We start from the raw sequence: 115,343 nt of genomic DNA, 5'->3' as shown, positions 1-115,343 counted from the left end.
TTGCGTTCAGCCCAGAATCGCGCCCTGGTAGCGCGCTGCACCCCAAGTTAGAAGGTAAGGCTTTACAGGGGATAGATTTGCAAGAAAGCCCTGAGCGAGGCCTTAATTTAACCTGGCTGGTGGGGGCGCAGCAGCAATTTTCTAGCCGTGGTATGCACTTATTTGAGCGAGCTGATTTTATGGATAAGTTAGCCGGTACAGATTCACTGCGTAACGCCATAGAAGCAGGCCAAAGCGCTGCTGAAATTAAACGAAGTTGGCAAGCAGGATTGGCCAACTTCAAAGAACAACGTCAGCCCTACTTGCTCTACCCTTAATATATTTATTCATTAGCGCTCAAGTAAGCAACTGTGCTTCGTGTCTGCTCGACTCAAGAGCAAACTTAGGTAAAGACATCAGACATATCTAAATCTCTGTGGTTAAATACAGCTTTTTTCACTTAAAGCACGATATAACGTTCACACATAACAGAGGGCAGTATGGCATCAGCAAAGTTTCACAATACCTTTAGACAGTATCATAGATGGTTGGGGTTTTTCCTTGCGGGTATTATGGCGGTGTATGCAGTCAGTGGAATATTGCTCATATTTCGTAGCACAGATTTACTGAAATACGAATACACCACGGTGCATGAACTAGACACTCAACTGAGCTCTAAGGCGCTAGAAAAGGCTCTTCATCTGAAAGGGTTTAAAATTCAGGCTGAGGATGAACAAGAAATTCGTTTTAACTACGGCGCCTATCAAAAAGCCACGGGTGAGGCGGTTGTCACTAAAAAAGATTATCCCAAGGTACTAGCCAAACTTGTGAGTCTGCACAAGGCTACTACAAACAGCCCTTTGTTTATTTTAAACATTACCTTTGGTGTGGTGTTGCTGTTTTTTGTCGTCTCCGCTTTTTTGATGTTTATGCCAAAAGCGAAGTTGTTCAAAAACGGAATGAAAATAGCGGCAGGTGGTTTTTTGTTTGCTTTGCTTGTGGTGATATTTGGTTCGTAAATATTTAAGTTTGAATTTATAAAAAAGGCCTCAATTGAGGCCTTTTTGTTAGGTGACTTTCGCGTTACTCAATACCGTTTGTACCGAGTAGTGCTTCTACCGAATAATGCTTTTAGGCTACTAAAACCGCCCTTGATAAAAGCAACTGCAACGAAAGTAATCAATATAGATGTTACATCGCGTATGACAGTGTTATGTAACCGAAGCGACCGATGTTTTCATATGCACCAGTCTTTTCGCCTGTGCCAGTCGTTCCAAATGGAAGGTCACGGTTGAATACGTTGTCTACGCCAACAGTCAGTGATATACCGTTTTCAAATGCGTAGCCTACAGTGACATCTGAAATCGCGTACGAGCCATATTCCATCAAGGAGCTACGGTTAGGGTTAACCGCGAGCTCTTGGTTGTCATAGATGCTCACACGCTCTAGATAACGGGTTTTGATACCAGCTTGCCATGCATCAACCATGTAGCTCATGCTTAACATACCTTGCCACTCTGATTCACCTGCAGTACCAGCATATTCAACAAAATCAGACGTATCTTCTTGGAACGGATACTCTTTACGCTCAATCAGGTACGTACCAATTAGGTTAGTTTTGAATGAACCGCCAAGCGCATCAAAGTCATAGCCAAGTTCGAAATCCACACCCGATGCATCTTGACCTGAAAGGTTAAGGGAGAAGCTTCTAATTTGTGATATTTCACCACTTGCATCACGGGTAATAAGCGAGCAGTAATCATTGCTGACGCCGCTCGTGTTATCAACGCAGCGATCAAGAATGGTTTGCGAATCAACTGAAGAAATAGCGTCAGTCAATTCAATTTTCCAGTAATCAACGGTGGCCACAAAACCTTCAAGGTAAGCCGGCTGATAAACCACGCCGACTGTAGTACTTTTTGATTCTTCAGCGCGAAGGTTAATGTTACCGCCTTGCTCGCCTTCAATTCTGGCTGAGTCATAGTCTGAATCAAAATCAGCCGGCACGCCTAAAGCGGCACAGTTTGATGTGCGCGTTGAAGCGTCAGCCAATTGACCTAGCTCAGACGTTTTACAAGGATCGTCAATACTGAAAAACGTTTGGCTCGCTTCACCGTACAGTTCACTGATGTTAGGTGCGCGTAGGGCTGAGGAGTGGGTCGCTCGAACGCGTAAGTCTTCATACACTTGCCAGTCTAGACCTAGCTTCCAGCTTTTTGCATTACCGATAGTGCTGTAGTCAGCAATACGCAGTGCGGTTTCAAAGTTCAGATCTTGAATACCTGGTAGGTCGGTTAGCAAAGGCGCTGAAAACTCTACGTAAGCTTCTTTAACATCGAAGTCGCCTTTATCTTCGCCTAATACGTTGAAGAACGTACCTTCAGCGTTGTCTGGCTCTTCAATTTCGCTTTCTTCTTTGCGGTATTCAATACCCGCGGCAAAACCCACATAGCCCGCTGGTAATTCATATATACCAGAGTTGTTGACTGAGCCGCCGACAACAGTTTGCGTAATGGTGCTGTTGCCAACAGAGGTGGTGTTAACGTAGTTACGTGCAGCTTCGCTTGGCGCGCCGTCACCTAGTAGGTTTAATGGCACACAGCCTGCTGCTTGAGCTGCCGTATCACGACAGACAATTGAGCCGTCGTCAGCTTCAACCGCATCTACAGCATTATAGAAGTTGGCCAGTACAAGGTTATTCTTGTTGGCACGCTCAAGCTTGGTTTCACCACGCGTGATGTAGGTTTCAAAACCCCAATCATCGTTGATGTAACCTTCAAGACCAGCCACAAACGCAGTGGTTTCACGTTCGTCATCTTCTGTACGACGGCCAACATCAGTCAACATCCGGTCGATAGTAATTTTAGTCAGATTATTTGCACCCATAAGGGCTAGCAAGTCATCTCCTGCATACGGGTTATCGTTTTGGATAGTGATGGCATCTGCCTCGCTTTCAAAGAAGAAAAACGCAGGCTGACCAACATTAGTCGAGCGAGTACGTGCGTACTTACCTTCAACATAACCACGGATGTTGTCGGTTACGTCGTAGCTCAATTTAAGGTTATAGTTGGTGCGGTCAAACTCAGGCTGAAGCTCGCTGAACTGATTCAAATTAATAAAATCACAGTTTTCACATGCTATGCCGTCTACGTTATCACCTAGGTATACGTCGCGTACTGAACCATTAGGGTTAAATGAATAGTAATCATCGCCAATGGCAAAGGTACCAGCATTGCTTAACGCATAGATACCCGCATTAGGTGTGTAGATATCGTCAGGGACATCTAAAGAATCTCTATTGTCATCATTTTGCGCGGTGTTAGCTAGATTGCGGAAAGAAGTAGATGTCCATGGGTTATCCAGGGCGTTCAAGCTTTCTTGGCTGCTGTGCTCCACTGAGAAGGCGATATTACCGCGATCATCATTGAAGTTGGTGCCGTAAGAGAATGAATACTTGTCGTTGCTGTAATCGTGGTTGTCAGCATAGCCTTTGGTCGCGCTAACTTGTAAGCCTTCAATCTTGTCTTTAAGAATAAAGTTAACCACACCCGTTACCGCATCTGCACCGTAAACCGCTGATGCACCGCCTGTGATGATTTCAACGCGCTCAATCCAGCTGGTAGGAATGGTGTTGGTATCAACCGAAGAGGTACCTGCACTGCTCGCTACGTGGCGCTTGCCATTGACCAATACCAGGGTGCGTTCAGTGCCCATTCCGCGCAAATCAAGAAGGCTCAAACCGGCGGTACCGATGAATTGACCTGAGTTTGATAAAGAGTAAGTACTTGCTAATGCGGGTAGCTCATTTAGTGCTTCACCGATATTCATCGCACCAGTATTTAGCAAACTTTCGCCGCTAAGTACTGTCACAGGTGAAGGTGCGATAGCGCCTTCACGAAGAATACGAGAGCCTGTGATTTGGATTTTTTCTACTGAGTTCGCTGCATCGTCGCTCTGTTGTGCCAACGCGCTGTTTGTCATAACTATTGAGCCGCCTAAAAGCGCTAGCTTTACGGCTTGAGTAATTTTATGCATATGTGTCCCTGAGAAGGTAATTATAGGAAAGATAAAGAATCTATCTGCTATAAGTGCAGATTGCGGCGAATTGTATGGGGCATTAGCTGTTATTTCAAACAAATATATCGTAAAAACTTTGTTAAACAGTGTTAATAACTATTTACATTGACTTTTAATTGACCGTTTAAAGGTGGGTAAATGAGCGAAAAGGCTAAAATTTGAGCGCTGCCGATTCGTACGAAAATTTAGTGGTGCTAAAGATTTCTAATACCATCAGTAAGTTAAGCTGAGAAATTTTGCAATAAAGCAGATTAGCGTTAAAACAGCCTTTATTACGGCTATTTAACGCCAAAAGAGCGAGTACTAAGGTGGAATGTTAAGAAGATTGCCTAAAGTCACTGACCACTGAGTTCGTTTTCTCAAGTAATTGGCGACCTTGTCTTGATGATTGAGTGATCGCAATAAACAATATGTCGATAATAAACTCTTGAGCAGTACGGGCCATTATCGATGACAAACGCGCTGACTCTTCTTCTGCTACTGAATATAGTTTGATATCTGCAAGATCAGATACCGGCGTTGCGCCATAGCGAGTTACCGTGATCACTTTACAGCTGTTTTGCTTGGCCTGTTTCACTACATTGACAATTTCACGGGTACTGCCGGATTCGCTGATGGCAAACACCAAATCGTTTTCAGACAAGGTAGCAGCAAAGGCCAACTGGGCGTGCATATCAGGCTCTTCAATGGCTAACATGCCAAGTTTTTGCAGCTTATAGGAGAAGTCTTTCCCTACCAGAGCTGAACCACCTAAGCCACAAATCAAAATGCGCTTAGCTGATTTGAGTAATTCCACAGCTTGGTGAAACGCGGCTTCTTCATTAAGGTTTTTAGTCTCGGTTAATACTGCGACTTTGCTGCTAAGTAGCTTTTCTGACACTTGTTTGAAGCTGTCATTGAGGGTGATTTTACCGTGTAGATTGCCCTCACTCGCAGTTGAATTTAATGCGTCTATTACCCCTAGCTTGAACGCTGGATACCCTTTGTATCCAAGCTTTTGGGCGAATTTCACCACACTAGATTGACTGACGCCAACGACATTCGCGAGTTCTTGAGATGACAGATCCCTTACTGCATTTGATGAACTAAGTACAAATTTAGCGAGCTTTAATTCGCTATTAGAAAGGGTATCTTTAATGGCTTTTATTTTTGTGAAAGTAGACATTAAGCAACTCTGAGTAATAATTTATTATTTAGTTTACCGTAATTTTAACAATTTACGCGTAAAAAATTGTGAATTTATGAGCAATTAGCTTACCGCTAGTGCCGATGTTCGGCAAAGATAAATCGATAATTTATTCAAACTCTTTTAGCGTAGTATAATTTAAAATTGTTTGTATTTTGCACATTATTCCATTGCGTTAAGCAATCAAAAGCCTAGCTAAAATTTCGACTTTGATACACAAAGTTCAAAACGCATCACTGACCACTTGACCGTTATACGCGGCGCATTGTTCGACGCGCTGCTTCTGTATTTTTGACAGTGAATTAAGATCAAAATAACCGTATTCACTGTGCTCGTCACTTAGACTTATGGCCTGTTTCCCCAAGTGAACTTTAAAAATGCAGGCCTGAGAGTTATATGCACTATGAAAATACACTCCAGAAAGGTACTCAATTTCCACCTGCACACCTAATTCTTCTTGGCACTCTCGCAACAAAGCTTGATGAATGGTTTCACCAGGCTCAAGAGCACCACCGGGTAAACCCCAAGCACAATGACCATAAGTGGCCTTTAGCAATAAAACTTGTCCTGTTTCATTGAAAATAACGCCATGGCTGCTGATGCGAAATGTATCGTTAAACGCCATACACATCCCTCAATTTATCTGCTGTTAAAAGAATATTATTTAAGCTCGGTCGCAGTTCACGTTTCACATAAAATACCATAACCCATCAACAAGACAGTGCTAAGGGCAGAAAATTTCATTTAGTTAATGCTGAATCTTACCAATGCTAACTGGCAGCGATCCCGAGGCCTGTTGATTACCGAACAGAATATTGGCCAAAGCGCGATAAATAGGACCTTCGTAGTGGGCACGGGCTGCTCCGTTTTCATCTAATTGCTCAGTAACTTGGGTGTTATAAGCAAAGGTCGCCAAAATGCCATCCAGATAATCTGCGTACTGGGTCACTGCATAAGGGGTGCGCATACTCACCATAAGCGATTTTTGATGGGGTTTAATGTCTTTCAGTAAGGTGAGAAGCTTGGCATCCAGCGCTTCTTTATTCGGTCTTGAGCGCCAATCAATAATATCGTCCATTCCCCCCATTTCAACCAAGCTTTGCTGCGGGGTAATATCGGTGTAAATCACTAATTGTGCGTCACGCTGTAGGGCAAGAAGGTTATCTGTTGGCTCGCTCACTAAGCTGGCACAGCTCATTGTCAGTTCAGGCCGTGGGTCAAATGTGTTAAGTGCATCAGTTAGTGCAGTTGTCATGGCCATGCATTTACTCTTGTCTGGCATGACGAGATGAATGCGCTTAGTGGATTGGCTTATCGGCCATGCTTGCTGATTTTTAATCGCCACAATGGCGTTATCCGCTAAGTCTTGCTCTATTTTTAGATGAGCAGGCGCAGCCAATATACTTTGCGCCCGAGCGAGTGCTTTGGCTGGGGATAACTGGGCAGTATTAGACGGAATATAATTGTGTTTTAAGGTTTGAATACGCGCTACTGACGTCTCTATTTCAGCTAACGTTACGTCGCCAATTTGAACGGCATAAGCTAGATCAGCAATCATTTTTTTAAGCTTAGGAATGTCCTGTGCAGTGCGAATAGCCAGTGGCATTAGTGCGATGTCAGTACCCGCCTTGAATGTTTGCAATACCGCTTGGGTAGGCTCATAAAAATGGGCGATGGCGGCCATATCTAACGCATCTGTGATGATCACGCCCCGAAAGCCCATTTGGTCTCTGAGCAAGTCGGTTAAAATTGCCCGAGACATGGTAGCCGGTAGTATTGTCTTGCTGCCGTCAGTGGCAGTAAATGTTGAGCTATCAAGGGCTGGGTATTGAATATGTGCCGTCATGATCATGCCCGGATCGCCATTATCAATGGCGTATTGAAATGGCGCTAAATCTACCGCTTTTATTTTGTGTAAGTCATGTTCAACCAAGGGTAAGCCCGAGTGACTATCGGTGCTGGTATCCCCGTGCCCAGGAAAGTGTTTCAGCGCAGCAATAATGCCGTTTTGTTGCATTGCCTGCATTTGAGCTAATCCCAGTTCAGCCACCACTTGTGGGTCTTCCCCGAATGAGCGCACGTTTATCACAGGGTTTTCTGGATTGACGTTTACATCAACTGAAGGAGCAAAATTAACGTTAAAACCCAGTACGGCTAACTCTTTAGCAATCACATCACCGCTAAGCGTGGCAAAGTGTGTTCCATGTTCGGCGTATGTGGCACCAATGGCCATATTGCCGCTAAATGCAGTACTAATATTTTGCGGGATGCGCACCACGCGCCCGCCTTCTTGATCGATAGAGATAAGCAGTGGAGAGTGCCCGCCACTGGCTGAGGCTGCTTGCAAGTCACGATTCAGGCGAAGCATTTGTTCTGTGTCGACCAAGTTATTGGCAAATAAGATTATGCCGCCTACACCTGTGTCAGCAATCATTTCTTTAAGGTCATCGGGTAACGTGGTGACAGGTGTAGTGCAGCGCTGTGTGGTTGCATCAAGCTCGTTTTCATCACAGAAATAGCGAATATCGAGCATCAGTTTTTGCGCAACTAAGGCTTCAATTTTAGGATCGATTGATGGTTTGCTTGTGCATGAAATACAAGCGATAACGAAGAAAACGACAAAACACAAACGCAACGGCCTAAAGCCCATGACTCACTCCTGAAAATAAAAATATATGGCGGTACTTAGTTGTACCGCAATAAAATAACGCGTGAAGAAAATAAAAAAATCCCCGCCAGAAGCGGGGATAAACAAACAACTACCTGTATTCGCTAAGGTAAGTCGCTAAGCTGGGTTAGTAGTTTAGGCTAACCGAAAGTTGAACACGGCGAGGGTTAATTAAGTTTCGTGCCTCACCAAAGGTGGCGCTAGAAAGAATGGGTTGATAGTTATAACCCGTCTGTCTGTCGAAAACGTTAAACACATCGGCTTTAAACTGAAGCTCTAAGTCTTCGGTAATATTGAAGGCTTGGGCGTAGTTTAAGTCTAACTGCCAATGGCTTGATTCACGACGGCTGCCAGCAGGTTCAGAGTAACGAATAGTAGAGCTTGAATAACCATAAGCGCCACCGTCCCACTCTTCCCAAACATCGCCAGATTGGAAGACAAAGTTAAAACCGATGTCAGCGTTCCAATCTGTTGTGTAGTAACCCAATGCTTTTAATACATGAGGACGGTCACCATTTAAAGTGCCTGACTTGCCATCCCACAACATGCGACCGCGACCATCACCTAAGTTAGATGAGCCAACAAACAAGTTACCGTCAGACGCTGTGCTAGTGACGTCTTGGTCATAGTTACCGTAGTAGTGGCTCCATACATAAGACACGTTCAAGTAGTAATTGTCGCCGGTGTAATCACCTTCGATGCTCCACTCGTAGTAGGTGTTTTCAGCGCCATCTAGTTCGGCAATAACATAGCTACCGTCACTTGCAGATAGTCCCATGCTGGAATATTGCTCAGCTAAATCAGGAATAAACAAGCCTTTATCGCGCAAGTTTTCAGGTACGCCACCAAACGGGCCGTAATCGCCATAAGTGCGGGCATTGTTAGGCTGATCTTCCCACGCATGTGAGGCCTCGCGCTGACGTAAATGGGTGCGAACGAAGAATTCGTTTGATATGTATTTCGTCATACCAATAGTGATTTCGTCCGTGCGACGTGCATCCATGTCATCTTGGAATAACTTACCTGATGAACCGTTTGCTTCGGTATTACCAATAAACGCACCGTCCGCATCAAAATAAACTACTTGGGTTGATTGGTTGTTGCGATCCCATGAGGCCGCGCGGGCTAGTGAGGTAGTATCTGGGTTATAACTCGCGAAGTTAGCAAACACGGTATCGCGACCGTTATAGGCCCAAGTGATGCCGAGTCTAGGTTGGATCATGTCCATAAAATCAAGCTCATACATTTTGTACTTGTTGCCAGGAGCGACTTCGTAACCTGATGCATTCGCTGAGTTTTCTCTTAGACCTTGTCCGTACAAAGTATCGTTGCTAAACAAGAAACCAACGTTGTAAGTGAAGTCACCGTGCTCAATGGTATCATTCACTTCAATGTTGATGACTTCTGATGTTGACGTTAGCGGATTTAAGTTTTCTTCACCATTTAAACTGTTGGAATATACTGTTGCGCTGTAATAGATAGCTTCGTCTGTTTCAAAGTCGGTATCTACACCCAACCCGCCGTTATAGCTGATTGAACCCCAACCATTTGACAGTCGAGTGAGCACTTCTTCGCTTTCTTTCCACTGTCCACCAATATGAATATTGTGAACGGTATTGCCTAGCTCCATTTCGTGGTCAAGAGCAACTTCAAAGCTCTTACGAGAGAAATCTTGATTATTAATAAGTGAAGCGCCACCAATATTACCGCCACCCGTTAATACGCCTGCATCATCGGTATAACCATAGGTATCGATTAATGCTTGAGCTGTTTCTGCATCAAAACCTTCATCTGTTTTAACGTTCGGTACGGTAAATGAACCTTGCTGATCAAGATTATTCACATCAAGCGTGCCACCAATAGATGGGATAACACCTGAGAAATTAGTATCAGGGCGGCTAGAGTTCTCGTTCTTAAAATCACTGTATTGGAAGGTTAACGTCGTATAGTCGTCGATAATATATGAACCGTCGAACGTAAAAATGTCTTGTGATACCGAGCTACCTTCTGAAGTGGAATCAGTAGACTTGGTTCCTACTGAGTCGCCGACAACGTCTTTATCAGAGGTTCTGTAGCTGACGTTAAACAATAAGTCTTCGGTAGGTGCCCAAGTTAATTTACCGAAATATTCATCACGATCACTTTCGTATTGCTTGGTCGGTCCATACGCCGTTTCTTTATTATCGCGTGTTATCTCAGGGCCGAAGTATGAACCATAAAAATACAATTCATCTTCAATCAATGCGCCGCTAACATTGGCGCTCATCCACGTTTTGTCTTCATCAAAATTCGCATCTGTACCTTCAGTTGTATCACGATCGGCGGATAAGCTTGCAGGCTCGATACGATATTCTACACTGGCATGAAACTCGTTAGTGCCTGATTTAGACAAGGTGTTGATTGCTAAACCACCTGCGCGGTTAAAGCCGATTGCTTTAGCGCCCCCACGGTCGATTGATACGAACGCAATATCTTGGGTTGATGGTTCAGATGCAAGGTTACCGTACATGGGTAATGATACGTCTACCCCATCATAACCGTATTTGTTATCTCGGCCAGAACCGCCAGAGTTAGGGCCAAGAGTGGCATTTTCTGAATACTGCACACCAGGAATAATGGCGAGCAAAGAGCGGTAGTCTTGACCAATGGGTACGCGAGATAAAACGTCTTCGCCCAAAGAATTAGTTAATGAAGAGTCTCCTTCGCGGCTGATGCGAGAGCCGATAATTTGAATCACCTCGGTGCTATCAGCAGGTGCTGCTTCAAATGCCACATCAACGTTAGATGTTTGGTCTAACAATACGTCGACTTGGGTTTGACGAACTGTGCCATCAGCAGAGGTGAAGGTCAGGGTGTATTTACCAGGCTTAAGAGCCGGTAAAACATAGCTACCATCCGCTTTTGTTTTAACCGTTCTAGGTTTTGGCATCACGTTACTTGATGCGGTGACAGTGACATCGTTTACCGAAATATCAGTCGCTTGCGTTTCAACCTTACCTTTAATGCCACCGGCTTGCTGTGCTAATGCTGCAGGAGCACCAGCTAGAGAGCTTGCTAGTAGTACAGCTGAGAGAGTGGTTGCGCGATTGTTCCATGCACCTTGCATGGCACGGTAAATCCGTTGTTGTATGAAATTTCTAGATTGTGTTGCCATGTGTTCACCTATTTGTTGCTTGTGCTTTTTTATTTGAGGACGACGACTCATAAGCCTTCATTAAGTAGTTTTTATTATTGTTGTCTGAGCATTTAACAAACAATATTTGATATCGTCAAGAATAATATGTTCTTTATTGTTGCTTTTTTAGTAATAATTTATCTTTAAAGAGAGTGTTTTAAATCCACAAACTGCCAGTAAATAGGGAGCACACTAAGGTCTAAAGGTATGTTTTATTACCTTTTTAGTCCTTTACTGGATCGAGGAAGTTAACTCGATCGAAAAACACATCTGCTGAAATACAGAAAATTTCCAAGGTTAGCCTGTGGATTGCGTGTCTGCTGAGCAGTGTTGATAATCTGTACATTAAGTTATGGAATTATTATTCAAATTATTTATTATATCTGTAATTAATTATTCAAAAGTGAGTGCTTTTGAGTATAAATAGTGATCTGGAAGATTCACAGGCAACGGGATATCCTCAGTGTTATGAAAAAACGTATTACGAGTTGGCAGCGATCTGTCTTGATATGCTTATTAACGGTAGCCATCGTCAGTTGTGCGACCCTACCGATTAGTGAAATGCCCTCAAAAAACTTTAGCCATCGGGTAAAGTTTCTAGTGATGCATTTTACCGCTATTGATTATCAAAAATCGGTTCACGCATTGGTGGATGAAGGCGGATTGAGTGCTCATTATCTTATCCCTGAATCTAATGATCCCAGTTATCCTAAAGACTCGTTAGAAATTCTCAAATTAGTAGATGAAGACAAACGTGCTTGGCATGCTGGTAACAGCGTGTGGCAAGGGCGCAGCGAATTAAATGATTCATCCATAGGCATCGAAATAGTCAATGTGCCTGAATGCCACTTTGACAAAGAGGCCAATACAACCTCTGAGCACGGCGAGAACCGCTTATGCGTATTTCCCGATTACGACCCGAAGCAAATCGAGCTATTAATTGCCTTAAGCCAACAAATACTGGCCCGTAATCCAGACATATCGCCTACTAAAGTGGTGGGGCACTCAGATATCGCCCCGTCGCGTAAAAACGATCCAGGCCCAAGGTTTCCTTGGTTTGAGCTGTACCAAGCTGGGATAGGTGCTTGGTATGAAAACGAGACTTTTGAGGCCTATTGGCAGCGTTTTAATCAGTACCAACCGAATATTGGTCTAATACAAAGTGCTTTACGTGCCTATGGCTACAATGTGCTGGAAACGGGCATACGTGATGAACAAACAAGCAATGTGATCAGTGCGTTTCAAATGCACTTCTTACCCTGGCAAGTGACCGGTAAAGCAGACAGTAAAACCGCCGCCGCTGTGTTTGCCTTACTCGATAAATACTTCCCTAAAAAAGCCAAAAAATTGATGGCCCGCTACATTGACGAGCAAGTGGCTGAGTCAACAGAGCCGATGGCGATAAAGCAGGGGCAAGTGGATGAAGTATTCCCCATGCAGGAACGCAGTACTCGGCAATGGGTAAACGACCGTGAACGTTTTAAAGCGTACCAGGGGCGGGGTGAGATTCAGATTAATAGTCAAGGTGCAGAGCAAGCTGATATCTACGTTAATGGGCAAAAACTCAATATAGCGCAACCCTTTGCGCCAAACGAACGGTACCAGTACAGCTTGAAGCGTCGTACCAAAGACGGCACTAACACCTTGCGCGTAGAGAATATTTTACCAGAGGGCAGCGAGCTCAAAGTGACTATTCCGTCACCTATCCTAATGGACACCAGCACGTCTCAGCACAATCGTTTTGCTCAAGTCGATGCACTTATTCAGCGAGATATCAATAACGGATTCCCCGGTGCGGTATTGTTGGTGGTAAAAGACGGGGAAATCGTAAAACGAACCGCATACGGTGATGCGCGACAATACGCTGATGGAGGAGAGTTGCTCCCCGAGTCGCAGAAAATGCAGGTCGATACGCTTTTTGATATTGCTTCGAACACAAAAATGTTTGCTACCAACTTGGCCTTGATGAAGCTGGTAAGCGCAGGCAAATTAGACGTCAATGCGCCTATTCAGCGCTACATGCCAGACTATAAAGGTGGCGGGCGAGAAACGCGTTTAGTGCGCGATTTACTCACCCATACCGCTGGTTACGCCCCTCAAGTGCGGTTTTTTACGCCTGAAAATGGCGTCAGTAAGAGCTTGTATTCCCAGAACCCACAGCGAACGGATCAGTTACTGCTAAACCGTGTGCCATTTGCCATGGGGCGCAATGTTAAAGCGGTATACAGTGACACTGACTATATGTTACTGGGCATGTTGGTTGAGCGTATTACGGGAATGGGACTAGATGCCTACGTTGAGCATCAGATTTATCAACCATTGGGGTTGAGCAATACCTTATTTAACCCGCTATTAAAGGGCCGAGCAAAAGGTGAATTTGCCGCCACCGAAATACAAGGCAATAGCCGGGGTGGTCGTGTCAACTTCGATAATATGCGCGAGTATGTGTTGCAGGGTGAAGTGCATGATGAAAAAGCCTTTTATTCACTTGGCGGTGTAGCAGGTCATGCTGGGTTGTTTTCTACCGTAGACGATTTAGCCGTGCTGGGGCAGTTGTTATTGAACGGTGGTGGCTACGGCAAAACTCAAATCTTTGATGAAGCAGTGTTACAGCAGTTTATTAAGCCAGAAGAGCGGAACGACAGTTATGGACTTGGCTGGCGCCGAGCAGGCCATGGCCAAAGCAAATGGCATTTCGGTCCTTACGCTAGTGCTCAGGCTTATGGTCATACGGGCTGGACAGGCACCGTATCAGTGATTGACCCCAAATATGACTTGGCTATTTTCTTGCTCACCAATGCACGGCACTCAAAAGTGCAAGAAGACGAAAGCGGCCATGTCGAATTTGCAGGTAAAACGTTTGAAACCGGCAAGTACGGCAGTGTGATTAGTTTGGTGTACGAAGCAATTCTAGACAGTAAATAAACGCTGGGCAGCCTTGCTTCAAAGGCTAAGGCTGAAGCATTGCTCCCAAATACAAAACGCAAGGGTAAAGCCCTAACATGCATTTAAGGCAAGCAACACTATGATTTTCAGCGGTCGCAACAGCATTAATCTCATTATCTCATGTTTGTGTTTGGGGAGCGTGATATGGGCAACGACGACAGGAGCACAAGTGAAGCAAAATGAGCGTCATCAGCCGATCGTAAACACATCAAAAATAGACATGCAGATCAGCAAAATCATGGAGAGGTTACATATTCCAGGTGTGGCGGTTGGCGTGATCAAAAACGGTAACGTGGTGCTCGAGCAAAGCTACGGTGTGAAGAATATTCACAGCAATGAGCCTGTGGATGCACAAAGCCTATTTAAAATTGCTTCAAATACCAAAGCCTTTACCGCGGCCGCGCTAGCGATATTGGTTGATGAGGGCAAACTAAGCTGGGATGACCCAGTGGTAAAGCATCTGCCTGACTTTCAGTTACATGACCCTTGGATAAGCGCCCATTTTAGCATTACGGATTTGCTGACCCATCGAAGCGGCTTAGGCCTAGGGGCAGGAGATTTAATGCTGTGGCCAGAGCCTTCCAGTTTTAGCCGCCAAGAAGTGGTGCATAATCTGCGTTTTCTAAAACCCACAGGGCAGTTTCGCGCTGACTACGCCTATGACAACTTGCTGTATATCGTCGCAGGTGAAGTGGTCGCTGCAGCAAGTGGCCAGCCTTGGGAGCAATTTATTGAAAAACGTATTTTTGCGCCCCTAGGCATGCAGCATTGCTACGCGGGTCATGTTCCTCAAGCGCAGCAAGCATTGGCGGCAACCCCGCATGGCATGGTGGATAATAAACTAGCGACCATAGTGCGTGATGTTGATACCAGTAAACCGAATGTATCAGGCGCCGCTGGTGGTATTCAATGCAGTCTAGAAGACATGCTGATTTGGGCTCAAGTGCAGCTCAATCAAGGTAAAACAGCAGATGGAAAACAACTGTTTTCAACCACCCAGCACCAACAGATGTGGTCGCCAAAAACGATCATGCCGGTTTCAAGTACGGATAAGCGCCATAACCATAGTCACTTTAGTGCCTACGGCTTAGGTTGGCGCTTAAATGACGTAGACGGGAAGTTGCGAGTGCATCACAGTGGCAGCCTGGCGGGTATGTATTCCTACGTAAGTTTCTTTCCAGAACTTGATTTGGGCATAGTGGTGCTGACGAACCAGCAATCCAGTGCGGGGCGAAGTGCACTCATGTATACCTTAATGAAACCCTATTTAGGCGACAACGAAACAGATTGGCTAAAAGTGTTTGCCCCCAAGTTATCGCCGTCAAACAACAAGGCAGTAAGTAACTATATGGCGAATAACAAAACCGCTCAAAAAGCACAGCAACTTGTTGCCGTGACTGCCGGCTCCCTAAATGCAGCGTTAGGTGCTTATCGTGATGATTGGCTTGGGGATTTCTTTTTAGAGCAAAAAAACGGCCGTATTCAGTTACGCTCAAAAAGAGTGGTAAAGCTTGTGGGTGGGTTATACAAAGGTGATGAAAATGACCATTTTTTGGTGCGCTGGGATGACAGAAGCCTAGAGGCAGATGTGTACGCCAAGCTCTACCGTGACCAAAACAATGCCATAACCTTTATGAAGCTTATTCCTGTGCATGCTAATATTGATTTTAGCTATGATTTTCAAGATCTTACTCTGTATAAAATGATTGAGTAAGCAACTGATTTGCATCGTTTTTTATCATTAATGCTTGGGCGTTATTAAACGCCCATTTTAACACAAAAATAAATATCACTTTTTCGCAAAAAAATGTTGATTTAATCTACGTAAAGCCTATATTCCGCTCCAATATCATTGCCCAGACCATCCTACTGATGTGGCAAGCATGAGCTGTTAATTTTCTAATTGATTTTGCTTGGCTTGTTACGTTGATGGCGTGTCCTAAATACAAGTCAAATTGCTATTTGGAGCGCTGTAAAATGTTTAAAACGATTGTTGTGGTGGATAATGCCGAAGGCTTCCCCGAGCTGGACGCGAGCGTTATTGATTTCGCCCAGTACCTTGCCGACTACCCTAAAGTAGGCGAGCCTAAAACCCGTATTATTAACCTATGTGACACAGATAAATATTTGAGTCAGGGTTACTACTGCTCTCTGTTGGCTGAAGCACGTCAACACAAGGTGTTACCAAGCGTAAACACCATTAATGATTTGAGTGAATCCCTGACTGACCAAAGCAATGTGCTGACCCCAGTGCCTAAATATATGAGCACGGACTTATACGCCCATATTGACGATGAGTTACCCCAAGAAATTTTAGTGTTTTTCGGCTGGTCGCAAAATGAGCGCCACAAACGTATTGCTAAACACGTGTTTGAACGTTTTCCTGCGCCTATTTTGCGGCTCACTTTTAGCCGCGACGAGAAAGGCTTGAGCGTACAGCCAAAAGCCTTGGGTATCCGTGAGATTGATTCAAACTTGTGGCCGCTATTTGCTGAGCGTTTAGAGCATTTTACTCAGAAGTATTGGCGTAGCCGTAGCAACAAAAAACGTTTCCGTTGGGACATGGCTATTCTGGTAAACCCAGAAGAGAAAACCGCGCCTAGCGACAGCAAGGCAATCCAAAACTTTGTGAAAGCAGCAGAACAGGTAGGTATTAATGCAGAGGTGATCACCGCCAAACAAGGGCCCATGATCAGTCAATTCGATGCATTGTTTATTCGTGAAACGACCGCGATAAACCATCACACCTACCAACTTGCCCGCAAAGGTGAGCAAGAAGGGTTAGAAGTGATTGATGATGCAACCTCTATTTTGCGTTGCTGCAACAAAGTGTTTTTGCATGATGCGTTTAGCTACAACAAAGTGCCGTCACCGAAGAGTCGTTTTGTGTCTAACTCGAGCGACCAAACCTGTGAGCTGCTAGAAGCTGAGTTTAACTACCCTATGGTGCTAAAACTTCCTGAAAGCTCGTTCTCGATTGGCGTGTTTAAAGTTGAAAACTTGGTTGAGCTAAAACTTAAGTTGGTTGAAATGTTACGCCAGTCAGCCTTAGTGCTGATCCAAGAGTTCGTGTACACAGACTACGATTGGCGTATCGGTGTGCTAAACGGCCGAGCAATTTACGCTTGTCGCTACTTTATGGCGCGTAACCATTGGCAAATTTACAACCATAGCTCGAAGAAACACTTCTCTGGTGACTTTGAAACCTTGCCCACGTTTGAAGTGCCTAAACCAGTGCTTGATGCAGCGGTAAAAGCCAGTGCTATTGTGGGTAAAGGTTTATACGGTGTAGACATCAAACAAGTCAACAATCAGGTTTACGTGATTGAAGTGAATGACAACCCAAGCTTAGAGTCGAAAGTGGAAGATTTGTACTTAGGTAAAGAGCTATACATGTTGGTGATGCAAGAATTCGCTAACCGTCTTGAGTTACGAGGCAAATAAGATGTCCCTGGGACACAAAATACAGCAACAATCGTCAACTGAAAACGCAGTGGCTGAGGACAATAACCCCACGCTGAGTAGTGTCAACACTGTGAGCATTCGTAATGCACGTGTGAATGACATTGCCCAGCTGGTGGAATTAGAAAATGCCAGTTTTCAATCTGACCGTTTGAGCCAGCGCCGGTTTATGCATTGGCTTAAGGCGACTGACAGCCACAGAGTTTTTATGGTCGCAACGGATGGCGAAAACGTATTGGCTTATGGTCTGGTGATCATGCGTAAAGGCACGCGCTTGGCACGTTTGTACTCCATTGCAGTGAGCATTACTGCGCAAGGTATGGGTGTGGGTAGAAAACTACTATTGGCCCTTGAGCAGCAAACCCTTGAGCAAGATAAACTGTTTATGCGCCTTGAAGTAGCAACGAATAACATAGGTGCGATTAAGTTATACGAAAGCTTGGGTTACCGTAGTTTTGGAACGTACGCCAATTACTATGAAGGCTCGATAGATGCGCTGCGAATGCAAAAACCGATTCGCCAAAGTCTATCTTTGCAAACCTTGCCTGAGTACCCTTGGTATCAGCAAACTACGGAGTTTACCTGTGGCCCGTCGTCTTTGATGATGGCTATGGCCAATCTGAATGGCGAATTGGATATGTCGCAATCATTAGAGTTGGACATTTGGCGTCAAGCAACAACGATTTTCATGACCTCAGGTCATGGTGGCTGCCATCCAATAGGATTGGCGTTAGCCGCACATTCTTTGGGGTTCGAGGTAACGGCTTATGTGAATACCAAGGCGCCATTATTTATTGATGGTGTGCGCAGTGAGCACAAAAAGTACATCATGCAAGCAGTGGATAGGCAATTTTTACAACGAGCTGAAGCTCAAGGGATCAAAATGATATATACCGATCCTGATGTGAAAGCCTTGCAAAAAGGGCTCTCTAAAGGGGCTGCGGTCATTAGTTTAATTAGTACCTATCAGCTAGATGGGAAAAAAATACCGCACTGGGTAACAGTTACACACATAGATGAAGATTGTTTATACCTACACGACCCAGATCCTGATGATCTGCACCCGCAACCGATGGATTGTCAGCATATTCCCATTGCGCGGGAAGACTTTTTCAGCATGTCTGCCTTTGGTAAGAGCAAATTGCGTACAGCATTGTTGATTACCAAAAAATAGTTTAAAAACAATTTGTTATCATTAAAGGTCTGCTAAGTGTAGGCCTTCTTTTTTACAAATGAGCTTTTTTTTGTCCTTTCAATTGCCATGATTGAGGGTGAACCAAGGCAGCAAAAAAATCGTATAGCACTTAATTAGTTAAGGTCTGCTTATTTGGTCTGAGGATTGCTTAGGTTAACAGTTGTAAAATTAACCTGAGTTGGCTCGTGATCCCTCCCATACACAAAGTATGACTGTGATATAGTCCCTAATAAGCAAATACGGCTAGTTACACATGAGGGTAAGCAATCAGTTTACTCTACAGTTTTTGTTAATCCTTTAGCGAATTAATTTGGTCATCAGGCTGCAAAAATAACGAAAGCTAAAGATAGGATTACAAATACCCAACAAGAAGGAATCAACGTGTCTCAAATATTATTGGTCGATGATGATAAGGAATTTACCGACGTAGCGAGTAATATTATCGAGTTTTTAGGCCATGACGTCGAAATAGCTAACAATTTAGAAGAAGCTTACAACTGTATCGAGTTTCAGCGCTTCGACCATATATTGCTCGACTTCATGTTACCAGACGGTAGTGCGTTGCATTTAATAGACAAATTAAATACTCAGGACAAAGTCCCATTTGTGACCTTGATCACTGGACACCCATCGGTGAAAAGCATCATTTCCGGCATGTGCGGGCCTAACGTTAACTATCTTGTTAAACCGTTACAGCGTGAAGATTTGGAACTGGTGTTATCGGGCAAAACCAAAGCTGTGAAAAAAGCCAAATCATCTTCTATCACTAGGCACTTTGGTTGTTTGGTGGGCGAGTCTGCTCCTATGCAAGAACTCTATGAAATGATTGAGCGGGTGGGTAAAACCAATGCCAATGTCATGCTAATGGGCGAAAGTGGTGTCGGTAAAGAAGTCGTCGCCCACGCTATTCATACTGCAAGTGACATTGAGGGGCCCCTTGTGGCAACCAACTGTGGCGCACTATCCCGAGAGCTCATTGGTAGCGAGCTATTTGGTCATGAGAAAGGTTCATTCACTGGCGCCGTAGGGCGTAAAATTGGTGTATTTGAACAAGCTCAACAAGGTACTTTGTTTCTTGATGAGATAACGGAAATGCCATTAGAAATGCAACCTAACTTGCTGCGCGTGTTAGAAAGTAAACGCGTTACCCGAGTCGGCGCGGTAAAAGACACGCCAGTTGATTGCCGGGTGATTTCAGCCACCAACCGCACAGTTGAAGAAATTGCCCAAAGCAAGGTGTTGCGCGAAGACATTTACTTCCGCTTAGCTGTATTCCCCATCACGATCCCGCCACTGCGTGAACGTCTGGCGGATATTCCACTCTTGGCCACTGCTTTTATCGAGCAATTAAATGCAGAAAATGACACAAATTTTGCGTGGCAGAATGCACAGTTGGATCAATTAAAAGCGTATGGCTGGCCAGGTAACATTCGTGAATTACGCCACGCTATCCACAGAGCATTCATCATGAGTGACCCTACGGGTACAGAAGTCACTTTGCCTAAAAACTTTGAGTCCCCGTTTGCTAAAAACCAAACGTCGACCAATCAGGTTACCGCTGGGCAAACGATTGATGATGTTGAAAAAGAACTGATCCGGGTGACATTGGAAAAGGTAGAAGGCAACAAAACCCTAGCCGCTGAAATGCTTGGCATCAGCACCAAGACTTTATATAACCGTTTAAATGCTTGGGAAAACCAAGCTCAGGGATAAATCATGCAACCAACACAAGGCGCGCAGCCCGTCACAACAAACTCTTTGATACACGATGTGCGTAATCCATTGAATCGCATCTCTATGCAAGCTGAAATGGTTAAACTTGTGTTGGAAAATGACTTGCCTAAGGAAAAGGCAATTGCTGCCTTGGATAAGATCCTCGTCGCTTGTCAAGACAGCAGCGCGGCGTTACAAAAGCTGGCTGAGCATTCACGCTCAGGTGCCGAGTCTTAATTTTTCACCTGTTTTGAATAAAGCACAAACAGCTCATATTTAAAGGACGATCATGCACGTTAAACGCCTATTTGGTAATACCACTGCGACTTGGATCATTATTTCCATCATAGTGGTGGGCATCATAGGGACAAATCTATCCATTGCATTAAACACGGTTAATCAGCTTTCTACCGTGCAAACCGACCTAGATAAAACCAGCAATATTATTGTACGCCTCGAAAGCCTGCATTTGTCCGTAGTGGTCGCCGAATCAGGCCAGCGTGGGTATCTATTGACCGAGTATGAAGAATACCTCAACCCTTATCATGCTGAATTGCAGACCCTTGATGAGAAAATTGCGTTAGTCAAAAACATCAAATCAGGTGTAGCGGGGCAAAAAGAGCGTATTGACGAACTGCTGATACTCGTAAATGAGAAAATCACAGAGCTCACCTCCACAGTGGATTTAGCCTTAGAAGATCGAGAGAAGTCGGCGCTTAGGCAGATTATGACCAACCGAGGGCGTGATCTTTACCGTGAAATCCGTAAATCTATGCAGCAGTTAATCGACAGTGAATATCAGCATAGGCAAGCACTGTACACTCAGTTAAAAAGAATACAGCGCGACGCCAAAGTCAACTTTGGGGTATCGGCTATCACTAGCGGTTTGTTGGTTATCGGCATGTTTTTAATGGCTCGCATTAATTTACGAATTAGCAATCGCTATCAAGACGACCTTGAAGAGCAGAATGAGTCATTGCAGGAGAAGGTCGATCTGCGCACTCAAGAGTTAACCGTCTACTCAGAGGAACTCAGCCGAAGTAACCGAGAGTTAGAAGATTTTGCGTTTGTCGCCTCCCATGACTTACAAGAGCCTTTGCGAAAAATTCAAGCCTTCAGCGATCGCCTGACCACTATTTATAAAGACCAATTGGACGAGCGCGGTGTCGATTACATTAAGCGAATGACCACAGCTGCTTTTCGAATGTCGACTTTAATTAACGACCTGCTAGAGTTTTCCAGAATTACCACACGTGGAAAAGAGTTTGTTGAGGTTGAATTAAACAGTGTCCTAGATGAAGTCTTAAACGACTTAGAAATTGCCATTGCTGAGACAGATGCGCAAATCGACGTCGCTCCATTACCAAAAGTGTGTGCAGATCCTAGTCAGATGTATCAGTTGTTTCTTAACGTATTATCAAACGGATTAAAGTTTCACAAAACGGACGTTGCACCTGTGATCACTGTATCAGTTGAGCAAAAAGACTTGCGTGATGAACTTCAACATGTTGATGTGCCAAGTTGCATTGTGACGATCAAAGATAATGGTATCGGTTTTGAGCAAACCTATGCGGATAAAATATTTTCACCTTTTCAGCGACTTCATGGTCGCACAGCGTACAAAGGAACGGGAATTGGTTTGGCGGTGTGTCGCCGCATTGTTGAGCGTCATGGTGGTACCATCACAGCGCTAAGTAGTCCCGATGAAGGGGCTGAGTTTACCATCACCTTGCCGATTGACGCCGTTGTTAACAAATATATGGGAGAGTAGAGTGCCTTTTACAAAAGCTAAACCAATCGTAATATTAATGGCAGATGACGATGAAGACGATCGTCTGCTCGCACAAGACGCCTTGCGCGAAAGTCGCGTACTAAATGAATTGCACTGCGTGGAAGACGGTGTACAGCTGCTAGAGTATTTGCGCAAAGAAGGTAAATACAGCGAAGCTGACGCCGCCCCAAGACCAGGGTTAATTTTACTTGATTTGAACATGCCTCGAATGGATGGTCGCGAAGCACTGGAGCAAATTAAACTCGATCCAAATTTGCGCAGTATTCCTATCGTTATTTTAACCACGTCAGCCCAAGAAGAAGACATGGTGAAAGGCTACGATTTAGGGGCTGCTTCCTACATCACCAAGCCAGTCACCTTTGAAGGCTTGGTCGCTCTGATGAGTGCGCTAGGTAAGTATTGGGTTGAGTTCGTAGAATTACCTACCAGCAACAATTAAGGTCAGCCAACACGCATGTCAAACTCTATCTCTCGCTTACTACTCGTCGAAGACGACGAAGATGATTACATATTAGCGCGAGATTATATCGAGCAACTCAGCACGCTTGAGTTTGAAATTGATTGGGTCACAAATCAGCATGATGCGTTAGCAAAAATGGCTGAAAATCAGCACGATATCTGTTTGTTGGACTACCAGCTTGGGGCTGAAAACGGTCTAACAGTGTTAAAACTAGCAATTGAAGCTGGGTTTACGTCACCTATTATTATGCTCACAGGCCAAGCTGATGAAGAAGTAGATATGGCTGCGCTGGATGCAGGCGCGGTTGACTATATTATCAAAAGCGAATTGAGCAGTAGTCGCTTTGCACGGGCTATCCGCTACGCTTTGGCGCGGCGAGAGATTGAAAAAGAACGTGTCGACAGATTAAAAGCAGAAGCCGAAAACCGCTCTAAAGACAGATTTTTAGCGCACTTAAGCCATGAGCTACGTACGCCGCTAACGTCGATTTTAGGTTACACCGAATTGTTGATGGACTCTAAAATCGGTCAATCTGCTCAGTCCGAGTTGTCGATTGTATTGAACAACAGTAAACATTTATTAAGCCTGCTTAATAACATGCTCGACTTGTCGAAAATAGCCGCCGATAAGCTTGAGCTTAATCTCAGTGAAGTCAATTTAGATGCTTTAATTGCTGATGTTTACGCCCTGATGAATATACCTGCGACAGATAAAGGTCTGACCCTTTCCGTCATTTCAGATACCCCTCTACCATTGAAAATTACCACCGACGCGACCCGTTTTCGCCAAGTGTTGATTAACCTGATAAGTAATGCCATCAAGTTTACAGAGCAAGGCAGCGTCACCTTACGTCTGTGGTGTGAAGACAAACCCGGTTGTGAATTTTTACACTTTTCTGTGACTGATACCGGTATCGGTATCCCTGCAAATCAACTCAATAGTGTGTTTAAACCATTTGAGCAGGTTGCTGATGTAGTCTCAAGACGGCAAGGCGGAAGCGGGCTAGGCCTTGCAATATGTAATGAGCTAGTCGCTAAGATGGGCGGAGAAGTTAGCTTGCATTCGACCTTTGGCGAAGGAAGCTGCTTCACGGCTTTTATTCAAACAGGAGACACTAAGCGCTCTCCACACGAGTTACTGAGTTTCGATGCAAAACCATCAACGATGAAAGAAGTGAAAACGCTCAATTACGAGGGGCGTGTGCTAGTCGTAGATGATGTAAATGACATTCGCATGTTGGTAGGGCATATGGTGCAAAATTCTGGCCTGAAAGTGGAATATGGGCGAAACGGATTAGAAGCGTTAGATAAAGTCACTGATGCAATCAATGACGGCGACCCATACGACTTGGTCTTGATTGATATCCACATGCCTGTGATGAATGGCTCAGAAGCCATCAAGCAAATTCGCTCCAGTGGCATCCATTTCCCAGTGGTGGCCATGACCGCAGCCACTATGAAAGGTGTGCGTGACCAATTAATTTCACAGGGTTTTACTAACGTTCTTGAAAAACCAATCAACCATGATGCGTTACTGAAGGTGCTCGATGCACACCTGACAGCGGTTAGTGAGCCCATTCAAGTCGAAACTACCGATGCGCATGACAACGATGCCTCACAGCAGGATGAAAGTTCCGAAAGGCAACATTTCTTGCTGGTTGAGGACGATGTGGATGCCGCTGATATTACGGCCCTATTGTTAGAAAGTTTAGGTATAGATGTTCATGTTGCCCATTCAGGCCAAGAATGTATGGACGTATTCAATCAGCGCAATGATTGGAGCAAAGTGTTGATGGATTTAAATTTGCCAGATGCTAGTGGGTTAAATTTGGCCAAAGAGATTCATAAAACATCTCCTCAATTAGAATTGGTGTTATTGAGTGGCGAAGAGCCCGATGCACAGAGTATGGCAGATGCCGATATTACGAAATTTATTCTAAAACCCATCAATAAAAAAGTGCTAAGCGATTTGGTGGAAGACTAGCTCCAGTTTAGCCGAGAGCCCTTATATCTTTCAATTTAGCTTCCACACGACTCCTTTATACTCCTCAATACTTACTTCTTAATACTCCTCAATAAAAAATCACGTAGTGAGCGAATACGCCGCGCTCCAGATGGCAGGCCCGTCACCACAAATTACGTACTCTTCATTAATGGCCTTATGCTCAAGGCGCTTCATGGGCTCTATTCTAAAGGCTCTGTGTTAACGGATCTGTGATTAGGAGCCGCATTGAAGGGTAGGTATTGGTTTAACGGGTGTTTCACCGTTGCGCTTTTCGCTGGGTGATTACCGATAAACGAGGTTAGCTGGGTGAGTGAATCCGTTGGGGCCACAGATAGTAGCAGTATCGAGTGTGTTTAACGCACGGCCCCAACGAAAGGGGTAGTGAATTAGCGCTGTATAGCAAAGCTAGCATTCAGGCTAATTCTACAATTTGTATCGTGCCAGTGCTTGGCACGTTCGCTGCCGCAAACTAGAGCGATATATAAATGAAATATAAGCAAACCTTGCGCCAAATATATTAGTTGCTGAATTTTAAAGGTTTTTCAATTTCCTGTTTGTTTTTTGTGCACCAAATAGTGAAGAAATGCGACACCAAAGTAGCCTTTACTCACTGCAGCTAATCCATAACAGCATTAAGAGCCTGCCAAAGCTGGTTTAGGCTTAACGAATTTTTTAAGTAGCACGGGCAGTAAGGTGGTATCGGTTATAAACGCCAATAGCATGGCTAAGCAGGTTAATAATCCAAAGAGAATGCTTGGCACAAAGTCGGAGAAACTGAGCAACGAAAAACCTACAGCGATAATCGTCGTCGTATAAATCAATGCAAAACCGACAGACTTAAATGTATTTTTAACGGCCTGCTGGCTGTCATTAGACTCTTTATTCAACTCTTCTAAGTAGCGGTGCACAAAATGGATTGTGTCATCTACCGCGATCCCCATAGCAATGGCTGAGATGGTGATGGTCATTAAGTCCAGGGGGATGGCTAGCCATCCCATCACTCCCAAGATAACCAAAGTCGTCAGTATGTTTGGAATAACCGCGATAATGGCGACTTTAAATGAGCGAAATATTACTAGTAGCACTAGTGTTAATGCACCAAAGACTAAGCCTAGGGTCATAATCTGGGAAGTAAACAACCGTTGTAAAATGTCTTGATACAGTACAAATAAATTCGTCAGGCTGTAGCTGTCAGGCGCTATTTCTAACATGTCTAAGTCGTCACGAAGGGTCTGCAAAAACTCTGCACGGTTAAAGTTCTCTGTGCTGTCTTGAATACGTGTGCTAATACGCAATTGTTGATTTTCAGGGTTAAAGTAGGCGCCAAGCAGCTGCTCGGTGAGAGAATCATCCAGTAATGTGTAAATGACGGTTAACTCGTACTCGGTCAGTGGCTTGCCCTGATTAACCTTTTTTGCTAACTCGGTGAAGTTAACCACTGAGGTAATATTGCCAGTGGCTTCATACTGGCGCATCACATGCTGAATTTTTTGTAGGGTCTGCACTGTCTTAGCACTCATGACCAAATCATCGCGACGCTCGTCTTCAGGGATGGTGTAAATCAAATCCAAAGGCGTTGACCCACCGAATTCTTTGTCAATAAACTCCAACTCCGTGCGTACTTGCGTGGATTCTTTAAAATAATTTAGGAAGCTGTTCTCGACATCTAATTTTAGCACCCCAAAAATTGCTCCGCCGCCTATAACGAGGGTGGTTAATACAATGAAAGTGGGGCGCTTCAAACTAAAGGCGCTGAGTCCTGATACCAACCACTGACTCAGGCGGCCTTCGTGGCTGTCACCCTTGCGCGTAAATGATGCCAGTACCGCAGGAAACAGGATTAAACTTGAGCTGATAGACACACCCATTGCTACTATCATCATCCAGCCAAAACTCACTACGGGCTGAATGCCACTAAAGAGTAAAGAAGCAAAACCTACGCTGGTGGTAATACCTGCATATAGGCAGGGTTTGAATTTATTGATAAACGTTTGACGTAGCAGGTCTTGCTGATTCGATTCAGTATCTGCTGCTTCTAATTGTCTAAACTCGACGATGAGATGCACGACTACGGCCAGCGTGAGTATGAGCTGCAGTGCAATAAAGTTTGATGAAATGACTGTGGCTCTAAAATCTAACACACCGAATAACCCGACGGTCAGCAATACACTCAAACCGCAGCAGAGAAGTGGCAAAACAACCCAACGTATTTTTCTAAACAATACAAACAGTATGAGACATATCGCCAAGCCGATAGCACTGCCAAATAACAGTAAATCGCTTTGTATGATGTCAATCATTTGCTGGCCGAGTACATAGGCTCCACCTAAGAATAGATCGGCGTCGTCTTTAAACGGTTCTATGATCTGATAGATCTGCTTTATCTCTTGCTGACGAGTGAGTTTGAGTTGTTCTTCAATGGGTTGCGCCTTCGCTTTCAAGGCTTCAATTTTCTGCTCGTCTTCTTCGCTTAGCTCGGTGTTCTCGCCCTGTAGAATGCCCTTTTGGATCGCAATAATTTGACTCTGTATATCCAGTAGCTCTTCGTTGGGCTTAAACACGATCTGCATGGCGGTGGCAGTTTGGTCTTGATTCACCAAAAGGTCCGTAAATAATGGGTGATCAGTAAAGACCTGTCGCATTCTATCTGGCGAATAACGATTGGCTTGCCATGTAAGCTGTTCTGGCTTTAAGTTTGGGTCCAGTTCATTCGACAGTGAAAGAAGAGGAACATTCAGAATATTAGTTACGCCGCCGACTCTGGGTAAGTCTTTAAACTCACTGGATATTTGTTGGATATCATTAAACGTTTGTTGGCTAAACAAGGCGTGATTCTTTGGTTTGTATGCGACCAAAATAAATTCTTGAGGAGAGAATCTTTCGTTTACCACCTGAGTCTCAACGAACATCTTATTGTTTTTTATCAGCAGAGTATCGGCAGATGCATCAATTTTAAATTGCTGCGCAGACCAAGCGGCTAAAGTGCCGGCCAATACAAAAACAACAAGAATAAGCTTGGCGTGGCGAATAATAAAATTGGCTAAAAAGGCACTCATTACTTGCTTACTCCTGCGGTGATGCTGGCGCATCATCCGCTACGCCAGTCGGTTCTACTGCAGCGCCATTTTGTAATTCTGGGTACTGTTGATCGCGAAGCATGCTTTGCATATACAAATTACGGAAGAATACATAGGGATCGTCTGTTTCACTGCGTAGCTGCTCGTAGGTGGGAGCTTCTGGGGCGAATGCGTGAAACCCTCCATATGCTTGGATGTATAGAGTCTCGGGGTTTTCGGTAGCATATTGAATGGGATGGAATACAGATTCAGTGATAGTAGAAAAGCCGTTTCGCAAGTCGGATTGGCCTAATACAGGGAGTACTAAGTAACTGCCGTATCCCACGTCATAGTTGACCAATGTGTCATTGATGGTCGACACTTTCTCATTAATTTCGAACCAAGATGTCGCTGGGTCAAAGAGCCCTAATATGCCGACGGTAGAGTTAATCAAAAAGCGACCAACGCTCTTACCACTGTCGCTTACATCCCCTTGAAAGAGCTGATTCAGCGCGTTGAGCGGTTCACGTATATTACTAAAAAAATTGCCCACACTATTTCGTACAGGATCGGGAACGACCTTTGTGTAACCTTTTGCCGCTGGAATTAGAACGTACTCAAACAATTTGTCATTAAAGGCAAAGATGGGACGGTTGATAAACTCTAACGGATCTTCAAACGCTGCGTTCTCGCTAAAACTAACCCCCTGAACACGCTTATCAGCTGGATAACTTACCACAGTAGGCTCGATGGTTTGTGGACCATGAGAGCTATTAATAACCAGCTCACTTTGGGTCTCGTTTGTTTCTTGAACTTGGTTCTCGCTTTGCTCTGGTGAATGAGAGCTACAAGCACTGAGGAATAATGCAGCGCTTAGCACCGCGCCTACAATGGGCATGTTACAAAAATAATGTGAGCGCAAACTGTAATTCCTCTAGAAGTAAACAAGATTGAGTAAAAAATCCGCTGTGTTATTGATTATTTATGGGCTTTTACACAATAGGGTGGGTAATGGGATACAAAATTCATTCCATCTCTAAGCTTCTGAATTGTATTAACTTATTTTAACTTCTCTGTGTATCTGTCAATTCTGTGGGAAAATTATACCGACTGAATATGACAAAGTTACCGATTTAACAGGATTCGTGTAACAGAGACCTAACGTTCACTACTGTCTTTGCTTATTATATTTAATTAACGTTTATATATCATGCAGTTAGGCCATATGGTTTAGTATTTGCAGAGAGGCAAAGGAAATTTACATTCGCTCCCTAAGGATAACTTATGCAGTACAAATCAATACTTTTTGGCCTTGTGGCCGCGGTTTCACTTCTATCTGTCGGTGGTTGCTCTACTACAACACAAGCAACTGTCACTCAAAAGCGTCAGGCTGTTCAAACCATGAACGATAAGGTGTTAACAGAGTTGTTTGCATTAAAGCCTAGTGTGCGTTCTCAAATAAATAGCGCTCCTGGCTATGCGGTATTCGACAACGCGAACGTGAATCTTATTCTAGCTAGTTTTGGCGGCGGTTATGGCGTGGTAACGGACAATCAAACCGGCCAGAAAACCTATATGAAAATGGCAGAGGTGGGGCTAGGTCTAGGCGCTGGTGTTAAAGACTTTCGCGCCGTTTTTGTTTTCCATAACGAAGCGGTCATGTCGCGGTTTGTTGAGGAAGGTTGGGCGTTTGGTGCCCAAGCTGATGCTGCCGCCAAGGCCGGCGATAAAGGTGTAGCTAAAGGCGGAGAAGTGACCGTAGATAACATCACTATTTATCAGTTAACGGAGAGTGGATTGTCTTTACAGGCGACGGTAAAGGGTACTAAGTACTGGAAAGACAACGAACTTAACTAAGTTGAACTAACCAGCGCCAACGTTATTTATTTGTACCGGCGCTAGTTTGCGTAGTCGTTGCTTCGACTGTGGCAGTCAATGTGTGAATCTGCCCAACTTGCAACAATGGTGCGGCGTCGAGCGCTTCAGCATCCATCATTTTAGCGATGCGTTGCATCGTTGATACTAGTTGGGTTTGCTCCCACTCATCTAACGACTCGAAGCGATTAATGAAATGCTCTTGCAATAAAGTGGGAGCATTTTTAAACGCAGTTGACCCCGACTCGGTTAAACGTACACCTACTTTGCGCTTATCAATTTGTGAACGTTCTCGCACCACGTAACCTCGAGCTTCAAGTCTGTCTAGTATGCTAGTGACAGTCGCTGAACTAAGGTTAATGTGATTAGCAATATCTTTGACCATAACGTCATCGTTATTGGCAATTTCTTGCATGACGATAAGCTGGGGGCTGGTTAACCCAGACTCTTTACTGAGCTTCTTGGAGTAAAGGTCAATTGCCCTTATTACGCGTCTTAGCGACACTAATAACTCATCGTATTTTTTCATTATGGGTACCTGCTTAGTCATTAACGGCGAACCCTAGCAAATTTTCCCTTGAATGCAACCTAAAGCACTTTTTCTCAGGTGAAAAAGTGTAAAGGACCGATCTTGCTCTAGGGTTGAAGGTATCTATGCTAGCAGCGATCTAACTTACTCAATTTATGACGTTTTTCAGGGCTTGGGTTATCTTTTGACTCAGCTAGATCCGGATTTATATTTGATCTTTGGACAGTAATTGAGCATAATGCTTCGTGTACTAATTAATTGACCTGTAATTATCAGTGCACAACTCATCATTTATCACGGAGACAAAATGAATACGCTTAAAGCGATCGGTAGTACGCTTACTAAACCTGCCACTTTATTTATAAACGTTATTTTTCATAAAACGAGCTTTTGGTTATTAACCTGCGCTTCTCTTCTCGTTCTTGCTACCCACAACCAATCTCGCGCTCGCACAAAAAGCCAAACTTCCACAAGCCATTAATTAATACAATATGAGTTACATTTCTTTAGCAGTATATTTTATCGCTATGCTGGGGATAGGTGTGTTCGCTTATCGCCGTTCGACTAGTGATATGTCTGGCTATATCTTAGGTGGCCGCCAAGTCAGCCCTCAAGTCACTGCACTTTCTGCAGGGGCATCAGACATGAGTGGCTGGATGCTTATGGGGCTTCCTGGAGCCATGTTCGTTAGCGGGTTTGATAGCATGTTTATTGCTATTGGCTTGTTAGTCGGCGCGCTGGCTAACTATATTTTGGTTGCCCCGAAATTACGGGTTTACACCGAGGTTGCTAATGACGCTCTGACTATTCCTGAGTTTTTCGCCAAGCGCTTCAACAATAAGACAAGTAGTATCCGAATCATTTCTGCGGTGATCATTGTGATGTTTTTCACTCTCTATACCTCTGCGGGCTTGGTTGCTGGGGGCAAGTTATTTGAATCTGCTTTCGGTTTAGATTACCAACTTGGGCTATTTATTACCTTAGGCGTTGTGGTGTCTTACACTCTGCTGGGTGGCTTCTTGGCGGTATCGCTAACCGATTTTGTTCAGGGCTGTATTATGTTCGTTGCTTTGGCTTTAGTGCCCATTGTTGCATACCAACATTTTACCAGTAGTAACGAAATGCTCGACTTTGCGTATCAGTCGATCCCGACATTCACTCAGTCGATGAGTGATATAACCGCTCTTGGTTTGGTGTCTAGTTTAGCGTGGGGATTGGGGTATTTTGGTCAGCCGCATATTATTGTGCGATTCATGGCTATTCGCTCGGTGCCTGCGGTTAAAACGGCACGTAATATTGGCATGAGTTGGATGACGGTCACTATTACAGGCGCCCTGTCTACTGGCTTGGTTGGCGTTGCGTATGCTAATAAATTTAACTTAGCAGTGGATGACCCTGAAACTATCTTCATCATTTTCTCAGAATTGCTATTTCACCCGTTGATCAGTGGCTTCCTATTAGCTGCGATTTTAGCGGCTATCATGAGCACCATTTCTTCGCAATTGCTGGTATCAGCCAGTTCTTTGACCGAAGACATCTACCGCCTCAAAGCGGGCAATGAAGTCAGCGATGAGCAAACTGTAAAAATGGGACGCTATGGCGTTGCAGGTGTAGCAATCGTCGCCTTGTTACTATCACTGGATAGTAACAATAGTATTTTATCATTGGTCAGCAATGCGTGGGCCGGCTTTGGCGCCGCATTCGGACCGTTAGTGTTGTTTTGCTTGTACAAAGCAAATTTAACCCACAAAGCTGCTGTAGCAGGCATCGTATCCGGTGCTGTAACCGTGTTGGTTTGGATTTATGTGCCACTGCTACCCAACGGACAAACGCTTTCCAGCGTGATGTACGAAATTGTCCCAGGCTTTATTGTAAGTGCTGCTGTTATCTGGCTGGTGAGTCAGTTTGGTGAAAAACCAAGTAAAGCCACAGCGGCTATGTTCGACGAAACCAATCAGGTTTTAGCCAAACAACATTCAAATTAAGGAAACATTCAATGGATCTTTCACAATGGAAACGCGTTGTAATAAAAGTAGGCAGCGCGCTAATAGCGCCACACCGTAAAGGGTGTAGCAGTCATTACTTGCTCAGTATCGCGCAATTTATTGTGCGCCTAAGAGCCAATGGCGTTCAGGTTGTACTGGTATCATCAGGGTCAGTGGCAGCAGGTTCGCATTTGTTCCCCGAAACGGACAATGTAGATATCGCTTTGAAAAAAGCCATGGCCGCAGCCGGTCAAACTGAAATGATGGCCACGTGGGACAGACTGTTTGACTTCCCAACCGCACAAATTCTATTAACCCATGGTGACCTACGTGACCGTGAGCGTTACGTGAGTATTCGTGAGACAACGTTTACGCTTTTAAATAACGGTGTACTGCCGATTATTAACGAAAACGACACCGTCACCACGGATGACTTAAAAGTGGGCGACAACGATAACTTGTCAGCCATGGTAGCAGCCTCAGCTGATGCTGATGCACTTATCATTTGCTCAGACGTCGACGGATTGTATGACAAAAACCCCAATACCCATGATGATGCGGTATTACTACCTGAAGTCACAACAATTGACAGCCGCATTTTTGCCATGGGCGGCGGCGCGACGAGTGCTGTGGGAACAGGTGGAATGAAAACCAAAATCGAAGCAGCTGAAAAAGCCACTTCTCATGGTATCGACACCTTCATTGTCAATGGATTTAAGGCAACCACCTTCAATACCTTACTTGAAGGCAAAAACCCGGGCACGCATTTTAGGCCTTACGCCAAACCCATGCAGGAAAATGTGCATTGGATGACGCATACCGCGTCAGAACAAGGTGAAGTGGTAGTCGATAACGACTTTGACACCACTTTTGCATTAGAGGGTGAACAACTCACCAGTGATGAGATTGTCGAAGTAAACGGTAATTTCTCAGTGGGAGACACCATTTTATTGAGAAAAGATGACGGGACGCGCATAGCGAAAGCGCGTTCGAACTACAGCAGTTGTTTGTTGAGTTTCATTGCGGACCAGGATGATCGTGAATTTGCCGATGAATTCCAAAATAGAACAGGTCCTATCATCTCGAAAAAGAATATCGCTGTATTGGAGAAACAATAAGCATGATTAAAGAATTAGCACAAAAGGCAGCGAAAGCGGCAAAAGTATTGGCAGTATTAGACGAAAAAACCAAAAACCAAGTTTTACAGGACATGGCGGATGCATTGCGTACTAACGCAGACGTTATATACGCGGCCAACAAGATGGATTTAGCGCAAGCAGAAAAAGACGGCTTAGGCGCCGCTATGATCGACCGCCTCACCTTAAATGAAGAGCGCGTAGAAAGTATGGCCGCAGGCATTGAAACCATCGTCTCTTTACCAGACCCTGCAGGACAAGAGCGGATCATTGGCGAGCGCCCTAACGGCTTGAAAATCAGCAAAATGCGTATTCCACTAGGCGTGGTATGCATGATTTATGAAGCACGTCCAAATGTAACAGCAGACGCAGGCGCCTTATGTTTTAAATCAGGGAACGGGGTTATTTTGCGAGGCGGTAAAGAAGCCCTAGGCAGTAGCAAAGCCATTGCCGCGATTTTACAAGATGTGTTGCAAAAGCACAGCTTACCCGTTGAACTTATCACAGTTGTACCTGATCCTGACCGTGAACTGATGATGGAATTGATGCAGCAAAGTGACTATATCGATGTGATTATTCCGCGCGGTGGTGAAGGTTTAATCCGCCACGTGACCGACAACAGTAAAATACCGGTTATTCAACATTTCAAAGGTGTGTGTCATCTTTACATAGACAAAGACGCAGATTTACAAACTGCCATCGATTTGTTGGTAAACGGTAAGACACATCGCACAGGCGTATGTAATGCACTTGAAGGTCTGATTGTGCACAAAGACATTGCTGAGCAGTTCTTACCATTGGCTGCAGCTGCCTTACACAGTAAAGAGGTCAAAATTAACGCAAGCGCGCAAGCAGCAAGCTATTTTGATAACGCCAAGGTCATTCAAGATGATGAGTTCGGTGAAGAATACCTGGATCTCGAAATTGCGGTAGGCATCGTCGATGACTTAGACGCAGCATTTGAACACATTACCCGCTTCGGCAGCCACCACACAGAGGTTATCTGTACTGCTAATGAGATAACGGCCAAGCGTTTTCAGCGCAGTGTTGATGCGTCAGTAGTCATGGTAAATGCATCTTCTCGCTTCTCGGATGGCAGTGAGCTAGGGCTTGGTGCTGAAATAGGCATAGCAACGACTAAGTTACATGCTTATGGGCCAATGGGGCTTGAGTCATTGACGGCTGAGAAATACTTAGTCAGTGGCACTGGTCAAGTTCGCGCCTAAAAACTTCCTTTTCGGTTTAGGAAATAAGCCCCTTGAGTGCCTCACCTGAGGTTGGCTAGGTTCCTGCATTGTCACTCGGTATTCATTGAATTTTGAGTGCCGTGGCATGCTAAACAGCAATCGATTAAGACTATTCAATGGAGTTAACACGCAAGTGTTAACTCCATTTTTGTATGTTTATTTGATAACCCACGTATGGTTTTCATTGAGCGATGCGCATGGTCACGACACTCACCTATGGCTTATGCCTACATAAGAGTGACGACCATGAATCAGCTTCAAGACAAAGATCGCGAACTGGCCCCCTTAGAGCGAAAGTTTAATCACTTCATTTGCTCGTTCGAGCAGTTTTTTAAAAGCCAAGCGACTGCCAGTATCACTTTACTGCTAGCCGCTATTGCCGCCATGGTGATTGCAAACTCACAGTGGCATGAAGGCTACGAAGAGATAAGTCACATGGCATTTAGTATCTCCTTGGGGGATTTTGCCATTAGTCATTCCCTGCATACATGGGTGAATGACGGCTTAATGGTGTTGTTCTTCTTCTTGCTTGGCTTAGAGATCAAATACGAATGCTTGGTGGGGGATCTAAAAGATTTTCGTGACTCAAGTCTTGTTATCGCCATGGCAATTGGCGGTATGTTGCTCCCCGCTGGCATTTACGCTGGGGTTGCGCTAACCGGAGTGGACGAAGCGTTGCGTGGTTGGGGAATACCCATGGCCACTGATACTGCCTTTGCATTGGGCATTCTGGCATTACTTGGCAGTAAAGCACCGCGCTCGGCAGCGGTAACCTTGTCAGCTTTAGCGATTGTAGATGACATGGGCGCAGTAGCCGTCATTGGCTTGTTTTACACTGAAAACATACACCTAACCTCCCTCATGTATGCGGGCCTGACGTTAGGCGGCCTGTTCGCGTTAAATGTACTCGGTTTTCGTCGGCCTATTTTTTACCTCGTTGGGGGCATTCTGCTGTGGTGGTTTGTGTTGCAATCAGGTGTACATGCAACCGCAGCAGGTATTTTGGCTGCGCTAGCTGTCCCTACAAAGCCCTACGCGCAAAGTACTTGGTTTGCTACTAATATGCGTAGTGTATTAAATCGTTTTGAGAAAAATGACCGCAAGGATAAATCCATTTTAGAGCAGCAAGATCAGCATGAATTAGTAGAGCAAGCTCAAGATATTGCCGCCATGACAACCACACCAATACAACGCTGGGGGCATGTGCTAAATCGGCCGGTCAGCTTGATCATTCTGCCCATTTTTGCGTTTATTAACGCAGGGGTGGCACTACCTGATGACCTCAGCAAAATATTCGACTCGGTGGTCTTTATTGGGGTTGCCAGCGCTATGGTACTAGGGAAAGTGATTGGCATTAGTGTGTTTGCTTGGATAGCTGTTAAAAGTGGCTTCTCTCGCTTGCCTAATGGGTTAGCATTTGGACATGTTTTCGCACTGGCATGCTTAGCCGGGGTGGGCTTTACTATGTCATTATTTATTGCATCACTGGGCTTTGCTGGTCATCCTGAATTATTGGCGCAAGCCAAATTGGGTATCTTGGCCGGCTCCGTCATAGCGGCCATAATCGGTACGACTTTATTTCTAATGATAAAGCATAAAGTGCACGAAGAGCCTAAAGACGAGCGGCATAACAAGGCAGGCTTACCGCAGACTGACCAAGAGTAGTTGATCTTAAAAAAGGTTCTAAACATACTGAGCTTACTGTTATTCGCCTATCAAGGGTTCAACTTTGAGTCAGAACAGCAATGTTAATGCCTTTTTGCGCTTGGTTGTTATATCGACAATGACCAAACTGGCGGATATTCTCATATCCGCTAAAACTACCTTACCTTGGGTGCTCACTAGCATAGGTGCACCGAGTTGGATGATTTCTCTGTTAGTCCCCATTCGAGAATCTGGCTCACTAATTCCCCAGTGGCCGCTAAAGCATCGAATCGAACGCTACGTTAAACGCCAACACGTATGGCGTGTGGGTGTGTTGGTGCAAGCATTGGCGATACTGGGCATGGTGCCGGCAGTGGCGATGTTAGATGCTTTTTACGCTGGCTCCGCTATTCTCATTTTGTTGGTGATACTCAGTCTGGGGCGTGCTCTATGTTCGTTGACCATGAAAGATATGGAGGGCGTGTTAATCGAAAAGGGTCGCCGGGGCAAATTAGTAGGGATAGCCAGCGGAATTTCTGGCTTGTTGTCTTTGCTCAGCGCCGGGGCACTCATTCTAGGTAAAGAGCAGTTTGAACAAGTTTGGTTGCTGTTTATCGTGGGGTTCGCCAGCATATTGTTTATCGCAACGCTACCCTTATCGTTGGCGTTAAACGCTGAGGTCAAATCAGAAAGTGATCGCGGCGGGGACTCTTTTTTGCAAACCCTGAAAGGGGACGCTGCATTAGTGCACTTAATCATTAGCCGTTGTTTATTACTGCATAGCGCTTTAATAGCCCCATTCTTCGTTAGCATCACCACAAGTCAAGACGATACCTTTCAGCTACCTTATTTTATCGCGGCCAGCTCATTAGCCGCGTTTTTATCTTCCTATGTCTGGGGTTCATGGTCAGACAAAAGTGCAGTGCTGACTATACGTATTGCCAGTGTGATATGTGTGGTAGCAGGCGGAGTGTTCTATTTTTGCTACCAGATGGGTTCGCTTTGGCTCAACGTTGGTTTATTCTTTTTGCTCTCGGTGGGATACGCAGGAGTTAGAACGGCGCGCAAAACCTACTTGCTGGATATTGCCAACGGCGATACCCGCACCCAATATGTTGCGACCGCCAATACGGTTGTCGGTTATGTGTTGCTCGCTTTTGGCGGTTTTTATGCTGTGGTTTACCCGATGATAAATGAACACATTATTGCTTTGATGACAGGCTTTTTGATCCTTGGTCTTGCTCAAAGCTACTGGCTTAAAAAAGAGAAGTAGCGCGAGCGATTTCGCGACTCGCTCAAAGAATGTTTTGCCCTTGCTCTGGATCACGAGCCTGCTTTGCTTGCTCGCGTATGTCATGGGTGTCGCTGCTTAAATCATCTTGATGCTCGATGGCATCGCTATCTTGCTCAATGGCTTCTTTGTTAACGGGCAAAGAGCGTAAGGCTTGAGGTTCATCAGTCAAGCCACTCTCCTGTGATGATATTTGATGAACTGGCACACCTTGAGGGAAGATTATCTCACGCGCATCGTCTGGCATACTGATATTGTTTCTTTCAAATTCGCGCATGATTAAGCGCATTAACATTGAAGACACTTTAAGCAGGCTATATTGCTGAGCATCGATCCAAAAATAGACCTTTAGGTTCACCGTAGATGAGCCTAATTCGTCTACCAATACTTGAGGCTCGGGGTCTTGTAAAATGGTAGGTTGCGAGCTAAGCACCTTTGTGGCCAATTGTTGAGCCTCCAAAATACTGGAATCATATCCAATACCGATAGTGAACTTGCCTCGCATTTTCGGGTTGGCAGTGAGATTACGTATAATATTTTTATAAATAGTCGCATTGGGAATTTGAATGTGATTACCATCGAAGTCGACTAAAGTCGTCGCCCTTGCTGTTACTTGCTTTACAATCCCTAACTGCCCCTGTACCTCAATGACATCGTCAATTTTAAAGGGCTTTTGCACGCTTAGCAGCAAACTCGAAATAAAGTTCTCCGCGATATCACGAAACGCGAACCCAAGAATTAAGCCCATGACTCCCGTGCCGCTGACAATCGCGATAGCAAATTCACTTAAGCCTGCAAATCTTAAGAATACATACAGACCAAGTAAAATAATTAGCAGGCTGATAGTGCGCCGCGTCACAAGCCTAATCAATTCACTCTGACTTACGTATCCGATAGGCCTTACAAGCAAAGTAGATACGGGCCTCGCGAGGGCATAACAAATAATAAAGAATACCAACCCCAGCGTGAGCATAGGTAACGCCATCACAACGTTGTGCCACAAATGAGTGACATCTGCCCATACATCCAACGGCTGCGTCATTAGAGGCTCTTCAGTTGTATTTTCCTGAGCGAAGACGGCGGGCACGAATATGGCATAGGTCAATAATAATGACATAACAACAACGGCGTTTTTACAAGAGCGAATAATTAAGTGCATATGCCACCTGACAGTTTCTAATGCGCATAGAGCATGAAGTTCGAATTAAGTGTGAGGCAAGATAGGTGCCACGCCGATTTCAGTGTACAAAATAACTAAAGGATATGCCCGTGAGCATTAATCGTGGAGAAACAGCAACCAGCCCAAGTCAAATTCCATTTTCTGGATGGTGGGATATTTTACGTCGTACCGTGAAAAAAATGCTCGATGACAACCTATCTTTGATTGCCGCAGGGGTCGGTTTCTATTTCTTGCTGGCAGTATTTCCATTATTGGTGGCTTTTATATCGATATATGGCTTGCTGGTCTCGCCGGATGAACTGCAACAGCATTTGAACCAACTTATAGGGGTCGTGCCGGACCAAGGTCGGCAAATTATTTCGCAGCAAGTTGAACGCATCATGAGCAAATCAAATACTGCATTAAGTACGGGGGTGGTGTTCAGTACTCTATTTGCGGTGTGGAGTGCGAGTAAGGGCGCCCAAGCGATGGTAACCGCATGCAATATCACCTATGGGCAGAACCAAAATCGTGGCTTTTTAATGATGCTCGTGATGCGTGTATTATTAACTGCCAGCGCAGTCATGTTACTTGTAGCTGCGCTTTTTACCATTGCGGTCTTGCCCATTTTATTCTCGTATGTGGGCCTGCATCATTACGCCAGCATACTGGTGCAGTGGCTAACTTGGCCTTTCTTAGCACTGGTATTTAATTTAGCGCTTTCCGCTTTTTATCGCTATGGCCCTCACCGAAGCACCGCTAAGTGGCGCTGGGTCACCCCCGGGTCTTTATTGGCCAGCACATTGTGGGTTGCCTTTTCATTCGCGTTTTCATTCTATCTTGGGCAGTTTGGCCAATACGACAAAATGTATGGCTCTCTTGGCAGTGTAGTGGTCCTGTTAATGTGGTTCTATCTAACGGCCTATATCATTTTACTGGGGGCAGAGTTTAATGCTGCCATGGAGCATCAGACTGAAAAAGACAGTACCCACGGTCACGACAAAGCCCAAGGTAACAGAGGGGCCCATGTCGCGGATACTCGCCCAGATGATTTAAAAGAAAAAGAAGATTAGCGCTATACACAATTTATATTTGCTACTTTTAGAAAGTAGGAACGCTAATTGCCTACTTAATCATTAAGTACACGTTATTTACTTTTAACCACAAGCATATTGATGAAACAGGAGCGTTATTATGGATTTAATAAGAATACTGATTGCTATTTTACTACCACCTCTAGGTGTGTTCCTTCAAGTAGGCCTAGGCGGCGCGTTCTGGTTGAACATACTGTTGACGTTGTTGGGCTACATCCCAGGTATCATTCATGCGGTTTGGATTATCGCTAGACGTTAAACCATCTACATAACCTAAGAAGGCAAGCTGTAAAAATGCCCCTTAGGTGTGTAAATTCTACCCCAATTAATCCTAATCACCCGCGTCCAGCGGGTGATTACTTTGTATCTCGGAGCGGAAAATGGCACATCGTCGGCGTAAAACTGCGATAACCCTAATCAGCTTAGCGGTCATCTTGGTCGCGCTAAGACTGGTTGCCCCTTACGCAGTACAAAAAGGAGTAAATTATGCCATCAGGACCACTCCAGGGCTGAGCGGTCAAGTGGGTGACGTGGACATCGCACTCTACCGCGGCGCGTATCAAGTTGAAAACATCGAACTCAATCTAGTGGATGGTGACCTACAAAAGCCGCTAATTAGTATTCAGCAACTCGATATTTCTGTGCTTTGGTCTGCGCTGCTTCGCGGCAACATCGTCTCTGAAATGACTTTTCTAAAACCCCAGTTTTACTACGCAGATGATGTACAGCAAGAGGAAAAAATTAATCAAGATGTGCAAAACGAGCAAACTTGGATAACACTAGCAAATCGCCTTGTGCCCTTTTCCATTGACCGGATTGATATTATTGACGGTCGCCTCATGTTTGAAACCATAAGTGCTAAGCGCAAGACCTTGACCGAAATCACGGATGTACACGGCCAAATTACCAACTTAACGAACAGTAAGCAGCGTTCTGGCTCATTGGTAACACACCTCGCGCTAGATGCAGAAATTGCTGGGGTCTGCCCATTAGCGGTTTCGGGCTCTTACGATCCTTACGCGGCCAAGCCGACTTTTAATGTAGATGTGGAAATGCAGCGTTTACCGGTTAAACACATCGACCACCTCATCAGCTTTTATTCCCCCTTTGACTTAGAAGCAGGGCAAATTGATTTTGCAATGGAGTTTGCTTCCAAGCAGGGGGATGTTAGCGGCTACGTAAAGGCTGGGGTGTATGATTTATCGGTGTTTGACTGGCAAGAAGACGTAGTTAAAGATGGCGACAACCCATTTCAGTGGTTGTTTGAGGCCGCCACTGGCGGTATCGCTGAGCTGTTTGAGGGCGGTAAGAAAGACCTTATTGCCACTCGTGTGCCTTTAGAGGGCAAGATAGATGATATTCAAACCCCGCTTTGGCCTGCAATAGGGGCTATTATTAAAAATGCATTCATTAAGTCACTTGATATCAAAGTTGATAAAGTTGTGTCTCTACCTGCATCAACAACACAAAAAGATATACCCAAGCGACTGTTTGCTTACACTACAACCTGAATGTCTAGGTTAAAAACAACCTGGTTCTACTGATAGCCAATGACTAAAACCGAGAGCGAAGATGTTTACAACCTTGATAATTTCAACCAGTTTTTTAGTACTGCTAACGTTCCTGCCACTTTTACCCAGTGATCACTGGATTGTACGCGTCTGGGAATTTCCCAGATTACAAATAGCGGTGTTGCTGATTATTAACCTGCTGGTGATCGGCGGCTTCTATCACCAAAACCTGTCATATATGGCTGGTATGCTGGTGACGAATTTTGTTGCGCTGGCTTATCAAATTCATTGGATTTTGCCCTACACGCCAATTGTGCAACCCATGGTCCCAATGAATGACTCTGCGGACCCGAAGCGCAGTATTAAGATCATTAATTCAAACGTATTAATGACAAACCATGATGCCCCCAAGCTTCTCAAGCTGGTGGATCAAGAAAAGCCACATATCTTAGTCACGCTTGAAACTAATCAGTGGTGGCAAGATGCTTTGTCACCACTACATGATGATTACCCCTATCGGGTGAATTTCCCGCTAGAAAACCTTTACGGCATGCATGTGTTTAGCCGCTTGCCTCTGAGTGACATTAAAACCGCTGAGCGAGTAGAAAAAGGCGTGCCCTCAGTGCACTGCATTGCGACTTTAGAAAGCGGCGAGAAAATACGTTGCCACTTTGTGCATCCAGCACCTCCAAGCCCAACAGAAAATGAAGAAGCCACTGAACGAGACAGAGAGTTACTTGGCCTAGCTAAGGAAATAGCTAACACCGATAGCGAAAATGCTTTACCAGTGATCGTCAGCGGAGATCTAAACGACGTGGCATGGTCACCCACCACGCAAGCATTTTTGCGCGTAAGTGGTATGTGCGACCCGCGCATTGGTCGAGGGGCCTTTAACACATTTCATGCGCAGCATGTTTTAGCGCGCTGGCCTTTAGACCATGTTTTTCACAGCGAAGACTTTGAGCTGGTGAATTTGTCGCGTTTACCAGAAATAGGCTCTGATCACTTTCCGCTGCTGACCGAACTCTGCCTCAAATAAAACCCTCAGAGGCGAGTTCAAGTTCGGAAACTTGTTCCTTTTCGAATTGTAAATATTTCAACTTTTAGTTACATATCAAATGATTTCTTTTTTAATGTTAATTCAAAAGTGATTATAAATCAGTTGGTTAAGGTTTTTTATTAGTGTGGCACGATTAGCGCATTAACTGATTCGACATTCAGATTCGAATACAGTATTGAATACTAAGGAGATTACTATGTTAGGTTGGGCATTAACGTTTTTAATTATCGCAATCTTAGCTGGTGTAATGGGTTTCGGCGGTATAGCTGGAACGGCTGCAGGAATTGCAAAAATCATTTTCTTTGTATTTCTAGTGCTATTGGTACTATCGTTGGTAGCAAACGCTATTCGCGGTAAAGGCCCTAAAGTCTAGATATACAAAACACATTTACTTATAACTAACGATACGGAGATTCATTATGAACTTACTTAAAAAATTTACTCTTTTAGCCATGGTTTTCAGTTCACTTACTTTGGTGACAGCGTGTAATGACAACAATGCTGAGAATGCAGGTGAGAAAGTCGACGAAATGATGACTGACACAGGCAACGCAATCGAAGATGCGTGTGAAGATGTAAAAGAAGGCGCAGGCGCTGAAGACAACGATTGTTAATCTACTCAGGTAGACGAACAAATTGATTTAATGGAAAGGGGTGCTTGCACCCCTTTTTTAATGCTTATACTAATACAACGACCTCACCGAACGTTACACCTAAATGTGAAGCTCAATTGGCGAAGGCGCGACAGAGGTTGTTCAACTACAGGCTACATCAGCCTAGGAGTGTGCAAAATGTTGATGCAAATCACTATCGTATTTTTAATTATTGCGGTCGGTGCCATCGTTGCTTTGTCGGGTGCCATGAGCGGCGGTTTTCTTACTACGTTTTTTATCGCATTTGGGCTTTTCGTGGTCGTAGCCTTAGGTGCAGCAATGGTCGCAGCAAAAAAGAAAAATACAAACAACCACTAACCGCTGGCGTTTGAGTGTAGCCAGAGCACCTGCAGTCGCATGAGTTTTATAACGGTGGCTCTGGTCCGCACTAAGTAATCTCTTATCAAAATAGGTACACACTGGATGTCAGTACATATGAACACACGGATCATCACGCTATGGGAAACCATCCGTACCAGCTTTTGGTTTGTGCCATCAATTATGGCGCTTATTGCCATTGGCTTATCCCAAGCAGGTCTCGCTTTCGATCGTTTCGGCGCTGACAGTGAGCTAGATATACTCGCTGATTTTTATCAGACCACTCCCGAATCAGCCCGAGCTTTGTTAACCACCATAGCTACCGCCATGATAACGGTCACTAGTATTGCGTTTTCCATCACGGTTGTGGCGCTGACCTTAGCTTCTTCACAGTTCGGCCCTCGGCTTATTCGTAATTTTATGATGGACACGGGTACCCAATGCGTTTTGGGCTTCTTCCTGTCTACGTTTATTTATTGTTTACTGATTATTCAGGCCACCAAGTCTTTTGAGCAACAAGAATTCGTGCCTGGCATCAGCATTCTTACCTCCGTGTTACTCGCAATCGTTGGAGTAGGGGTGTTGATTTATTTCATTCATCACGTAGCTAGCGCAATTCAGGCAGATAACGTCATTGATAACGTCTATCGCGAACTTAACGACATTATTGAACGCTTATTCCCGAAAATTGAAGAGCCAGACGAGGCTGATACGACTGCAGAACAGCGTGTCGACTCAGCACCAGAATTCGACCAGATTTACCCTAATAGCCAAGCTATTGAATCGACGAGCAGCGGATATGTACAAACCTTGGACATAGACCAGCTACGAGCCTTGAGTGAAAACAGTGATATGGCGCTGAGCGTACATTACATGCCAGGGGATTTTGTAATGCGAGGCTCTGTGATCGCCATCGCTTATTTTAATGGTGCTACGCTTTCTTGCCAACCTAGCAAGATTACCGAATTAGTGCGTTTAGGCTCTCATCGCACCCCAGTACAGGACGTGGAGTTTGCAATCCGTCAATTGGTTGAGATTGCCGTTCGCGCCTTATCACCTGGCATTAACGACCCGTATTCAGCTGTAACCGTGGTAGACAAGCTTAGCGCTGTGCTGTGCACACTCACCGACAAACCCTTTCCGCCAACTATCTACGAAGACGACCACGGCATAACTCGACTTCAATGCAAGCCCGTGGCTTTCACTGGGTTGGGTGAAGCGGCGTTTAATCAGATCCGCCAATATTCGAAAGACAGCCTAGCGGTCACCATTCGTTTATTGGAAGGCTTAAGCAGTATTTTGCGTTTTAGCCGTAGCCCCGAGCATAAACAGTTCGTTCGCCAACAGGCCGCTATGATTGAACAAATACAGAGCAGCTCACAACTAGCTGAGCATGACTGGTTGGATATAAAGCGCCGCCTAGATGATATAAAGCGCCACCTAGACAGTGACAGCAGCTAACAGAGTCTTGCAACGATCAGTAAAGCGTTGCAACGATCAGCAAAGCGTAGTGACAGGCAGTCAGTAACGGCTGCAAATAGCGTTGAAAATATTTCACGTTAATCTGCTCTATCTCACTTCCCTTCTTGTTTATTCTATACATATCAACTGGTTACTTTTTGGCATGGTATTCGAATAGGTTAGTCCACATGTTCACCGCGTTGTCTTGCTCAAAGTCAGCGCTCCAACAGAAGGACTGATTTATGAATTCATCAACATTCGCTACGCCAACAATACCGACTCCAGGATTCGGCACATACCGCCTGAAAGGGGATGATGCCAAACTGGCGGTAGAGAACGCGCTTGATGTGGGTTACCGACATATTGATACCGCACAAGCTTATGAAAATGAAGCTGAAGTAGGCGATGCTATTTCCGCCTCTAAAATCTCTAGAGGTGAGCTCTTCGTCACGACTAAAGTGTGGTTTGATAACCTCAGTGCCGATAAATTTATAACGAGCGTGCAAAATAGTCTGACTCAGCTCAATACCGATTATGTTGACTTACTGCTCGTTCACTGGCCGTCACCGGACAACAAGGTATCGATGGCAGAATATCTTAAGGAACTAAAGGCGTGTAAAGAGCGCGGTCTGACGAGACATATCGGTGTGTCCAATTTCACCCAAAGCCAGCTTGATGAAGCCCTGTCGATTTTAGGTAAAGATCATATTCTGACCAATCAAATCGAGGTACATCCTAACTTTCAAAACAAAGAGCTGGTGGCATACTGCCAACGCAACAACATTCAAGTAACCGCATACATGCCCTTAGGTGTGGGTAAAGTGATGGAAAATGACATACTGAATGACATCGCCAGTGCCCACGATACAACACCATCCGCGGTCGCATTAGCGTGGTTAAGTCATAAGAAAATCGTGGCGATCCCTTCATCCACCAATGTGAACCACATGCGTGACAATCTCACGGCTAAGCAAATGATGTTAACTGCCGAAGAAATCGAAAAAATCGATGGCATTGAACCTCAAGAACGTATTGTTGACCCTGATTTCGCACCAGACTGGTAAAGATACCTATTACGTGCTCACGAAAGTCTTAACCTGAGGTTGATTTGTACCAGCCCCTGTAAATCATTAATCGTTCAGCGAAAAATAAAAAACGCCTCTGCCTCTTTTGAGTTAGAGGCGTTTTCATGTGTGCAGTAGGGCCATTTTACGTTTTAACGCTTACTCAATCTTCACTTTCACCTTCAACCTCCAACCTCCAATCATCAAGTAAAATTGGTCAGAAAGTCTCAGTATTATTAAAGAATTATTTACAAGTCCCTGGTAATAAATTTCACAAGTGATGATGTGAAAGTGTGACTAAGATGGAATAAAGTCATTTAAAATCAATGGACTAACTGGTTGGCATTGAATTGGCATTAATTACTTCGAATCTTAAAAAGGAGATATTTATGAAAAATTCAATCATTTCAGTATTAGTAGCCGCCACACTTGGTACAGCCTCTCTAGCTGCGAATGCAGAGAATACTTGGAAAGATACAGCAGGCGACGCTTGGATTGACGGTAAAGCCGAAACCACATTAATGCTTAATGGCAACCTTGACTCGTTTGACATCAACACAGATGTTAAAAACGGCAAAGTCACCCTAACAGGTAAAGTTGACCGCGAAGTCGACAAAGCGCTAGCATCAGAGCTCGTTATGTCACTTGATGGTGTAACCGATGTCGATAATCAGTTGACGGTTATTCAAGAGTTAGATGAAGAGCAAGACGGCGAAGTCATGCAGACTCTTAACGATGCGAAAATTGAAACGGTAGTAAAAACCCGTTTAATGTTTGAATCAGAAGTGAGCGGCTTGGAAATTGAAGTCGAATCAAAAATGGGTGAAGTGACCCTTTCTGGCACGGTTGATACAGACGCAGAGCGCCAGTTGGCGATCAAGATTGCTGAGAATACCAACGACGTAAAAACCGTTGTTGATATGCTGAAAACCACAGAGCAAGGCGGCAACGCATAGCAATAGTGCTACAAAGCTAAATAGAACACCCGCTTCGGCGGGTGTTTTTTTGTCTAGAGTTTATGATGGTCTACAAATATTAATTAGCTTTCCTAATATTTGAATCAAAAACTGAGCGGCTTAGAGTTTTTATAAAGACACCCATGTTAAACAGCGGCACTTGTGGCGGCGAAGCATGGGGTTACTTGAGGACGTGAATGGCCAGTTTTACAAGGACATCCATGTTAAATTCCTGCAAAAATCATTTTTGTTTTTTTGGCTAGCAAGTATTAACTTACAGCTAAACACCCCCTCTTTTAGCCTGGATGGCTGGGGACTTTATTGGGAGATTTGACTGCGAAGATAGAGAAGGAAAAAAACAGTCTTTTACGGACATGTAAAAGGCACGAGATGTTGCGTATCGTGAGAATTTGGTCAAATCAGGTTCATGCGCGCTTCAACAACTCTCTCGCTTTAGTCATTCCCCGCAGCCGTTGATGATGGGTGTGGCGCTTAAAAGCATTCATCATTTGCTCCGCGCCAGCTGCGTAGCAGAAGTGTTTTTCGAACTCAGTTGTTAATGTTAACCACTGAGCAGCGTCTAATCCCAATCTTTGAAGAATAGGACTGTGAGTATTATCAATATGACCGGCCTTATCATCACGAATGCATCGGCCTGTCGTGTCTACCAATTCACAATAGTCTTTGAGTGAGTAAGCCATACCTCGAGGCATTTTTTCACGAGGATTACCTACAAACGGCATTAAAGCACTCGGTTGCTCTCGTTTATTTTTAATCGCCTGCGCACGTTTTTCGATACTGGTGTGCTTTGACGTTTCGGGTGTTTTTGCCATTTTTGCACGAATGGGGTTTAAATCTACATAGGCCATGCATGCTAGCACCGCACTTTCATCTAATAAGGCCTGAGATTTAAATCGCCCCGCCCAGAAACGGCCAGTGCAGCCATCCTCTTTATTGGCTTCACGAGCAACATACTCATTTAAGTCACGCATAAACCAGCTCATGTCGTATAAACGTTGTCGATAGGTTTCAACGGTTTCATCAAAGGTGATTAGCTCTCCTTGGCTCAGTGTATCGCCGTTCATGAATTTCTGAGTCAGCAAAGTGCCTCTGTGCAGCTTATGATAACGCCTCAACACTTCATAGCTATCCCAATTATCAGCCATTGTTTTATCCACACATAGCACCACATGCGTGTGATTATCCATGACCGCATAGGCACAAATATCGATGGAATATACCGTAGATAAAAACAACAAACGCTCTTCAACCCAGCCTCGGCGATGTTCGTAACTCTGGCCAGAGTATTTATCTATTCCACACAAGAACGACTGCCGTACGCAGCGCGAAACGCAATGATAATAAGGGGTATCAATTAAACTGATTTGGCTTTTTCGAGGTTGAGGCATAATCCATCTACCTGACAAAAATGAGACACCAACCAAGTCTAGTTAAGCCCTGAAAATTTACCATTTTTATTATGGGTGTCTTGATTACTGTTCCTCGTAGCTGTGTCTTTTGGTGGTAATTAATTTAACCTGTGCAATGCAGTGAATCTCATGCTAAAACACCTCATCGAACGAAAGGTAGGAGCTCCAAATATTCATATCTGTATTTGATGAAACGGAGTCCTTCTCCCGTTACCACTCTCAAAACATAAGGACATATTTTGAAAAAATTAGCGCTGCTTCTCCCTTTTTTATCGTTAAATTGCTTCGCAGAAGAAACCCAAGATAAAGACTTTTCAATTGGCATAGGTGTAGGTTCGATGTACACAGGTATCGGGGCCAATCTGTCGTTACTGTCTGAAAATGATTTGAAATATATTTCTGTCGGCTGTGTCGAGTATAGCTCTCGTCTCGGTTCAACTTGTGGGTTTGGAGCAGGTTGGATTAAGACAGACTTATTTGACTTCGATTCCAATAAGCATGGTTTTGGCGTCTATGCTGGCTTGGTAGGGCGAGAGTCATATTTTAGTAGAGCATCGACGACCGAAGGAATAGAGGTGTATTACCATGACGATAATATCTATGGAGCGGGTATCAGCTATACCTATTTTATGAATGGCATAAATCGAAGAGGGGCAACATTTGGCGTTTCAGTTCACGCGACTAATGCAAGCGCTGAATCAGAATATGGCGGCTCCTTCAAGTCGGTTACCAGTTTTAATAGAAGTGCGTGAGTAAGGCAGTAAGAGTCGCGCAACAAAAGTAAAATACGCCAGATCAAAATTAGGGTGTAACAGCGGGATCAGATACATCGCAACGAATTTTTGTGGCAGAAACCCTCGGCTAATTGAAGCATTTTTCATACAAGGTAGTTTATGCAGATAGTAAAATTATTCATCTTATTGATATCGTTTACTTTAGGGAGTTGCTCAACGCTTCCTTTCAAACAACAAGTTGTAGAAGAGGCGATATTTTATGGCGGGGGGATTAACCTTGGTCATAGCAAAGGGCAGTGCAATCTTATTCGAAGTCGATGTGACAAAATCGGCTATTCAGAGTGGAAAAATAACGATGGAACAACTCACTGCTCCTGCAAAGACAATTAAAAAATAACAGTAAAAAACCGAGTGAACAGCAAGTGACTAACATAACGCTTTCGTTTGCTTTGCCTGTAATGAGCTTTAAAGGATTAACCGTGAAATATGTATTATTAATCAGCCTTCTTTCAGTTGTGCTTACGGGTTGCAGTGTTACGAGTGATTCGAAAGATATCGCTGATTGTTGGGATGTTGTTGATAAACGAGGTGTTGATAAAGGTAGAGCCTTAGATTCAACCTATGATTCCTGTGTTGACTCCAGAGCAAAGGCTCGCCATGAGCAAGATCGCAACGATACAGCAGCGATTTGGTTAGATTTTCTGTTTGGTTCTTCGAAAGACTGAGTTCGCTAACAGAAAGGGCAAAATGGGCAGAGACGGTGTCACGCTCACTCTAGCCCTACTCTTTTCTTCTCTTTTATTTTCTCTCACACGTGCAATCAACCCTGCAGCTGCAAAACCCTGCAACCGTTTAAGCCTGTAACGGTCCTGCAAACCTGCCAGTCATTACTATTTAGCGTTTTGAACACGCGCTATTTGCTCTTCTACAAACGGCAGATGCTGGGTTTTTATCCATAGCCTTGCGCCGGATTGACCAGCTTTAGCTTTGAATTGACTGTCTGTGGGCAGGCGCAGCCAGCTGTGCTTTTCTAGGGTGTCGCCGCCTTCGCTAATTTCGCCTGTAAGCACTAGGGCCTCAAGGCCTTTGCTGGCTTCAAGCTCAAGCACACCGTTGGGCGCTAATTCATATACGCTGACGACTTCATACTCATCACGATAGAGTATTTTACTTATTACACCTGTCGCGGGCGGGTTAAATTCAAATGATGATGCAGCGTCATCTGCTCTGGCAGGTACGTTCACGTGTAATCTGTCATCTGGGTTGAATTGCCATAGCTTTACAAAAATTACGCAGCCTTCATCAGAGCCAGGTTTATGTGACGATTGAGGCGGGTTGCGAATATAGGAGCCTGCAGGAAAGTCACCATGCTGATCTTGAAACACGCCCTCAAGCACGATGAATTCTTCGCCGCCGGTATGCACATGAGGCGAAAATTCACTGCCTGGTGCATAGCGCACTATAGTGGTTGCCCGAGCGACTTCATCACCAACGCGATCAAGCGGCCTACGGTCAACCCCTGGCATCGGTGATGCTACCCAAGGTTGCTTTTGGCTGTGAACAACGACACGCTGGCTAAAATCGGCATTAATATTCATATATAGGCTCCTATCGATGTATCAATCATATCGTTTCTGGCGTATTAAGCTGCAATACTCGGGCGTTTAGCAACTCGGTCGCGCCATGCTTGCAAGTGCGTTAAGTTAGCAGGAATAGCGACATCACAAAAACTACCGAATACCAAGCCACACCACAGGGTAATGTCGGCCATCGTAAATGCCTCACCCGCTACATAGCTATGCTCGGCCAATACACTGTCAAAATAAGCTAAACCTGCCATTGCGCGTGCATGTTGTTTTTGACCCCAATCACTATTTTGATACGTTTCTAACTCAGGGCCTAAACCGTCGGTTGCATGATGAAAGTAAGTGGCAATAGCGTCAAGCACTTGGGTTTCAGCGCGGCGCTGCATCATGCTGATGACTGCACGCTCTTTGGGGGTTTCACCGGTCAATGAAGGGCCAGCAAAATGATGATCAATGTATTCAGTGATCGCTGGGGATTCAGAGAGATAAGTGCCGTCGTCTAGTTCGAGCACGGGTACACCGGCAAAGGGGTTTTTGCGTAAAAAGGCTGCACTTCTGTGCTCAGCATTCATCAAGTCCACTGGTTTAAAAGTCACGCTATCAAGGGCGTTTTTCTCAGCTAATGCGATACGTACGCGAAGCGGGTTAGGGAAGTTCTCAACGTCATATATGATCATGGCTATCTCTTTGTTGTTTAGTACAGTTTGTTAAAGGCTTAATCACTTTCGGTGATCTTGGGCTAGTGAGACTGATGCTATTCACTTTGGTAGTATTAATTGCATTAATCTACCTACTGGTAGGTAGTTATAGTGATTGAGCTAACTCTTGTCAACGACTTTAGGGTTTACTTTGCTCTGCAAAAAACACGAAACACTCTAGGTTTAGAGTTTTTATCTTATTAATTCAATTGCTTACAATTTATTGTGGATGGGATTAACCTGCTATGCTTCTGAAGAGTTTAAGGGGGATACCCACAGAACGGTACTAAACAGATGATAGGGCGGCACCAGCTCAATTAGTATTTAGCGACTTGTACCCATGTATCTACTGATAGATAATATGCCAAACAGGAGCGCTTATGAGCAAGAAACAACTTTTACTTAAGGCCGCTGAAGCTAAAGTAAGAACCGGTGGTTACAACAACTTTAGCTTTCGTGAATTGGCCGACGAAATCGGCATTAAAAGCTCAAGTGTGCATTATCATTTCCCGACCAAAGCGGATTTAGGCGCTGAATTGGCGCGCCAATATACAGATAACTTCTTAACCCATTTAGGTGCGCCAGAAGTGTTAATTGCTGAGGGTAAAAAACCTATTGAAGTGTATTTGCAGCAATTTCAGTGCGCGCTAACTGAAGACAAAAAAATGTGCCTTTGTGGCTTACTCGGCGCTGAAACCGACGGCCTACCTGAAAAGGTGAAAGCGCAAACGCAGCGATTCTTCGAGCGAAATATTACCTGGTTAACCCAAGCTTACCAGCAAGCAGACGGCGCGAGCGAGCAAGCCGCTAAGGGCCAAGCGATTGCTACCTTGTCTTTACTAGAAGGAGCCATGTTGGTCAGCAAAGCCATGAACGATACTGAAATTTTCGCCACGGCCAGTGCTGGCTTATTGGCTTCACGCTAACATCCTTTACTTACACGTTCTTCCCCTTACTGGGGGTTATTGCGAAACACGATAAAATATTTTGCAATTGGCGTTGCTAATACTATTGCTGACAAGCCTTTTAAGGGCGTTAAACCGCAAGCAAAATACCTTTGTTGAAGAATAAGCCGTGTAAGCTATCGCGTTTCAGGCGAGGCAGAGCGCACGCATAAACGCCGGATCCATATCCGGCTTTTGTCATTACGTTGACTTGTCTCACAGCAATTGTAGTTTTCACGCTTAAATAACGCTGATACCACCACCGAATGCACGGTATACATCGACTAACCGATTGAAACTTTGTTGTTCAAGCAAGGCAAGTTGATCTCTGCTCTGTAGGGCATCACGTTGAGCTTCCAATAATTCAAGAAACTCTCCGCTTCCTGCTTCAAAGCGTTGACGTGCTATGGTCATGGCCTTTTCACTTGCCTGCCATTGGTGATGCGTACTTTGCTCTTGCTGGCGACTAAAGTTATAGCTTTGCAGTGAAAACTGCATATCGGCTAGGGCATCAAACACTTGCTGCTCGAACTGCGCTAAGGCGATATCAGTGCTGGCATTAGCCTGACGAATACGCGCCTTGACCGAAGCCAAATCAGCTGCTTGCCAACTGATTGTAGGGGCGACGCTCCAGCTTTTAGTATCACCCCCTAAGGTTAAGCCCGGGCCAGACAAAAAGCCCAAGAAGCCGCTGACCGATACGTTCGGGTACAAATCTGCGGTGGCCACACCAATGCGTGCAGTACTGGCCGCTAATGCGCGCTCAGAGCTTGCCACATCAGCACGGTAACGCAGGTAGTTTTCACCAGGAACTAATGCGACAGGTTGCGATAGCTGCGGTAACTCTGGCTGCGCATTCAGCACTAACTCACCGGGCTTTTTAGCCAGTAATGCTGACAAAGTCGCATCTGCACGGGCGAGCAGGGTACGCATTTGCGGTACAGTGGCTTCAACTTCGAAAACTTGGGCATTAATACGCGCCATTTCTAACTCAGAGGCAAACCCAGCTTGATAACGTGCTTTTACAATGGTGCGGGTTTGGCGTAAGTTCGCTAAGTTTTGCTCGGCCACTTTCAAGCGGAATTGCGCACCGCGATAGTCACCGTAGCTAGCGGCTACTTGGCTGATAATTTGTAATTGGGCGTCATGCCATAAAATGTCGGCTTGTTCCGCTTCGGCCAATGATGCCTCAACGGCGCGTCGCACCTTGCCAAACAAATCGACGTCCCAAGTGAGGTTAGCTCCCGTGTTGTAGCCACGTAAAATAGTATCGTCGTCAGACTCAAGCATTGTCTGGTTTTTTGAGGCTGAATAACCTGCGTCTAACGTACCCTTTGGCAATAAGTCGTTCTGGCTATCACGAAATATTGCATATGCACGCAACACGTTGGCTTGAGCCTGAAACAGCGTCCGGTTTTCTTTAAGCGCTTCATCAATTAAATGATTTAAATCTTCGTCACCGAAGGCTTGCCACCAGTTAGTTAGCTTTTCCGCTTGCTCATACGTACCTGTAAGCTCGATATCGTTAACTTTATTAGGCGCCTGATAATCCGGGCCTACTGCGCAGGCACTAAGGGCAAAGATAAGCCCTGTGAGTGTGCCTATTTTTAACATGTTACCCATGGTCAGCCTCCTGTTTGGCGGTGTTTACTAGGGCGTTGCTAGATTGACGCTCGCCTCTTCTAGCGAGCACGTAGTAAAATAATGGCGTAAGAAGTAGACCAAACACGGTGACCCCGATCATGCCTGAGAACACAGCAACGCCCATGGCTTGGCGCATCTCAGAGCCTGCGCCACTTGAGAACACCATTGGCACTACCCCCATAATGAATGCGATAGAGGTCATCAATATTGGGCGCAACCGTAAGCGGCCAGATTCAAGGATTGCCTCATAAGCGGTACTCCCTTCGTCTTGCAATTCTTTGGCGAACTCAACAATTAAAATGGCGTTTTTGGTTGCCAGTCCTACCAGCACAATAAAGCCAATTTGGGTGAATATATTGTTGTCGCCTCCGGCGATAAGTACGCCGCTTAACGCTGATAGTAACGTCATCGGGATGATCAAAATAATCGCCAAAGGTAAGCTTAAGCTCTCGTACTGAGCGGCTAACACCATGAATACCAACAGGATGATCAACGGGAAGATATACATGCCTGCATTGCCCGCCAATATTTGTTGATAGGTTAATTCTGTCCACTCGTAGGTCATGCCGTTGGGCAAGGTTTGTGCTAATATTTTTTCAATCGCAGCTTGTGCTTCACCTGAGCTAAAGCCTGGCGCTGCGCCGCCATTAATCTCAGCGGTGGTAAAGCCGTTGTAGTGCATCACGCGGTCAGGGCCTGCGGTATTGTTCACGTTAATAAACGAGCCGATGGGTACCATGTCACCCTTATTGTTACGTACCTTGAGCTGGGCAATTTGCTCAGGCGTTTGTCTGAATTGCTCATCCGCTTGCACATTGACTTGGTAAGTACGCCCAAACTGGTTGAAGTCATTGGCGTATACCGAGCCCATATAACCTTGCAAAGTAGTGAATAGCTCATCAAGCGAAACAGACTGCTGCTTAGCCTTGGTGCGATCAATGTCTACATCTAGCTGAGGCACGTTGATTTGATAGCTAGAGAACACTCCGGCTAGTTCAGGCGTCGCCCACGCTTTTTGCATTACTTGCATGGTGACTTTGTACAGCTCGTCATAACCATAATTGGCGCGATCTTGAATTTGCAGCCTAAAGCCACCGATGGTGCCTAAGCCCTGTACCGGCGGCGGCGGGAAAATAGCAATGTATGCATCTTCAATGGCGGCAAATTTCTGATTGAGCGCTGCTGCAATGGCACCTGCTGACAATGACGGGTCTGTGCGATCCGCAAAGTCATCAAGAGGAGTAAAAACGATACCGCTGTTGGTGCTGTTGGTGAAGCCGTTAATGCTCAAACCAGGGAAGGCAACTGAGTTGGCCACTCCGGGTTGCTCAAGCGCAATGCGAGACATTTCTTTAATGACTTCTTCTGTGCGATCAAGCGAGGCTGCATCAGGTAACTGGGCAAATGCCACTAGATATTGTTTGTCTTGGCCGGGTACATAGCCCGTAGGCGTGGTGGCGAATTGCAAACCGGTCAAGCTAACCAAGCCGATATAAATCACACCAACCAGAACACCAAAGCGCAGAACTTTTTTAACGACCCAGCCGTAGCCGTCTGATAAACGAGTGAATAAGCGGTTAAATGGGTTAAATAACCAGCCGCCGAGCAGTTTGTCCATGCCTCGGGTCAGGGCATCTTTCTTGCTGTCATGACTTTTAAGCAATAAGGCTGATAATGCAGGGCTTAGCGTTAGCGAGTTAATCGCCGAGATAAAGGTTGAAATAGTAATGGTCAGGGCGAACTGCTTGTAAAACTGCCCCGTTAGGCCTGACATAAATGCCGTTGGAATAAATACTGCCGCTAGAACCAAGGTGGTCGCTACGATAGGGCCAGTGACTTCTTTCATGGCTTTTTGGGTTGCAGCGATAGGGGATAAGCCATCTGCGATGTTGCGCTCAACGTTTTCAACCACCACGATGGCGTCATCTACTACAATACCGATGGCGAGTACCAAGCCAAATAGCGATAAGGCATTAAGTGAAAAGCCTAACAGATGCATGAAGGCAAAGGTGCCAACCAGAGATACAGGAACTGCGACCAAAGGAATGATCGAGGCGCGCCACGTTTGTAAGAACAGCACCACAACCAATACCACTAATAGTAGGGCTTCGAACAAGGTTTTAACCACGGCTTCAATTGAGCCTCGCACAAATACGGTTGGGTCGTAAACGATGTCGTAACTCAAACCTTCAGGGAAGCTCTTAGATAGCTCAGCCATCTTGCTGCGTACATCATCAGAAATTTGGATCGCGTTAGAGCCCGATGCTTGAAATACAGGCATGGCGGCAGCGTCTTTATTATCGAGCATAGAACGAAGGGCATAAGTTGATGCGCCAAGTTCAACGCGTGCAACATCCTTTAAGCGGCTAATTTGGCCTTGTTCGCCCACTTTAACAATGATGTCCTCAAATTCTTCTACATCCGTCAAGCGACCTTTAACATTAATTAACAGCTGAAAGTCGCTGTCGCCACTAGGCTGAGCACCTAGGCTCCCAGCAGCAGCTTGTTGGTTTTGCTCACGAATAGCCGCCACAATATTTGCTGGAGACAAGCCCAATGCAGCCACTTTATTTGGGTCTAGCCATACACGCATGCTGTAATCGCCGGCACCGAATACGCGCACTTGGCCAACCCCGTTAATGCGAGCGAGCTCGTCTTTGACGTTTAGCACCGCGTAGTTAGACAAATACAACATGTCGTAGCGTTCATCAGGAGAGGTTAAATGCACCACCATGGTTAAATCTGGTGATGATTTTTCGGTCACAACACCAAGGCGTTGTACCTCCTCAGGAAGACGCGGCTTGGCACGTTCAACACGGCTTTGCACTTGAGTTTGCGCCAAGTCTACATCGCTACCAATGGCAAATGTAATGGTGAGTGTCATAGTGCCATCAGAGGTGGCCTGAGAAGACATGTACAACATGTTCTCCACACCGTTAATCTCCTGCTCAAGAGGTGATGCCACTGTTTCGGCAATCACTTTTGGATTTGCACCTGGGTAGTTTGCGGTCACGACCACAGTCGGGGGAACCACTTCCGGATATTCTGTTATCGGCAGTTGCCAAACAGAAATGGCCCCTACGATAAAGAAAATCAGCGAGATAACGGCCGCAAATATGGGACGGCGTATAAAAAACTGCGAAAACATGATTGCCTCCCTTAACCGCGTTCAGCTGAATCATTGTCTGCTTGAGCAGTCAATTCATTGCTGGTTTGGTCAAGTAATTTCTGTTGCTGACGTAAAGCAGTCAGGGCTTCTTGTGAGGTCATATCGACGATTTTCGGTTGAATTTTCATGCTGGGACGAACGCGCTGTAAACCGTTGACGACTATGGTGTCTGCAGGCGATAAGCCATCAACCACTATGCGTAAACCGTTGATTTTTTCGCCCAATACCACGTTGCGGTATTCCAATACGTTGTCTTGGTTGACGAGTAGCACAAACTTTCTATTGAGATCGGTACCAATGGCCTTTTCATCGATCAAAATTCCCTGATATGAATTGCTACCCGTCAGTTTTACCCGAGCGAACAAGCCTGGTAGTAAAGAATGATCATCATTGGCAAAGGTGGCGCGAATACGAATAGTACCGGTCTGCTGGTTGACGGCGTTATCAACAAAATCGATATTGCCGGTGTGAGAGAAGTTCGCACCGTTGGCAAGTGCCATGTAAACGGGATTACCTGTTGCATCGCGGGTATCAGAGCGTTGGCCTGATTCTGCTAATTGGGCGTACTTTAAGTAAGTTTGCTCGTCTACATCAAAGTAGGCGTACATTTTGTCCATTGAAACCAAGCTCGTAAGCTGGCTTTGCCCTGCGTTGACAAAGTTACCTTCGGTGATGAGTGCGTAAGACACGCGGCCAGCGATTGGCGCAGTGACTTGGGTGTAAGATAAATCTAACTCGGCGCGTTCTAATGCAGCAGATACCGAGGCAACCGTGGCAGCAGTTTGCTGTTTACGTGCTAAGCGTCCATCTAATATTTCGATAGAAACGGCGCGTTGTTCGCTAAGGGTTTTGGCGCGGTCGAAATCATTTTGCGCTTGAATCGCCGCGCTTTTTGCACTTTGTAATTCTGCTTTTAAGCGATCAACTTCGGCTTTAAAAGGGCGTGCATCGATTTGAAATAAAACGTCACCCTTGGCAACAACGGCACCTTCTTCAAACAATACGTTTTCAATGTAACCAGATACACGTGGCATTAGGGTGACCGTTTGCGGTGCTTGTAAGCGACCGGTGAATTCGTCCCACTCGGTAATACGTTCATTGACGACTTGGGCCACACTCACTTGCGGTGCAATTGGGGCCGCAGGTTGGTTTGATTCGTCTGGGTTGCCACAAGCAACCAACACAACGCTGGCGATCCCGCCAAGTAGCCAACTTTTAAAAGCGTGTTTTGTGCTCATAAGATTTATTTCCTTTGATTTAACCTGGTTCAAAATGTTGTTCTTAATAAACGTTGTCATTTATGTACTGGTCGGTAAGAATATAGATGAACGGTATTTAGTCAATCTATTTTTGTACCGAGTGGTAAGTTATTTTGATTCTATTTAATATCAGTTTTTTATAGGCCGCGAATAACGCGCAGTCATGTACTTGAGAAAAGCAATGAGACTTGAACTTTGTGTAGACTAGAGTGCCTAACCACACGGTACATAATACGCAGGCAAACGTGTTATCTGAATGTCGAAAACTTCAGTAATCTTGCCTAATCCTGCACATCATGCGGGCTACTTGTATTGTACTAAAGGGTATATAACCCTATGTAGACAAGGGTTACTTACCTGTTTACTATGTGACCATATTTACATCAGGAGCTAAAAAATGAGTGCTGTTAGTTGTACCGCCACTGTAGGAAGACCTAGAGCTTTTGACATGCAGGCCGCGCTTGAAAAAGCGTTAGACGTATTTTGGACCAAAGGATATGACGGTGCCTCTCTGTCTGATTTAACCAGCGCTATGGGGATCAACAAACCCAGTTTGTATTCTGCCTTCGGCAATAAAGAACAGCTATTTTTAAAGGCTATCGAATTTTATGAAAGCCGCCCTTGTGGTTTTTTCAAACCCGCTTTAGAGCAAGCTACAGCCTATGACGTCGCTAAGTTTATGTTGCTAGGTGCAGCGCAAAGTATGTCTGATACATCTCATCCACAGGGTTGTGTCATGGTACAAGGCGCTTTGGCATGCAGTGAAGCGGCAGCAGGCGTCAAGGAAGTACTCATTAGCCGCCGTCAACAAAGTGAATCAGAAGTACGTGACCGTTTCGAATTGGCCAAAAACCAAGGTGACTTATCAAAGGATGAAGATTCAGAAGCATTGGCTCGTTATTTATGTACCGTCATTAATGGCATTGCTATTCAGGCAAGCAGCGGGGCAACTGAAGAGCAATTAGTGGAAGTCGCTCACATGGCGTTAAAGAGTTTCCCGCGCAATTCTTAGTCTTCACTCATCATCCGCCATGTTCAATTCACAACGCGTAATTCACGACGTGTAACCCACTAGCACAGTTCGCTGTCCGTATTTATCTGCCTATTCTACGTCTTCGAATAGGCAGAGCCTCTTTTGTCACCGCTTCAACTCTTAGTGATGCTTACGCTAATCTTAGTCGATATGGTTGATGTGCTTAAAATCGATTAAAATTGGATATTATGCAGCTAACTTCGGCTAAAAGTTAGGTTATTACATGATGCATTCATATTCGATTTTAGTTGGTCAGTTTATCTCAAATCTAGCCCGTTTTTTTATCATATAAATTATGTTGATTTATACAGAAACAAAGGGCTGCAAAGATGTTAATTGCTTTAGCTTGTAGGTATAATCACAGTCAGTTCAGGCCACGAAAAACGAACACGTTTTGTTAAGTGTCATTGGTGATTTTTTGCTAATGAATTTATCTAAGCGAAACAAGTGCAGCTAATATGCAAAAGGGTGTAATACCGACACGTTCGAAGTCCCTTAAGACGTTTCTCGTCAAATCAATTTTTTACGATTTTTATACGGAAGAAAGTTATGAAGATAGTTTGCATTGGTGAAATGCTCATCGATTTTGTGTGTACAGATACCAACAAAGGTTTGGTGAACGGCGTTAATTACGTGAAAAAATCCGGTGGGGCACCGGCCAATGTGGCTGCCTGTATTGGGAAGTTAGGTGGCGATGCTGTTTTGGTCGGCTCTGTAGGCAATGACCCATTCGGTGAGTTTTTAATTAACGAAGTAAAAGGGTACGGCGTTAATACTGACCAAGTGGCTTCTTTATCTTCATCCACGACTCTGGCGTTTGTGTCATTAGGGGATAACGGCGAGCGCGAATTTGCGTTTAATCGCGGTGCTGATGAACAACTCAGTCTTGATGATTCAACTATTAAAACTCTGTTAGATGATTCAATATTACACCTCGGTTCAGCTACAGCGTTGCTGGGCGGTGAGCTAGGGGATAGCTATTTACGCTTAGCTCAGCAAGGTAAGAAAAATGGCAATGTTATTTGTTTCGATCCAAATTACCGCGTGGATTTATGGCGCGGCCGTGATGCCGAATTTAGAGAAATCTGTAATACCTACTTCGCCTTGGCAGACATGGTCAAAGTCAGTGATGAAGAGTTAGTTTTATTATCACAACAAGACGATATGGCAGCAGGCTGCCAACATTTTCATGACCTAGGTGTGAAAGTAGTGTTGGTTACTCTTGGCCCAGAGGGTTGCCTAATTTCACAAAACGGCCAGCAGTATATTGTGCCGGCGTATGAAATCAACGCGGTTGATACAACGGGGGCTGGTGACTCGTTTATTGGCGCGATTTTGTTTCAAATGGCTAACAGCGCTCAAAGCCAAAACTTCTATCAAGACGAATTTAAAGGGTTTATCGAATTCGCTGGTAAGGTCAGTGGCTTAGTGTGCGCCAAAATTGGTGCGATGACGGCATTACCGACTTTACCTGAAGTGAACGCAATGACGTTTGTGGTCAAAAAGAAGTAATCAACCTTAGTTTTAAGGTATCAAACATCAAAAAGGGACCAAATGGTCCCTTTTTTCGTGTCCGCGTTATTAGCTGTGAGCGCTGCTGGCAAGCCAAGCTTTAATCGATACTGAGTAAGCGCTCGGCGGTATATTCGTTAGTGATCAGCGAATTCACTAGCTTTGAGCGTAACGCACCTAAAATGGAGTATACTTTTTCTTCCCCTGCTGCCAACGCAAATACTAATTTGTCAGAGCCGACAATAAGCGGCGTACTCGCCACACGTTGGTTGATAGCGCAGTCGAGTAATTTGCCGTTTTTATCAAACACCCAGCTGATCATTTCACCCACAGCGCCGCCCGCTTGCAACTCATCTAACTCCTTTGGGGTCACAAAACCATCGAGATGTAGCGGTGAATTCGCGCCTAAATTGCCTACGCCAACAAAGGTTACGTCAGCCTGTTGAGCCAGTTGCATGTTTTGCGCGATGTGCGGCATGGCATGTAACTGATTTTTTGCTTTAACGGTTTCAGGTAATACAGGTAATGGCATGGGATAATGCTTGGCGTTCACTCGCTCAGCCATACGAACCACTACATCATAAGGGGAGGCAGAACCATCTGACGCCATATTACCCAATAGCGCCACAACCCTATGGTCGGGACAATTTAAAGGCGCTAATTCATCAACGCATGCTCGAAGCACTCTCCCGGTGCCCATGGCCAATGTTTTTGGCTGTTCAGATTTTAAGTGACGTTCAATCTCGTTCGCGCCTGCCTGCGCTAAACCCACGGTTGATGAGGGGTCACTAGGATCGCTCGGCACCACTTCGCAGGATTGTAAACCAAAGCGGCTGGCAATTTTATCGGCTAAATCCATGCACTTAGCAATGGGGTGATCGAGTCTGACTTTGACTAGCTTTTCGCTAACGGATAAGGCAACCATGCGCTGGGCCGATTGACGTGATACCCCTAGCTTTTTAGCTATTTCATCTTGGGTATTTCCGGCAACGTAGTACATCCAGCCAGCGCGAGCGGCATCATCTAATCGTCTGTTTTCGGCGTTGGAAAGCTTAACCACGGTTACCTCTCGATTTCTTTATGAGTAGTTAATGCAGGAGCAAGTGTGTAAAGGTCCTGCCACTGTGCAATGGTGGTAACATCGTCGGTCAGGGGAGCTTTCGCTCTGCGCCAAGGCTCCATATGACTGGCGCCAGCAAACCGGATCACATGCATGTTAGCCGCTTTTGCTGCTTGCACACCCGCGGGTGAGTCTTCAATCACTAAGCAATGCTGGGCATCAACACCCATTTTATTGGCAGCGTATAAGAACAGGTCTGGCGCCGGTTTGCCGTTTTCCACTTGTGAAGCTGTGAAAATATGCGGTGCAAAGTAGCGACCTAACCCAGTAACTGACATGGCATGCCCCACACGAGTTGGTGAACTACTCGTGGCAATGCAGCGCGGTACCGCTAGGGTATCAAGTATGCCTGTTAAGCCTGACGTCGGTTGCAGTTCGGCAGTAAATGCTGCGATCAATGCTTTTTGATATTCAGGGCGAAAAGTAACAGGCAAAGCGACATTAAAGTCTTGGTATATTTTAGCCGTGACGTGTTCGAAACTATGCCCAAGAAAATGGCTTTCGAAGTAGTGATCAGTGATATCCACACCTAGATTGCTCAGTAGAATCAGTAGTTCGCGCTTACTTAACCCTTCACTATCAATCAATACGCCATCACAATCGAAAATAACCAATTGTATGTCAGATAATTCGGGCAATGCTTGTTTTACGTCCATTATTATTACCGTTGTCGTTAATTCACTATTAACGTCTGTTTAACTGTTTTTTTTAGTGGGCAGCTACTTCTCGCAGCTCTGCCCATTTTGCAGCAATTGCTCATTAAGTAAATGAATATACACGCAAATATCATTTAAACTTGGATTGAGTTATTGCCTGCGTATAAAAATTTTGCCAAAAAAAGATGCTTATAACGGCCTTTCCTTTTGCCGGTAATTAGCGGCCGTTGGCTATCGATGCACTAGTGTATCGATAGCCGCATATAGTTTGAAATGGCTGTTATTGATTTCCCTTGTTTGGCAAGGTGATCCCTTGGTCATTGAAGCGCAGTATCTTGCTTTGATCGGCACTAAGTGAAATATCATCACCATAGCTTAATGGGCAGTCTCCATTCGCTTTAACGGTTAATGTACCTACGCCATCAACCTGCACATGTAAGAAGGTTTCCGAACCTAAGTGTTCAACAACGCCGACTTTACCTGACCAAATCCCGGCATCTGCTGTAATCTGAAAGTGCTCAGGGCGAACGCCTAAACATGTTGCGCCGTCTTCCTTGGCTTGCTTCAACTCAATAAAATTCATTTTTGGTGAGCCAATAAAGCCTGCCACAAAACGATTCACCGGATGTTGATAAAGCTCTAGTGGCGTACCGACTTGTTCGATAATACCCGCATTAAATACCGCAATTCTGTCAGCCATAGTCATGGCTTCAACCTGATCATGGGTCACGTAAATCATGGTGGTTTTCAGGCTTTTATGCAGCTCTGAAATTTCTAAACGCATGTTGACTCGTAACGAAGCATCAAGGTTTGATAATGGCTCATCAAACAAGAATGCAGATGGCTGGCGCACAATGGCGCGACCAATTGCCACACGTTGGCGCTGACCACCGGAAAGTTGACCTGGTTTACGGTCTAGGTAATCACCTAAATTTAATATTTTGGCCGCTGAGGCAATCTTTTGTTCGATTTCTGCAGGCGGTACTTTGGCGCGTTTTAAAGGAAACGCGATGTTGTTGCGAACCGACATGTGTGGGTATAACGCATAAGATTGAAACACCATGGCTAGGCCACGCTTAGCAGGGGGCGTGCTTGTAGCATCTTGACCATCAATATCGATATTGCCACTGGTGGTGTCTTCTAAACCTGCGATCATGCGTAGTAACGTCGATTTACCACAACCTGATGGCCCAACAAACACAATAAACTCGCCGTCTCTGATTTCTAAATCCAGTGGTTTGATAACATTTACTTCGTCGAAGCTTTTGGTCACTTGTTTTAATGTAATACTGCCCATGATAATTCTCCTATTTCACCGCGCCGAAGGTTAATCCGCGTACGAGTTGTTTTTGGCTAAACCAACCAAGTATCAATATCGGTGCGATTGCCATCGCTGAGGCCGCTGATAGTTTGGCGTAAAATAAGCCCTCTGGGCTCGAGTAGCTGGCAATAAACGCGGTGAGTGGCGCTGCGTTTGCTGCGGTTAAAATCAGTGTCCAGAATGCTTCGTTCCACGCAAGGATCACGTTAAGTAGTAACGTTGATGCAATTCCCGGCAGTGCGATAGGCAGCAATACGTGGAATATTTCTGCACTAATACTGGCGCCGTCCATACGTGATGCTTCGAGTATTTCGTTTGGAATTTCACGAAAATAGGTATAAAGCATCCATACCATAATCGGTAGGTTGATCAGGGTCATCACAATGACCAAGCCCAATTTGGTGTCCAGTAAGTCGAAATCACGGAACAACAAATAAATCGGGATCAACACACCTACAGGGGGCAGCATTTTGGTTGAGAGCATCCACATTAATAGATTCTTGGTGCGCTTAGATTGTACAAATGCCATAGACCACGCCGCAGGGATGGCGATCAGCAAGCCGATTAAGCTTGAACCTACTGAGATAACCACTGAATTCCAGAAGTGATCGAAATAGGGAGAGCGTGCCAACACATCCTCGTAATTTTCGAGCGTCCAGTCGAACATAAACAAACTAGGGTTAGCCGATATGGCCTCTGCTTCCGTTTTAAAGCTGGTTAATAGTGTCCAGAAAATCGGAAAGAAGATCGCTGCGCTTATCGTCCACGCAAGTAGGGTATAAATAAATTTTGATTTTCCGCTGCTGTTAATAGCCATGATTAACCCTCTAAGTTCTTGCCGATGAGGCGCATAAGGAAGATAGCCACGATATTGGCGATAATAACGGCGATTATTCCGCCTGCTGAGCCGCCACCGACGTCAAACTGCAACAAGGATTGGGTGTAAATAAGATACGTAATGTTGGTTGATTCGTACCCAGGGCCGCCGCTGGTAGTGACCAGTATTTCGGCGAAAATTGACAGTAAGAAAATGGTTTCAATCAAGATCACTGCGGTAACCGCACGGGATAGGTGGGGTAGCACAATGTAAAAGAACTTACTGAATGGGCCTGCACCATCAAGGTCGGCCGCTTCTAGTTGTTCTCTGTCTAATGATTGAATGGCGGTCAATAAAATCAGCGCCGCGAAGGGCAACCATTGCCAAGACACAATAATAATAATGGATAGCAAAGGTACTTGAGCGAAGAAATCCACCGGATCAACGCCAATGAGCGTTGCAAAGTGAGCAAACAACCCGTTAACCGGGTTCATGAGCATATTTTTCCATACTAGAGCTGACACCGTGGGCATCACAAAGAATGGTGCCAATACCATAATGCGCACGTAATTTCGGCCCCAAATAGCTTGGTCTAACAAAATTGCCAAGCCGATGCCGCCACAAATCGTGATGAGCAACACACCGCCAACGAGTAGCAGGGTGTTAAAGAATGATGCAAAGAAAGCCGGATCAGTCAGGAAAAACTCATAGTTAAGAAAACCAATGAATTCCTCTGTTCCTGGGCTAAGTAGGTTGTAATCTAAAAACGAGAAATACAGGGTCATGCACAGCGGTACTATCATCCACGCTAGTAGCAATACTACCGATGGAAAAAGCATGATCTGTGCAAGCGTACGTGAATGTGTAGTCGCCATAACTGAGTCCCATTACTGAATTAAAAAGGGGGTAAGCACAGCACATTGCGCCTACCCCAAGCAAAACGCTATTTTGGGTAGCGAGCCTTGCGCATGGCGCGTTCAACGAGTCGTTGAGCGTTAGCCAGCGCTTGATCAACTGTCATCTTGCCTGCCAATGCGGCAGAAAATTGCTGACCAACTGCGGTGCCTATACCTTGAAACTCCGGGATGGCGACAAACTGCACACCTACATAAGGTACGGGCTTGACCGTAGGGTTTTTCGGGTCAACCGATTCGATTGAGGCCAGAGTAATTTCAGCAAAAGGGGCAGCTTCCATGTAGTTAGGGTTCTCATACAATGAGGTGCGTGTGCCTGGAGGTACAGCAGCCCAGCCTTTTTCTTTTGCTACCAAGGCAGAGTAGTCTTTTGACGTAGCCCAACTAATGAACTTTTGCGCTGCATCGGCTTTTTTGCTGCTTGACGGTACTGCTAATGTCCATGCCCATAGCCAGTTCCCGCGTTTGCCAAGGTCCATGTCCGGTGCCATAGCAAACCCGACTTTGTCAGCGACTTCAGAATCTTTCTTATTAGTGACAAATGCACCTGCTACTGTGGCATCAATCCACATACCACATTTACCTGTTTGGAATAACGCGAGGTTTTCGTTAAAGCCATTTGACGATGCACCTGGAGGGCCCGACTCTTCCATCACATCAACATAATATTGCAGGGTGTCTTTCCACTCTTGGGTATTGAATTGCGGCTTCCAGTTTTCATCAAACCAGCGAGCGCCAAACGAGTTCGACATGGCCGTGATAAGCGCTGTGTTCTCGCCCCAGCCCGCTTTACCGCGTAAACAAATACCATAAACACCTGAGTCACCGTCTGTCATAGCTTTGGCCGCTTGACGAATAAACTTCCAGCTTGGCTTGGTTGGCATTTCAAGGCCTGCTTTTTCGAGCAAGTCTTTGCGGTACATCACCATAGAGCTTTCACCGTAAAAGGGCGCTGCATAAAGCTTATTATTTAGGGATAAACCGCTTCTGATTGCGGGTAACAAGTCTTCCTCATCGTAATTTGGGCCTAAGCCATCTAACTCAGTGAGCCAGCCTTGCTTACCCCAAATCGGCACTTCGTACGTACCGATCGTCATCACATCGTATTGCCCACCTTTGGTGGCCACATCTGTAGTAACGCGTTGGCGCAGAATGTTCTCTTCAAGCGTGACCCATTTAAGATCGATGTCCGGGTGCTTAGCTTCAAAATCTGAGCTCAGCTCTTTCATGGTGATCATATCGCCGTTGTTTACGGTAGCGATGGTGATGGTTTCAGCATTTACCGCTGAGGCCATAAACAGAGCAGTGCTTGTAGAAAGTGCTGCGCTCATGCTAAGCGCCGCACATGTGGTTTTGGTTATCTTTTTCAACATCGGGCATTCCCCTTATGTTTTGGTAGGAGTTTCACTAAATCTTCTTCGCATTTTTTTGCATCTGAATACCTAGTGAAGTTCAAAGGGCCAGCGATAGCCAGCCGTTAACTTAAAACTTAACTGAGATCTCTGACGTGATACCGTCAAACCCTGCGCCAATTTGGCCGCCAGAGTTAATGCCTTCGTCTTGATCAACGTATTCCACTTTCAATAGGGTTTTATCGTTGAACCAGTAACCCGCTGCAACTTGTAAGCGCTCTACTGTGTTGTCTGTTTGGGCAATTAAGTCCGAGGTGTTTTCGGCTTCTCCATAACGGGCAGCCACATAGAATTTGCCGGGAATTACGTAATGTTGTGCTTCTACCGTCCAGTACTCGACAGATGATTCGCCTTTAATCACGCGGTTTGAATCAAAAGTGGTACCCGCGGGGTCAGCTACACCATCAGTACCGAAATAAGTAATACCAGCAACTGCATTACCCTCGGTATCAGCAAAGGTGTAATCATCACTTGATTGGCCTACCATCAAAATAACGCTGGTATCTGCATTCGGTTGATAAGCTAAGTTTAGTTGAATGGTGGTTTGGTCAAGGCCAGGCATAATACCGACGTGAGTATCACGCTCACTGCTAGGGGAAGCAGAGAAGTTGTAGTTTTCACCGTCACCAAAGCGATAATTGGTAGTGGTCAGACCGTCAAGGCTGGCAACACCATTTTCAAAACGCAGTTGGTCGCCCTGATTAGCTTGTAAGAAGTTCAAACCGACTTTGAAGCCGCCAGTGAATTCTAGAGTACCTTGTAACAAGTAATTAAAACCGCGATCTTCTTGAAAAGCCTCACCAAAGCTTGAAGTAGTAATGTGACCCGTCACGTTATAAGCGCGAATCACACCGCTATCAAAACGTTCGTTGTAACGCAGCTGAGCGCCGTTTTCTGCAGTAGCGTAGTCGGTCATCCAGTTACCAATAAGTGCATTGCCTTGGTTGTCTGCTCCGTCTTGAAAGCCTTTAAACTGAAAAGGCGAGCCGCCAATGTTTCCTAAGCGAAGTGTCAGGTCGGCGTTGTCACGTTTGTATTCCGTTAAACCAAATACATCAAATTCAATTCCGGCGTAATCGTTGTGGAATGAAAAGTCTCGATCACCATTGTTACCAAAGTCATTTGGCTCTTCTGCGATGTCGATATCGGCAGTGATGTAATCGTTGATGTGAAATTTAAACATCAAGTTGGCTCGAATACGGCCAAAACCTGACGACTGTTCTTCATCTTCTGGTCTAAATGCGCCTTCTTTAGCTTGAATCGCTTGATAGTTTTGCATCGCTAAAAAGTTCACATCTACTAAGCCATCAAGAAATGTAGCAGCGTTAACTTGCGCAGGTATTGAAGCGGCCATAACCGCTGCTGCAACGACTCCAAGTTTATTAAATACGGATGCAGAACGTTTATTACAGGTCTTTGAGTTAGATGCGTTGATAGCGCTTTTGGCTGCGGTCGAAACGAATGTTGTTTGTCTATTTTTTAACATCATTGTGTCCTAGTGATAGTCATTAATGTGTGGTTCAAAGATCTCAAATCGAAATCATCTAACGTCGATACAACCGTTAACCGTCAACACAAACCAGAGCATAAGCTCTCAAGTTACTCTAAATGCCTGTATTGGGTATATGCCCGACTGGTGAGCATAATCCCAGATCAAATTAACATCGTCAATTGTTTTTGATTACAAAATGTTCACATTTGCGCCGTATTTGTAACTTAACTCAATAATTCAATAAGTTAGTTGTGTAAAAAATGTTGCCTAAATGTTCGTTTGTTTCAGTGTTATCACGTAGATCGAGGGACGATGGGAGGCAGTTTTGATGTTCAAGGCGTGAATTGAAGACGTACTCGTTGCGAGAGTGAAACAAAATTTATAAGTGATTTTGCTATCGAATGTACGAAACTTGATACTTAACAAGTGTCGACTTTGATGAGTCGACTACAATGTTTAGGATAAATCTTAACCAATTGTTTAATATAAAAACTTTGCAATAATCATTAATATTTAGCTAAAGTTGAGCACAAGGGTCTTATGTCCTCAACGCAAAATTTTTGCTTTAAGTATTTAGCCGTTAAATTGAAGCGGACCACCAGACTACAAATAGTAGTAATGCGGTAATAAGGGATTGATAGATGCTGTTTAGAACCATCAAGAACACAACGACCATGCTCACTGTGGTAGCGATCGTGATAGTGTGTGCTGCCGTTGTCGCATCCTCCGTCGAGGAGTACGAACAGTTATATCTGGAAGCAACACGAGCGGATCTTGATGGGCTATCAGAAAATTTGGCCAGTGATCTTGTGCCTCTTATCGCCTCAGATCCTGATATCTTTGAAGTCACTACGACGCTGTTACGGTTAGACCGCTACGAAAATGTAAAATATGCTGTTGTGTTCGATGAAAATTGGCAACGTATTAATGTTTATTTTGGTTCAATGTCTGTGCCTGAAGAGCTCGATTCTGCGATAAACACCAACGAGCTTAGGCTTCAACCCCATGGGGTTTACGTGAAAGACGGTGAGCTTATCGCCCTCAAGCTAGTGGGGGATGCGCGACTGCCCCTTGGCCATCTACTCATCGTTAACGACTCATCAGGTCCCTTATATAGCAGTAAATTGACGCTGCTCAAGCGTGTACTACCACTCGTGTTCTTAGTGCTCTTTGTGGCCATCGTTGGCTCATTATTCGTTCAGCGTCAATTGTTTCTCCCATTAAGCCGCCTCTCTCGCGTTGCGAAAAGAATTCAAGATACTCACGATTATTCACTGCGAATAGACACTCGGGGAAAGCAAGAGGTTGCAGAGCTGAGCCGCGATATTAATAGCATGATGGAGACCATCAACGCTGAAACACAAAAGAACGCGAAATATACCGAACAGCTTAAAGAACAACAAAAAGCCATGGAGCGCTTGGCAAATTTTGATGGCTTGACAGGTTTACCGAATCGCCAATTCTTCATGGAAACGCTAAGGTTAGAGTTGGCGAAAGCAAAGCGTGATGAGCGAAACTTAGTTTTAATGTATTTTGATTTAGACGGTTTTAAGGGAGTAAATGACTCGTTTGGGCATGAAATTGGTGACCTAGTATTGATGGAAGTATGCCGTCGGACCAAAAGCATTTTACGCGACGGTGACTTAATCTCTCGCTTAGGCGGGGATGAGTTTCTTATTTTACTGCACAACGAGCCCAATGATTTGGAGCTGTATGAAATTTCTGAGCGCTTAGTCAGCGGGCTCAATATGCCTTTTGAGATTCAATCGTGGGAAGTGCAAGTTGGTGTAAGCATTGGTATTGCTCGTGCCAGTGATTCAAATTTTAATGTCAGTGAATTTGTCAGTAATGCCGACATCGCCATGTACCGCTCCAAATTAGCCGGTCGCAGCACGCACACCGTGTTTGTGCCAGAAATGATGGAGGACAATAAACGGCGTTTGTTGATTGCCAACTCTATTGCTAACGCGATTAAGTTCAATGAATTCAGCATTCACTATCAAGGCAAAGTGGACGCAGACGAAAATATAGTCGGTTATGAGGCATTGATACGTTGGAAAAGCGATGAACTGGGGTTTGTATCTCCAGCCGAATTTATACCCATTGCCGAGCAAAGCGGCAAAATTTTATCTATTACAAAGTGGGTGATTAAACGGGTCTGCCAAGAGCTACAGCAAGTCCATGCATTGCATAAAAATGAGATTGTGGTGTCAATCAATCTGTCGGCCCATGACATCAAAAATACGGCTCTCGTTGATTATATCCGTGGTATGTTCACCCGGTATAACGTTGACAATGCCAGTATTGAATTTGAAGTGACGGAATCTGCCTATTTAGAAAACTTCGATGTCGCAAACCATTTTCTTACCCAGCTACGTGAAATGGGTTGTTCCATTGCGCTGGATGACTTTGGGGCAGGGTATTCTTCATTGGGTTACTTGACCCAAATCGAGCTGAATACATTGAAAATAGATAAGCAGTTTGTGGATAACTTAAACATGTCGAAGCGCAGTACCTTAGTCACCAAAACTATCATTGAGATGGCTAAGCAGTTGAATTTGAAAATATGCGCCGAGGGTGTGGAAACCAGAGAGCAAGCTGAATTTCTAATTGAAAACGGCTGTCATCAATTGCAGGGATACCTATTTTCCAAACCCAAAAGCTTACTTGAAATGCTTAGCGTCTAATTTTTTGCTGTCTACCCTTTAATATTTAATGTGCGCTGTAAAGTACGGTTAGTTCGTCAGGTATAGACACTCCCGCTGGTAAGTACCCAACGGCGCCTGGGTGACTTTTGATGTACTCCAAGACCGCTTTTTCAGAGGCAACTTCTTTAGGGGCTTTTTTACGCCCAGTAAATCGCATCTGAGCCCAGTAAGACTGAATTCGAGACTCAGTTAAGCCAACCACTCTGGTATTGAATAACACACGTGTTTGATTTTCTGGTGGTAATGCGATCGCCTCAAAATTATGAGGCAATGCACCGCCCATGAATAAGTTACGGACTTGTTGGCGATTCAGTTGAATATCCTTATTTTCCGTATTGGCAACCACTACGATCGAGTAATTAGCTCTGGCGGGAAAGCCAAAGATAAGCGTTAGAATGACAGATAAAAAGAGGGCTCTCATCAAAATACCCACTCTAAGGCGAGTTGATAGAACATGGCCTTTCCGTCAAAATTACTGTTTCTGTCGACGAAGATTCCTTCGAAACCGTCCCTTTCTTTCAGCAACGTAGTTTGCATTTTAAAGGCTAAATTCTCGTTCCAATCCCACCGGCCTCCGATGCTGTAGCTTACCGTGCTGTTGTTTCCAACCTGAGCGGTAATTTGCTGGTAGCCATAGGCTAGTTGGTCAAGTTGTGGATTCACCCCGAAAGGAATTTCAGAAATGGCAGTGCTGTATTTATTGGTATCGCGAGCAAATGATGCGTAAACAGAGAATGGATAAAAGTTCATTCCGCCTGAAACGAAATAGCCATTTGTATCAGGGGCAAGAAATAATCCAGTTCTCAACCTTGAGGCTTCAGAGCGGAAGAAATAATCCACATCTTCATAGAAAGCACTAAGTTGGTAAAACCGGGTAAAACCTTCGTTTGAGAGTGAGTCAGCACTTTGTATAAAACCCAACCCACGCAATATATCGCTAAAATCAGATAATTCTTCTTGGGTAACGTCAGCGTCTCCTTGATGAAAAGAAGCGCGGAACGTCCAACCTTCGTAGCCTAGTGTGCTGATTACACCGTGCATGTTATCAACATCAGTATTTAACGAATTACCTTGATAAACGAAGTCTCGGTCTAATTCCCCAAAGTAAGCTTCAAGACCCAGAGAAATGTGTTCGCCAATATATTCGTACTCGGCATGCAGGCCATCAAAGTTTGGAAATAGAAATTGTTGATAAACTTGTTGTGGCAATGACACCCAATTATAAGCAAAACCAACATCTAAATAATCGCTATAGCTGAATACAGGTGTTCGTTGGCGTCCTAGTTTTAATTTTAATGCTTTGCTGTCAGCAGTGTACGTTACATACAACCATTCGATACCAGAATTGGCGTCGTCGCCAGTACGACCAATTACTTGAGCGGTAGCAGAAAAATTATCGCTGAGTTGATATTCAGCCTGTAAACCCAACAATGACTGTTCAGCTACACTGATTTCATTTTCGTAGCCTAAAAAGGTCGCATTTTCTTCAGCAAGATAGCCCGCAACGACTCGCGCAAATCCTGAAAATTCCAGATCATCTAATCCTTCTGCTTGCACCGTAGGGATGTTGCTGATGCTGGCTAGTCCGCAAGCTAATAATGAATTTGAAATACTTTTTTTCATGATGTAGACGGCTATTTTTCCGTTTTAGCAACAAATATGGTTTTCACTCTCTTCACTACACGGGATCCGTTAGTATCCTAATGAAGCCCCGAATGTGTCAGAGAATAGTATAAATGACGGTTAAGTCGTCCGGTAGCGTCAAGCTAGCGGGCAGGTAACCCACAGCCCCTTTATTGTTCTGAAGGTATTCAAGCACCAATTGTTCGCTAGCGACTTCTCTGGGAACCTTTTTACGACCAGTAAAGCGCATCTGTGCCCAATAAGACTGAATACGCGACTCCGTTAGGCCGATAACTTTGGTGTTGAATATGACACGAGTTTGGTTTTCTGGTGGCAACGTTATGGCAATAAAATCATAACCAAGCGGTGTACCCATAAATAAATTACGCACTTCATGGCGACTCAACAGTATGCCCCGGTCTTGTGTGTTGGCAACAACCGTAATCGCGTTATTGGCAAAACAAATACGTCCACTTAAACTAATAAAAGCAACAATAATGAGCAGAATTTTAATCAAAATACCCACTCCAACGCAATTAAATACAGCAACGCTTCTCGGTCAAACGCGGTATTTTTAATATCAAAAAATGCGCTTTCATTGTCAGCTCCTTTTATTAAACTAACTTCCCCTTTTAATGCTAAGCCTGGCTGAATATCCCAGCGCGTACCTAGGGTATACGCTTCAGAACTGTTAACAGGTAGCTGTTCAAATATATTCAAATAGTTATAAGACAGTCCATCTAATATTGGACTAAGGCCAGTCGGAATGTCACTGGCGGGTTCCTCGTAATCAGTGGTGTTCTTCGAGTACGAAATATAAGATGAAAACGGAAAGTAATTGTACCCAGTAGAAAGAAAATACCCATCTGTATCGGGCACAAAAATGAAGTCCGCCTTGATCCGATTCAGCTCTCCTCGAACAAAGTAATCTACTGTTTCGTAATTAGCGCTGAATTGAAATACCTCTGTTACCCCAGTTGTGGCCAAACTATCAGCGCTCTGACTGAAGCCCAGTTGATTGAGTAAGCCGCTAAATTGCGTTACATCATCTAACGTTACACTTGTGGTACCTTGGTGATAAGACCCCCTTAGGGTCCAGTTTTTAAAGCTGATATGGCTAATTAATCCATGAAATCCTGTCGTTTTTGCTTCCATTTCGCGCTCTGAAACGACGACTTTGTCTTTGAAATATCCCCAATAACCTTCAATGTTCATCACAAACAAGGTGCTAGGTATCTCGTAGCTTGCCATCAACCCGTCAAAGTTGGAAAAAAAGTGACGGGGGTAGGTTTGTTGGGGTAATGTCGCCCAAGGGTAGGCGTATCCTACATCTATGACATCACTGTAATTTAGAAAGGGAGTGCGCTGGCGACCTAGCTTGAGTTTAAGGGTATTTGTAGGAGCGTAAGTTAAATATAGCCATTCAATACCTGAATCTCTTTGTTCGCCGCTGTGCCCTATCAGTTGTCCAGTTATTGCCAGGCTATCCATCATCTGATAATCGGCTTGCAACCCGATTAGGCTTTCATTATCAATACTGACAGAATTATCGTAGTTGAGGTATTCCGCATCTTTATCATCTAAATACCCCAAAACAACTCTGGCAAAGCCGGAAAATTGCAGTTTATCTGAGGTCTCCGCGTAAATTGGATGGGCGTTACAAAGTAAAGCCAAGCCGCACACCAATACAAAATTCCATAATCGCCAGGGCATATTCAACTAAGACCTTTACTATTTAAGGTTAAATAAAGTACCTAATAAACAAAGTACTATAGACGAGTTAAGAATCAAATAAATTTGCTTGAAAAGCTAGTATACAAAAGGATGACAAATTCATTGTTGTGTCATTATTAACTGCAAATTTTGATAAAGCTTTAGTTGACCGGGGTTTTATGACGCTTCAATAAAGTGACTAAGGGAAAAGTACCATCTTGATATGAAAGGTGTACTCAATTGCAAGCTCAGTTAATAACCACCGCTAGGGAATAGTATAAATTACCGTTAATTGTTCCGGAACATCCATGCCAGCAGGTAGGTACCCTGTCGCGCCAACATTGCGTAAAAGGAATTGCAGCATCGAGGTTTCGTTATCAAATTCCCTAGGGGCGCGTTTGCGTCCCGTAAAACGCATTTGCGCCCAGTAGGATTGAATACGAGATTCAGTTAGACCAATTATCTTAGTGTTAAATAGTACTCGGGTATGATTTTCTGGTGGTAGCGCCACCGCTTTTAATTGATAGGGTATGACGCCGCCCATAAACAAGCTTCGCACTTGCTGACGGTTAAGTTGAATGGATTGGTCGCCAGTGTTTGCTACTACCATCACGGACTGAGCAGCGTGGGTAGCCGTTGAAAACACGAAGTACCATAGGACAAGGCAAGCAAGATACTTTTTCACTAAAATACCCACTCTAGTCCAAACTGATAAAGAACAGCATGACCGTCGAAGCCACCTAAATCCCTAACGGCGTAGTCATTACTGATGGCGTCATTAGCTTCAACAAAGGTCATTTCAGCCTTGAGTGCCACGTTATACTGCCAATCCCATCGAATTCCTATTTTTGTTCCCTTAGACTCATCGTCAGGGAAGAGATCTAAAATGCCGAGATAAGTTGCTGCCAGTAAATCTAGCTCAGGTGATACGCCAAAAGGGATCTCGTTGGCTAAATGCTCGAAGTGTAAGTCTTTTCTCCCATACGAGATATATACCGTATAGGGGTAAAAGTTATAACCCGCAGAGATATAAAAGCTATCGATATCAGCGAACAGCCCCCCAGCGCCAGTCATTTTGGTGACTTCACTGCGTAAAAAATAATCTAGATCTTCGTAATTAGCGCTGAGTTGATAGAATTGCAGCAACCCATTTGCGTTTAACCAATCAGCATTGTTTGTAAATCCGAATTGACGAAGTAATTGAGCGAATTGGGTAGCCTCGTCCTGCTCTATATCGATGTCTCCTTGACCATACGAAGCACGTAAGTTGAAGTTTCTATAGCTCACACTGGCGTTAACGCCAAAAAGCCCGATCACTTGGGTGTCTAAATCCTGGCTATCTAAATGTATTTCATCGTCAAACCGACCCCAATAGCCCTCATAGTTAATCTGCCAATCATTCAAGGTAAATTGATAATTAGCTAAAACACCGTCGAAAGTAGAGAAGAAAGCCGTGTCGTAAACTTGTTGCGGAAGGGTTAACCAAGGATAAGCAAAGCCCACATCGAGACTGTCGCTGTGATTAAAAAAAGGTATGCGTTGTCGGCCAAGTTTAACTTGTAAGGCGCTATTGGGGGTGTATGTGAGGTAGAGCCATTCTAATCCTGAGGAGCGCTGATCATCTGTATAGCCAACGACTTGCCCGGTAAATGCTATTTCTTCACTCAGCCTATAGTCTGCTTGTAACCCCAAAAGTGATTGCTGGTCGATACTGAGGCTGTTGTCATAGCCTACATACTCAGCATTCTCATCATCCAGGTAGCCCATTATCACTCGGGCAAAACCAGAAAATTCTAGCGGGTTTGGCGTGGCTGCGTTGGCCAAAGAAGTACTCAGGGTGAATGAAAGACAGACCACTAAAGCACGCAATACAACAAGATCCATATGGTGGTTACTCTTACATTAAAATTTTTATACTGTTTTGCACTTTGGGTATTTTAAATACGAAAAACGCCAACGAAAACACTAATATACTGCTTTAGTTCGTTTTTTAAGTCGCTTCCCATTAAATCATTTTCAATCCCGCATTGCATTGATAATGCACGCAATAATCTATCAGGGTTACTCCTTTTAGATATGCGTATGACAATTTACCGAACCGTGTACAAAACGGTCAACTCATTAGGCACTGATATTCCTTCAGGCAAATAGCCTACAGCACCAGCATTATTGATTAGATATTCTAACATTGACTGCTCGTTGCTAAATTCTCTTGGTGCTTTTTTACGTCCGGTAAAGCGCATTTGTGCCCAATAGGATTGAATACGTGATTCTGTAAGGCCTACCACCTTGGTATTAAACAAAACGCGCGTTTGGTTTTCCGGCGGCAAAGCGATGGCATCTAAGTCATAAGGTAAAGCGCCACCCATAAAAAGGTTGCGTACTTGTAGACGATTCAGCTGCAAGGACTTATCTGAGGTATTGGCCACCACAATAATCGCTTCAGCGGCCTTCAATGAGGGGGTTAGCACCAGCCAGCATGTGACAAATAGAGCGAGGAATTTTCTCATCAAAATACCCACTCCACACCAAACTGATACAAGATTGCGCTGCCATCAAAGTTGCCTAAATCTTTTAACGCAAAGTCGTTACTAACTTTATCAGCATGTACATAAGTCATCTCGCCTTTCAAAGCGACATTGTAACGAAAGTCCCAACGAAGACCGATTTTTGTTCCTTGGCTTTTATCATCAGGAAAGCCCGCAAGCACAGATTCATATGTGGCGGCGAGTACGTCTAAATCGGGGGAAATGCCGTACGGAATTTCATTCGCTGGGTGGTCATAATATACGTCGCGTTCACTGTAAGAAATGTAAATGGTATAAGGATAAAAATTGTAGCCAGCAGAAATATAAAAACTGTCGATATCAGGAACAGGGCCACTTTCACCCACCATTTTCGCTACTTCACTGCGTACAAAATAATCTAGGTTCTCGTAGTTGGCACTTAATTGATAAAAGCGTATCAAGCCATCTGGGTTGAGGGTTTCAGCGCTTTGGGTAAAGCCAAATTGATTCAGCACTTCAACAAACTGCGCCGCACCAGGTAGAGTGAGGTTGGCATTGCCTTCGTTGTAGGCCGCTCGAAACGTCCAACCATTATATGCCGCACTCGTGTTAAAGCCGTACAACCCAGTCACTTGGGTATCAATTTCACCACTTGCTAAATATATTTTGTCATCATAACGCCCCCAGTACCCTTCGAAATTCATAACCCACTGAGCATAAGAGTATTCATAGTTCGCCAGCACACCTTCGAAAGTTGAAAAGAAAGCGGTGTCATAAAACTGTTGAGGTAAAGTTAACCAAGGATAAGCAAAGCCCACGTCAAGGCTGTCACTGTAATTAAAAAATGGGATGCGTTGTTTACCTAATTTTATGCGTAATGCTTTGGTGGGGGTGTACGTCAGGTAAAGCCACTCTATGCCTGATGATCGCTGCTCACCCGTATGGCCAATTACCTGGCCAGTTAATGATAGCGCCTCAGTGAAAGTGTAATCTGCTTGAAGGCCAACCAAGGATTGCTGATCAAAGCTGATGCTATTGTCATAACCTACATACTCAGCATCTTTGTCATCTAGATAGCCCATTACCGCTCGAGCAAAGCCCGTGAACTGAAGCTTATCTTCTTCAGCCGCAGCGAAACCCGCTGAGCACAGCAGTAAGCAAATAAGTAAGTAGGATGCGTTAGTCAATTTCATAAAGCGATTAGTGAGCTCAATAAATGGGTAAAATGAAACGCCTTAAGCGTAACAGTACTAAAGCGCAGGTATGCGTCAACGTTTTAGCTTAAAATAAAGTAGGTAAAATTGCTTATAAACTTGGTGTTTTCTTCGCAAAAAGGCATATCCACTACGCCCAGCTTTTTTACCTTACAATAACGCTAGTAATGTCTCGTGAACGCGCTATTTCAATTCTTTCTATCGGCATCCATATAGAAACTATGAAGGCGAAACATAAATGAAAATCAAAGAGTCGTTTTATTTCTTATTGCATGGCCCTAAGTGTTGCGCTTGCAAGGCACACGTTTAGGACCGATTTTGATGGCTACACATCAAATGACAAAGCGTTACCTCTTTCGCGTTCATAAGCTTATCTCGACGGCTTGTTTGAACCAGCACAGAGCAACAAGGTATGATGCTGCTCCTCTTATTTTACATGTGTTACTCCCGTGGATTTTTTTAGCGTAGAAATGATTACCCCCTTGCTAAGCCTCTTGCTCATTGTGTTGGCCGGCTTTACTTCGTTTTTGACCGCCGCGATGGGAGCAGGTGGTGGGCTATTGCTGCTGGTGGCTATGGCGTCTTTTATGCCAATGGCTGCGGTTATTCCGGTTCATGGGCTGGTGCAACTTGGCTCGAACGCCAATCGCATGTTGCTTACCTACCGTTTTATTGACATCAATATGCTGAAGTACTTTGCTGCAGGTGGGCTTTTGGGCGCATTGATGGCGTCATTTGTGGTCAGTGATTTACCGCTCGATTGGATGAAGTTAGTCGTAGGCGTGTTCGTGCTATTTCTATTGTGGGGCAAAAAGCCCAGCATTAAAGAGTCCAGCCCATTTGGCAAAGCAATGGCCGGGCTTATCACTACGTTTTTATCCATGTTTGTAGGCGCAAGTGGGCCATTAGTCGGCAGCTATCTGCATACCAAGGGCTACGACAAAATGCGTTTTACGGCCACGTTCTCATCCAGCATGACCATGCAACACACCCTAAAAGCACTCGTTTACGGTGTGGCAGGCTTCGCATTTTGGCAATGGTTGCCCTTGGTTGTTGCTATGATCGCCGCAGGTGCTGTAGGCACATGGTTGGGCCTAAAATTGCTACACAAAATACCCGCCGCGAAGTTTCAGCGCTTAGTGCAAATTGTGTTATCTGTGTTGTCCATAAATCTGATGTGGCAAGCGGTACAGGTATTGTTTTTATCATAGTGAAAGTCGATTTCGCTAAGTACTCAGCTGTGTTGCTAGCCTGAGCTCATCACTTACTAGAGCGTGCGCGCATAAAATGTATCTTTTTGCGCCGTGCTAATAAGTGATCTTTGGGGCAATGCAGCTCGCCCAATATCCAGCCACCTTGGCCACCATCGCTGATTTTTATATCACTTGCCTCATAAACGGTGACACAGCGTTTACAATGCACTTGCCCTTTACCTGCTTCAATCATGTCACTGGCGATATACTCGAAACGATTAAAAGAAGTGGGCACCACATTACACACAAAAAGGGTGGGGTCGTAGGTGCGCAGCCATCGATGAATATAGTGTTCTTGGGTGTTAGGGAGGCGAGGCGTGTTCACCCAAGCGCTGGTTATATCGCTGTCATGGACGTTATCGTCATCGCTCGATTCGCTGCTGTCTTGCTGACTGTCTTCATCACTGAGATTAACGCTCTCGTCATCGCTGTCACTGGTATCCAAGGAAACCGGCTTAGGGTTTAGCCTATCGAATAGCACAGGTAACAAATCAGCGGTTTCAAAAATAAAGCGCCCATGGAGTCTTTCACCGTAAATATCTGTACCCTTGTACATGATATGCGAGCCACACTGGGGCAGTGCATCTACAAATGTCAGCCATTCTTGATGTGCCCTCTGGGCTTCAAGTGGGGCATTGCGGGCGCTGTTCTTCACTATGTCAGGGTCAACCGGTCTTGGCTGGGGCATCACAAACTCAGGTAGGGTGATAAAGCGTGTTTTGTCTTCGCTTTTAAACCACTTCCAGTACAGCACGGGCCAAACAAGAATATAAGTACCGGCCCGCAGCAACATGAGGCTCGGTGATGCAGGGCGTTCCACCCTGTCTTTGTAAAGCCACCAAAACCCGGCAAAAACCAAAGCAGAAAATATTCCGATCGAGAAATAAAGCATAAGGTGGTACCAATTCCAGTAAATAATTAACCACTCAGCGAAAATTTAAAAGGACTTTATCGAGGCGCTTGAATGAAGTAATAGTGGTGCTCTTTCGAGTTCAAGCAACAAAGAGTAAGTCCTTTTAAAATTCGCCCGAAGGGAATTCCCCAGCGGGTTTTGTACTACGTTCTCGGTATTTGAAAGGGAACAACCATTACTGCACACCGACGCCTTGTTCAAAATTCGCTGGATGAATTCTGAGAGGGTAATTATTTATTGGAACTGGTACGAATCACAGTATTGTTACTCCTTTAACGTACTGAAAATCCTGAGATTAGCATTCTTTATGCAGATTTTAGAAAGACAAATAATTTTCCATCGGGTACATTTTGTTACGTAAAGTTTAAGCAATTGCCTGTTCTGAAATTGAAGTGTTTTACCCTCAGCGATATTATGAAATTCGCACTGCCATAGAAAATAGCCAGTTGATGTGTCACAAGGATTAATGTGTCTAACGATTATTACAACGATAAAGTTCAAGAAATCGCGCCTCAATATTTGTCGTTGTCGTTTGACCAAGTGCATAACAGTTGGGCGCACTACTTACCCGCTATTTTAGATAAACCCCATTCGACTATTCTTGATGTTGGCGCAGGCGTAGGCCGAGACGTGAGTCATATCGCCAATTTGCTCGCTGAAAAAAACCAAAGTGATAATCAGTGCCGTGTTTATGCTGTAGAGCCCGCATTAAAAATGCTGCAAGAAGGGCAAATCACAACCCAAGGGCAAAATGTTCATTGGCTGCAAGACGCATTACCCGCATTAGATAAAACCACACGTTTAGAAATTAGCTTTGACCTCATTTTACTCAGCGCCGTTTGGATGCACATTCCCGTTACTCAACGAAGTCGCTCACTACGAAAACTAGCCAATTTGCTTAAACCCGGCGGTAAAATAGTGATATCGCTGAAATTTGGTATGACAGCCGAAGAGCAGCATGAAAGGAAAATGTTCGACGTCAGCGTAGAAGAGGTAGAGGCACTCGCACAAAGCCTAGGCTTGTTTTCAAAGCTCGAATCGCAGAACAAAAAAGACCAACTCGGTCGTGAAGGTGTTTACTGGCAAACCCTTGTATTGCAAATGCCAGACGATGGCACAGGTGCCTTTCCGTTTATCCGTCATGTGGCCATTAATGACGGTAAATCTGCCACGCACAAACTGGCATTGTTAAGAGTCTTATTAAGAATTGCCGATGGTCATGCAGGCGCGGTACTAAGGCGAGAACCTTCTACAAACGGTGACAGAGTCATACTGCCATTGGGCTTGGTGGCTTTGTATTGGATACACCAATACAAAGATTTAATCGATCACTACGGGTTATTCCAAACACCGAATAAAAGCCCCAATATGGGGTTTATAAAAGACAACGGCTGGAGGCAACTGACTCACAGAGCCGCCGCCGATTTTCGTATTGGTAACGTTTTTATCGGTGCTGACGCAAAAGCGTTATACCGAGCACTTTCGGCCAGTACGCAAAATATAAGAGACATGCCCGGTAAGTACATTACCCTACCCAACAGTGATACTCGGGTGTTTGAAGTCGCCGCAAAAACCGTTAGAGCAAAAGACAGTTTGTTCTTAGATTTAGATTCTTTATCTAAGTGGGGAGAGTTCTCATTACCTGAAACCACGTGGTTGGCACTTAGCCGATATGCCTGCTGGATAGAGCCAGTTTTAGTCAGTGAATGGGTAAAAACCATGGCCGGCTACCAAGGCAACCAAGACTTCAGTTCGTCAGACAAGCAACACTTACTTTACCAAGCTTTGAAATGGGAAGAGCCAGTACGATCAACCACAGACGTTCGCCAACGCTTCGACGCCCTTGCCAGCACCCAACAAATGCAATGTGTATGGTCAGCGAAAACCTTGAAACGAAAATATGACATTGATCACAGCATGCCTTTTTCACGCTGGCCAAATAACGATTTATGGAACCTAGTGCCCAGCGACAGCAAGGTTAATAATAACAAGCGCGACAAATTACCCTCGGAAAAAACACTCAGTGCCGCCAAAGAGCGCATGCAACACTGGTGGGCATCAGCGTGGTTAAACGAAAACGATTCTAACCAAAAACAGCGCTTTTTCGCCGAAGCCAATATCGCATTGCCCGGGCTCAGTGCACAAAACGATTCTATCGATGATTTATTTGAAGCCCTACTGCTACAAAGAGGCCGCTTAAAAGATATGCAGCAATTGCGTGAGTGGTAGGGGAAAATTAAGAAATTAGTGAATTTGATTAAATATACGCCTGAATACTTCGGTTTTGCCGACCGTGGGCTTTTAGTTGCTATGCGCTTATTTAATATGAATGCACTGTTAAATTACGCTCACGAGAAGAAACAATGGTAAAAAATAACTACTTTGCTTTTATTGGTAAAAATAGTAATCTCATTTGTATAAAAATATTAAAAACAATGATTTACGTTCAATGGATATGAATATTTATGGCAAGTGATTTGGAGTTAGTATACCTTGCGTTTTATCGGATAAAGGAATTGTCACTAAAGTATGGTGACTCAATTCCTCGTCTGATTTCTATATTTCAACGAAGCTGTCTCAGCAGACTCTCATGTCCCTTTTAGATAAGGTTGCTGCTTATCTTGCGTCAAATCCATGGGTGAAAGCTAGGATGCTTGCTTCAGATTTGAATGAAAATCGAGGAAAGATAAATTCAATTCTCCATTCTAGAACCAACATTTTTCACAAGAATTCTGATAATCAATGGGGGGTGATAGAAAAGGAACAATCTGATACGACAAGTAAATTTTTGGATGACTATCCTGCAAAAAAAAACGTAAGTGTAACGATAGTTGTTGAAAATATAGACTTGGTTGAAAGGATTAAAGATGAGTTAAAAAAAACACCTAATCAAAAACCCAGATCGTTATCAGGATCATTAAATGAACCCCGTCAATTGGTGACTAGGACCCTTCACAGTTATCAGGATGTTTTTACAAAAGGTGAAGATAACAGATGGTCTATAAAGGCCGACTATGTCGATAACACAAGGGATCCGGACGCCGATCTAGAGGATGTAAGACCTGATGAAGTATCTGTTGGTCGCTTACCTGTAGCCGATTTCAAAGAGCAAGATAAACCCCCGCAGCAGGCCGTTATCGAGGCAAGGCTTGATAGAAGTTTTCTTGTCCTAGCGCCTCCGGGAACAGGAAAAACCCACACATTAATTGAAAGGCTGGTTTACGCCATCACCAAATCCTACCGAGAGGTGGATGCTGGGGAACTACTGGTGTTGAGCTTTACCCGTGCAGCAGTTGGAGAAGTTCGGGAGCGTATATCTAAAGCAATTAAGGATGGCGCGCCAAGCAGTCTGCGGTATGTGCAGGTAAAAACCTTTGATGCTTACGCTACTTGGTTGTTAAATGATGGTGGCTATGACATTGCTGGACAAACCTATGATGCAAGGATTCAGCTGCTTACTGAAAAACTTGAGACAGTAGAGTTAAGCCAAGTAACGGACCGTATTGGCCGTTCCCGTTATTTATTTGTTGATGAAATACAAGATCTGGTTGGCGTACGTGCCGATATGGTTTTTGAGTTGGTTAAGCGAATTCTCGCTCGTAAAGGCTCCGTTACTTTGTTAGGGGATCCTCACCAGTCCCTGAACGATTACCAAATCAAGGAAAACCAAACAGATTCTGCAGAGTTCCTACAAAAAGTACAGGACCATCTCAGTGGTGGATTAGAGCAATTTGAGCTAAAAGAATCACACCGCTACGAAACATCAGAAATGAAACAACTGGCCGCTGACGCAAAATTGATCCTTGATAATTTAGGGATAACAGCCGAGGATAAATTTTCTGCTTTAGTGAAGCTAATTCCTGATATTTCACAGGAACAGTTGATTGAAAAATTCAATAGCGAGTCAGTTGATGCCTTACTCTGCCGTTCTAATGGCGAGGTTTTCCGGTGGCTAAACTGGCACCAGGAGCAGGGCAATTCTTGCACCGTTAATGCTGGAGCAATTGGGCGGCCATGGCCGGCATGGATCGGTGAAGCGGTCATGCACTACCAGCAAGAGGTAATTACCTATCAAAATTTTATAAGTCGTGTCCATTCTAACGTTTCGGCAAGCACAATTCCCTCTGAAAGTGAGCTCGATAATTTTCTAAACAACGAACGTTTAGTGAGGCATAACGTTATTAACCTTGACGAGTTGGCCTTTCGCCTAAAATATCTTTCCCCTGCAATAAAAGGTGATTCGTCCGAAAAAGGATTAATCGTTTCAACAGTTCATAAAGCCAAAGGCCTCGAATATAAAAATGTAGTGGCTATCCAGCCAAGTCAGAACAATATTACGGACGAAGAAGTGCGCGTGCTTTATGTGGCAATAACTCGAGCTAAGAAGAGTATATCTCTACTTCCAAAAAAACAGGTGCCTTTCGGTGGTTATATGAAAAGGGGGTGGGGTGGTCATTATCGTTACTCGCAGAATGGCACGAAGTTTAATCAAATATTAGGTGTGGAAGACTTTAATTTGGAAGCGCTATTTATCTTGGAAAATGGAAGCGTCGATCAAGAAGCGCTTGTGAACTACTTATCTTGCTATAAAGAAAATCACAGGTTTATTATTAGGGCCGTGAGTCGTAATAAAGAGCTAGACCATAATTATTGTCTTTTTATGCTTACAGGCAATAAATCAGTTAAAATTTGCGCCGTTAGCGGACCTCTCCAGAAAGATTTAAATGCAATGTCACTTAAAAAAGAAAACGACCAGTGGGTTGCTGCCTACGGAGATGGTGGTGCGATGATGAATTTGGGGGGGGGCCTGAATTACCAAACCATCGTCCACCCAATTCAATCACCCATCCTCGCTAGACACATTGGCCCAGCCGGCGTCATGGTGTTCCCATTAATACAAGGTTTTTTCCCACTCTCAAGAGCAACAGGAGAATAACGTTTAATGAATAATCAGGAAGCGAGAGAAAGAATTCTCGAAGAAGTGGATCGCTATTTCGTCGGACCCGGTACTGATGATGAAGTCATCGAAGATAACCCTTGGGATTTCTATCACACTGCAATGCTATGGCCTGTGGGTGAAATGATCGACCCAGACGAAGATGATCAGGACAACGCCACCGGCATGGCCGACGATGCAGCCGAAGGTATCCTCAATATGGCTAACTGCGCTCAGCAGAGCGCCATGGGTATTTCAACCCAGCTCGAAAAAGTTGATCAGACAGTTGGTCTCGATTTTACCTGGGGTGAATATATTGGTTTTTGCAATTGTCATGCAGAACGTAAATCAATTTACAATTGGAAAAAAGAACGACAGCAACATGGCCCGAATGCTTGGCAACGAAAGGGTTACCGGCAAAGCTGTGAGATTAATGTCATCGCAGCATCCCCGAATGGTAAAGAGACCATCTACAGCAATAACGGAATAGAGGTTCGTAAAATACTACGAGAAACAGATGAGGCCATAATCCTAACGATAGTATTAATCAATAATCGTGATTACATCCCTGAAAACCGTTACAGCCGAATTATCTACCAGCCAGAAGTTAAGCTCAGCGCGCAGGACAGCGTGCCGTTTAAGGGGCGCGTCAACACCGGTAACAAAGTTGATGATGATGAGTTTTGGCTCTATGAGCTGCTCTATCACAATGCCAAGCAGTATGCCGTAGGTCATGGCTGTTCAGCTCAGTGGGACGAAGACACTGACACTGTCAGTGAAGTTAAAAGTATCTGGATACCCCGTCAAAAGGTCACCAAGGCCTCGGCTGACTTACCAGTTGATTTTAGTGACAGTAACAATAAGCCTTTATTTAATGACACAGAATTTCTTAATCTGGATGTGCTTTCAAAGCAAAACAACAAAGCTGGAATTATTAAAAAGCTAAGAAATCTTACTGACGTTTACGGTCAGTGGATAAATGATCGTGAAGATGAAATACCTGTTGTCACTAAAGGCTTTGGTAGGGACAAAGCGAGGGTCATTAATGTAGCCGGAAAGAATATTCAAATTTGTCGGGACCAGTTCAAACGTATTGATGTAGGGATCGACTATCTTGCTGACGAGAAAAATAGTAATGCTTGGCAGGCCTTCTGCCTAGCTAACGAAACCATCGCAGCCAGTATGCGGCAGTCCCGGCCTGATAAAGAGCCGCGTTGGCGTATTTTTCAGCTGGCCTTTGTGCTGCTGTCATTGCCTTCAACGATGGAGCGCGGCCACGAAGAGCGTGATGTGTTGGATCTCATTTGGTTCCCAACCGGTGGTGGTAAAACCGAGGCATATCTCGGTCTTTCGGCTATGTTACTTTTCTATCGTCGTTTGACCGCAGCAACGCCAGCGGAAGCAGCCGGTACCGCGGTACTTACCCGTTACACACTTCGCTTGTTGACCATTCAACAATTTGAGCGTGCCGCTACCATGATTTGTGCCGCCAATGTTGTCAGTGCGCAGCATGTGAAAAGTGGGCAGCACCCTGAATTTGAAATACAAAAAGCGTTTACCATCGGCCTGTTTGTTGGTGGTGCCGCAACCCCCAACTACTTAAAGCGCGCTGCTGAAATTATTGATGGTGAGGGTGATGATGATCAGTGCACCACGCTACCGATTCAGAAGTGCCCTTGGTGTAAGAGCGATCTGCATATGCATCAGCAAACTATCAGCGAGGGTACGAAGGAGCTGATAACTCCCTGTTCAAATAGCGATTGTGATTTTAATTCTGGGCTGCCGATTTTGATTGTTGATGAGCAAATTTACGAACATCCGCCATCAATCGTTATTGGCACCGTGGATAAATTTGCCATGATGTCATGGGTGCCCGATATGAAAGTGCTCTTTGGCGATGGTGCACGCAGGCCCGATCTGATTATTCAGGATGAGCTACATCTGATCTCCGATGCGCTTGGTACTGTAACGTCCCTTTACGAGGGCGCAATAGATTACCTGACGCAGACGGAAGAGGGACGGGTAAAAATTGTTGGTTCAACCGCTACGATTAGGCGAGCTGAAGAGCATGTAAGAAAACTGTTCAACAGAAAGCTCGCCCAGTTTCCGCCCAGTGGTATCAGCGCGAGTGATTCGTTTTTCTATCAGGTGGATGACACCCAGGACCGATTATACGTTGGGCTTCACTGTCAGGGGCGCTCACCCAAACATTCGCTTTCGCGCCTTGCAGGTAATATATCTCAGGCAAATATGTATCTCGACGATGACTGCAAAGACCCTTTCTATTCCTTGGTGATGTATTTTAACAGCTTGCGTGAATTAGGTGGTGCACTCGTACTACTCGAGGATGACGTACCCCGTTATCTGGATTCAATCCCTTTATCTAAAGGACAAAAAGTAAGAGAGCTCCCTCAAAAAAGAGAGCTTACCAGCCAGCTCAATCAGCAGCAGCTTGGGGAAATTCTTGACCAGCTTAATGTGGGTAAAGATGAAGATGACGATAACCCTGCAGTGGATGTTGTGCTCTCGACCAATATGATTTCAGTGGGTGTCGATGTCGGTCGACTCAACGCTATGATTGTGAACGGCCAGCCAAAAAATACTGCTGAGTACATTCAGGCATCCAGCCGGGTAGGTCGAGAGCCCGACAGTGCAGGTATCGTCTTCGCTATGTATAACTGGACCCGGCCGAGAGATCGCTCCCACTACGAGCGTTTCAAAGCCTTTCATCTGGCGTTCTACCGTCATGTCGAATCCACAAGTGTTACACCTTATGCTTCTCGCGCCAGAGACCGGGCGCTTCACGCAGTGCTTTTTGCGATGGTGCGCCAGTCGATCGATGAACTACGCCAAGATATTTCTGCAGGCAATATCCTCAAGCAAGGGATCAGGCAGCAAGTTGAAGAGCTGGCAGATTACATCACTGAGCGAGCAGGTATTGTTGATAGCGCAGAACAGGATAGTACTCGCGATTATCTGGAAGAATTAATTAAATACTGGGTCGAGTTTGCCGAAGGAGTTCGTGACGGTGGCCAGGATAATGTCTACTGGCAGCTACCATGGAAACGTAAAAAAGAGCTACGCAAAAAACGAGAAGATCTGGATAAGTACGAGTTACTCAAAAGTCCAGACGAGTATACCGATGATGGCCGCATCAAAACACCAACATCCATGCGCGATGTTGAACCGCCCACTAACGTTGAACTGATATACAAAAAATAATTATGGCTAAACCAAGATTTGGAAAAAAGGGTGGGACTAACCGCGGAATGAAAAAGGGCCCGATTGGCAAGGTTAGTCGCAGCCAGACGGTTACGACCTATGGGCCGGGTTCTCTCTATGAATTACGTACCTTTAAAGGCGGCGCTATCGCCAATTCGGTCATTGTGGCTGGTACACACCTTTGGCCAGTGGATGAAATGCAGGAAGTCTCCGAACCCACCCTAGCGGCATCGTTAGGTGTTGATCGATTTCTGATGCCTCCCTCTGCCGAAGACGATGATAACCCTGTGCCCGTGCCGGCTTACCGTTTTCCTGAATGGTTGGAATGCAATGAATGCCACCGCTTAGGTCACGTCAACATTCGCTTCGATGAAGAAATCGACGCGCCTCCCAAGTGTAGTGCTAATGACTGTAATGGTTATGGCGTGCCAACTAGGTTGGTAGTCGCGTGTCACCCGGGAGATGGGGATGCCAGTGGTAATTCACCCGGGCATATTGATGATTTTCCTTGGACTTGGTGGGCTCATTCACAGTCAGGAGAAACAACATGCAAGAGCCCCGAAATCTATTTGGAGGCAAAGGGCAAGAAAGCTGGCATTTCAGGTTTGGTGGTTCAATGCAAAGCGAAAGACTGTGGCGCTTCACGGAGCCTAGAGGGCGTATTCAATAAAGATGCCATTGCGTGGAGCTGTAAAGGCTATCGCCCGTGGTTGGGCTCTAGAAATGATGATGGGACATGTGAGCCTTGCGAAAGGCCTGTGCGGACATTGCTTCGAGGTGCATCCAACATCTATTTCCCTGTTTCGGCATCGGCCATTTCCATACCGCCGCTATCATCAAAATTGATACAGGAAATCGTTGTTAGGGGAAGGCCTATTCTTAATTCCCTCAAGCAGGATCATGCCGACGGTAAAGCCATTGATCGAGAGATGTACATCAATCTGTTCCAAAACGGCATTCCTGGTTTTCGCCGTTATGAACGTGACCAGATTGGCATGGCAATGGATATCCTGCTAGAAAATGCAGCGGCAGGTGGTCAGAAGCTGACCGAAGCCCAGCAGAAAGACCGTGAGAGGCAGGCGCTCACTCATGACTCCGATGAAGACCAGTTAGAGGATGATTTTGAAAATAAAGTTGTCGAGGACTACGACTTACAGAAAGCACATTTACTGAAGGACTATCTGGAACTTCTCGCCAAAGTGCATCGCCTTAGAGAGGTTCGCGCCCTTCGAGGGTTCCAGCGAATAGAGAGCTCACCTGTTGCCGACAGTTACAGTCAAGCCTGTGCGCCCTTATCAAAATTCCCTGAAGACTGGCTCCCGGCTATAGAAACCCGCGGTGAAGGTATTTACTTTGAGCTCTCCAAAGATCGCTTGGCAGAGTGGGAAACTGACGAAGCGGTACTAACTCATATCGCCCCGTTGGTTGCCAACTATCTACGCTACTGTGAAGACCGTGGAATCGAAGACATTGATATGGACTTAGTAGCCCCCGGCTACCTAATGATCCACACCTTATCTCATCTGTTAATCAAACAGCTCTCACTGGAATGCGGTTATTCCAGTGCATCGATACGTGAGCGTCTGTTCTATGGCCGCAGTGAAGGTGAGCAGTGGTGCGGCGTATTATTGTATACCGCTTCGGGCAGCGCGGACGGTACTTTGGGTGGCCTCGTACGCCAGGGTGAGCCTGAGAATCTCGACAAGATGATGGCCTCATCATTAGAAAATGCCCGCTGGTGTTCCTCTGATCCCCTGTGTATTGAAAGTGCAGGGCAAGGCGTTGATGCGCTTAACTTGGCCGCCTGCCATGCCTGTTCTCTAGTGTCAGAAACCAGTTGTGAGCAACGTAACCTGTTACTCGATAGAGCTTTGCTGGTCGGTACACCCGATAACCCAGAGATCGGTTTCTTTCATGACTACCTTCACGGAGATAATCATTAATGGCGCAGATGATTCCCCCAACACCTGGAGAAGCCGGTGATGAGCGAGTGCCGTATGGCGAACAGGAAGTTTTTACTCAGCTAAAAAAACATACGCCTGATGACTGGTTGGTGTTGCATTCCCTTCGGTTAAAAAACCACGAATTCAAAAAGTCAGGCGAAGCGGATTTTGTGGTAATCACTGATCAAGGTGTACTGGTGATTGAAGTAAAAGGGGGCAAGAACTACCGAAATAAAGCCGGAAAATGGGTGCAAGAAAAACGAGGAAAGCCCGATCGGGAAAAAAACGAAAGCCCATTCAAGCAGACCATGGACGCCTACTTTGCCATCGAAAGGTACCTGAAGAAAGCAGGCCATAAAGAGCTTACCGAGCGCCTGCCCTGGGGATGGGGTGTGATAATGCCACATTGTATACCCGAGCTACCTGAAGATGACCCGGAAATCGACCATGAGATGCTGCTTGATCAGAAACACTTTCCTGAAGGGCTGGTCGATTGGACAAACTCCTTAGTCGAATACTGGCGTGAAGATAACAACCGCAAAAAGTTCCCCAGGTTGCGCAATGGTCGTCAGATGCAAAACGGCTTGCCGCCCACTACCCGTGATGAATTGAAAGAGCTACTGCGCCCCCGCGTCGAGTGCTACACAGGCCTTGGCCAAGCGACACGTGAGGCAGAACAGAGCTTAATTAGGCTCACAGAAAAACAGTGCCAGTTACTGATCGCCACTAGGAGCAAATCCACCCCGCGCGCCATTATTGAAGGAGCAGCCGGCACCGGCAAAACGCTACTGGCCTTTGAGTTCGCCAAAGAGTGTGCTGTAAAAGGTGAGAAGGTGCTTCTGGTTTGTTACAACGTTAATCTGGCCCGCCTGTTACAGAGCAAGGCCGCTCAGTTTCCTGAGATGGCAACAGTGACCATCGATAACTACCACCAGTTGGTTAAAGGCTTGCGTAATCAGGCAGGCTTAACCACTACCTTCTCCAGTGACTGGGGTGATTTTAATCAACGCTGTTTTGATCTAGTAGCAGAAGCGATAGATAGCCTCGGTGATGCCGCGTTGTTCGACCGCATCATTATGGATGAGGGCCAAGATCTGATGAGTGAAGCCTTTCTTGATGTCTTAGATTTGCTACTTAAAGACGGGCTGACTCCACCACCCGATGAGCCTCGCAAAGGTGGAAAATGGTTGGTAGCCATGGACAGGGCGCAGGCGCTCTATACCAATAATTTTGAAGAGAAGGCGCTAGATAGGTTGGAGCGTTACACTCGAGCCACATTAGAGTTGGTAGAAAACTGCCGTAACACGCGCCCTGTTGCCATCCATGTGTATGGCTTCAGCAAGGCAGGTTCCTGTGAGGTAATGACAGTCGAAGGCCCCGCGCCAGTTATTGATTATTTCTCTAATCAAAAAACTTTTATCAAACTTTTGCGCAGCTATATCAACGATACCCTGCGAGAATACGCCAAAGTGGATCAATCGCCCTTTGATATTGCCATCCTTACCGCCCGCAAAGATCTGATCCCCGATATACTCTTCGAACCTGGTATGCTGAACCGCCCCTTGAAAAGATACCGGGACGCTAACAAGACGGATATTGTCTGGGAAACAATTCACGGTTTCAAAGGCCTTGAAGCCTCCACCGTTATCCTAATCGGGGTAGAAGAGCTGGCTGATGAGCAGATGCGCCAGCTGATGTATGTGGGTGGAAGTAGAGCAAGGACACGGTTAATTTGGTTATTACCTGAAGATTGTTCAAATAGTGTGCAGGCAGGCCTGTTAGAGGTGCAAAAACAACTAACAGAAGAAATTGATCCCTAGTTAAATAAAAACTAATAGGGAATTATTACGGCTAAAAAGTATGATCCAGATAATTGTTATTTTGAGAACTTAAATGGGTCACTAATAGGCAGTATTTTTACTCCTATAGTCACCGCTGTACTAGTAGAGCAAATGAAATTGATTTTAAAGCTATGAATATGATAAATGAGTTACATTCTTATACCTCTATTGAGGCATTGAGCGCTGGTATAACTAAATCATTAATTGATAAGTCAGTTTTCAAATGGTCTTTTCCTGAAGATTTTGACGCACTTTTTACGCGCATGTCTGAATTGGCCTTTGGTGATGATAAATTAAAAGTAATTGCTATATTAGGGCGCATAGAAGCTGCACTTAAAAAGCCTGTTTTTGATATTGCAGAAGTAGTCAAGCTAGCGCCTGCTGCTCCTGCCATACAGCAACTTAAAGAAGGTGATGATAGGTATTACGCGGCTTTAATGATCAAAAGGTTGTCACCAGACTGGATTTTCTCATGGGCCATGCAGAATTTTTGGGCTGAACCAGCAGTTGAAAAAGGACGATTGGTTTTTCTTTACATAATATTTGAGCATGCTGAAAACTTTGAAACTATGCTTTCAGAGTTAGGCAAAGTTGGGCGGATTTTCTTGAAGGAGAAAGAGCTCAATGAGTCAAAAGTGGTGGCGCTACTTCTCCGAATTCTTAAATCTATACGTACCCTTTGTCAGCAAAATGAATTTGATTGTAACCTGAACGTTGGGAAAGTTATTGATGACTTCGTTGGGAGTTGTTTTTCACACTTTTCACGTGACCAAGTTAAAGCTAACTCACGCAAAAATCTGGTACCTGAGGTTATTGGATTATTACTTGATCTGGTGGGACAACGTTTTTCCTTGGCAATTGAATATGAGCATTACAGTGCTTTGAAGCGAATCAGGACTTGGTGTGACGATGCTGTATGGCGGGAAGTCTGTATTAAAGAAAAAGTAATGTTTAAGTTGAGTAAAACTATTGCTGAGGCGCTGCTTATTTTGGCCCGTCAAAATATTACTGATGGTGAATTGTTAATGCGCCTCAAAAATAGCGTTAGTTCTGAATCGCAGTTTGCTGATCACTGTCGTCGAATTGCAGAGTCTGGGCTTCTTGATGACGCTATTATTGAATGGTTGAAGGCTGGCGGGAAAAAAATAGCCACAAAGAAGACTATCAGTGCTGAACTTGAAGTGTGTAAAAAAGGTGAGTTATCTGGCGTTGGGGATTTACTGTTACGTGTATATGAAGGTAAAGCAAGCTTCAATGCTTTGAACAGCTCATTGGATGATCTTGAACTCTTCGATCCTAGTTTGATTCCAGTTATTAATGATGTTTCGAATCAATGGAAAATAGTTAGCGGACTAGTATATAGCCTTGCTAGTAAACAATTCATCAGTCTAGTTGGCAATCTTGGCCAACAAGTTGATGTTGACCGAAAACTTTTTGAAGTGGCCGAAGGTTTCTCTGATGACCAGCGAAATGGTGTGGTCGTCAGGCCAGCAGTATTGATGGTGGTAAACGGTAAAACCCAAGTTATTAAGAAAGGTATTGTAAAAACAGTCTAGATATAGCGCAAGGAACACGAAATGTCTGATAACAAAAAGAACAATATTCTGTTTGAAAATTTAATTAACCGCTTGCTGTTAAACGAGCTCTCAGGACAGTATTCATTACCCGGAGTGATAACAGAAGAAGAAAGGGATGCTTTACTCTTTGCAGGGCAGCTAATAGGTGACGCACAACAAGTTAAGTCCCCCCATACCGAGACCGTGCTAAGTCCACTTCTGCAAGCACAAGTGGACTTAGCACGGCAGATTGAACCGCCAAATGAAGTTGAGACCGTTTATGATGTAGTGAGTAAAGCTCCAATTTTAAGCGAATCTGATTCAGGTGACGTGGTCGAGCAAGTGATGTCATCGCAGGGAATTGAGGCACTTTTAGACACTGATGTACTTTATCCAGACAATTTTCTCCCTAATATTAAGCTCGGTCTAGATTTTGGCACTGCCTATTCCAAAGCCTGTATGGTTAAAGTTGAGAATGGTGAAGAAAATATCCTTGATCTTCCTCTTGGCATCTATGCAGGAGAAGACGCACTGCAAATGCCGGTTCATTCTTCGTTATTTATTGACCCAGACGGCCGTCTTTATTTTGGCCCCATTGCAGTTGAAAAAAGCCTCGACGCTAGGGCTGCTGGGTTTGGGGTCTCTCGAATCGATTCGATTAAATCATTTCTAATCGATGAAAATAGAGTCACAATAGATGATTCACCTTTATCAAAGATATATAACCCAACTGATACAGACGTATCAAAAGCGGCACTGTTAACCTTTTACCTAGGTTACTTACTTTATTTGGTGCGAGAAGCGGCTAGTGACCGACATGATGTAAATATTAGTGAAATTCAACGGCGTATAAGTCTTCCATGTTACGAGCCCAATCATAGAATCAAGGTGATAAAAGAAATTACTAAACTTTTCACTTTAGGTGAAGTCCTCGGTAAATCATTCCGCGAAGAATGGGAGAATGGTTTCAGGATTCAAGACGTGAAGTATTTGTATGACTGGATGAGACTGAATATTAATAAGAATTCACCATATATTGAATGCTTCTTGGAGGAGCCTCTAGCTGTTGCGGGCAGCCGTTTGGGTATCAATGGATCGTCTTTAGGAAATGTCTGCATGATTGTAGATGTAGGAGCGGGGACTACTGATTTTACTATGTTTGAAATTTTTGCTGAAGCTAAAAAAGACCATACTATTGCGACTGAGGTTAAAGGTTCAGAATATGGAGTTCCTGTCGCCGGTGATAAATTAGATAAAACGTTATTAGCCTATATAATGAAAGATGCAGGCATATCACGCACAAGTGAAAAATATAAGGAGGTATTAGTCTCACTTCGGCTTGATATAAGAGATTATAAAGAAAGGTTGTTCAGAGATAATATCCTCACCTACTCCATACTTGGAGGTCTTACTGGGCAAGTAAAGTTAAGCGATTTTATGCAAGAAAAATCGATAAAGAATTTTTCCCAAGAATTACGTAAAGCTTTTGTTCACGTTTTATCATCTATTCATCCCTCTTGGATAAAAACAAAAATTCGACAGAAAAATACACATTCTAAACTGCCGGTTATTCTGACTGGGGGGGGAGCCAACTTGCCTATGGTGAGAAAGCTGGCGAAGGGAACTATTGACGTAGATGGTTATCCGATTCAACTTTTTCTTTCTCCTGCCGTGCCTAAATGGATTGTTGATGCATACAAAGGTGAAATTATTGAACTCTATCCTCAGATGGCCGTATCCATTGGTAGTGCGAAGGAGTATGTTATCGAAAAAACGGGGGTACAGGAAGAGTACGTGAATAGCCTTTTGTAAATATTAAATTGTGAACTAAGCTACACGTCCAAATTTAATATTCTTAAACTTATTACAATTATATATTCCCCTTCAAACAAGTAGTGAAATAAAAATACCGTATTGAGCTACTTTTGTTTTAAGTGCATGTTTTACATTAGATAGAAAACCAAAGATTCCAAAAGTTTAATTAGAATGACTTCATAGCTTATAAATATATGTATAAACAATATCAGCAATCTTATTGGCTAGAAAAGGTGGCACAGCATTCCCAACCTGGACATATTGTTGAGTCCTGTTTCCAACAAAGAAGTAATTGTCGGGGAAGGTTTGAATGCGGGCCGCTTCTCTTACTGTAAAGCTTCTGCACTGGCTTGGGTCGTAATGGATGTAGTAATGACCATCTTTGGAAATATGGCTTGTTACTGTGGTGGCTGGAGTGTGGGATAGCTGAACTCTGAAACGGTCTGCAAACTTTCCACTACTAAAGTTTTCATGGTTAGGTTTTAGTAAGTTAGGATAATCTTTAGATTTTGGGAATGGATTACCCCATTTATTTTTCTTAGCTACTAATGCCCACGTACTGCAAAACATATATCGGTGAAGATCTTTTTCGATATGTCCGCGGGTTTCGTGATTGACTACATAATCGCCCAGCTTGGTATCTTTGTACCAATTTTCTAAGGCTATATTATTTTTAATTGATAAACCTTTGGTTTTCTTAACGCCAAAGTTATTACCTTGTTTTTGCTTGGGCACATTTAATTTATCAATGGTTGTTACTATATGTTGGGCTATTGATTCAAGTCCCGAATCTTGTAATGTTTTTGAAAGTTTTGCTTTTGAATTTTTAAGTGTTTCGACCCAGCTTTCATCGTTATTTATTCCTTTGGATAGTCCACTTCTTAGTTTTGGTAAATCGTTAAGAACGTCTTGAGTTGACGTTTGAGTCGCAGTCGGGGATAGAATTAGGCTGTTGTCCCACTTATCGGCAATATCTTCTCGTAAACCAAGCAAAATTACGCGGTGTCTACGCTGTGGAATGCCGAAATCCTCAGTTTTGATTATATAATTTTTTGCAGCTGTAACTTCATCGTGTCCTGCTTTAACACCATTTTCTGGAGAAGGGCACACTAGAGATACAATACGATAGTTGTGACGAGATCTTCCTTTTTGTACCACAGTATTTGTCGCTTTACAGGGGTTATGCAGATCTTTTCGCATGTTATCGAAAATAGACTCTCCATTGATCTTTGCAGATAGAAGGCCTTTGACGTTTTCCATCACAAAGACTAAAGGTTGATACTTGGCTATTACCTTTAAGTACTCAAGATACAAAAAGTTCCTAGGGTCATCTTCGGCTTTGTAGTCTTTTATTCCAAGGTTCCTGGCACGACCAACTAGTGAATATGCCTGACAAGGTGGGCCACCTATAAGCATGCACTCATCAGAGCCAATAGCTTCAGCGATAGCAACATCAATTTCTTTATTGTGTTCACCGAGGGTAAAGCATCTGGCTTCTTTTTGAGCGGCGCTAACTTGTTTTGCAAAACGTTCTATTTTGTAGAGTTGGTCTTCAGGATTTTTTCCTAACTCGCCGCGTAGAAACTGATAATACTCTTCGGGAGTGTCGTCACCAAACTGTCGATAAAATGCGCGAAGCGTTAAGGTCCGATGAGCACTTGTTTCTTTTTCTATAGAAATGGCTATTTTGAAAGGGTTAGATGCATTTTCTTTATAAGCAGAAAATCCTTCCCCAAGACCGCCAGGCCCAGCAAAGAGGTCAATTATTTTTATTGGTTTTGTCATTCAAAATAGCAATGGAAATTTTATGCAGTATCATACTAGGATAATAAGCCTAATCCAGTATTTATCACTTTTAAGTCGGCGCAGCCGATGCTCTTGTCTTTTGATCTGCCCTTGCATGTATGTTCGCCAATTATCTAGTGAATTTTATTGAATAATTTGGATGGGTGACGATTATGAAGAACATACGAGTGGTTAATATGAAATGTTTACACACGATTGGATAGAAGCAATGCGTGCCGACTTGATAAATATTACAACTAATTGTTTTTTCCTAATCTATTAGCCAAGGAGAGTTCAAAATATTAGATAAATGAAAACAAGAATTATGAGGACAACCATGATAACGACACTGTGCTTTTGATTAGTCTCTGGCCTCAAACGGGTGTTTCTCGTTAATTTGATGCGCTGGTAATTCTTATAAACAACTCTGTACCGCTTACACTTTAACCTCGATAAAGGCCTTTTAATAAGCTATATATCAATAACTTAGATTGGGCACTAAGCTTGCAAACATGACTGCTGTCATACTCATAAATCTATAAAGGGAAAGTCACCATGATCGATCTTACCTATTCGTCTTATACGGCGTTTTACTTCTATTTAGTGATGCTACTAGTGCAGTGGGCGGTCGCGACGTTTAGTAAGGCTAAGCAGCCAAATGCGATCCCTGGCAAGATAGATGAAAACTTATCTCACGATAGTTTTGTGTTTAGAGCACACCGTACATTCCAAAATACCTTAGAGAACAGCGCCCTGTTTGTCGGCACGGTGCTTTTCGCGTTTCTTCTTAATGTGCAGAGCCCTATATTTGCTATTTGTGTGTGGGTGTATCTAGCCGCTAGGCTAGTGCATATGGTGTTGTACTATGCTATTTCGACAGAGAAAAACCCAAGCCCACGTACTTACTTCTTCTTGATTGGCCTGTTGGCAAATGTGGTGATGTTGGTCTTGTTAGGGTTAAGGCTCATTTAGCGACAGCGCGTTAACGAAGCTCTCACGATAACGCCCGTTATCGTGACATACACGGGCGTAATGACAGTAAGAGCATAGATTAAGCGAGGTGTGAGTGTTCAAAGGCCATAGGGTAAAAAACTGCTCTTTGTGTTTCACCGGACACTTTATTTCTGCCGGTCTCTTTCGAGTTATAAAGTGCTAGATCGGCTCTTTCTAGTGCCTCCCCCCAAGAGTTATCCGCTTGTGCAGATAAGGTAAAACCTACACTGAATGTTACTTTGATTGTAACGTCATTTGACCTAAACGTTGTTTGTGCAACCGTTCTACGGATACGTTCGGCAATTGTGTGCAGCTCGTGATCGTTTGTGTCACTTACTAATATTGCGAATTCTTCACCACCTAATCGAAAGCAGTGATCAAAGTCCCTCATTAAACCCTTAGTGACGTTACTTATTTTTACTAATACTTGGCCCGTATTACATGGAAAGCTTTACCCCTAGCATTGCCGAAAGCCGTTACAAGAAGATGTGGCTGGATAGCCAAGACAATATTTCGTTTATTCAGATGGTGACATCGACCGCAGCGACGGCGGCATTTTCACCCGGTGGTAGTATGTTTCAGCTGGGTAAAGACGCGGTGAAATTAGCGGTGATCCCGCCGGTGAGTATAGCGGCAAGCTTGGTGGCGATCTTCTTGTTGTTTATCAAGCTGGGCATGTATTTGTGGGCGCGCAGTAAAGTGTATTTCGTGGTAGCCATGGGGCTAGGCGTATTTGCGTTCGGCATGCCTGTGGGTAAATCGGTGATGGGCGAGAATTCGTATCACGGCATGATGGTCGCGTTTGCTAATGAATTTAGCGATGTGGATACCTTCGATAAAACCTTCACTGTTGGTTTTGGTTATGTACTGGATTTAGAGAATGGTATTTTCAAAACCTATCGAGATTTAGACGTGGTCAATGCCGTAGCACGCGTGGTGCATCAAAAACGACCGCGTGATGAAAACGGGCAACCGATAGCGCTACCAGAGCCAAGTGAATTTTCACTGCGCGCCTACGATAACTTTGCCTATTCCATTTTAGATTTTACCCCTGACATGTTGGGTTTAGGGGAGGTGACTTCGCCGTTTAACAGCAATATCACCGTTTTAAAGCAAGACATGAACGTGGGCGCTTATTTGGGTGTGCGTTTAGAAGATAAAAAAGTGGCAGAAGTACGCATGCCTAACTTTATGCAAGGCACCGACATCGGCCTGCTGGCCGAGCAGCGATTGTTTTATCAGCCGGATTGGCAGGCGTTGGCGCTGGAATATATTGCAAACGTGGACGACCCATCATATTGGTTGCAGTTGGCCCAAGGGGATGTAGCAAAAGAAACCTTGATGCAACGCTTAGAGCGCAACATGGCTACGTACCTGAACAACACGTCAAGTACGCTGGCATTGTTAAATAACTTAAATGAGAAAGGCCAGAGTAACTTAATTTTGTTAGAGCTTGAGCGCAGCAAAAAGTACCGCTGTTTTGTGCTGGGCACGGTGACCGCGCAGATGATCAGTAAATCAATTGAAAGCAATCATATTGCCTATGAAGAACTACCGAATTGTAAGGCCAAAATATGAAAAATAAGGTTACGGGTTTCGTAAAAGAATGGATAGCAGACAACTTGATACTGCTGGTATTGATGATAGCGATGTTTGCAGGCATGCAATATTTATATTACCAAGAAAGCCAAGCCCTGGGCAAAGCTGCTCAGCAGGTTGAAGTGCTTAAATTGAAAATATCATTGACGATGGAACAACAAAAATGACCGAGCAAACCAAAGCCCCTTTTATCTCATTCAAGTTCGACGTAATGACATTCATCGCCTTGTGCGGCGCTATGTACTTAGCGTACACCGCTCACAGCGCGAACATGGAAAACACCGCAAAACTCAGCTCATTGTTAAGCAAGTACGAGCAAACACTCGACGCCGCTATCGCGGGTGATGAAGTCACGCTGAAACGCTATCGCAGCAACATCAAAAAGACGTTGGATTCACTGTCGCCGAAAGAGCGCGAACTGATGCTGGCACTGTTAAAGGTGGATGCCCAAAGTAAAGGCTAAGACGAAAGCTAACCACAGGGCGAGAGAGCTGGTTCAGAACGGCGATCAGTTGTGAGGACTTTCGAGTGTGATCTCAGGTGCGCTTTCAGGTGGACGGTCGCGTGAATTTTCATTTGGATTTTCACACTACTGCAGACCACAAATAGCAGCCATAAAAATACCCCAGCATCAAGGATGCTGGGGTATTTTTATGGCTGCTAATTTAAAACAGCAAGGATGATGTTTTAAGCGGTGCTTTTCTGTAAAGCGCGCATCTGATCATGGTTACGCTTCATGTCAGTTAATACTTTATTTAGCGCCATGGTGCATGCTGCAGGTTGGTCTTCTTTAAGCGCCTCGCGCAGCTCAGCAAGTATTTTGTCTTCCACTTCTTCAAGTTGACTCACGAATGTGTGGTCACTGTTAGAAGTGAGTGAGCTGATGACTTTGGTGTACATATTTCTAATATCTACAGCGACCGCGCTGTCGTCTTCGTAATCGCCATTTTCAGCTACGGCGAAGGGCTGCAAGGTAGTGATGGCAGCTTGCTTGTCATTAATCATTTGCTGGAAAACAGTTTTGATACTCTGAGATTCCACTTTCTCTGTGGCGTCTGAATAGAACTCGATACCGCCGTTTAGTACTTTGATAATAGAGGAAACTTTTTCAACATGATTTGGATTAGACATAGAATACTCCTTTTTGAATTAACGTTTTGTGACCACAAAATTAGTTTTGCGTCACCTTGTTACTCTCTATATTTATGTTGCAACGCCCATACCACGTCGCAGTGCTTTTTACGTTAAGACTAAAATATATTGAATTTATTTTTTGTTGTTTAAAATCAGTGCTTTATAAGTTTTTTTGAATGACTGTTGCGTGCTGTAGTGCGAAGGGTTAATCAATTTTTAGGTATTGTTTTTATACCAAGTAAAGATTGCATTTATGGTTGAATAAAGTACTCGTGTATTTGCTTTTATCGCTTGGGTGTTACTGCTTAAGTGTTAGCTGCTTAAATTTTAGAGTGTTCGGCGTGCTGAGGCGTGTTTACGCCCCTGAAATGAAAAAGGCACTTTAGCGTTATGCTAACGTGCCTTTAATTGATAGAGAGCCTTTCGTTGTATGTGGCTAGCGCTTAATTTTGCGCGCTTTGCCCGTCACTATCGGATGGAGCATCTGCTTTGGAAGAGGCGTTTTTATCAAAGTTTTGTTGCTTTGAATTTGTCTGCGTACTTTCGCCGTTTTCATTGCCTTCATTACCTTTGTTAGCAGCGTTGCCCTTGGTCATATTCTGCTGACTCGCCAGCATTGAATCGAGTTTTTCACCGCCTTTTGCACCAAAATCCAAAGTACGGATAGGGAAGGGAATAAGGAAGTCGGCTTCTTCTAAGGTTTTCTTGATCAAAATAACTGCCTCATGGCGTGCCACCATAAAACCGGTATCGCCTGGGTAGTCTATCCAAAACCACACCAGCATATTAATGCTGCTATCGCCAAAGCTCTCTACGTAAACGGCGGTTTCTTCTTTTTTAATGACGAAGTCACATTCGTTAATTTTATCAGTGAGCAGTTTTGCCGCTGCTGCGGGGTCGTCGCCATAAGAAATGCCAACCGGGATCTCTAGCCTGCGAACACCCAGCGTGGAGTAGTTAGTAAGTATATTGCGAAACAAGATTTTGTTAGGGATAACCTCGATTTGGCCAAAAAAGGTTTCGACGATGGTGTTGCGCAAATTAATGGCGCGTACGTTGCCAAACACGCCCTCTGCTTGCACTACATCGCCTAATTCAAAGGGTTTTCTAATTCCCATTGCAATACCTGCAATCAGGTTTTCTGTCATGTCTTGGAACGCAAAGCCGATGGCTAAGCCCACAATGCCTGCACCGGCTAGAAGTGAGGTTACTGTGCCGGAAAGACCTAAAAACTCCAGCGCAATAAATAAGCCCGTACACATCACAATGGCTTTAAATATCGACGCAAGTAGATCGGCGATTTGCCGGGATTCCAATGCTCGGTGTAAACCTTTCCTAAGCATTTTACTGAGTACTCTGGCGAGTATTGAGAACACTATGGTGATCACAATCGCGACCACAAAATTAGGTAGGTGTGCGATGGTTTGTTCTAACCAGCTTTGAAGCTTGTCATTTATCAAAGAGGAGAAATCGCCGAGCGCTTTGAATTCCATGAGTTGATCCTAGGGTGGGTTAAAAGAAAAAAGCGAGTACCACAAGGTACTCGCAAAGGGAACGCACTGTGGATGTAAGACAGTGCAGCAGCAGTAATTCTAATGAGCCGGTCGTAGGTTTTGGGCTAACTTCTGGGCGTCAAATACGGTTAATGGTGTTTCAGGCTCGCCTTTGCCCATAGTGATAAGCAGCGACGACATGATGTTTTCTTTCACTTGTTTGGTGGTCACTTCGCCGCCGGCATAATTTGGTGAAGAAGGCGTGGCACAGCCTAATAAACCGCAGGTGGTTTCACCTTGCGTGGGCTTTGTTGTGCTTGGTCCTACGCGGGTGACGTCTTTGGTTTCGATGTCAGTATCGCTGTCTACGATGGTGAACCAGCTGTAACCATTTGCGCTGGTGAGCTCAGCGGCGTGAAGTAGGGCGAAATTGGTGGCTTCTTCTTCGTCAGTATTTTTGTTGCCTTTGAAGACGACGCGATATTGATTTTCACTTAACTGAATATGGCTGTAGCCTTCGTCTCCGTTTTGCATAGCTGCCTGATATTGAGTCGGGGTGACTGAACTACAGCCAAATAAGCATAGGCAAATCATGCATAATGTCAGCGTTGGCTTTAGTAAAATGTAATCAGGCAGTATATTCATAAGGCATACTCTTTAAGGGTTTGGCTGATAAAGTGTCAGCATTCTTAATGTTATATGTATGGCTTGATTCAATACTGATGCCAATGTCGCAACCCTTTAAAAATAAGGGGTGTAGGCAATGGTGATATTTATGGGTAGCAACATTTACTGGTTGAAGCGTAAAAAATGCGCACGGTGGGCTTTGCTCTGACAGGGGAAATGGATAAGCCAAAACGACAAAGGGAAAGCGCTGGCTTTCCCTTTTTCACTTTACCGCGAAAGTTTGTGTTTGTACTTGTACTCGCGCTTGCACCTAGCTTAGCGCCCGGGCTGTGGTATAAGAATTAATAGAACGAGAACGTTTCGTTACTAATCCCCCTAACCAAGACTATTACTGGTGGCTACGGCTCAGGGGCGATAAGTATACTCAGTGATGCAGGGTTTACCTCGATGAATAATTCATCGTCTTGATAGGTTTCACCGTCAATCACATAGTTAAGCGGGCCGGCGCCCTTGATATGAATTTTTGTGATGCGCTGGTGACGCACGCTTTTCTCTTCTACTGAGTTAAATAAGCCCGGGGCAATTAATTCAGACAAACTGAACATATGATCCCCGAATGTGGCATCACCGGGTAACCAGGTTAAATCCAAAAAGCCATCTCGCACATTCGGTTCGCCGCCACCTTGGGCTAATACTGTGGTAAATGGCGCAGCATTGGCCACCACTAAACTGCACACTGACATCTGCTGTGTGGGGGCGTCGTCGATGGTAACGTCGAGCTGCAAAGATTCATTCACATTAACGGCTTCCCACAGGGCTCTGATATAAGCCATTTGGCCGCCTTCGTTTTTCTCCTCCCGGTCTGCGTTTTCAATCATTTTCTGTTCAAAGCCGACGGCGGTCACCAGTAACGCAAGTTTATCGTTACAGCTAGCGGTATCAATTTTGGTCGCTATGCCATTTTCAATATGCTCACAAGCGACCTCTACCGGCATGACTTTGGTTTTACTGCCAAATAACGCGTGGGCTAAGGCGTTTGCCGTTCCCATGGGGATAATGGCAAATTGAGTTTGAGTATTCACCACAGCCGATGCGACCTCGGTTAATGTACCGTCGCCGCCACACGCAATCACAGTCGTGGCGCCAGCTTCAATCGCTTGTTGCGCTAGGTCATAGGCGCTAATGTCTGGTGAGGTTTCTACCACTTTTAGCTGCATAGACGCACTGAGTCTTTGTACGATAAATTCACGATTCTCGGGCCATTTACCGGCACCGGATACTGGGTTTGCAATTAACCATGTTGGGGCTTTGGGCGTGAGCACACCTTTATCAAAAATTTTGCAAAGCGCCCTAAGCTGGTGGGAGTTGAGACGCGCGGTTTCTCGCACATCTTGAATTTTTTCAATGGCTTGGCGTACGCTTAATGTGCGGTCTTTACTCAGCAAATACGCAGCCATTACTAATACCGAGCGGCCACGACCTAGGGCGCAATGCACAACCACACCGCGTCCCGCGCGACGATGATTCTCAATCCAGTTTACTGCGCTAACTAAATCCTCTTCCGAAGGGCTTTGGTGGTCAAGCACAGGAACATTTAAGTAGGCTAAGTCTTCTGAGGTGGCTGTCCAATCTAGTCCGTCAAATTCGGCGGTAACGTCTAAAATAGCTTTGACGTTGAGCTCTTGAAGGTAAGCAACATCGCTTGGAAATAAGCGGCACGCTAAAAATAAATCATCATCTATTTTTTGAATGGCGGGCACTTTGTCGTTTTTACGCGCCCAACTGTTGTAGAGCTGAACGCCAAGGAGAAAGGGTATAAATAACCAGCGCACATAAAAGGGAATTGAACCGTCTTGCTTCTTTCTAAAAATGGCCGGCTTTTGTAATAAGTATGCTGCACCCACAGCAAGCAGAGATAGGCTTATCCAAACCAGAGGAACGCTGACAAATAGAGTTGGGCTGAAGTATGCCAAGGCTAGTGCAGCCAGCGCACCTGCTAAATAATACTTAACGATAAACATGATGCTAATCCTCTATATAAATGGCTACGACCGGCTATGGTTGCGCAATGCGCTCTGATTTTCGCAGTGACAAGTCGTAGTGTCGATTCCTCTTACTATTCCCACGCTAGCATAGGCTGTAGGTTAGATGCGCTGTGATACAAAGATGCTACTCGCCCTAAACCCGCACTTTGCTACGTTGAAAGCAAAGTGCGTTTAAGGAAAGTAGCATAGGTCGTTATTGGCACATAAACATGGCCTAATTTAGAACGATTTAGTCCCTCGGATTGGGTAGTCGTTCTTGCGCGTGTAGCCTAAACCCGAAACCAACATATTCAGGTCTGGGCGAACAAATGGGCTGTTGGCAATCTCTAACACTTGTACTTTGTTGTCGCTGTTAACAACAAATAGGCCAGGCTCAGGGAAGTCGTGGTCGGTTTCAGCCTCAGAAGTCGGCTGTGATAGGTACAACCCAAGTGCGCTCATGTGCTCTTTGGTTAAACCTGCATATACCGGGAATTCGACCGATACGTCATCAAGCTTGGTGTTAAGTTGCTCAACTGAATCAGCGGACACGGCCACAATATCAACTTTAATGTCTTGAAATTGAGAGCGCATTTCTTGCAATTGGGTGAGGTATTTACTGCAAATTGGGCAGTGCACTCCGCGATAAACCACAACCATAGTCCAGTGCTCAGCGTCTGTTGGACTGACTAAGCTTTGGATATTGCCTTTGGTGTCTAATACCTGAATTTCAGGGAAAGTGACGCCTGGGGTGAGTTTTTCAGAATTCATTGTCGTCCTCCTTAAGGATTGGTTAATGAGATGGGATGAGCAGCTGTGCATCGCGCTCCATCGCAATGCGGATGTCTACCTAGGCAGATTGCTGTTCGCGCATTTCTTCGCGGTAACTGTTGGCCAAACGACTCTTTTGCGTTTCATTCAGTACTTTGCCGGCCATTTGGAAGAACTGCTGCTCTTCGTCATCCAAATGGTGCAATACCAAATGCTGAAGACTTTTCATGTGCGCCAACCATGCTGAGGTGCTCATGTTTGTGTCTTCAAGTTTCTCGATCAGCTCATCGATTTCATGGTGCTCAGCGATGGCATGACGAGACTGATCCGCCATGTCGTCTGACTCCATCAGGGGCGCATAAAAATAACGCTCTTCGGCTAAGGCGTGACTCTCTAGTGCATCTTTTAGCGCTTTAAATGCATGAATACGTTCGTCGCTTTTACCTGACGTGTTAAGTAGTTTGTCCATTAAGTCGCGTTGAACGTCATGATCTTTACGCAATGCTTCGAAAATTTTCATTATCTTATTCCTTTTAATTTTGCTTCGTTGTTCGTTTACTTAATGTTCTTCCTTGCGAGCTTTGTACCAACAGGGTTAACTTTGTAATTAATTGAAAATCATAAGATTTATCTGGGAGACTCGTATTTTAATAAAGCTTAACGTGGTAAAAGTTACACGTTAGCAGTAGTTATTTCTGTGTCTTTGGTGTGCGTTGCTGGCGCGCTTTTATGTCGCAATGAATCGATTCTGGGCGTATTTCGTAATAGCTGTAAGTGGTAGCTGCTAGCGGTTTATGCGCACTGCAGAGGGTGTCAGTGGCAACACGCGGAAGGCTTTGTAAGAGCACCAATCAAAGAGTGAATAGCGCGTGTCAATAATTGCGGTCAATGAGGAGGAAATATGAAACAAGCGGTTAAGGCGTACATAGGTTCGTTACTGGGGTTTTTGTTATTAGATGCGATATGGCTAGGCTTGGTGGCTAAAAATAGCTACATACAGGCGATGCAAGGGCTTATGCGAGAAGATGTGCACGTTTGGCCTTGGGTAGTGTTTTATAGCCTGTACTGCATGGCCATCGTGTATTTGGTTGTTCTACCGCGCAAAGATACTGCCCATGGACGTCATGTACTTGCGGCTGGTGCGGTACTCGGTGCAGCGGCTTATGGTGCGTATAATATGACGAATTACGCTTTATTAGCGGGCTGGCCGTTGGGCATAAGCTTGCAAGATTGGGCTTGGGGGACAGTGGTAACCAGCTTAAGCAGTTATTGTGGCTGGCGCTTAGCGCGACGCTGAGTCTAGCCAAGGGTGAGTGAAAAACAGTGAGTGCTACGTGATGGCGGCAGAGTCACCGCGACAGTGAATACTGTCGCGGTTCAGCGATTATTTATTCAGCTTACGTATGTGGCTGTAGTTCAGTAATGCAACGAATACCGAGCCGCCAATCGCATTGCCTAACAATACAACAGAGAGCGCTTTGAGCATCTCAAGGAACGACAATTGATCAGAAGTGAAATAGCCCACGAGTAGCTCTACTGAGCCAGCGATAGAGTGATGTAAGCCACCTAGCCCGATGATGAAAGTCACAATATAAATACACAATATCTGGCTGGTGGTGGAATGCGTTGACAGTATTGTCCACGCGCCTAAAGCCATTAACCAACCAGCAAGGGTGGCGCTGGTTAACAGTGTAAGGGGGGAATAGGACAAAATATGCTCAGCGATAATGAAGTAGCCTTCGCTGGCGTGAATCACTTCATCGCTCACGGCGAGTAAGCCTGCGCTTATTACACCGCCCAACATGTTCCCCGCGATAACAATCCCCCATAAGCGGAACATACGAACAATTTTGATGCGCCTGTCCAATATTGGGTAGAAAGCTGTCGCTGTGTGTTCTGTAAAAAGCTGAGTACGGCTTAAAATACACATTACGAAACCCAGCGGATAGACCAAGGCAACCAAAACACGGTTAAACCCCGTAGAGAGATCGCCCACTATGGTGGTCATCACACCTACCGCCAATACGGTGAAACAAATAATCATGCCAGCGGCCAGTGCAGACATAAATAGTGACATGGCGGGCCGAGCTAACTGCTCAACGCCTTCATCGATGGCTTTTTCAAGTATGTCGTCTGGATGGCGGAACGTTTCATCGACACGCTTCACTATGACGGAAGCATATTCCTGGCTTTCACGAGTACGCTCTTTGGTTCGCTCTTTAGCGCTTTCGTTAAACAAGAGGTCTCCTGAGGTGGAAACGATGCGGGCTTCATGATCGTGCTCGCCGTGCTCTAAGTCATCTGACATGTGTTTTTCCTTGCTAGTGTTTTATCCACCAAATAACGGCGACCAATATGGTTAAGCCAATGGCTGTGGGGAGCTTATATTTTTTAAACAACGCCTCAGCGTGGTTACCCGTTAGCTTCACTAACAAGGCTAATCCGAAATAGCGTAGCGACCGTGCAATTAAAGTGGCTAACAGAAACATGCCGATGGGATATTTCACTGCGCCAGCGGCTAGCATCGCAATCTGAAATGGCACGGGAATGATACCGATGGACAATACGTACCAGAAGCCCTGCTGTTGCATCTGCGCTTTTACGTTCTCTAATTGCTGAGGATCAGAAAACCAACTGGCAATTTGTTCAGCGAATTGGTCGAAAAGGAAATACCCAACACCGTAGCCAATAACCGCCCCGAAGATGCAGCCCACAGTGGCAAGCGTTGCCAGCAACCAAATTTTCTCACGCTTGGCCTGCATCAATGGAATGAGCACTGCTTCTAGCGGGATCGGCACGATAATAGATTCTAAAAATGAAGCCATGACTAACACTGCATACATGTTTTTAGATTCAATGAACTGTTTTGTTTTGCTTTTGAAGTAAGCGACCATTTGCGTCCTGTCTTACACCTTGAGGTTGAGTGGATCCACGTGGGGAAATGAAACAAGTAGACCTACTTTGCAGGATGTATACCAAAGGACGGCGCGGCATGAGTGAGCGACGGGCGCATTAGCCGAGTCTTGCAGCGAATATTGCGTTAAGCCTTATAGCATAAGGTGTGTCACGCCAAGAAAGTGCATGAGATTGTGCGCATTTACTCGTAAATGGAATGCAACTACGCTGGCTTAAACAGCAAAAAATTACCCACTATGAGCTGATTTAGGCGGATTTTTTGCAATATTTACTTACCCTTGCCTTAAGCCACAGCCGATGGCCATCGCCGATAACGAGAACCGTCAGAGCAGAGCCGTAACTTTAACGTGAGGTTACTCTGATGTGGGTTTTGAGGCGTGTAGCTTTGCGAACTGGCGTAGGGTTAACATACCGGAAATAGACGAGACAAAGTAAGGCACGATAAACGTTAAGATTAAATTCCCCCACTGAATGGGTGCTTGACCAAATATGCCATCATACTGGTTGATCACATTTAATATTGCGCCAACGATTAATGCCGTGAAAACGGAGCGCTTTACCAAAGTAGGGTTAAAAAGTTGATTTAATAGCCCAATATTTCTGTTTATCACTTGCGTTACCTTATGGATTTTGTTGATAAAACAAGACCGGAATTGGTATGAATTATTTCAGTGTATACAAAAAATCGTAGGCAAGCCTAACAGCGCCCGTTGCTTTTACAGGGCAGTTAATTCACACTCCTGCGCTTGATAGATAAAGGGGCTTGAAATGAATGATAAAGCGGTGAAATCGGGCGTCTTATTTGCGATAGCGGCATATACCATGTGGGGAATTGCCCCAATGTATTTCAAGTTGCTAGGCCAAGTGCCAGCGATGGAAATATTGATGCATCGCATTATCTGGTCGGTGATTGTACTCACGTTGCTTGTAGTCGTTACCGGCAAAGCGGACAAAGTCAAGCAGGCGATCCTTAACCCTAAGGTGATGCAGGTCCTCTTAATTTCAGGGGTATTACTGGCCGCCAACTGGTTTATCTTTATCTGGGCGATTAACAATAACCACCTGCTTGATGCCAGTTTAGGCTATTACATCAACCCATTGTTGAACGTGTTTCTTGGTCGCTTGTTTTTGGGCGAACGCTTGCGCCGTTTGCAAAAAGTCGCGGTTGGATTAGCGCTCTCAGGTGTGGTGTATTTTATCATCGGTTACGGCCAGTTACCTTGGGTGGCTCTTGCACTCGCTGGCACATTTGGTATTTATGGTTTATTGCGCAAACAGGTCGCGGTGGATTCATTGCCAGGCTTGCTTATTGAAAGTGTATTTTTACTGCTTCCTGCGATTGCGTATTGGATTTGGTTCGCCGGTGAATACAGCAACATGGTGACCAATGACATGGCACTCAACATTACCCTGATTTGCGCCGGTATCGTGACCACAGCGCCTTTATTATGTTTTACCGCAGCGGCTAAACGCATCATGTTTTCGACATTAGGCTTTTTTCAATATATTGGCCCAAGTTTGATGTTTGTATTGGCGGCGGTGGTCTACGGTGAGCCGTTAGATGACAACAAAATAGTGATGTTTGCTTTTGTTTGGTTGGCACTGGGTTTGTTTAGTTATGATTCACTGCGCCAGTATCGTAAGGTCAGAAAAGCGTTAAAGCAGCCTAACACCAATGCCAATAAATGATTAACCACTTAGCGGAAAGTTAAACTACTTCTTCTACGGGGTCGTGTACCACTTGATTGCGACCGCCAGCCTTGGCTTGGTAGAGGTATTCATCGGCTTTTCGCAGCATACTATTAACCCCACCTGTAGCGATGGCTGTTAGCCCAATACTCACAGTGCAGTGAAACGTTTTGCCTTCAAATTTGAAGGTGAGCTGGGCTAATGCCTCACGAAACGATTCGAAGAGTTGTACAGCGCTGGGCAGATCAACATTTGGTAAAAACACACAAAACTCTTCGCCGCCAAAGCGTGCAGGAATGTGCGGCGCAAATGTTGATGAAACCAGTTTGGCGATTTCTCGTAAGGTGTAATCACCGCAATCATGGCCATAGGTATCGTTCACTGATTTGAATAGGTCGATGTCAATGAGTGCCAAAGTTTGGCATTTCGGTACCAGCTGGGTCGCCGCTGCGGCCCGTTCGAAGAAGTGTCGCCGATTCGGTAAGCCAGTGAGAAAATCAGAATTGGCAGCCCTACGTATCAGTTCGATGTTTTCGATATATTCGATGTTTTGCATGATCCGGCATAAGAATTCTTCTTGGCCATAGGGCTGGGCAAGATAATCGTTGGCTCCGCTTTTAATAAACCGAGCTGAAACCCCGGTGTCACTGTGATCTGACAAGCCTATTACCGCGATATCGTCTTTTGAGGCGCGCTTACGAATTTCATTGAGCAGTGCAATGCCGGTCATGTCAGGCAACTTATTAGCAACAATCACTAACTTTATATGGCTGTAGCGAGTGAGCGCCTCAAGACCTTGTTGGCCGGTGGTGGCCTCATGAGTCATAAAGTTGTGGCGCTGTAACAGCGAAATGCTGCGCTGACGGCTGACTCTTGCGTTATCGACAACTAATACACCTTCACTCTTATTCTTGTGCAAACGGCTGAGCAACACGCTTAAATACTCATAGACCTGCTCGTTTTCTTTCAGAATGTAGTCAATGACGTTTTTATTCAGGATACCGGCTCTGGTTTCTGGATCTAAGAATTCGGTGGTCACTATGGTCGGTAAAAATGAGGCTAGGGTGAAGTCAATCGCTTGACCGATGGGGGCGTCTGGCAGGCGATAATCAACGATGGCACATAAAAAATCTTCAGGTGCTGAGTGCGAGAATATATGTTGCGCCGCAGTCAGGCTAGTCGCTTTAACTGGGGTTAACTGTGCTTTGAGTATCAAGCTGGCAATGACGTCTACGCTTTGTTCGTTATCGTCAATTATCAAGACTTTTGGGCGCATAAAGCCATTTTACCTTTCCGCTGATACTAAGGAGCACTTAAATGTATCGCTACCTTATAGCACCTCGCAGAAAGGGTAAACTTAAGGCGTTAAATTTTATCTAGTTTTGCAAATGACAGCACTAACCATTTACTGCCAACATTATCAAAATTCACCTGCACTCTGGCGTGCTCGCCACTGCCTTCGTAGTTAAGTACAGTGCCTTCCCCGAATTTACGATGAGTCACTCGCTCCCCGAGTTTAAAGCCCGTAGAGTCAAACGCGGTATGACTTGCAGAAGACTGAAAGCGACTCTGCATCGGACGTGACACTGTCGCTTTGGTGCGAAGGCGAACTTCTTCAATAAATTCTGTGGGTATTTCTTTGATAAAGCGAGATGGCGTATGGTATTTGTCTTGGCCATAAACACGACGACTTTCAGCGTAGGTGAGATAGAGTTTTTGCATTGCGCGAGTCATGCCCACGTAGCAAAGGCGGCGCTCTTCCTCTATTTTGCCGGGTTCGTCATTGCTCATTTGGCTGGGGAACATGCCCTCTTCCACACCCACTAACAATACCATAGGGAATTCTAGCCCTTTGGCTGTGTGTATGGTCATCATCTGCACGGCGTCTTGATGCTTATCGGCCTGGGCGTCACCAGCTTCAAGCGAAGCATGGGCAAGAAACGCTGACATGGGGCTCATGTTTTCAGCTTCTTCAGGGGGCGCAAATTGCTTACACGCGGTAACGAGCTCTTCTAAGTTTTCGATACGTGCTTGGGCTTTTTCGCCTTTCTCTGCTTTGTACATGGCGTACAAACCAGAATTTTTGATGACGTGATCAGCGTGTTGCTCTAAGGGTAAATCCGTGGTGTCTTTTTGCAGTTTTAAGACTAAATCCACAAAGGCTTGTAGCGCATTGGCCGCACGGCCTGACAAGCGTTTTTCACGCAGTAGCTGTAAGCTTGCTTGCCACATAGACAAGTCATGCTCTTTGGCTTGCTCACGCACCTGGGACAAGGTTTTATCACCAATGCCACGCGTAGGGGTATTCACGACGCGCTCAAATGCGGCATCGTCAATTTGTTGGTTGATAATACGCAGATAACCTAAAGCATCACGGATTTCCTGACGCTCGAAAAATCGCAAGCCACCGTATATGCGATAGGCCACAGACTCTTGCAATAACGCTTCTTCAAGTACGCGTGATTGGGCGTTGTTGCGATACAAAATAGCGCAATCGCTGAGGGCATAACCTTGGGTCTGCCAGTCTTTTATGCGCGATACCGCAAAGCGTGCTTCATCTAACTCGTTAAAACCGGCATACAAAGAAATAGGTTCGCCGTCTACACCGTCGGTCCATAACTCTTTGCCTAAACGGCCTTGGTTATTATCGATGACGGCATTGGCCGCTTTTAATATATTGCCCGTGGAGCGATAGTTCTGCTCTAAGCGTATGGTTTTTGCTTGAGGGTAATCACGCAAGAAGTGTTGAATATTCTGCACATTTGCCCCGCGCCAACCGTAAATTGATTGGTCGTCATCGCCAACAATAATCATATTGTTGGTAGGTGCGGCTAATAGGCGCAGCCAAGCGTATTGGATGTTGTTAGTGTCTTGAAACTCGTCCACAAGCACTGCGCGAAAGCGGGTTTGATAATGTTTAAGTAGCTCAGGATTTTCTACCCATAGTTGATGGGCGCGTAGTAATAACTCGGCGAAATCTACCAGGCCAGCCCGTTCGCAGGTTTGCTGGTAAACCTGATAAATTTCACATAACTTTTTCTGATTATAGTCACCGTGAGTATCTATGTGCTCAGGTCTTAAGCCTTCGTCTTTATTGCCATTGATGTACCACTGAACGTGTTTCGGCGCCCATTGCTTTTCATCTAGGTTCATACTCTTGATGACACGGCGCACTAGGCGATATTGGTCGTCTGAATCGAGTATTTGGAAGTTTTCGGGTAACTTAGCTTCAGCGTAATGGGTGCGCAATAGTCTGTGAGCGATACCGTGAAAGGTGCCTATCCACATATTGCTTAGTGCACTGCCTTGCAACTCTTCGATACGCCCGCGCATTTCGCGAGCGGCCTTGTTGGTAAAAGTAACGGCGAGAATACCCCAAGGGGCAATGCCTTCTACTTCCATTAACCAAGCAATGCGATGCACCAACACTCGGGTCTTACCGCTGCCAGCGCCGGCCAGAATAAGCATGTCAGCAGCAGGCGAGGCTACTGCATCACGTTGTTTATCATTGAGTTGTTCTAAGAGTCGAGATACATCCATGGGGGAAAAAATGCTGTAGAATTATGAACGCATTATAACAGTTATACTGTGTTTTTATACAATTAATGAATTTGTTCTTAGTCATTATTAGGCTTTAAAATAACAACTGATTACACTGCCGACTGATGCAGACATAAGGTGGATACTCGTGGACAATAATTTTTGGCAAACGCTTCGTAATGAAGCACAGGTGATGACTGAAAAAGAACCCTTGCTTGCCACTTATGTAGATGAATGCATTTTAAAGCAAGATGACTTTGCAGGTGCGCTGAGCTTTATTTTGTCCAATAAGTTATCCGACAAAGTGATGTCGGCTAAGGCTTTACGCACCATGCTTGACCAAGCTTATCGCGACCAGCCCTTGTTAGTAGAGGCGACTGTGTTTGATATTGAAGCAACCTTTGAGCGCGACCCTGCGGTGAAATCGTATTTAACCGTGCTGCTTTACTTTAAAGGGTTTCATGCCATTCAGGTGCATCGTTTTGCGCATATGTTGTGGTTAATGGGCCGCCATGAATTGGCGTTGTTTATTCAAAGCCGCAGCTCTGAAGTGTTGTCAGTGGATATTCATCCTGCGGCATATATAGGCCAAGGCGTGATGTTTGATCATGCCACGGGTATCGTTGTCGGTGAAACGGCGGTGATTGAAGATAACGTATCGATTATGCAATCTGTGACCCTTGGCGGTACAGGGAATGAAGTTGGCGACAGGCATCCTAAAGTGCGCCATGGGGTGATGATAGGCGCGGGTGCCAAAATATTAGGTAATATTGAAATTGGCCCAGGTGCTAAGGTCGGCGCTGGTAGTGTGGTATTAGCGGATGTGCCATCACACGTTACGGTTGCGGGTGTGCCAGCTAAAATTGTGGGCAAGCCAAGTTGCCAAAACCCCTGTCAAACTATGCGCCAGAACGTTTTAGAAGATTAATTTAGCTAAAAGATTAATCGGCAACTCGCCTGATGAGGCGTTGCCGTTATCGAGCGAGTATTGTGTTGACGCAGAGCTTAGTTTAAATGGCACAGCTTAGTTTATATCGCACAGCTCGCTTAAATGTTGCAGTTGAATATCCGGTAACACGGTAACGTCTTCG

93 protein-coding genes (2 of these 93 cut by a window edge) are annotated in these 115,343 nt (G+C 44.8%); 48 read left to right on the top strand and 45 right to left on the bottom strand.

The window, feature by feature from the left end:
- Positions 1 to 317 carry the 3' end of an exo-beta-N-acetylmuramidase NamZ family protein gene (locus PATL_RS21365; RefSeq protein ID WP_011576857.1) on the top strand. 859 nt of this gene lie to the left of the window's left edge, so the window shows 317 of its 1,176 coding nt (coding positions 860-1,176); the start codon falls outside the window, past its left edge; the stop codon is at positions 315 to 317.
- A gap of 162 nt (positions 318 to 479) precedes the next feature.
- Positions 480 to 998, top strand: coding sequence for a PepSY domain-containing protein (locus PATL_RS21360; RefSeq protein WP_011576856.1), 519 nt, complete (start codon positions 480 to 482; stop codon positions 996 to 998).
- 172 nt (positions 999 to 1,170) lie between these two features.
- Here PATL_RS21360 and PATL_RS21355 read toward each other — a convergent pair whose 3' ends face one another.
- The 5 genes from PATL_RS21355 to PATL_RS21335 form a co-directional block, all read right to left on the bottom strand.
- Positions 1,171 to 4,014, bottom strand: coding sequence for a TonB-dependent receptor domain-containing protein (locus PATL_RS21355; protein WP_011576855.1), 2,844 nt, complete (start codon positions 4,012 to 4,014; stop codon positions 1,171 to 1,173).
- Positions 4,015 to 4,372: 358 nt separating this feature from the next.
- Positions 4,373 to 5,221 carry a MurR/RpiR family transcriptional regulator gene (locus tag PATL_RS21350; protein ID WP_006991515.1) on the bottom strand — a complete coding sequence of 283 codons (849 nt, stop codon included), beginning with the start codon at positions 5,219 to 5,221 and terminating at the stop codon, positions 4,373 to 4,375.
- Positions 5,222 to 5,465: 244 nt separating this feature from the next.
- Complete coding sequence (locus PATL_RS21345; protein ID WP_011576854.1) at positions 5,466 to 5,867, bottom strand: NUDIX hydrolase; 402 nt, start codon at positions 5,865 to 5,867, stop codon at positions 5,466 to 5,468.
- A 123-nt stretch (positions 5,868 to 5,990) separates the two neighbouring features.
- Entirely contained in the window at positions 5,991 to 7,892 is a 1,902-nt protein-coding gene (locus tag PATL_RS21340; RefSeq protein ID WP_011576853.1) for a glycoside hydrolase family 3 protein, read from the bottom strand.
- A gap of 145 nt (positions 7,893 to 8,037) precedes the next feature.
- Positions 8,038 to 11,064: a TonB-dependent receptor gene (locus PATL_RS21335; protein WP_011576852.1), complete on the bottom strand. Its 3,027-nt coding sequence runs from the start codon at positions 11,062 to 11,064 to the stop codon at positions 8,038 to 8,040.
- 489 nt (positions 11,065 to 11,553) lie between these two features.
- Here PATL_RS21335 and pbp4b point away from each other — a divergent pair, with 489 nt between their 5' ends.
- From pbp4b to PATL_RS21290, 9 genes are all read left to right on the top strand, one after another.
- On the top strand, positions 11,554 to 14,010 hold the full coding sequence (gene pbp4b, locus PATL_RS21330; protein ID WP_011576851.1) for a penicillin binding protein PBP4B: 2,457 nt from the start codon (positions 11,554 to 11,556) through the stop codon (positions 14,008 to 14,010).
- A gap of 190 nt (positions 14,011 to 14,200) precedes the next feature.
- Positions 14,201 to 15,745 (top strand): serine hydrolase domain-containing protein, encoded by a 1,545-nt coding sequence (locus PATL_RS21325; RefSeq protein WP_232283269.1) that lies wholly within the window; start codon positions 14,201 to 14,203, stop codon positions 15,743 to 15,745.
- Between the two features lie 263 nt (positions 15,746 to 16,008).
- Positions 16,009 to 17,475 carry a RimK family protein gene (locus tag PATL_RS21320; protein WP_011576849.1) on the top strand — a complete coding sequence of 489 codons (1,467 nt, stop codon included), beginning with the start codon at positions 16,009 to 16,011 and terminating at the stop codon, positions 17,473 to 17,475.
- A 1-nt stretch (position 17,476) separates the two neighbouring features.
- On the top strand, positions 17,477 to 18,667 hold the full coding sequence (locus PATL_RS21315) for a GNAT family N-acetyltransferase/peptidase C39 family protein (RefSeq protein WP_011576848.1): 1,191 nt from the start codon (positions 17,477 to 17,479) through the stop codon (positions 18,665 to 18,667).
- A gap of 402 nt (positions 18,668 to 19,069) precedes the next feature.
- Positions 19,070 to 20,401: a sigma-54-dependent transcriptional regulator gene (locus tag PATL_RS21310; protein ID WP_011576847.1), complete on the top strand. Its 1,332-nt coding sequence runs from the start codon at positions 19,070 to 19,072 to the stop codon at positions 20,399 to 20,401.
- A 3-nt stretch (positions 20,402 to 20,404) separates the two neighbouring features.
- Positions 20,405 to 20,638 (top strand): hypothetical protein, encoded by a 234-nt coding sequence (locus PATL_RS21305; RefSeq protein ID WP_011576846.1) that lies wholly within the window; start codon positions 20,405 to 20,407, stop codon positions 20,636 to 20,638.
- Between the two features lie 52 nt (positions 20,639 to 20,690).
- Positions 20,691 to 22,172, top strand: coding sequence for a sensor histidine kinase (locus tag PATL_RS21300; RefSeq protein WP_011576845.1), 1,482 nt, complete (start codon positions 20,691 to 20,693; stop codon positions 22,170 to 22,172).
- 1 nt (position 22,173) lies between these two features.
- A complete protein-coding gene (locus PATL_RS21295) occupies positions 22,174 to 22,632 on the top strand; it encodes a response regulator (protein WP_011576844.1) in 459 nt (152 codons plus the stop codon).
- Between the two features lie 15 nt (positions 22,633 to 22,647).
- Positions 22,648 to 24,636 carry a response regulator gene (locus PATL_RS21290; RefSeq protein WP_011576843.1) on the top strand — a complete coding sequence of 663 codons (1,989 nt, stop codon included), beginning with the start codon at positions 22,648 to 22,650 and terminating at the stop codon, positions 24,634 to 24,636.
- A gap of 653 nt (positions 24,637 to 25,289) precedes the next feature.
- Here the strand turns inward: PATL_RS21290 and PATL_RS21285 are convergent.
- Positions 25,290 to 27,713, bottom strand: a complete 2,424-nt coding sequence (locus tag PATL_RS21285; RefSeq protein ID WP_011576842.1) for an efflux RND transporter permease subunit — start codon at positions 27,711 to 27,713, stop codon at positions 25,290 to 25,292.
- A gap of 7 nt (positions 27,714 to 27,720) precedes the next feature.
- A complete protein-coding gene (locus PATL_RS21280; RefSeq protein WP_041714144.1) occupies positions 27,721 to 28,635 on the bottom strand; it encodes an MlaA family lipoprotein in 915 nt (304 codons plus the stop codon).
- 362 nt (positions 28,636 to 28,997) lie between these two features.
- Between PATL_RS21280 and PATL_RS21275 the strand changes: the two genes are divergently transcribed.
- Positions 28,998 to 29,570, top strand: coding sequence for a YSC84-related protein (locus PATL_RS21275; RefSeq protein WP_011576840.1), 573 nt, complete (start codon positions 28,998 to 29,000; stop codon positions 29,568 to 29,570).
- 22 nt (positions 29,571 to 29,592) lie between these two features.
- Here PATL_RS21275 and PATL_RS21270 read toward each other — a convergent pair whose 3' ends face one another.
- Positions 29,593 to 30,117: a MarR family winged helix-turn-helix transcriptional regulator gene (locus tag PATL_RS21270; protein ID WP_041714143.1), complete on the bottom strand. Its 525-nt coding sequence runs from the start codon at positions 30,115 to 30,117 to the stop codon at positions 29,593 to 29,595.
- Positions 30,118 to 30,608: 491 nt separating this feature from the next.
- Between PATL_RS21270 and putP the strand changes: the two genes are divergently transcribed.
- From putP to PATL_RS21245, 5 genes are all read left to right on the top strand, one after another.
- Positions 30,609 to 32,102, top strand: a complete 1,494-nt coding sequence (putP, locus tag PATL_RS21265; protein ID WP_011576838.1) for a sodium/proline symporter PutP — start codon at positions 30,609 to 30,611, stop codon at positions 32,100 to 32,102.
- An 11-nt stretch (positions 32,103 to 32,113) separates the two neighbouring features.
- Complete coding sequence (gene proB, locus PATL_RS21260; RefSeq protein ID WP_006991535.1) at positions 32,114 to 33,220, top strand: glutamate 5-kinase; 1,107 nt, start codon at positions 32,114 to 32,116, stop codon at positions 33,218 to 33,220.
- A complete protein-coding gene (locus PATL_RS21255; protein ID WP_041714142.1) occupies positions 33,217 to 34,464 on the top strand; it encodes a glutamate-5-semialdehyde dehydrogenase in 1,248 nt (415 codons plus the stop codon). The genes proB and PATL_RS21255 overlap by 4 nt, the downstream gene beginning before the upstream one ends.
- Before the next feature lie 267 nt (positions 34,465 to 34,731).
- On the top strand, positions 34,732 to 36,150 hold the full coding sequence (gene nhaA / locus PATL_RS21250) for a Na+/H+ antiporter NhaA (protein ID WP_011576836.1): 1,419 nt from the start codon (positions 34,732 to 34,734) through the stop codon (positions 36,148 to 36,150).
- Positions 36,151 to 36,214: 64 nt separating this feature from the next.
- Positions 36,215 to 37,402, top strand: a complete 1,188-nt coding sequence (locus PATL_RS21245) for an MFS transporter (protein WP_041714141.1) — start codon at positions 36,215 to 36,217, stop codon at positions 37,400 to 37,402.
- Between the two features lie 22 nt (positions 37,403 to 37,424).
- On the opposite strand, the gene PATL_RS21240 is transcribed toward PATL_RS21245, so the two are convergent.
- Positions 37,425 to 38,579, bottom strand: coding sequence for a mechanosensitive ion channel family protein (locus PATL_RS21240; protein WP_011576834.1), 1,155 nt, complete (start codon positions 38,577 to 38,579; stop codon positions 37,425 to 37,427).
- 110 nt (positions 38,580 to 38,689) lie between these two features.
- On the opposite strand from PATL_RS21240, the gene PATL_RS21235 reads away from it, so the two are divergent.
- From PATL_RS21235 to PATL_RS21190, 10 genes are all read left to right on the top strand, one after another.
- Positions 38,690 to 39,652 carry a YihY/virulence factor BrkB family protein gene (locus PATL_RS21235; protein WP_011576833.1) on the top strand — a complete coding sequence of 321 codons (963 nt, stop codon included), beginning with the start codon at positions 38,690 to 38,692 and terminating at the stop codon, positions 39,650 to 39,652.
- 121 nt (positions 39,653 to 39,773) lie between these two features.
- A complete protein-coding gene (locus PATL_RS22580) occupies positions 39,774 to 39,932 on the top strand; it encodes a YqaE/Pmp3 family membrane protein (protein ID WP_011576832.1) in 159 nt (52 codons plus the stop codon).
- A 121-nt stretch (positions 39,933 to 40,053) separates the two neighbouring features.
- Positions 40,054 to 41,184 carry a DUF748 domain-containing protein gene (locus tag PATL_RS21225; protein ID WP_011576831.1) on the top strand — a complete coding sequence of 377 codons (1,131 nt, stop codon included), beginning with the start codon at positions 40,054 to 40,056 and terminating at the stop codon, positions 41,182 to 41,184.
- A 61-nt stretch (positions 41,185 to 41,245) separates the two neighbouring features.
- The gene (locus PATL_RS21220; RefSeq protein WP_011576830.1) at positions 41,246 to 42,223 is read left to right on the top strand and encodes an endonuclease/exonuclease/phosphatase family protein; all 978 of its coding nucleotides are present in this window, start codon (positions 41,246 to 41,248) and stop codon (positions 42,221 to 42,223) included.
- Between the two features lie 217 nt (positions 42,224 to 42,440).
- The gene (locus PATL_RS22575; RefSeq protein WP_006991544.1) at positions 42,441 to 42,617 is read left to right on the top strand and encodes a DUF1328 domain-containing protein; all 177 of its coding nucleotides are present in this window, start codon (positions 42,441 to 42,443) and stop codon (positions 42,615 to 42,617) included.
- Positions 42,618 to 42,663: 46 nt separating this feature from the next.
- A complete protein-coding gene (locus PATL_RS21210) occupies positions 42,664 to 42,858 on the top strand; it encodes a hypothetical protein (RefSeq protein ID WP_006991545.1) in 195 nt (64 codons plus the stop codon).
- A gap of 177 nt (positions 42,859 to 43,035) precedes the next feature.
- Positions 43,036 to 43,215 (top strand): hypothetical protein, encoded by a 180-nt coding sequence (locus PATL_RS21205; RefSeq protein WP_041714140.1) that lies wholly within the window; start codon positions 43,036 to 43,038, stop codon positions 43,213 to 43,215.
- 105 nt (positions 43,216 to 43,320) lie between these two features.
- A complete protein-coding gene (locus tag PATL_RS21200; protein WP_011576829.1) occupies positions 43,321 to 44,676 on the top strand; it encodes a DUF2254 domain-containing protein in 1,356 nt (451 codons plus the stop codon).
- A 242-nt stretch (positions 44,677 to 44,918) separates the two neighbouring features.
- Entirely contained in the window at positions 44,919 to 45,740 is an 822-nt protein-coding gene (dkgB, locus tag PATL_RS21195; RefSeq protein WP_011576828.1) for a 2,5-didehydrogluconate reductase DkgB, read from the top strand.
- Positions 45,741 to 46,129: 389 nt separating this feature from the next.
- Positions 46,130 to 46,696, top strand: a complete 567-nt coding sequence (locus PATL_RS21190) for a BON domain-containing protein (protein WP_011576827.1) — start codon at positions 46,130 to 46,132, stop codon at positions 46,694 to 46,696.
- Between the two features lie 425 nt (positions 46,697 to 47,121).
- On the opposite strand, the gene PATL_RS21185 is transcribed toward PATL_RS21190, so the two are convergent.
- Positions 47,122 to 48,105: a hypothetical protein gene (locus tag PATL_RS21185; RefSeq protein WP_011576826.1), complete on the bottom strand. Its 984-nt coding sequence runs from the start codon at positions 48,103 to 48,105 to the stop codon at positions 47,122 to 47,124.
- Between the two features lie 260 nt (positions 48,106 to 48,365).
- Here PATL_RS21185 and PATL_RS21180 point away from each other — a divergent pair, with 260 nt between their 5' ends.
- Together PATL_RS21180 and PATL_RS21175 are read left to right on the top strand one after the other, a co-directional pair.
- A complete protein-coding gene (locus tag PATL_RS21180; protein ID WP_011576825.1) occupies positions 48,366 to 48,878 on the top strand; it encodes a hypothetical protein in 513 nt (170 codons plus the stop codon).
- A 461-nt stretch (positions 48,879 to 49,339) separates the two neighbouring features.
- Positions 49,340 to 49,585: a hypothetical protein gene (locus PATL_RS21175; RefSeq protein ID WP_232283268.1), complete on the top strand. Its 246-nt coding sequence runs from the start codon at positions 49,340 to 49,342 to the stop codon at positions 49,583 to 49,585.
- A gap of 165 nt (positions 49,586 to 49,750) precedes the next feature.
- Here PATL_RS21175 and PATL_RS21170 read toward each other — a convergent pair whose 3' ends face one another.
- Together PATL_RS21170 and PATL_RS21165 are read right to left on the bottom strand one after the other, a co-directional pair.
- A complete protein-coding gene (locus PATL_RS21170) occupies positions 49,751 to 50,458 on the bottom strand; it encodes a cupin domain-containing protein (RefSeq protein WP_011576823.1) in 708 nt (235 codons plus the stop codon).
- Positions 50,459 to 50,502: 44 nt separating this feature from the next.
- A complete protein-coding gene (locus PATL_RS21165; protein WP_011576822.1) occupies positions 50,503 to 51,123 on the bottom strand; it encodes a glutathione S-transferase family protein in 621 nt (206 codons plus the stop codon).
- A gap of 401 nt (positions 51,124 to 51,524) precedes the next feature.
- On the opposite strand from PATL_RS21165, the gene PATL_RS21160 reads away from it, so the two are divergent.
- A complete protein-coding gene (locus tag PATL_RS21160; protein ID WP_011576821.1) occupies positions 51,525 to 52,070 on the top strand; it encodes a TetR/AcrR family transcriptional regulator in 546 nt (181 codons plus the stop codon).
- Positions 52,071 to 52,328: 258 nt separating this feature from the next.
- Here PATL_RS21160 and PATL_RS21155 read toward each other — a convergent pair whose 3' ends face one another.
- Genes PATL_RS21155 through PATL_RS21145 form a run of 3 tightly spaced genes read right to left on the bottom strand, consistent with a single transcriptional unit; the run spans position 52,329 to position 58,139 of the window.
- Positions 52,329 to 53,711 carry an efflux transporter outer membrane subunit gene (locus PATL_RS21155; protein ID WP_011576820.1) on the bottom strand — a complete coding sequence of 461 codons (1,383 nt, stop codon included), beginning with the start codon at positions 53,709 to 53,711 and terminating at the stop codon, positions 52,329 to 52,331.
- Positions 53,704 to 56,880 (bottom strand): efflux RND transporter permease subunit, encoded by a 3,177-nt coding sequence (locus PATL_RS21150; protein WP_011576819.1) that lies wholly within the window; start codon positions 56,878 to 56,880, stop codon positions 53,704 to 53,706. Before PATL_RS21150 ends, PATL_RS21155 begins: the two co-directional genes overlap by 8 nt.
- Before the next feature lie 11 nt (positions 56,881 to 56,891).
- Entirely contained in the window at positions 56,892 to 58,139 is a 1,248-nt protein-coding gene (locus tag PATL_RS21145; protein ID WP_011576818.1) for an efflux RND transporter periplasmic adaptor subunit, read from the bottom strand.
- Between the two features lie 418 nt (positions 58,140 to 58,557).
- On the opposite strand from PATL_RS21145, the gene PATL_RS21140 reads away from it, so the two are divergent.
- Positions 58,558 to 59,172 (top strand): TetR/AcrR family transcriptional regulator, encoded by a 615-nt coding sequence (locus PATL_RS21140; protein WP_011576817.1) that lies wholly within the window; start codon positions 58,558 to 58,560, stop codon positions 59,170 to 59,172.
- A gap of 570 nt (positions 59,173 to 59,742) precedes the next feature.
- On the top strand, positions 59,743 to 60,705 hold the full coding sequence (locus PATL_RS21135; protein ID WP_011576816.1) for a carbohydrate kinase family protein: 963 nt from the start codon (positions 59,743 to 59,745) through the stop codon (positions 60,703 to 60,705).
- 100 nt (positions 60,706 to 60,805) lie between these two features.
- On the opposite strand, the gene PATL_RS21130 is transcribed toward PATL_RS21135, so the two are convergent.
- From PATL_RS21130 to PATL_RS21100, 7 genes are all read right to left on the bottom strand, one after another.
- Positions 60,806 to 61,765, bottom strand: coding sequence for a sugar-binding transcriptional regulator (locus PATL_RS21130; RefSeq protein WP_011576815.1), 960 nt, complete (start codon positions 61,763 to 61,765; stop codon positions 60,806 to 60,808).
- A 2-nt stretch (positions 61,766 to 61,767) separates the two neighbouring features.
- A complete protein-coding gene (locus PATL_RS21125) occupies positions 61,768 to 62,481 on the bottom strand; it encodes an HAD family hydrolase (RefSeq protein ID WP_011576814.1) in 714 nt (237 codons plus the stop codon).
- 280 nt (positions 62,482 to 62,761) lie between these two features.
- On the bottom strand, positions 62,762 to 63,778 hold the full coding sequence (locus PATL_RS21120) for an ABC transporter ATP-binding protein (protein ID WP_011576813.1): 1,017 nt from the start codon (positions 63,776 to 63,778) through the stop codon (positions 62,762 to 62,764).
- Between the two features lie 10 nt (positions 63,779 to 63,788).
- Positions 63,789 to 64,619: a carbohydrate ABC transporter permease gene (locus tag PATL_RS21115; RefSeq protein WP_011576812.1), complete on the bottom strand. Its 831-nt coding sequence runs from the start codon at positions 64,617 to 64,619 to the stop codon at positions 63,789 to 63,791.
- 2 nt (positions 64,620 to 64,621) lie between these two features.
- Positions 64,622 to 65,494 (bottom strand): carbohydrate ABC transporter permease, encoded by an 873-nt coding sequence (locus PATL_RS21110; RefSeq protein ID WP_011576811.1) that lies wholly within the window; start codon positions 65,492 to 65,494, stop codon positions 64,622 to 64,624.
- 68 nt (positions 65,495 to 65,562) lie between these two features.
- Complete coding sequence (locus PATL_RS21105) at positions 65,563 to 66,864, bottom strand: ABC transporter substrate-binding protein (protein WP_301547055.1); 1,302 nt, start codon at positions 66,862 to 66,864, stop codon at positions 65,563 to 65,565.
- Positions 66,865 to 67,015: 151 nt separating this feature from the next.
- Positions 67,016 to 68,431, bottom strand: coding sequence for a hypothetical protein (locus PATL_RS21100; protein WP_041714139.1), 1,416 nt, complete (start codon positions 68,429 to 68,431; stop codon positions 67,016 to 67,018).
- A 647-nt stretch (positions 68,432 to 69,078) separates the two neighbouring features.
- On the opposite strand from PATL_RS21100, the gene PATL_RS21095 reads away from it, so the two are divergent.
- Positions 69,079 to 71,124 carry a putative bifunctional diguanylate cyclase/phosphodiesterase gene (locus PATL_RS21095; RefSeq protein ID WP_011576808.1) on the top strand — a complete coding sequence of 682 codons (2,046 nt, stop codon included), beginning with the start codon at positions 69,079 to 69,081 and terminating at the stop codon, positions 71,122 to 71,124.
- 25 nt (positions 71,125 to 71,149) lie between these two features.
- On the opposite strand, the gene PATL_RS21090 is transcribed toward PATL_RS21095, so the two are convergent.
- From PATL_RS21090 to PATL_RS21055, 8 genes are all read right to left on the bottom strand, one after another.
- A complete protein-coding gene (locus PATL_RS21090) occupies positions 71,150 to 71,566 on the bottom strand; it encodes a hypothetical protein (protein WP_011576807.1) in 417 nt (138 codons plus the stop codon).
- Positions 71,566 to 72,768 (bottom strand): hypothetical protein, encoded by a 1,203-nt coding sequence (locus tag PATL_RS21085; RefSeq protein ID WP_011576806.1) that lies wholly within the window; start codon positions 72,766 to 72,768, stop codon positions 71,566 to 71,568. The genes PATL_RS21090 and PATL_RS21085 overlap by 1 nt, the downstream gene beginning before the upstream one ends.
- A gap of 97 nt (positions 72,769 to 72,865) precedes the next feature.
- A complete protein-coding gene (locus tag PATL_RS21080) occupies positions 72,866 to 73,276 on the bottom strand; it encodes a hypothetical protein (RefSeq protein ID WP_232283344.1) in 411 nt (136 codons plus the stop codon).
- 5 nt (positions 73,277 to 73,281) lie between these two features.
- Entirely contained in the window at positions 73,282 to 74,481 is a 1,200-nt protein-coding gene (locus PATL_RS21075) for a hypothetical protein (protein ID WP_011576804.1), read from the bottom strand.
- A 265-nt stretch (positions 74,482 to 74,746) separates the two neighbouring features.
- On the bottom strand, positions 74,747 to 75,091 hold the full coding sequence (locus PATL_RS21070) for a hypothetical protein (protein ID WP_232283343.1): 345 nt from the start codon (positions 75,089 to 75,091) through the stop codon (positions 74,747 to 74,749).
- 74 nt (positions 75,092 to 75,165) lie between these two features.
- The gene (locus PATL_RS21065) at positions 75,166 to 76,365 is read right to left on the bottom strand and encodes a porin (RefSeq protein ID WP_011576802.1); all 1,200 of its coding nucleotides are present in this window, start codon (positions 76,363 to 76,365) and stop codon (positions 75,166 to 75,168) included.
- Between the two features lie 206 nt (positions 76,366 to 76,571).
- Entirely contained in the window at positions 76,572 to 76,991 is a 420-nt protein-coding gene (locus PATL_RS21060; RefSeq protein ID WP_011576801.1) for a hypothetical protein, read from the bottom strand.
- On the bottom strand, positions 76,991 to 78,181 hold the full coding sequence (locus tag PATL_RS21055) for a hypothetical protein (protein ID WP_011576800.1): 1,191 nt from the start codon (positions 78,179 to 78,181) through the stop codon (positions 76,991 to 76,993). The genes PATL_RS21060 and PATL_RS21055 overlap by 1 nt, the downstream gene beginning before the upstream one ends.
- A 470-nt stretch (positions 78,182 to 78,651) precedes the next feature.
- On the opposite strand from PATL_RS21055, the gene PATL_RS21050 reads away from it, so the two are divergent.
- Complete coding sequence (locus PATL_RS21050; RefSeq protein WP_041714138.1) at positions 78,652 to 79,413, top strand: sulfite exporter TauE/SafE family protein; 762 nt, start codon at positions 78,652 to 78,654, stop codon at positions 79,411 to 79,413.
- A 49-nt stretch (positions 79,414 to 79,462) separates the two neighbouring features.
- Here PATL_RS21050 and PATL_RS21045 read toward each other — a convergent pair whose 3' ends face one another.
- Entirely contained in the window at positions 79,463 to 80,347 is an 885-nt protein-coding gene (locus tag PATL_RS21045) for a hypothetical protein (protein WP_011576798.1), read from the bottom strand.
- A gap of 489 nt (positions 80,348 to 80,836) precedes the next feature.
- Here PATL_RS21045 and PATL_RS21040 point away from each other — a divergent pair, with 489 nt between their 5' ends.
- The 7 genes from PATL_RS21040 to PATL_RS21010 all read left to right on the top strand — a co-directional run bounded on the left by PATL_RS21040 (position 80,837) and on the right by PATL_RS21010 (position 95,678).
- Positions 80,837 to 82,597: a class I SAM-dependent methyltransferase gene (locus PATL_RS21040; protein ID WP_011576797.1), complete on the top strand. Its 1,761-nt coding sequence runs from the start codon at positions 80,837 to 80,839 to the stop codon at positions 82,595 to 82,597.
- Positions 82,598 to 82,958: 361 nt separating this feature from the next.
- Positions 82,959 to 85,304 carry a UvrD-helicase domain-containing protein gene (locus PATL_RS21035; RefSeq protein WP_041714137.1) on the top strand — a complete coding sequence of 782 codons (2,346 nt, stop codon included), beginning with the start codon at positions 82,959 to 82,961 and terminating at the stop codon, positions 85,302 to 85,304.
- Positions 85,305 to 85,310: 6 nt separating this feature from the next.
- A complete protein-coding gene (locus PATL_RS21030) occupies positions 85,311 to 88,526 on the top strand; it encodes a helicase-related protein (RefSeq protein WP_011576795.1) in 3,216 nt (1,071 codons plus the stop codon).
- A gap of 2 nt (positions 88,527 to 88,528) precedes the next feature.
- Positions 88,529 to 90,469, top strand: coding sequence for a DrmB family protein (gene drmB, locus PATL_RS21025; RefSeq protein ID WP_157043431.1), 1,941 nt, complete (start codon positions 88,529 to 88,531; stop codon positions 90,467 to 90,469).
- Entirely contained in the window at positions 90,469 to 92,289 is a 1,821-nt protein-coding gene (locus PATL_RS21020) for a nuclease-related domain-containing DEAD/DEAH box helicase (protein ID WP_011576793.1), read from the top strand. Before drmB ends, PATL_RS21020 begins: the two co-directional genes overlap by 1 nt.
- A gap of 158 nt (positions 92,290 to 92,447) precedes the next feature.
- A complete protein-coding gene (locus PATL_RS21015) occupies positions 92,448 to 93,866 on the top strand; it encodes a hypothetical protein (protein ID WP_041714136.1) in 1,419 nt (472 codons plus the stop codon).
- Between the two features lie 21 nt (positions 93,867 to 93,887).
- Positions 93,888 to 95,678 carry a rod shape-determining protein gene (locus tag PATL_RS21010; RefSeq protein WP_011576791.1) on the top strand — a complete coding sequence of 597 codons (1,791 nt, stop codon included), beginning with the start codon at positions 93,888 to 93,890 and terminating at the stop codon, positions 95,676 to 95,678.
- Positions 95,679 to 95,858: 180 nt separating this feature from the next.
- Here the strand turns inward: PATL_RS21010 and PATL_RS21005 are convergent, their stop codons facing one another.
- Positions 95,859 to 97,466, bottom strand: coding sequence for a DNA cytosine methyltransferase (locus PATL_RS21005; RefSeq protein WP_011576790.1), 1,608 nt, complete (start codon positions 97,464 to 97,466; stop codon positions 95,859 to 95,861).
- A 555-nt stretch (positions 97,467 to 98,021) separates the two neighbouring features.
- On the opposite strand from PATL_RS21005, the gene PATL_RS21000 reads away from it, so the two are divergent.
- Positions 98,022 to 98,438 (top strand): MAPEG family protein, encoded by a 417-nt coding sequence (locus tag PATL_RS21000; protein ID WP_011576789.1) that lies wholly within the window; start codon positions 98,022 to 98,024, stop codon positions 98,436 to 98,438.
- A gap of 79 nt (positions 98,439 to 98,517) precedes the next feature.
- Here PATL_RS21000 and PATL_RS20995 read toward each other — a convergent pair whose 3' ends face one another.
- Positions 98,518 to 98,850 (bottom strand): GGDEF domain-containing protein, encoded by a 333-nt coding sequence (locus PATL_RS20995; RefSeq protein WP_011576788.1) that lies wholly within the window; start codon positions 98,848 to 98,850, stop codon positions 98,518 to 98,520.
- 50 nt (positions 98,851 to 98,900) lie between these two features.
- On the opposite strand from PATL_RS20995, the gene PATL_RS20990 reads away from it, so the two are divergent.
- From PATL_RS20990 to PATL_RS20980, 3 genes are read left to right on the top strand one after another with little or no spacing between them, the layout of a single operon-like run.
- Complete coding sequence (locus PATL_RS20990; protein WP_232283267.1) at positions 98,901 to 100,037, top strand: hypothetical protein; 1,137 nt, start codon at positions 98,901 to 98,903, stop codon at positions 100,035 to 100,037.
- Positions 100,034 to 100,225 carry a hypothetical protein gene (locus PATL_RS20985; RefSeq protein WP_041714135.1) on the top strand — a complete coding sequence of 64 codons (192 nt, stop codon included), beginning with the start codon at positions 100,034 to 100,036 and terminating at the stop codon, positions 100,223 to 100,225. The genes PATL_RS20990 and PATL_RS20985 overlap by 4 nt, the downstream gene beginning before the upstream one ends.
- Positions 100,222 to 100,521 carry a hypothetical protein gene (locus PATL_RS20980; protein ID WP_011576786.1) on the top strand — a complete coding sequence of 100 codons (300 nt, stop codon included), beginning with the start codon at positions 100,222 to 100,224 and terminating at the stop codon, positions 100,519 to 100,521. Before PATL_RS20985 ends, PATL_RS20980 begins: the two co-directional genes overlap by 4 nt.
- A 224-nt stretch (positions 100,522 to 100,745) precedes the next feature.
- Here PATL_RS20980 and PATL_RS20975 read toward each other — a convergent pair whose 3' ends face one another.
- From PATL_RS20975 to PATL_RS20950, 6 genes are all read right to left on the bottom strand, one after another.
- Positions 100,746 to 101,189, bottom strand: coding sequence for a ferritin-like domain-containing protein (locus PATL_RS20975; RefSeq protein WP_011576785.1), 444 nt, complete (start codon positions 101,187 to 101,189; stop codon positions 100,746 to 100,748).
- A gap of 446 nt (positions 101,190 to 101,635) precedes the next feature.
- Positions 101,636 to 102,685: a mechanosensitive ion channel family protein gene (locus tag PATL_RS20970; protein ID WP_011576784.1), complete on the bottom strand. Its 1,050-nt coding sequence runs from the start codon at positions 102,683 to 102,685 to the stop codon at positions 101,636 to 101,638.
- A gap of 99 nt (positions 102,686 to 102,784) precedes the next feature.
- Positions 102,785 to 103,330 (bottom strand): CC0125/CC1285 family lipoprotein, encoded by a 546-nt coding sequence (locus PATL_RS20965; RefSeq protein ID WP_011576783.1) that lies wholly within the window; start codon positions 103,328 to 103,330, stop codon positions 102,785 to 102,787.
- Positions 103,331 to 103,710: 380 nt separating this feature from the next.
- On the bottom strand, positions 103,711 to 105,333 hold the full coding sequence (locus PATL_RS20960; RefSeq protein WP_011576782.1) for a diacylglycerol kinase family protein: 1,623 nt from the start codon (positions 105,331 to 105,333) through the stop codon (positions 103,711 to 103,713).
- A 243-nt stretch (positions 105,334 to 105,576) separates the two neighbouring features.
- Positions 105,577 to 106,107 (bottom strand): peroxiredoxin-like family protein, encoded by a 531-nt coding sequence (locus tag PATL_RS20955; protein WP_041714134.1) that lies wholly within the window; start codon positions 106,105 to 106,107, stop codon positions 105,577 to 105,579.
- Positions 106,108 to 106,186: 79 nt separating this feature from the next.
- Positions 106,187 to 106,627 carry a hemerythrin domain-containing protein gene (locus tag PATL_RS20950; RefSeq protein WP_011576780.1) on the bottom strand — a complete coding sequence of 147 codons (441 nt, stop codon included), beginning with the start codon at positions 106,625 to 106,627 and terminating at the stop codon, positions 106,187 to 106,189.
- A gap of 381 nt (positions 106,628 to 107,008) precedes the next feature.
- On the opposite strand from PATL_RS20950, the gene PATL_RS20945 reads away from it, so the two are divergent.
- A complete protein-coding gene (locus tag PATL_RS20945; protein WP_011576779.1) occupies positions 107,009 to 107,404 on the top strand; it encodes a DUF2177 family protein in 396 nt (131 codons plus the stop codon).
- Between the two features lie 87 nt (positions 107,405 to 107,491).
- On the opposite strand, the gene PATL_RS20940 is transcribed toward PATL_RS20945, so the two are convergent.
- The 3 genes from PATL_RS20940 to PATL_RS20930 form a co-directional block, all read right to left on the bottom strand.
- Positions 107,492 to 108,415, bottom strand: a complete 924-nt coding sequence (locus PATL_RS20940; RefSeq protein ID WP_011576778.1) for a formate/nitrite transporter family protein — start codon at positions 108,413 to 108,415, stop codon at positions 107,492 to 107,494.
- 13 nt (positions 108,416 to 108,428) lie between these two features.
- Positions 108,429 to 109,001: a YqaA family protein gene (locus tag PATL_RS20935; RefSeq protein WP_011576777.1), complete on the bottom strand. Its 573-nt coding sequence runs from the start codon at positions 108,999 to 109,001 to the stop codon at positions 108,429 to 108,431.
- Between the two features lie 375 nt (positions 109,002 to 109,376).
- The gene (locus PATL_RS20930) at positions 109,377 to 109,634 is read right to left on the bottom strand and encodes a hypothetical protein (RefSeq protein WP_011576776.1); all 258 of its coding nucleotides are present in this window, start codon (positions 109,632 to 109,634) and stop codon (positions 109,377 to 109,379) included.
- A gap of 157 nt (positions 109,635 to 109,791) precedes the next feature.
- Between PATL_RS20930 and rarD the strand changes: the two genes are divergently transcribed.
- Positions 109,792 to 110,712 carry an EamA family transporter RarD gene (gene rarD / locus PATL_RS20925; protein ID WP_011576775.1) on the top strand — a complete coding sequence of 307 codons (921 nt, stop codon included), beginning with the start codon at positions 109,792 to 109,794 and terminating at the stop codon, positions 110,710 to 110,712.
- Positions 110,713 to 110,731: 19 nt separating this feature from the next.
- On the opposite strand, the gene PATL_RS20920 is transcribed toward rarD, so the two are convergent.
- Complete coding sequence (locus tag PATL_RS20920; protein WP_011576774.1) at positions 110,732 to 111,988, bottom strand: GGDEF domain-containing response regulator; 1,257 nt, start codon at positions 111,986 to 111,988, stop codon at positions 110,732 to 110,734.
- Positions 111,989 to 112,077: 89 nt separating this feature from the next.
- The gene (uvrD, locus tag PATL_RS20915) at positions 112,078 to 114,252 is read right to left on the bottom strand and encodes a DNA helicase II (protein ID WP_011576773.1); all 2,175 of its coding nucleotides are present in this window, start codon (positions 114,250 to 114,252) and stop codon (positions 112,078 to 112,080) included.
- Between the two features lie 148 nt (positions 114,253 to 114,400).
- On the opposite strand from uvrD, the gene cysE reads away from it, so the two are divergent.
- Positions 114,401 to 115,180: a serine O-acetyltransferase gene (cysE, locus tag PATL_RS20910; RefSeq protein ID WP_011576772.1), complete on the top strand. Its 780-nt coding sequence runs from the start codon at positions 114,401 to 114,403 to the stop codon at positions 115,178 to 115,180.
- A gap of 96 nt (positions 115,181 to 115,276) precedes the next feature.
- Here cysE and PATL_RS20905 read toward each other — a convergent pair whose 3' ends face one another.
- A protein-coding gene (locus tag PATL_RS20905) for an HAD-IA family hydrolase (protein ID WP_011576771.1) crosses the window boundary here: on the bottom strand, positions 115,277 to 115,343 show its 3' end. The gene runs 650 nt beyond the window's last position; the window shows 67 of its 717 coding nt (coding positions 651-717); its start codon lies beyond the right edge, outside the window; the stop codon is at positions 115,277 to 115,279.

This window comes from Paraglaciecola sp. T6c (genome assembly GCF_000014225.1).
GTDB classification, from domain to species: Bacteria; Pseudomonadota; Gammaproteobacteria; order Enterobacterales; family Alteromonadaceae; genus Paraglaciecola; species Paraglaciecola atlantica_A.
Note: the sequence above shows the minus strand (reverse complement) of the source record. Positions and strands in the feature narration are given on the sequence as shown.

Coding starts and splice junctions, on each gene's coding strand:
- PATL_RS21360 (WP_011576856.1), top strand. CDS start 480: ATGGCATCAGCAAAGTTTCACAATACCTTTAGACAGTATCATAGATGG.
- PATL_RS21355 (WP_011576855.1), bottom strand. CDS start 4,014: ATGCATAAAATTACTCAAGCCGTAAAGCTAGCGCTTTTAGGCGGCTCA.
- PATL_RS21350 (WP_006991515.1), bottom strand. CDS start 5,221: ATGTCTACTTTCACAAAAATAAAAGCCATTAAAGATACCCTTTCTAAT.
- PATL_RS21345 (WP_011576854.1), bottom strand. CDS start 5,867: ATGGCGTTTAACGATACATTTCGCATCAGCAGCCATGGCGTTATTTTC.
- PATL_RS21340 (WP_011576853.1), bottom strand. CDS start 7,892: ATGGGCTTTAGGCCGTTGCGTTTGTGTTTTGTCGTTTTCTTCGTTATC.
- PATL_RS21335 (WP_011576852.1), bottom strand. CDS start 11,064: ATGGCAACACAATCTAGAAATTTCATACAACAACGGATTTACCGTGCC.
- pbp4b (WP_011576851.1), top strand. CDS start 11,554: ATGAAAAAACGTATTACGAGTTGGCAGCGATCTGTCTTGATATGCTTA.
- PATL_RS21320 (WP_011576849.1), top strand. CDS start 16,009: ATGTTTAAAACGATTGTTGTGGTGGATAATGCCGAAGGCTTCCCCGAG.
- PATL_RS21315 (WP_011576848.1), top strand. CDS start 17,477: ATGTCCCTGGGACACAAAATACAGCAACAATCGTCAACTGAAAACGCA.
- PATL_RS21305 (WP_011576846.1), top strand. CDS start 20,405: ATGCAACCAACACAAGGCGCGCAGCCCGTCACAACAAACTCTTTGATA.
- PATL_RS21300 (WP_011576845.1), top strand. CDS start 20,691: ATGCACGTTAAACGCCTATTTGGTAATACCACTGCGACTTGGATCATT.
- PATL_RS21290 (WP_011576843.1), top strand. CDS start 22,648: ATGTCAAACTCTATCTCTCGCTTACTACTCGTCGAAGACGACGAAGAT.
- PATL_RS21285 (WP_011576842.1), bottom strand. CDS start 27,713: ATGAGTGCCTTTTTAGCCAATTTTATTATTCGCCACGCCAAGCTTATT.
- PATL_RS21275 (WP_011576840.1), top strand. CDS start 28,998: ATGCAGTACAAATCAATACTTTTTGGCCTTGTGGCCGCGGTTTCACTT.
- PATL_RS21270 (WP_041714143.1), bottom strand. CDS start 30,117: ATGAAAAAATACGATGAGTTATTAGTGTCGCTAAGACGCGTAATAAGG.
- putP (WP_011576838.1), top strand. CDS start 30,609: ATGAGTTACATTTCTTTAGCAGTATATTTTATCGCTATGCTGGGGATA.
- proB (WP_006991535.1), top strand. CDS start 32,114: ATGGATCTTTCACAATGGAAACGCGTTGTAATAAAAGTAGGCAGCGCG.
- nhaA (WP_011576836.1), top strand. CDS start 34,732: ATGAATCAGCTTCAAGACAAAGATCGCGAACTGGCCCCCTTAGAGCGA.
- PATL_RS21240 (WP_011576834.1), bottom strand. CDS start 38,579: ATGCACTTAATTATTCGCTCTTGTAAAAACGCCGTTGTTGTTATGTCA.
- PATL_RS22580 (WP_011576832.1), top strand. CDS start 39,774: ATGGATTTAATAAGAATACTGATTGCTATTTTACTACCACCTCTAGGT.
- PATL_RS21225 (WP_011576831.1), top strand. CDS start 40,054: ATGGCACATCGTCGGCGTAAAACTGCGATAACCCTAATCAGCTTAGCG.
- PATL_RS21220 (WP_011576830.1), top strand. CDS start 41,246: ATGTTTACAACCTTGATAATTTCAACCAGTTTTTTAGTACTGCTAACG.
- PATL_RS22575 (WP_006991544.1), top strand. CDS start 42,441: ATGTTAGGTTGGGCATTAACGTTTTTAATTATCGCAATCTTAGCTGGT.
- PATL_RS21210 (WP_006991545.1), top strand. CDS start 42,664: ATGAACTTACTTAAAAAATTTACTCTTTTAGCCATGGTTTTCAGTTCA.
- PATL_RS21205 (WP_041714140.1), top strand. CDS start 43,036: ATGTTGATGCAAATCACTATCGTATTTTTAATTATTGCGGTCGGTGCC.
- PATL_RS21200 (WP_011576829.1), top strand. CDS start 43,321: ATGTCAGTACATATGAACACACGGATCATCACGCTATGGGAAACCATC.
- dkgB (WP_011576828.1), top strand. CDS start 44,919: ATGAATTCATCAACATTCGCTACGCCAACAATACCGACTCCAGGATTC.
- PATL_RS21190 (WP_011576827.1), top strand. CDS start 46,130: ATGAAAAATTCAATCATTTCAGTATTAGTAGCCGCCACACTTGGTACA.
- PATL_RS21185 (WP_011576826.1), bottom strand. CDS start 48,105: ATGCCTCAACCTCGAAAAAGCCAAATCAGTTTAATTGATACCCCTTAT.
- PATL_RS21170 (WP_011576823.1), bottom strand. CDS start 50,458: ATGAATATTAATGCCGATTTTAGCCAGCGTGTCGTTGTTCACAGCCAA.
- PATL_RS21165 (WP_011576822.1), bottom strand. CDS start 51,123: ATGATCATATATGACGTTGAGAACTTCCCTAACCCGCTTCGCGTACGT.
- PATL_RS21160 (WP_011576821.1), top strand. CDS start 51,525: ATGAGCAAGAAACAACTTTTACTTAAGGCCGCTGAAGCTAAAGTAAGA.
- PATL_RS21155 (WP_011576820.1), bottom strand. CDS start 53,711: ATGGGTAACATGTTAAAAATAGGCACACTCACAGGGCTTATCTTTGCC.
- PATL_RS21150 (WP_011576819.1), bottom strand. CDS start 56,880: ATGTTTTCGCAGTTTTTTATACGCCGTCCCATATTTGCGGCCGTTATC.
- PATL_RS21145 (WP_011576818.1), bottom strand. CDS start 58,139: ATGAGCACAAAACACGCTTTTAAAAGTTGGCTACTTGGCGGGATCGCC.
- PATL_RS21140 (WP_011576817.1), top strand. CDS start 58,558: ATGAGTGCTGTTAGTTGTACCGCCACTGTAGGAAGACCTAGAGCTTTT.
- PATL_RS21135 (WP_011576816.1), top strand. CDS start 59,743: ATGAAGATAGTTTGCATTGGTGAAATGCTCATCGATTTTGTGTGTACA.
- PATL_RS21125 (WP_011576814.1), bottom strand. CDS start 62,481: ATGGACGTAAAACAAGCATTGCCCGAATTATCTGACATACAATTGGTT.
- PATL_RS21120 (WP_011576813.1), bottom strand. CDS start 63,778: ATGGGCAGTATTACATTAAAACAAGTGACCAAAAGCTTCGACGAAGTA.
- PATL_RS21115 (WP_011576812.1), bottom strand. CDS start 64,619: ATGGCTATTAACAGCAGCGGAAAATCAAAATTTATTTATACCCTACTT.
- PATL_RS21110 (WP_011576811.1), bottom strand. CDS start 65,494: ATGGCGACTACACATTCACGTACGCTTGCACAGATCATGCTTTTTCCA.
- PATL_RS21105 (WP_301547055.1), bottom strand. CDS start 66,864: ATGAGCGCAGCACTTTCTACAAGCACTGCTCTGTTTATGGCCTCAGCG.
- PATL_RS21100 (WP_041714139.1), bottom strand. CDS start 68,431: ATGTTAAAAAATAGACAAACAACATTCGTTTCGACCGCAGCCAAAAGC.
- PATL_RS21095 (WP_011576808.1), top strand. CDS start 69,079: ATGCTGTTTAGAACCATCAAGAACACAACGACCATGCTCACTGTGGTA.
- PATL_RS21090 (WP_011576807.1), bottom strand. CDS start 71,566: ATGAGAGCCCTCTTTTTATCTGTCATTCTAACGCTTATCTTTGGCTTT.
- PATL_RS21085 (WP_011576806.1), bottom strand. CDS start 72,768: ATGAAAAAAAGTATTTCAAATTCATTATTAGCTTGCGGACTAGCCAGC.
- PATL_RS21075 (WP_011576804.1), bottom strand. CDS start 74,481: ATGCCCTGGCGATTATGGAATTTTGTATTGGTGTGCGGCTTGGCTTTA.
- PATL_RS21070 (WP_232283343.1), bottom strand. CDS start 75,091: ATGGTAGTAGCAAACACTGGCGACCAATCCATTCAACTTAACCGTCAG.
- PATL_RS21065 (WP_011576802.1), bottom strand. CDS start 76,365: ATGGATCTTGTTGTATTGCGTGCTTTAGTGGTCTGTCTTTCATTCACC.
- PATL_RS21060 (WP_011576801.1), bottom strand. CDS start 76,991: ATGAGAAAATTCCTCGCTCTATTTGTCACATGCTGGCTGGTGCTAACC.
- PATL_RS21055 (WP_011576800.1), bottom strand. CDS start 78,181: ATGAAATTGACTAACGCATCCTACTTACTTATTTGCTTACTGCTGTGC.
- PATL_RS21045 (WP_011576798.1), bottom strand. CDS start 80,347: ATGCTTTATTTCTCGATCGGAATATTTTCTGCTTTGGTTTTTGCCGGG.
- PATL_RS21035 (WP_041714137.1), top strand. CDS start 82,959: ATGTCCCTTTTAGATAAGGTTGCTGCTTATCTTGCGTCAAATCCATGG.
- PATL_RS21030 (WP_011576795.1), top strand. CDS start 85,311: ATGAATAATCAGGAAGCGAGAGAAAGAATTCTCGAAGAAGTGGATCGC.
- drmB (WP_157043431.1), top strand. CDS start 88,529: ATGGCTAAACCAAGATTTGGAAAAAAGGGTGGGACTAACCGCGGAATG.
- PATL_RS21020 (WP_011576793.1), top strand. CDS start 90,469: ATGGCGCAGATGATTCCCCCAACACCTGGAGAAGCCGGTGATGAGCGA.
- PATL_RS21015 (WP_041714136.1), top strand. CDS start 92,448: ATGATAAATGAGTTACATTCTTATACCTCTATTGAGGCATTGAGCGCT.
- PATL_RS21010 (WP_011576791.1), top strand. CDS start 93,888: ATGTCTGATAACAAAAAGAACAATATTCTGTTTGAAAATTTAATTAAC.
- PATL_RS21005 (WP_011576790.1), bottom strand. CDS start 97,466: ATGACAAAACCAATAAAAATAATTGACCTCTTTGCTGGGCCTGGCGGT.
- PATL_RS21000 (WP_011576789.1), top strand. CDS start 98,022: ATGATCGATCTTACCTATTCGTCTTATACGGCGTTTTACTTCTATTTA.
- PATL_RS20995 (WP_011576788.1), bottom strand. CDS start 98,850: ATGAGGGACTTTGATCACTGCTTTCGATTAGGTGGTGAAGAATTCGCA.
- PATL_RS20990 (WP_232283267.1), top strand. CDS start 98,901: ATGGAAAGCTTTACCCCTAGCATTGCCGAAAGCCGTTACAAGAAGATG.
- PATL_RS20985 (WP_041714135.1), top strand. CDS start 100,034: ATGAAAAATAAGGTTACGGGTTTCGTAAAAGAATGGATAGCAGACAAC.
- PATL_RS20980 (WP_011576786.1), top strand. CDS start 100,222: ATGACCGAGCAAACCAAAGCCCCTTTTATCTCATTCAAGTTCGACGTA.
- PATL_RS20975 (WP_011576785.1), bottom strand. CDS start 101,189: ATGTCTAATCCAAATCATGTTGAAAAAGTTTCCTCTATTATCAAAGTA.
- PATL_RS20970 (WP_011576784.1), bottom strand. CDS start 102,685: ATGGAATTCAAAGCGCTCGGCGATTTCTCCTCTTTGATAAATGACAAG.
- PATL_RS20965 (WP_011576783.1), bottom strand. CDS start 103,330: ATGAATATACTGCCTGATTACATTTTACTAAAGCCAACGCTGACATTA.
- PATL_RS20960 (WP_011576782.1), bottom strand. CDS start 105,333: ATGTTTATCGTTAAGTATTATTTAGCAGGTGCGCTGGCTGCACTAGCC.
- PATL_RS20955 (WP_041714134.1), bottom strand. CDS start 106,107: ATGAATTCTGAAAAACTCACCCCAGGCGTCACTTTCCCTGAAATTCAG.
- PATL_RS20950 (WP_011576780.1), bottom strand. CDS start 106,627: ATGAAAATTTTCGAAGCATTGCGTAAAGATCATGACGTTCAACGCGAC.
- PATL_RS20945 (WP_011576779.1), top strand. CDS start 107,009: ATGAAACAAGCGGTTAAGGCGTACATAGGTTCGTTACTGGGGTTTTTG.
- PATL_RS20940 (WP_011576778.1), bottom strand. CDS start 108,415: ATGTCAGATGACTTAGAGCACGGCGAGCACGATCATGAAGCCCGCATC.
- PATL_RS20935 (WP_011576777.1), bottom strand. CDS start 109,001: ATGGTCGCTTACTTCAAAAGCAAAACAAAACAGTTCATTGAATCTAAA.
- rarD (WP_011576775.1), top strand. CDS start 109,792: ATGAATGATAAAGCGGTGAAATCGGGCGTCTTATTTGCGATAGCGGCA.
- PATL_RS20920 (WP_011576774.1), bottom strand. CDS start 111,988: ATGCGCCCAAAAGTCTTGATAATTGACGATAACGAACAAAGCGTAGAC.
- uvrD (WP_011576773.1), bottom strand. CDS start 114,252: ATGGATGTATCTCGACTCTTAGAACAACTCAATGATAAACAACGTGAT.